Source organism: Pseudomonas extremaustralis, from assembly GCF_900102035.1.
Classification (GTDB): Bacteria; Pseudomonadota; Gammaproteobacteria; order Pseudomonadales; family Pseudomonadaceae; genus Aquipseudomonas; species Aquipseudomonas extremaustralis.
Genome location: NZ_LT629689.1, coordinates 5,779,419 through 5,892,273 on the forward strand (window position 1 = coordinate 5,779,419; position 112,855 = coordinate 5,892,273).

Below are 112,855 nucleotides of genomic sequence, written 5' to 3' on the forward strand. Positions count from 1 at the left end.
GCCAGGTGTGATTCAGTTCGCGGCCCTCGGGCTCGTCCACCAGACGAATGGTCAGTTCCGAGTCGGCGGTGCGCTGGCGCAGGGCCAGGGTGCACCATTGGCGGAACTGGGCTTCGCTGGGGGCCGGCGCTTCGGTGGCCAGTTGCAGATCAAGCTCAAGCATCGCGGCGAGTGTCCTTGGCGGATGCGTCGTTCTGATGGTCGAAGCGCTCGTAGGCTTCGACAATGCGCTGCACCAGTGGGTGACGGACCACGTCCTTGGGCATGAAATGCGTGAAGCTGATGCCCGGCACGTCCTTGAGCACTTCGATGACTTGGGCCAGGCCCGACTTGGTGCCTTTGGGCAGGTCGACCTGGGTGACGTCGCCGGTGATCACGGCGGTGGAGCCGAAGCCGATACGGGTCAGGAACATTTTCATCTGCTCGACGGTGGTGTTCTGGCTTTCGTCGAGGATGATGAAGCTGTTGTTCAGGGTGCGACCACGCATGTAGGCCAGCGGGGCGATCTCGATCACTTGGCGCTCGATCAACTTGGCCACGTATTCGAAGCCGAGCATCTCGTACAGCGCGTCGTAGAGCGGTCGCAGGTACGGGTCGATCTTCTGGGCCAGGTCGCCGGGCAGGAAGCCGAGCTTTTCGCCGGCCTCGACTGCCGGGCGTACCAGCAGGATGCGGCGCACTTGCTCGCGTTCCAGGGCGTCGACGGCACAGGCCACGGCCAGGTAGGTCTTGCCGGTACCGGCCGGGCCGATGCCGAAGTTGATGTCGTTGCCGAGAATTTCTTTGACGTAGCGCTGCTGATTCAAGCCGCGTGGGCGAATCATGCCTTTTTTGGTGCGCAGGGCCACGCTGGCTTCGGCTACCGGGTTGTTGGCCAGGTCTTCCACGGCCGATTCCTGCAGGTACAGGTGCACGGTTTCCGGCGACAGCTCACTACCCTTGGTTTCGCGGTAGAGGCGGCGCAGCAGGTTTTCTGCGGACGTGGTGTGCTGGGGATCACCAATGAGTTCGAACTGATTGCCGCGGTTGCGGATCTCGATGCTCAGGCGTTGTTCGATCAGGCGCAGGTGCTCGTCGAACTGTCCGCACAGGTTGGCGAAACGGCGAGCCTCAAAGGGCTCGAGGAGAAAACGATGGGGTTCTGCTATGGGTGCGTTCAAGGTTGCTTTTAGCCGCCCTTTGGCTGTTTAAGTGAAACAGAGGATAACGCCAGCCGCCTGTGTGCGAAAGCACTTATCCAACCCGAGTCCAGTGTGGGAGGGGGCTTGCTCCCGATAGCGGCGTGTCAGGCAGCTTATGTGCTGCTGATGCATTGCTATCGGGAGCAAGCCCCCTCTCACATTTGAATAGCTGTTACTGCAACAGCGAGCCGCGCAACGAGTGCGGTTGCGCCGCATCGATGTGCACATCGGCGAACTGGCCGATCAGGGTGGGATTGTCGCAGCGGAAGTTGACGATCCGGTTGTTCTCGGTACGGCCCTGCAGTTCGCCCGGGTCTTTTTTCGAGTAGTCGGTGACCAGGATGCGCTGGGTCGACCCGACCATTTGTCGGCTGATCTCGAAACCCTGCTGGTTCAGGCGATGTTGCAGGGCGTTCAGGCGCTCTTTTTTAAGCTCTTCCGGGGTTTCGTCCGGCAGGTCGGCGGCCGGCGTGCCGGGGCGCGGGCTGTAGACGAACGAGTAGGAGAAGTCGAACCCGACGTCCTCGATCAGCTTCATGGTCTGCTGGAAGTCTTTCTCGGTCTCGCCGGGGAAGCCGACGATAAAGTCCGAGCTGATGCAAATGCCCGGCACCGCCGCGCGCAGTTTGCGCAGTTTGGATTTGTACTCCAGGGCGGTGTGGTTGCGCTTCATCGCCGAGAGGATGCGGTCCGAACCGGATTGCACCGGCAAATGCAGGTGTTTGACCAGTTCCGGCACTTCGGCGTGGGCCTGGATCAGGCTGTCGGAGAACTCCAGCGGATGGGAGGTGGTGTAGCGAATGCGCTCGATGCCGTCCACGGCGGCCACCACGCGGATCAGCTCCGCCAGGTCCGCCAGGCGCCCGTCGTGGGTCAGGCCGCGATAGCCGTTGACGTTCTGGCCCAGCAGGGTCACTTCACGCACGCCGTTTTCGGCCAGGTGGATGATTTCCGACATCACGTCGTCAAACGGCCGACTGACTTCCTCGCCACGGGTGTAGGGCACCACGCAGAAGGTGCAGTACTTGCTGCAGCCTTCCATCACCGACACATAGGCGCTCGGCCCATCGATACGCGGTTCGGGCAAATGGTCGAATTTTTCGATTTCCGGGAACGAGACGTCTACCTGGGGCAGCTTGGTGATGCGCGCGGCGTCGATCATTTCGGGCAGGCGGTGCAGGGTCTGCGGGCCGAAGACCACGTCGACATAGGGCGCGCGATCGCGGATGGCTGCGCCTTCCTGGCTGGCCACGCAACCGCCGACGGCGATCACCATGTCCGGGTTGGCCAGTTTCAATTCGCGCCAGCGGCCCAGCTGTGAATACACACGGTCCTGGGCCCGCTCGCGGATCGAGCAGGTATTGAGCAGGATCACGTCGGCATCTTCGGCGCGGGCGGTGACTTCCAGGGCCTGGTGTTCACCCAGCAGGTCGACCATGCGCGAGCTGTCGTACTCGTTCATCTGGCAACCGTGGGTTTCGATATAAAGCTTCTTGGCCATGGGAATCGTCAACTGGTGGTAAAGAACCGCGCATTATAGGGGTCATGCCCATCGGTTCCTAGCACTGTGCATCGGGTGCCATGCTATAGTTCGCGCCCTCTTTTATATCCCCCATGTGTTCCTCGCCCACCATGACCAAACGTGAAGCTCCAATCTACAAGGTGATTTTCCTCAACCAGGGCCAGGTGTTCGAAATGTACGCCAAGCAGATCTATCAAAGCGATCTGTGGGGCTTCCTGGAAGTGGAAGAGTTCGTCTTTGGCGAGCGCACACAACTGGTCGTCGACCCGGGCGAGGAAAAACTCAAGGCCCAGTTCGAAGGCGTGGTGCGCAGTTTTGTGCCGATGCATTCGATCGTGCGTATCGATGAAGTCGAACGCTTGGGTACGCCGAAAATCAGCGAGGCGCGGGGCATGAGCAATGTCATGCCGTTTCCGATGCCGATGCCTGAGAAATAAGCGCCTCAGTTAATTTGTAGGATGCTTCTGAAATGTTCCTGTCGTGCATGGACAATCTGCTGGAAAAGTAGCAGTTTTCGTCCATGCAGAGAGGGCATCATGAATACATCAATAATAAAAACGCCTCGAAATCCCCCGTAGTTCAACACCGTTGAACCACGTCATCAGTTAACGCCGAGTTTCTTATCACTCAGTCATTAACGGACTTATCTGTTCGGGAGTAGCCCTGTGCGCGATCCTCGCTATGACATTCTGTTTGAGCCGGTCCAAATAGGCCCGGTCCGCACCCGTAATCGCTTTTATCAAGTTCCCCATTGCAATGGCATGGGCCATGTACACCCCTCGGCTATGGCGCGCATGCGCGGTATAAAAGCCGAGGGCGGGTGGGGCGTGGTCTGCACCGAGGAATGTGAAATCAGCCCGCTGAGCGAGTTCTCTCCCTATATAGAGGCGCGCTTGTGGGATGAGCGCGACATCCCGGCACTGGCGAGGATGTGCGAGGCGGTCCACCAGCATGGTTCATTGGCCGGCGTGGAATTGGCGTTCAATGGCTATTCCGCGCCCAATCGCTACAGCCGTGAAATTCCCTGGGCACCCTCCGACACGCCGGTGCGTGGTTATGACCCGGTGCAGGCCCGGGCCATGAGCCGTGCCGATATCCAGCAACTGCGCGCCCTGCATCGGGCCGCCGCGTTACGGGCGCGGGAGGCCGGGTTTGACATCATCTATGTCTATGCCGGGCATGACCTGGGCGTGCCGTTCCATTTCCTCACACCCCGCAACAACCGTCGGACTGACGAGTACGGCGGGGTGCTGGAAAACCGCGTGCGCCTGCTGCGCGAATTGATCGAGGACACCCGCGATGCGGTGGGTGACCGCTGTGCCGTGGCGGTCCGCCTGGCGGTGGATGAGCAGATGGCGGGCGGCCTGTGTCGCGAGGGCGAAGGTGCAGAGATCTTCTCGATGCTGGCGGACTTGCCGGACTTATGGGATGTGAATGTCGCCGATTGGTCCAACGACAGCGTGACGGCACGTTTTGCCACGGAAGGGTATCAAGAGGCCTTTCTGTCGGGACTCAAGGCCCTGACCCGTAAGCCCGTGGTGGGCGTTGGACGGTTCACCTCGCCAGACACCATGGTCTCCCTGGTCCGCCGGGGTGTCTTGGATCTGATCGGGGCGGCCCGCCCTTCGATTGCCGATCCTTTCTTGCCGAAAAAGATTGAAGAGGGCCGCGCGGATGAGATTCGCGAGTGCATTGGCTGCAATATCTGCGTCAGTGGCGACCACACCAGTACGCCGTTGCGCTGCACGCAGAATCCGACCATGGGCGAGGAGTGGCGACGCGGCTGGCACCCTGAATCGGTCAATTGTGCACATCGCCCTGGGCGGGCGCTGGTGGTCGGTGCCGGTCCTTCCGGGCTTGAGTGCGCGCGGATACTGGGCGCGCGGGGCATGGAGGTGGCGCTCGTCGATAGCCAGCGCACCCTGGGCGGACGCGTGGCCCTGGAGTCCAGGCTACCGGGGCTGGCGAGCTGGGCGCGGGTCATTGACTATCGACTGGATGCCTTGAGCCGGCTGGCGTCGGTGGAGATTTATCGGGAAAGCCCGCTGCACGCCCAGGACGTCGTGGATTTCGCTGCCGAGCATGTGTTTATCGCCACCGGTGCCCACTGGCGCCGGGACGGGCTGGGCCGTGCCCTGCGTCAACCGTTACTAGGCCTTGCGTGCCTGCCGGTGTTGACGCCGGACGATCTGCTGGCGGGTGCCCTGCCGCCTTCGCCGGTGCTGCTGTTCGACGACGATCACTATTACATGGGTAGCGTCCTGGCCGAACACTTGGTGGCAAAAGGGCTGGAGGTGATATTCGTCACCCCGGCGGCGGATGTGGCGACCTGGACCCACAACACCCTCGAACAGCATCGTATCCAGCGCCGATTGCTGGAGTTGAATGTCACGATCATCCCGTCCCATACGCTGGTCAGGGGTACACCTGAAGGCTTGGTCGCCGGGTGTGTCTACACCGAACGGACACGCTTCATTCCCGCCGCATCGTTGTTGTTGGTCACTTCCCGAGCGCCTGAGCAGGCCCTGTATGAAGGGTTGAATCACATGCCTGAACAGTTGCACGCGGCTGGTATCCGTTCGGTGGCGTTGATCGGCGATTGCTTGGCGCCCGGCACCATTGCCGCCGCCGTGTATTCGGGGCATCGAATCGCGCGCGAGTTTGATGTGCCTGCCGAGTCTTTATTGGTCCGCCGAGAAATTCCCTATATCGAGGTGTAGTCAGTCCCGCTGTTTCATCAATAACGAGGAAAACAATAATGAAAAAAATCATCCTGATGTTATTCGCCACTCTCTTTATAAGTGCGCCACTGTTTGCCAAAGACTATACGGTGATCCGTTTTGGTGCCGATCCCAACTACGCACCTTTTGCCTATAAAGATAAAACGGGAACTTTGACGGGTTTTGAAGTTGATATCGGCAATGCCATTTGCACCTATCTGAACGTTCGCTGCCAGTGGGTCGAGAGCGACTTCGACGGGCTGGTCCCCAGCCTGAACGCCGGCAAGATCGATGCGATCCTGGCGTCAATGACGGTCACTGAGGCACGGCAGAAGGTGATCGATTTTTCCTCCGAGGTGTTTTCCAGCCCCACTGCCATGGTGTTCCGTCCCGGTACTGAGCTTGCCAAGGGCACGGCGGTTGGTTATTTGCAGGGCAGTACCCAGGAAGCCTATGCCCGGCAGGTGCTCTCCAAGCAGGGCATGAAAATCGTGGCTTATGCCGACCAGGAGCAGGTGTATGCCGACCTGGTGGCGGGCCGTTTGCAAGCTTCGCTGCAGGATGCGCAGCAGGCTCAAAGCGGATTTTTACGCGCGCCCCACGGCTCGGGATTCGTCCTGGGGCCGTTGATTGAAAGCGAGCTGATGCCGTCCAAAAGTGCCATCGGCATCGCCAAGGACAACCAGGCGTTGAAAGCCCTGCTGGACAAGGGGCTGGCGGCACTGCACGCCGATGGCACCTACGCCCGGCTGCAAGAACAGTACTTTCCCGGTGTGAACATGTTCAGCGGTCAATAACCGCCCTTCAATAGTCTGCGAGGGCGCGAACATGCTACCCACCTTCACTCAATTCGCCTCGACCCTCGGCGGTTTTGCCCCGCTGTTGCTGAGCGGTATCTGGGTCACGCTGCAACTGGCGCTGCTGTCACTGTTGCTGGGGCTGATATTCGGCCTGCTCGGTGCGGGCGCCAAGCTGTCCAAGGTCAGGGGGTGGCGCCTGTGCGCACAGCTCTACACCACCCTGATCCGTGGAGTGCCGGACCTGCTGTTGATGTTGTTGATTTTTTATGGGGTGCAAACCGGCTTGAGTCGTCTGACACATGAACTGGGTTGGGCCTACATCGAAATCGACCCTTTCACCGCTGGTGTGCTCACCCTGGGGTTTATCTACGGCGCCTATTTCACCGAAACCTTTCGCGGCGCATTGCTGGCTGTGCCCCGCGGCCAGTTCCAGGCGGCCAAAGCCCTTGGCATGAGCTTCAGCCAGGGTTTCGTGCATGTGATATTCCCGCAAATGATGCGCTTTGCCCTGCCGGGGTTGGGCAATAACTGGATGGTCTTGCTCAAGGCTACGGCGCTGGTGTCGATCATCGGCTTGGCGGACTTGGTGAAAGTCGCCCAGGTGGCGGGTAAAAGCAGCCAGCAGTTGCTGGCCTTTTTGCTGCTGGCGGCGTTGATCTACCTGTTGCTCAGCAGCGCTTCGAACGCGGCATTGGGGTGGTTGACGCGTCGCTACGGCGCCAGTCAGCAGGAGTCGTCACGATGATCGAGCTGATCCAGGAGTACTGGCGACCGTTCATCTATTCCGATGGCCAACAATTGACCGGCCTGGCCATGACCTTATGGCTGACCAGTGCCTCGCTGTGTCTGGGCCTGTTGTTGGCATTGCCACTGTCCATCGCCAGGGTGTCGCCGCGGCGCTGGCTGCGGTGGCCGGTGCAGGGTTTCACCTACCTGTTTCGCGGCACGCCGCTGTATATCCAGTTGCTGATTTTCTACACCGGTATCTACAGCATTGCCGCCGTGCGTGAACAGCCGTGGCTCGACGGGTTTTTCCGCGAGGCGCTGAACTGCACACTGTTGGCGTTCGCCCTGAATACTGGGGCCTACACCACGGAAATCCTGGCGGGTGCCATTCGGACGATGCCTCGCGGTGAAATCGAGGCCGCGCGGTCCCTGGGGTTTGACGGCTGGAAGCTATACGTCCACCTGATCATGCCCTCGGCCCTGCGCCGTGCATTGCCTTACTACAGCAATGAAGTGATTTTCATGCTGCATTCCACCACGTTGGCGTTCACGGCCACGGTGCCGGACATCCTTAAAATTGCCCGGGATGCCAATGCCGCTACGTTCCTGACTTTCCAAGCCTTTGGCATCGCGGCGGTCCTTTACCTGTGCATAACGTTTGCCTTGGTTGGCCTGTTTCGTCTGGCTGAACGGCGTTGGCTGAGCTTTCTCGACGCAGGCCGATAGGAGGCCGATATGCAAACTCACGTACATCAATTACTGGCGCCCGTACCGGGTACCACGCGGCAGATCCATAGCTTTCATTACGGTCCGGCCCAGGCGGCGCGCAAGGTTTACCTCCAGGCTTCCCTGCACGCCGATGAACTGCCGGGGATGTTGGTGTTATGGCACCTGAAGCAGCAACTGGCGTATCTGGAGGCGCAAGGGTTGCTGCGCTGGTCGGTTGTGCTGGTGCCAGTGGCCAATCCGCTGGGGTTGGAGCAAGTGTTGATGGACGTGCCTCAGGGGCGCTTCGATAACGACAGTCGGGAGAACTTCAATCGTTTCTTCCTGGATGTCGGCCAGCAGGTCGGCGATCGTGTCCAAGGCGTGTTGGTCGATGATCCGGCTGAAAATCTGCACCTGATCCGCTCGACCCTGCGGCAAACACTGGCCAGCCAGGTACCGACGACGCAATTGCAATCCATGCGCTTGATCTTGCAAGCGCTGGCCTGTGACGCCGATATCGTGCTCGACCTGCATTGCGATTTCGAAGCCGTGCAGCACCTGTATCTGTCGCCGGATTTCTGGTCGGACGTGGAGCCCCTGGCGCGCTACCTGGGCGCCAGGGCCTGCTTTTTGGCCAAAGAGGCGGGAGGGCAATCGTTCGACGAGTGCTTTACGTTGTTCTGGGCGCAGATGCAGGCGCGTTTTGCCGGACGCTTTGCGTCGCCAGGCTTCGCCGTGACCGTGGAATTACGAGGCGTTGCCGACGTGGATCACGGGCTGGCGCGCCAGGATTGTCAGGCGTTGATTCACTACCTGATTCAGCGCGGCGCCATTGATGGCCAGGCGCCGCCATTGCCGCCCTTACTGAACCCGCCGACACCGTTGGCGGGAGTCGAGCCGGTGATCAGCCCGGTGGGGGGCTTGATTGTGTTTTGCGCGCAGGTGGGGGATTACCTGAAAGCCGGGCAAATCCTGGCCGAAGTGATTGACCCGATCACTGACCGGGTGACACCGGTTGCGTGTTCGCGAGAGGGGCTTTTGTATGTTCGATCGGTGCGACGCATGGCGACTGCGGGGATGACGATTGCCCATGTCGCGGGCCTGGAGGCCTATCGGCAGGGCTATCTGTTGTCGCCTTGATTCAGTCTCGAATCAGGGCAGGGGTGAAAAGGGCGAACGTCCATCCGCACTCTGCAGTTCCTGCAGGTAGTTGCGGAAAATCTGTCCAAGCACCTGGGTGGCCAACTCGAGTTCGTCGCGCTGCATGTGCTCGGCGACTTCGTCGGCGGTGTCCAGTGCGTCTTCGGCACCATTGACCGCGGCCATTTTCAGCACGATGTAGGCCTGGACGTTATTGGCCGGTACGCCTTCACCTTTGTAGAACATGGTACCCAGCTGGAACTGCGCCTGGGCATGGCCTTGCAACGAGGCTTTCTCGAAGTAGTTCAATGCTTTGTTGAGGTCGCGGGCGGGGTTATTGCTGTCGTGGTAGTACTCGCCCAACTCGTATTGCGCCTGCGCATCCCCGCCGTCGGCCAGTTTCTGGCACGCGCTCAGGGCTTCGGCCTGGCTGTCTGGCTGGGTATTGAGGGTGCAACGACCCATCGCTGGGATTAACAACGAGTTGCCGCCTGCTTGTGCATGTGCCAGCAGCGGCTGAAGGAGCAACAGGCAGCCCAGAACCAGGGTGCGGCCGGTGCGTTTCATGGGAATCGACTTACCTCTGACGGGGCACGCGGACCCTCGCGGGATCCAATAAGCGCGCATTATGAAATAAGCAGGCCCCTGCTTACAAAGTCTTTACTCGTTTTTCTGCTGGTTGGGCAAGTTATCTGCCGGATTGCAGGTGGTTTCTCGAAAAAAAACCGAAATTTCTGTAAGCAAAGACGCAAGTCAGACACCGCCAGGACGGTGTCTGATTTTTTCGGCCATTTATTTCAGGGCAGCGAACGCGCGTTCGGCGGCATCGAGGGTCAGTTTCAGTTCGGCGTCGCCATGGGCGATAGAAGTGAAGCCGGCTTCGAAGGCACTGGGGGCCAGGTACACGCCACCTTCGAGCATCAGATGGAAGAAGCGCTTGAACAGGTTGGCATCGCTGCCCATCACGTCATCGAAGGTGACGATGTCGTCTGCACCGCTGAAGTACAGGCCGAACATGCCGCCCGCCTGGGTGGTCACGAATGGGATACCGGCGGCGTCGGCGCGCTGTTGCAGGCCGTCGAGCAGGCGGGTGGTGTAGTCGGTCAGCTCGGCGTGGAAGCCAGGGCGGCTGATCAGGCGCAGGGTGGTCAGGCCGGCGGCCATGGCCAGGGGGTTACCCGACAGTGTGCCTGCCTGGTACACCGGGCCCAGTGGGGCGATGTATTGCATGATTTCACGCTTGCCACCAAAGCAGCCGACCGGCATGCCGCCGCCGATGATCTTGCCGAAGGTGCTCAGGTCCGGCGTGACGCCGTAATGCGCCTGGGCACCGCCAAGGGCCACACGGAAACCGGTCATCACTTCGTCGAAGATCAGCACCACGCCGTGCTTGTCGCACTGCTCGCGCAGGCCTTCGAGGAAACCTGGCGCCGGTGGCACGCAGTTCATGTTGCCGGCAACCGGCTCGACGATGATGCAGGCCACGTCCTGGCCGACTTCGCTGAGCATCTGCTCAACGGCGCCGATGTCGTTGAACGGCAGGGTCAGGGTGTGTTTGGCAAAGGCGGCGGGCACGCCGGCCGAACTCGGTACGCCCTGGGTCAGCGCGCCGGAGCCGGCCTTGACCAGCAGGCTGTCGGAGTGGCCGTGGTAGCAGCCTTCGAACTTGATGATGCTGTCGCGGCCGGTAAAACCACGGGCCAGGCGGATTGCGCTCATGGTCGCTTCGGTGCCGGAGCTGACCATGCGCACCATCTCCATCGACGGCACGATCGAGCAGACCAGATCGGCCATCTCGGTTTCCATGGCGGTCGGCGCGCCATAGGACAGGCCGTGTTCCAACTGCTTGCGCACGGCGTCCAGCACATCCGGATGGCTGTGGCCGAGGATCATCGGGCCCCAGGAGCCCACGTAGTCGACGTAGCGTTTGTCGTCTTCGTCGGTGACGTAGGCGCCTTCGGCATGCTTGAAGAACAACGGCGTGCCGCCGACGCTCTTGAACGCACGCACGGGGGAGTTCACACCGCCGGGGATGTGTTTCTGGGCATTGGCAAACAGGGTTTCGGAACGGGACATGATCGGGCTCTCTAAACGGAATGCTTAAGAAGGTCGTTGAAGGCGCGGGCGCGGCGCGTGACTTCCTGGGTGCTGTCGGCGCCGAACAGGCCGTGTACCACGGCGAGCAGGTCAGCCCCATGGGCTATCAGCGGTTCGGCGTTTTCCAGGGTAATGCCACCGATCACGCAGATCGGCAACTGCAACCGCGCACGGGCCTGGGCCAGCATCTCGACGGTGGCGGCGGATGCGCCGGGCTTGGTGTTGGAATTGAAGAAGCGGCCAAAGGCGACATAACTGGCGCCTTCCTTCGCGGCCTGCTCGGCCAGTTCGATCTGGCTGTGGCAGGTCGCGCCGATGATCGCCTTGGAACCCAGTAGCGCGCGGGCCGGGGTCAGCGGGCCATCGGTCTGCCCCAGGTGCACGCCGACGCCCAGGCGCGCGGCCAATTCGGCATCGTCGTTGATGATCAGCCGGGTCTTGTAGCGCGAGCACAACTCACGCAGCTTTTCGGCTTCGCGCAGGCGCCGTGCTTCGTCGGTGCTTTTGTCGCGGTACTGCAGCAGGGTCACGCCACCGTCCAACGCCGCTTCGACGTAGGCGAGGAACTTGCCGGCCAACAGTTGACTGTCGGTAATGGCGTAAAGGCCACGTAGTTTCATCGGGCAGGCCCCTTGATGTTGCGAACAGAAAGTTACGAGCAGAAATCCAGCGGCAGACGGCGCGGTACAAATTGGCCCTGGCCGAGTTGTTCGGCGTCACGCAGGGTACGCCAAGTGTAGTTGAGCGCCGATTGCACGGCGCTGACCAGGCCTTCACCCTGGGCGATCCGCCCGGCCAGGGCGCTGGCCAGTGTGCAACCCGAACCGTGATAGCTGCCGGGCAGGCGTTGGCAAGTAAAGGTCTGGCGCGTGCCGTCGCGGCTATAGAGACGATTGTGCACTTCGTGTTCGTCGCCATGGCCACCGGTGATCAACAGGTGCTTGATAAACGGCAGCAGCTTCTCGGCGCATTCGTCCGCCGTGCCTTCTGGCAGTTCGGCGAGGATGCGTGCTTCGGGCAGGTTCGGTGTGGCGATCAGCGACAACGGCAACAGCCGCTCGCGCATGGCGTAACCCACTTCGTCCTTACCCAGGCTGCCACCGCCGCCGGCGCGTAGCACCGGGTCGCACACCACCGGCAGGTGCGGGTGCGCCTGCAGCAGCTCGACCACGGTGTCGACCATCGTGGTGGAACCGAGCATGCCAAGCTTGACCGCCGCCACTTCGGAGTCGCTGAGCACGGCATTGGCCTGGGCCAGTACCCACTCGCGGTCGAGCACGCGGAAATCGCTGACATTGACGGTGTTCTGCACAGTCAGGGCCGTGACGGTCGGAGCCGCATGGCAGCCTTGGGCGAGCAGGGCTTCGATATCTGCCTGCAAGCCGGCGCCACCACTGGGATCATGGCCGGAGAGACAGAGGACAACAGGGCGAGAGCTGTAGATATTCATGGTGCGCGAGCTTACCACCAAACGCTTTTTGCGTGGCTGTCTGGCGATGGTTGAATTTTGCCCTGATCGTGACGCTTTTGGGGTGTGTGGATAAGTCGCGAAACTGCGCTGAAAGCCTCGATCTAGAGCCTCTCAAAAAATTATAAGGATGGTGTCAAATGGCCTCTGGCGGCTATGCTAAAGTGGATTCAAATAACTTACGGTACCGCCGGTGTACGTCTTCTCAAAGGGAATGGGGGCTTTTTGACATAACCGGACAGGCCACGCTGGGGCTCTATGCGCTATTTGTTGATTTTATTGTTGTGCGGGCTGCCCATGCTCGCCAGCGCCATCGAGTTCAACCAGGACACGCAACGCCTGCCGCTGGGCCGGGCCATGCAAGTGCTCGAAGACCCGACCACCGCACTCACCATCGCCGATGTCAGCGCGCCTTCCGCCGCCACACGGTTCAAACCCCACGATAAAGACACTCTCAACGCCGGTTACTCGCGCTCGGTATTCTGGCTCAAGGTCAATCTGCAGTACCTGCCCAACGACCTCCAGACCCAGCGCACCTGGTTGCTGGAACTGGCGTACCCACCCCTGGACCACCTTGACCTTTACCTGCCCGACAGCTCAGGCACCTATCGTCTGGCCGGGCGCACCGGCGATGCGCTGCCCTTTGCCAGCCGCGAGATTCGTCAGAACAACTATTTGTTCAAGGTCGACTTCAGCCCGGGTGAGGCGAAAACCGTGTACCTGCGCCTGCAAAGCGAAGGCTCGATCCAGGCCCCGCTGACGCTCTGGTCCAGCACCGCCTATCTGGAACAACAACCGCTGCGGCTGTACGTGCTCGGCCTGATCTACGGTGTGTTGCTGGGGATGCTGGTCTACAACCTGTTCATCTACCTCAGCGTGCGCGACACCAGCTACCTCTATTACATCTTCTATATCGCGTCGTTCGGCATGTACCAACTGTCGGTCAATGGCGCGGCGGTGGAGTATTTCTGGCCGGACAACCCCTGGTGGGCGAATGCCGCAACGCCGTTCCTGATCGGTTCGGCGGCGTTGTTCGGCAGCCTGTTCGCGCGCAGTTTCCTGCACACCGCCCAACACAGCCGCTGGATCAACCGCTTGCTGCTGGGGCTGGTGGCCGCTGGCGCGGTGGTGATGCTGCTGTCGCTGATGACCAGCTACGCCCTGGCGCTGCGCCTGGCCACCGCGCTGGCGCTGGTGTTTACCGTGACCGTGTTTGTCGCCGCCATCAAGGCTTGGTACTGCGGCCAGCGTGTGGCGCGCTATTTCATCATCGCCTGGTCGGCGTTCCTGCTCGGTGGGGTGGTCAATACCCTGATGGTGCTGGGCTATTTGCCCAACGTATTCCTGACCATGTACGCCAGCCAGATCGGTTCGGCGATCGAGGTGGCGCTGTTGTCGCTGGCCCTGGCCGATCGCATCAACGCTATGCGCGAGCAGCAGGCACAGATCCTGTTCGATGCCAGCCAGAAGCTTGAAGCGCTCAATGTGCAACTGGCTCGCAGCAACCGGCTCAAGGACGAATTCCTGGCCACCTTGACCCACGAGTTGCGCACGCCCATGAATGGGGTGATCGGTTCGCTCGAACTGATGCAGACCGTGCCCCTGGACGCGGACCTGGCGCAGTACCAGCAAACCGCCGCCGGTTCGGCGCGGGACATGATGCGCATGGTCAACGGTATTCTCACCCTCACCGAGTTGCAGGCCGGACGCCTGACCGCCCAGTCCGAAATGTTCAGTCTGCGCGGCATGCTCGATACCCTGCACCAGCAATTCAGCGCCAGCGCCCAGAGCAAGGGCCTGGCGTTTTCCATCGAGGTGGCGCACGAACTGCCGGACCGCGTAGCGGGCGACGCCGACAAATTGCTCCAGTGCCTGGATTGCCTGCTGGACAACGCCTTCAAGTTCACTCACGCAGGGGCGGTGCGTCTGCAAGTGGTGGGGGCGCCCCAGAGTGACGCAGGCTTGCGCCTGAGCTTTATTGTCACGGACACCGGTATTGGCTTTGCGTCCCTCGACGATGCCACCCTGTACCAGCGCTTTTTCCAGCTCGACGGCTCCAGCACCCGCGAATACGGCGGCCTGGGTATCGGCCTGGCGATCTGCCGGCAGTTGATCGAGCTGCAAGGGGGCTGTCTCACCCATCATTCCGAGCCACGCAAGGGTAGCCGCTTCCAGTTGGAAGTGGCGGTCATCCCGGTGCCGCCAGAACCCAGACAAGCGCCGGACCGACAGCGCGCGCCCCAGGACTGCGCGGTCCTGCTGGTGGATGACAACAGCGTGGGCCAACTGGTGGTGCGCGGCATGTTGCTCAGGCTTGGCTATCGGGTCAAAACCGTCGACAGCAGCCTGGCGGCGTTGGCGGCCTTGCGGGGGGAACACTTCGACGCCGTCTTGTTGGATATGCCTGAAGGTGGTTTCTCATTGTGTTGCCAGATTCGTGCGTTGCCTGGCTGCGGCGAATTGCCGGTGATTGCCTTGAGTACGTCGCTGAATGTGTCGCAGCGTGAGCATGGCCATGGCATCGGTGTCTCTGATCGACTGGCCAAACCTGTGCGTTTCGAGGCGTTGCAGGCCGTGTTGGCGCGCCGTTTGTTGGGTGCAGACGAGGGTGAAAGCGCCGGTCATTCGGCGGGTATGCCACTTTTTTAAGTGCCGGGACGATGCTTAACTGAAATGCCGGCCTTAATCGACATGCCCCGTTTGTAGGAGCGAGCTTGCTCGCGAAAAACCTGAGAGCGACGCGTTTATCCAGGATTTACGCGTTATCGTTGACGTTCTTCGCGAGCAAGCTCGCTCCTACAGAAGTGCTGCACTCGACATGGCCTTTTTTCCAGGAGGCCCGTCATGAACCTGCATCAGTTCGCCGAAACCCACGACGTCACCAACCAGCCCCCGTCCCTGGACGGCACCAATCTGTACCGCATCGACCTGCCCCTGCAGGAGTGGTCGCGTCGCTTCGGCGCCGGCTGGGCCGAAGCGCGTATCGATGCCTATGGCGCGCTGGCCGGCGGGCCGCTGATGGCGGCCGGGTTCCTGGCCAACCAGAACAAACCGGTGTTCAGCAGTCATGACCGTTATGGGCACCGCATCGACCTGGTGGAATTTCATCCGGCCTATCACGAACTGATGCGCACTGCTGTTGAACATGGCCTGCCGTCGTTGCCATGGGCACATCCGCAATCCGGCGCCCATGTGGCCCGCGCGGCCCTGACCTACCTGCACAGCCAGGCCGAGGCTGGCACCGGTTGCCCGTTGACCATGACCTTCGCCTGTGTCCCGGCCCTGCGCCTGCAAGCGGATCTGGCCAAAGCCTGGCTGCCGAAAATCCTCAGCACTCAATACGACCCGCGCAACGTCGGCATTGCCCACAAGCCCGGCGTCACCATCGGCATGGCCATGACCGAAAAGCAGGGCGGCACCGATGTCCGTGCCAACACCACCCGTGCTTATCCGGTGGGCGCCGGCGGTCCGGGGCAAGCCTATGAACTGGTGGGCCACAAGTGGTTCTGCTCTGCGCCGATGTGCGATGCGTTCCTGACCTTGGCCCAGACCGACAAGGGCCTGACCTGTTTCCTGCTGCCCCGGCACCGTCCAGACGACACACGCAACCAGTTCTACATCCAGCGCCTGAAAAACAAGCTCGGCAATTGCTCCAATGCGTCCAGCGAAGTGGAGTTTCGCGGCGCCCTGGCCTGGATGGTCGGCGAAGAAGGCCGTGGCGTGCCGACCATCATCGAGATGGTCGCCATGACCCGCTTCGATTGCATGGTCGGCTCCAGCGCCTTGATGCGCCAGGCGCTGACCCAGGCCAGCCATCATTGCGCCCATCGTTCGGTGGGCGGGCGCGTACTCAGTGAGCAACCATTGATGCAGAACGTACTCGCCGACCTCGCCCTGGAAAGCGAAGCCTCGCTGGCCTTGAGCATGCGCATGGGCCGCGCCCTGGACCACTTGGGCGATGAGCGGGAAGCCAAGTTCGCCCGGCTGGTGACGGCGGTGGGCAAGTATTGGATCTGCAAGCGCGCGCCGGCGATGATTAACGAAGCCGCCGAGTGCATGGGCGGCGCCGGGTATGTGGAGGACAGCATCCTGCCGCGCCTGTACCGTGAGGCACCGGTGAATTCGACGTGGGAAGGTTCAGGCAATGTGCAGTGCCTGGACGTGCTGCGCGCACTGTCCAAGGAGCCGGGCGTGCTGGAGGCGCTGTTTGTCGAGCTGGGCGACGGGCATGGCGACCGGCGGTTGGCGCGGCATATCGAGCAGTTGAAGTCGGCATTCATGGATACCCAGGACATCCAGTACCGTGCGCGGCAACTCACCGAAGACATCGCCGTGGCGCTACAGGCCAAGTTGTTGCTGGAGGCCGGTCATGCGGCGATCAGCGATGGCTTTATCGCCAGCCGTCTGGGCGAATCCTCCGGCCGCGTGTATGGCACCTTGCCGCGAGGCATAGATGTCGAAGCCATCGTCGCTCGCGCAACTCCTCCTTCATCTAGGTAAACGCGGTCCAATTGTGGGAGGGCATTCCAACTTCGGTGTTTCGGTGAGGGCGGGATACAGGCAAGATGAATGCCTGCACGTCAGAACACAGGATGCTTACCGTGACCGAAGCTTTTGTTGTCGTTCAAACCGCTGAAGAAGCCGTGGATCGGCTGGCGGCTCTGCATGAGCGTGCCACCGGCGCGCTCAACCGGGCCCTCAAGCAATACCTCAAAGATCGGGTCGAACCCGACGCCGAACAACGCGCGCTGTTTCGCTACCCGGAACTGCGCTTGACCTACCATTGCCACGGCGAAGTCCCACAGACGACTCGGGCATATGCCAAGGTTCAGTTACCGGGAACCTACAGTGTCACCGTCACTCATCCCGCGGCCTTCCGTAAGTATTTGCTGGAGCAACTGGTGCCGCTGATGCACGACTTCACCGTGACGGTAGAAGTCGGCGTCAGCCAGCAGAACATTCCCTACCCTTACGTGGTGGAGCAGGGCGACGAACTGGCCGGCTCCGGCGTGACCGCCGCGACCCTGGCTCGTGTGTTCCCCAGCACCGACCTGTCGGCGGCCACCGATGGCATCGCCGATGGCCTGTACGATTGGGAAAACACCGACCCGCTGCCCCTGGCGTTGTTCGACGCGGCCCGCGTGGACTTTTCCCTGCGCCGTCTGGTGCATTACACCGGCAGCGACTGGCGCCATGTGCAGCCATGGATCCTGCTGACCAACTACCACCGCTATGTCGACCAGTTCATCCTGCATGGCCTGGAGCAACTGCGCAGCGACCCGCGGTTTATCCGCATGGTGTTGCCGGGCAACGTGGTGATCGACAAGAGCATGGATCACGGCGAAGCGTCCGCCATTGCCTCCGGCGTGGTCTGGCACCGTTACCAGATGCCGGCCTACCACCTGCAGGCCAGTGATGGCCACGGCGTGACCCTGGTGAATATCGGCGTCGGCCCGTCCAACGCCAAGAACATCACCGACCACCTGGCCGTGCTGCGCCCACATTGCTGGCTGATGATCGGCCACTGCGGCGGCCTGCGCCAATCCCAGACCATCGGTGACTACGTCCTGGCCCACGCTTATATGCGCCGCGACGGGATTCTCGACCGCGTGGTGCCGCCGAACATCCCGATTCCGGCCCTGGCCGAAGTGCAGATGGCCTTGCAGCAAGCGGCGGCCAACGTTACCGGCGAAAAAGGCGAAGAGCTGAAAAAGCGCCTGCGTACCGGCACCGTGCTGACCTACGACGACCGCAACTGGGAGCTGCGCTGGGCCCAGGAACGGCCGCTGATCAACCTGTCCCGCGCCGTGGCCGTGGACATGGAAAGCGGCACCATCGCCGCCCAAGGCTATCGTTTGCGCGTGCCTTACGGCACGTTGTTGTGCGTGTCGGACAAGCCGCTGCACAGCGAGATCAAGCTGCCGGGTTCGGCCAACGCGTTCTATGAACGTGCGGTCAGCCAGCACCTGAAGATCGGCATTGAGGCGGTCGACCTGTTGCGCACTGAGCTCAACTCGTTGCACTCGCGCAAACTGCGCAGCTTCGACGAACCGCCGTTCCGCTAAGCGGTTGGGATGGTCATTTAGCGGTCAGGCCACTAGCATTGTCGGTCCTGACCGTTAGATGTTCCTTTGCCATGTCCCGTCCCACCCGTCCCGATTCGCGCCGCCCTAGCGTGAAACCTCCGTATTCCGCTGCGCGTCGCGTCGCCAAGGCGCCACCGGCCGAGCCGAAGTTGATCCTGTTCAACAAACCGTTCGATGTGCTGACCCAGTTCAGCGACGAAGGCGGGCGCGCGACCCTCAAGGATTTTATCGACATCCCCGGCATCTACCCGGCCGGCCGTCTGGACCGTGACAGTGAAGGCCTGTTATTGCTGACCAACGATGGGCAATTGCAGGCGCGGATCGCCGATCCCAAGCACAAGCTGGCCAAGACCTACTGGGTGCAGGTCGAAGGCGAGCCCACCGAAGCTCAACTGCAACGCCTGCGCGATGGCGTGGAGCTTAACGACGGGATGACCTTGCCCGCCGAGGCGCGGCAGTTGGACGAGCCTGAGCTGTGGCCGCGCAACCCGCCAGTGCGTTTTCGCAAAAGCGTGCCGACCCACTGGCTGGAGCTGGTGATTCGTGAGGGGCGTAACCGCCAGGTACGGCGCATGACGGCAGCGGTCGGGCTGCCGACGTTGCGTCTGGTGCGGGTTCGTATTGGGGAGTGGACCCTCGACGGCCTCGATCAAGGCCAGTGGAAAGCTGTGCCGGCGCGCTTATAAAGCGCCGGACTCGATCAGGCCGATCACCACGCTCTTAATGATGAACGCGGCCACGCCCAGGCCCAGCACGAAAAACAGGATGAACGAGCCAAAGCGTCCAGCCTTGGACTTCTTCGCCAGGTCCCACACGATAAAGCCCATGAAAATAATCAGGATGGTGACCAGTCCGGTCATCATCCATTCTTCAAGCAGGGCAGGGTCGATCGAATTCATTGCAAGTCTTCCGACAGAGGCGGGCGGGAAGTATACGGCAGCGCTACAGGCACAGCATTGACTTGGGTCTTCATCGATCTCAGGTTCGCAGGTGAGTCAATGGCAACTCGGTGCTGTTGAGCACCTGGTTGAGTACAAAGCTCGACCGCACGCTGGTCACGCCTTCGATGCGGGTCAGATGGCCCAGCAGCAGTTTCTGGTAGTGATCCATGTCCGGCACCACCACTTTCAACTGGTAGTCCGCATCCATCCCGGTCACCAGGCTGCATTCCAGTACCTGAGGCAAGGTGCGGATGGCCGCCTCGAAATTCTCGAAACGCTCGGGGGTGTGGCGGTCCATGCCGATCAGCACATAGGCCGTGAGGCTCAGGCCGAGCATCTTGCGATCGAGCAGGGCAACCTGGCGCGCGATGTAGCCGTCGTCTTCCAATTGCTTGACCCGGCGTGAGCAGGGCGAAGGCGACAGGCCGATACGCTCGGCCAACTCCTGGTTGGAGATCCTCGCGTCGCGCTGCAATTCCGCCAAAATACTCAGGTCGTATCGGTCAAGCTTGCTCATTGGGTTGGCCTTTGTCGTAACTATTGCGGCGAATTATCCCTTGAGGGTTAAAAATTGCGCAAGCACTGTTTATTGACGCAATCTTCGCAATCATCTGTCGGGCGAGAGCGGGTATCTTTATCAACAGAATCACCGCCTGGACAACAGTCCACAGCAGCTCGCCCAATCAGGCCCGCTGCGGCCGCCACCCCAGCAGGGTTGAGTCGGCCTCCAGGCTGCACACTGTCCACAAGACGGCGTGAGGTGAGCCAACGTCAAAAGCGTTGAGCCAGGACGAAGTTCTCAAGGGGTGGCCGACGGGTCACCCCTTTTCTTTTGCCGCAAGAAAATTGTTCTCGTGACTGATAACCTGTCCCAGAACCGGGCGAGGCTTTTCCAGTCTCATGTGTATGCCCTAAACCGCAGTGAGGAAAAGCATGAAGCGCATCTGGCGTATGGCAGGTGTTGGTGTGTTGGTGGTCAGTGTCGGCGCACAGGTAATAGCCGACGAACGCGATAACGCACCCCGTGAAGGCCAAGTGCCGCCGGGGGCGGGTAGTCAGCATGAACGGGGCGTTGAAGGTGGCCGGCGGCCGGAGAACAATCCACCGCGTCCTGAGAACAATCAGCCACGCCCGCAGAATCAGCCACGTCCACAGAATCAACCTATCGAGCGTGGCGGCCAGAACGGCAACGCTCAATGGCAAGCTCACCCTCAAGGCAATGAACAGCCACGCCCGGCACCCCAGCCACAACCCGCGAACACCCTGCCGATCCAGAGCCGCCCGGATACGGTGCGCCAGACCCAGGAACCGCGCCAGGGTTACTACCGCGACATCCCGCGCCGCAACGACGGCAACCCGCAGTGGGAAGCCGGTGGTCCTGGTTCGCGTCCCGGCGCCAACCCGCGCCCGGATGACCACCGTTGGCCAGGTCGTCCCGACGGCCATGGCAATGGCTGGGGCCCAGGCCCGCAGTATCGCCCCGGCTATGTTGTCGACCGCTTTCCCGACCGCAATTACCGTGTGCCGTATCGCGGCCAGGACTATTTCTTCTCAGGTGGCTACTGGTACCGTCCACAGGGGCCGCGTTATGTCGTCGTGGCGCCGCCGTATGGCATCCGTGTGCATTACTTGCCGGACTATGCACGCGAAGTATGGGTAGGCGGTTCGCTGTTGTTCCTTGCCGCCGGCGCCTACTACGCCTACGAAGAAAGCACCCAGCAATATGTGGTGGTGGAACCGCCGGCCGCCGTCCCCGCGCCACAACCTGCGCCCCAGGGCAACGGCTATGACGTGGTGGCCTATCCCGCCAATGGCCAGTCGCCGGCCCAGGTGCAGCAGGACGGTTACGACTGTTATCGCTGGGCGGTGCAGCAAAGCGGTTTCGACCCGCAGGCCGTCACCTATGCCCCCGATCCAGCGGTGGTCCAGGCCTACCGCCAGGCCCAGGGCAACTGCCTGAGCAGTCGCGGCTACCAGGTGCAGTACTAGGCCTGGGCGCCGTTGACCACATCCAACGGGTCGGCGTGCACCAGCACTTCGGCGCGCGGGTAGGCGGCGTGAATGGCATCGGCGGCCTGGTCGCTGATGCCATGGGCCACTGATAGCGTCAGTTCCCCCGGCAATTCCAGGTGCAACTGCACAAACCAGTGGTTGCCGGATATCCGCGTGCGCAAATCGTGGGCGCCCAGCACACCCGGCACGCCACGGGCCAACTCCAGCATGTGCTGGCTGACGTCCGGCGGCAGCTCTTCATCCATCAACACCGCAAAGCTTTCCCGGGCGATCTGGATGGCGCTCCACAGGATATAGACCGCGATGCCCAGGCCAAACCAGGCGTCCACCTGATGGAAGCCCAAGCCCGCCACCACCAGCGCAATCAGAATGCTGCCATTGAGCAGCAAGTCCGAGCGGTAGTGCAGCGAATCGGCGCGCACCGCACTCGAGCCCGTTTCCCGCACCACCCGGTGTTGCAGGATCAGCAGGGCCACGGTCAGCACCAGGGACAAAATGATCACCCCAATACTCAACCACGGAGCCCCGACCGGCTCGGGATGCTTGATGCGCTCGAAGGCCTGGAGCGCAATCAGTATGGCGCTGCCGGCGATGAACAGGGCTTGCGCCATGCCAGCCAGCGATTCCGCCTTGCCATGGCCATAACGGTGATCGTCATCGGCCGGGCGCAGGGCGTAGTGCACCGCGATCAGATTCAGCAGCGAGGTCACGCCATCGAGCAGCGAGTCGGTCAACCCGGCGAGCATGCTCACCGAGCCGCTCAGCCACCAGGCAATGGCCTTGGTAACAATCAACACAGATGCCACGCCGACTGACGCGCGGGTGGCCAGGCGCAATAGCCTGGCGTGTTCGGGACTGCTGGTCATAGGGGGTCCTTAAGCGGCGGGTTGCAGGCCCAGGGAAGCTAACTGTTGCACGCTGCCCTTGAACTGGATCAGGCGCGGATCGTCCAGCGGCAGGGTGCGGCCGGTTTCTTTCTGGATGATGGTTTGCAGCTTGGCGTTGTCGACCTTGCCGTCGGCGCCGATGGCTTCGTGGAGTTTTTCCGGGGCGACCTGAGCGGTCTTGCCCGGCTCGAAATAAATCGCACCGGTGGCGAAGTCGACACCAAAGGCGATCAGGCCCGGGATCACATAGAACAGCAGGCCCACGGCATCGAGCACCGCAATCGTCGGGTCGATCTTGCCGTCGATCTGGCCACGGCGGTCGGGGTAGAAGATCGAGCCGCAGGCGGTCAGTTGGCTCAGCAGGGTGACGGCGAGGACACCGCCGATGACACGGGAAGCGATACGCATGGAATATCTCCTGTCAGGCTCTAGTAGGAGCGAGCTTGCTCGCCAAAGACGTCAACGATAACGCGTGCCGCCTGGATGTGCGCGGCGCTCTCGGGTTTTTCGCGAGCAAGCCCGCACCTGCAAGAGACCATCGCCGGCATCCGACAGTTCGCCGTTATACTCGCCGCTCTGCTTTGGAGCCAGTATGAAATCGTTGCCGATCGATGATGTTTTACCCGCCCTGCGTGACGCCTTGGCGAATCGCCATGAAGCCGTGCTGGAAGCGCCGCCCGGTGCCGGTAAAACCACCCGCGTGCCCTTGGCCTTGTTGAATGAACCCTGGCTGGCCGGGCAGACCATCCTGATGCTCGAACCCCGTCGCCTCGCCGCCCGCGCCGCCGCCGAGCGGCTGGCCAGCGAGCTGGGCGAGAAAGTCGGTGACACCGTTGGCTACCGCATCCGCCTCGACAGCAAGGTCGGCCCCAACACCCGCATCGAAGTGGTCACCGAAGGCATCCTCACCCGCCGTCTGCAGGACGATCCAGCATTGGACGGCGTGGGTTTGCTGATCTTCGACGAATTTCACGAACGCAGCCTCGACGCCGACTTGGCGCTGGCCCTGAGCCTGAATGGCCGCGAGCTGTTTCGCGACGAGCAACCGCTGAAAATCCTGCTGATGTCCGCCACCCTTGAAGGCGAGCGCCTGGCCAGTCTGCTGGACGACGCGCCGATCCTGCGCAGCGAAGGGCGCATGTTCCCGGTGCAGATGCGCTGGGGGCGCCCGTACCAGGCCGGTGAATTTATCGAGCCGCGCGTGGTGCAGACCATTCTCGACGCCCTGCACGACGAAACCGGCAGCGTGCTGGTGTTCCTGCCGGGGCAGGCGGAGATTCGTCGAGTCCATCAGCAACTGATCGACGCCCTGGGCGATCGCCATGAGGTGCTGTTGTGCCCATTGCATGGCGAGTTGGACCTGAACGCCCAGCGTGCCGCGATCGACCCGGCACCCGCCGGCAAGCGCAAAGTGGTGCTGGCCACCAACATCGCCGAGACCAGCCTGACCATCGACGGCGTGCGTGTGGTGATCGACGCCGGGCTGGCGCGGGTGCCGCGGTTCGACCCCGGCAGCGGCATGACCCGCCTCGACACCCAGCGCATCTCCCGCGCCAGCGCCACCCAGCGCGCCGGTCGGGCCGGGCGCCTGGAGCCGGGGGTGTGTTATCGGTTGTGGTCCGAAGACCAGCATGAAGGCCTGGCCGCCTACGGCAGTGCGGAAATTCTCGCGGCCGATCTTGCCGGGCTGGCCTTGCAACTGGCGCGTTGGGGCGTCACGCCTGCGCAACTGGTGTGGCTCGATCTGCCGCCGACCGCCGCGTATGCCCAGGCGCAGGATTTGCTGCAACGCCTGGGCGCCTTGAATGACGACACCCTGACCGCCCATGGCCAGAAAATGGCCGAACTGCCGGCGCACCCACGTATCGCCCATCTGTTGTTGCGCGGGCAGGACCTGGGGCTGGCGGCCACGGCCTGTGATGTCGCCGCGTTGTTGGGGGAGCGCGATATCCTGCGCGGCGGCGGCGCGGACTTGCACAGTCGCCTGGCGCTGTTGTCCGGCGAAGAACGCACACGCGGCACTCAAGGAGGCGTGCAGCGGGCCCGGCAACTGGCGCGGCAATATCGCGGCTATTTACGCGGCAAGGCGACTCAACCGGTCGCCGATCCAGAACATCCGCGCTGGCTCGGCGCGTTGCTCGCCCTGGCCTACCCCGACCGCGTCGCCCAGCAACGCCGCCCCGGTGGCGCCGAATACCGCCTGGCCAACGGCCGCGCCGCGCTGTTCGCCGAGGCCGATAGCCTGATGAAACAACCCTGGCTGGTGATCGCCGACCTCGGCAGTCGCCAGGGCCAGCGTGAAGAACGCATCTACCTGGCGACGGACTTCGATCCGGCGCTATTCGATAGCGTCCTCGCCGAGCAAGTGCGCAATGTCGACCAACTGGATTGGGACGAGCGCGAAGGCGTACTGCGCGCCGAACGCCAGCGCAAAGTCGGCGAACTCGTCCTCAGCCGCGAACCGCTGACCGGCCTGGATGAGTCCGCGCGCACCCAGGCGCTGGTCAACCTGGTGCGCCGCAAAGGCCTGGAACTGCTGCCCTGGACCCCGGAACTGCGCCAATGGCAGGCCCGCGTGATGCTGCTGCGCCAACTGGACGCCGGCAAAACCAGCGAATGGCCCGACGTCAGCGACAGCGCCTTGCTCGCCGGCCTGGAACACTGGCTGATGCCCTACCTGGGCAAAGTCTCGCGCCTGAGCCATTTCGCCAACCTGGATCTCTCCAGCTACCTGCACAACCTGCTGCCCTGGCCGCTGCCCCAGCGCCTGGACGAACTGGCACCGCACCATGTGAAAGTCCCGTCGGGCTCGTCGGTGCGCCTGGACTACAGCGAGCAACCGCCGATTTTGGCCGTGCGCCTGCAAGAATTGTTCGGCCTGGCAGACACCCCACGCATCGCCGGCGGGCGCCAAGTGGTGAAGCTGCACCTGTTGTCGCCGGCGCGGCGGCCGGTGCAAGTGACCCAGGACCTGGCGAACTTCTGGCGCAGTACCTACGCCGAGGTGAAGAAGGACCTGAAAGGGCGCTATCCGAAGCTATTCCATAAGTTAGACCCTTGGGTTGAATCGCTTAACAACAAAAAGATTGACAGGTAGCGATTGTAAACTGACGCATAACATATAGGATTGACTGATTCATCAGGGGGGGCGAATGTCCTACACCAATCCGCGTCACGAAGGTCGTCTGATTCTCATCCCGAATTTGCAGGATGCCTTCGCTATCCTGCATGTCAGTGAAACGCCTCGCGGCTCTATTGAGTCAGCGCTTGAGGGGGCTGAATCCAATCTGCTTTATAAATGCGATGAAGTCGGTTCAGGGAATGACCGTGCCCTGTTCAATTTCCCATTTTTGTTTAGTGCTAATGGCAACCCTTGGCACGAAGCGAACGACTACTTGCTGAGTCTCATGCGTGATAGGGCTCCTGCAAGTCGACGCACTGATGATGTTAGGCGTCGTGCCAGTAAACTGTTGGATTACCTCCTATTCTGTGAGGATAACAATCTGGATTGGCTCGACTTTTCCGGTGCCCGTCCTTCGCTTCGCCCGACTTACAAGTACTTCTATCACCTGATTAAAGAAGGCCGTCGCAGTAATCAGGTCATCAATCAATATACCGCTGCGGTCTATCACTTTTATAAGTACGTTTCCGAGCATTGGCATTACCTCGATCTAAAGCGTGTTGATACGATCAAGCAAGTGCGGCTTATCGTGCAGAGCCCAAAAGGCGCGAAAATCATCGATGCTGAAAAGCGCAGCCAAACGCGGCGTACGCCGCCTAGTAGCTCCGTTCCTTTGGGATTCGTGCGTGAAGATGGCGAGGATCTTCGACCTCTCTCCAATCTTGAGTTAGGCGCGCTTTTGGAGGCCATTAATGAAAAGAAATGGTCAACGATTGAGCGGTTGATTCTTCTCACGTCTCTGATGACTGGAGCTCGTAAGCAAAGTGTTTTGACCATACGCTTGAAGCATTTGAAAGGATTTACAGAAGACAAACTAGTGCCGGAATGTGCCTATAAATTGCATGCCGGCCCGCGCACAGGCATTGATACGAAATTTGACAAAACTCAAGTTCTGTATGTTCCAAAGCAACTTGCTGAAGAATTGGTCACGCTTGCACGTAGTCCGATGATGAGGAGACGGCGGGAAAAATTTCGTGCTCAATTAGAAGTCAGTCATCCCGGTCTGTTGATAGAAGAGGACGATATGTATTTGTTTCTCTCCGATCAAGGCAATTGTTATTACATGGCTTCAAATGATCCGCGTTACGCAATTGTTAGGTCGCCACAGACAGGGCAGGTGACGGAAACAATAAAGCGAAAATTGCAGAGTACAGCTTCTAGCCAATTTCCAAAAGATTTTACATATCACTGGCTGCGAGCGACTTTTGCCTATCAACTCTACCAGCGCCTGCAACCGTTGGTTCAAGAAGGCGTTTTGAAATTAGGGGAGGATATTGATTTTATTCAAAAACGTATGCATCACGAGTCTAGGGAAACAACTGAAAACTATCTAAAGTTATTCAATATGACTCACGAAAAAGTCATCGCCCAAGAGGTGTGGGAGAAGAAATTGTTTAACGGTAACTACGAAGTCATGAAATTGACGGTCCAAGAATGAGTAGTCGGCAGCTGTTAGAGCATCGCGAAAATACAAAAATTATTACGCTAAATGAGTTGGTTCAGGAGTTTTCCGAACCTGAGCGTTTGCGATTGCAGCTGACCGTTAAGGTTAAAAAGAAGCCGTTAGATATTGGTAGTTTTGCATATCTCATTCGTGGTAAGAATAAAAGTGTTCATGATGATCGCGGGACGCCATTGGTGATTGAGTCGTTCGTTGAAAGTCGTCGTGAGCTGATTGTGAGAGTTTTGGAGTCTTTTGTCGGTCTGCGTGATAAGTCAGTCTTGGCAAATTTCTTCCATACCGAATATTTTATTGATTGGTTGAACGCTGAGGGTTACCGAGAAATATTTTCCAGTAGCGTGGATGCTCAAAAGGCATATCGAGATTATACAGCGCATCTAAATCAAAAAATATCCGATAAAAAGCTGAAGCCCCGGACCGCGTCAAGCTACCAAACTAGAGCATCCAGCCTGATCAAATTACTTTATCCAGATAATAGTGTCCATATTCTTGCTGGTGCAGTAAGGATTGTTCCAGATAGAGGTTCTGCAACAGCAGGCGCTGCTCATGTCGAGTTGTATAGAGATGTTTGCTTTGCCATTGCCCAGCAGTGCAGTGATTTTATCTTGAATAAAAAACCTTACCCGCTCGTGGTTGGAGTTAGAGATTATGAAGTTGTTATATTTCCGTCCAACCGAGGCGCGAGCAGCCCATTTAAGGATGCTGCTCCTTCATATAACTCAGCTGAGCGGCGAATTGCTACGGCCGAAGAATACTTCGCGGCCTTCGAGAGGCTTGGCCGAAAAAAGCCGAGAAATTATAATGTCGCGCGCGAACTAAGAAGCTCCCAGGCATCTTTGGATGCGGCTAATGAAGATGGGCGCAACTGGCATCGTCTTAATCTAGCGAGTCTTGCGGCGAAAGCCTATGCTATCCTTTTTTTTATGATTACAGGTGCCACTCCGGCTGAATTTGAGCAGTTTAGTTACGAAGACGCACTCAAAGTTGAAAAGTCCCCTCTCAAGAAAGAGTTGTCGGCTGTGAAATTTCGGGCTGGCGGAAAGTCAACGCTTTACAACATTGGGCGGGGCTCGGGTTTGTCGCTGCTGAAAGAGTATTTAAAGCTGCGTGCGTGGATTTTGGATGGTGCGAGACATGAGCGACTATTCTTTGCAATGCCTACGTCTGGTCAGCTTAGAACTTGCAAAAGCTTTGGTGATCTTAACGTGACAAGCTCCTTAGAAAAATTTTATGAGTTTATTAGCGGGGTCTTTCTTGATCCGACTGTACCAAGACTTTCAACTCGTAAAATACGCAAGCACAAAAGCACTGAAATGCACTCTGCACGTTTGTCGCCGTCCACGGTAGCGGCATCCCTCAATCACACCGAAGCGGTGAATCTTTCTACCTATGCAGAGGCAACACCTGAACAGCAGCAATCCGAGTTCAGCCTGTTTTGGGATGCAATACGCCACGCTGCTCATGTTGTGCGTGAGCGAAGCCGCAAGGCTGTAGCAAGTAGTGTCGCAATAGCGGCGGGTCACTGCGAGGATTTCAATAAGCCGACGTCTGCCACTGATGTGGGATTGATTATAGAGCCGAACTGCCGCACCCAATATGGTTGTTTGTACTGCGAAAACTATTTATGTCACGGCGATGAGGAGGATCTGCATAAAATTCTGAGTTTGCAATACGTGGTCAATGCCGTGCGTAAATCGGCCCCCGATGCAGCGCATACTGAGGCACTTTTCAAAGAGTTATCTATCCGGATCGAGTTTATAGTCGATGCTCTTAGTGAGCGCTCTAGCTCGGTGAAACAGACAGTCGAAAAGGTTAAAGCTAAGGTGTTTGAATACGGCGAGTTAACTAAGTTTTGGGAAGTCCGGTTGGGTCGCTATGAAAAAATGGGGATCGTATTTTGAGTGCTGCTGTTCAGTCGATAGGTAGTCTTTTTTCTAGCGGCCAGTTTCCAGTCACCAGCCAGCCAGATAGTGCGGCTCAGCTGTATGGGAAGCCCGCGTCGGATTTTGTTATCTGTCGCACTGAGTATGGCAATGCAACGGCAGTGTACGGCGAGTCTGTATGGGACTTTAACCCGTACAGGCTGAGTGCAAAAAAAATTGGCCGAATACGCTTCGATATGGTGTTCGGTGATTATGGTCATGATCAGCAAGCGCTGATCGAAGAAGCCAAATATCTTCTGTATTGTCTTATTTATTTCGCTGGCGGTGGGCGGATTGGTAAGCTGAGTGCATCTACGATTATTTCATATTGGGTTGTGCTGCGCATCGCTATGAAGTTCTGCTATGCGCAGAAAAAGAAGTCAATGGTTGGTGTGCTGTCCTTGCAGCAGCTTTTTACCGTGCCTGTTTATCTAGCGGCTTTTGTTAGTGAAAGTAATTTTGACAAGACGGTTCTTAGTGGGATATTGCACGGATTGATTAGTGTGGGCGAGGAACGCCTAGGGTATGTTGTGCTGAATCCAAGAGTTTTTGATTTGAGAAGACCTGATTCTAAACAGCATCCGGTAATTCCGACACGCCTTTATTTGAATTTAATAAATATTTGTGGCGACCTGCTCGATCATCTTTACTTGGGTGTTGGGAATATTGATTCATTTATATCGTGCTTTGCTGATGAGTATTTCGGTCTTACTCCGCACCGTCAAAAATCTTTGGGGGTTGGTGGTAAGTCGCGCTATCGCCCCGGTATTCAGCAAGCAATAGAGGAATATGGTCTGGCTGCGGTTTTTGTCGGTGAGTTTGCCTGTTCCGAAAAGAGAAAGCTGCAGCGAGTCCTTCTCAAGATGCAGTATGTGGTGAGAATGGTGATACACCTATATACCGGCATGCGTGATCAAGAGGTGATGCGTATGTCTTATAACTGCTTATCTGATCAAGTCGTGAGATGTTCAGTGGTTGATGATCAAGGTTTTATGCGCGATCAACCGCAATCAGTACACATATTATCGACTACCACGAAGTTTAGCGGTTACAAGAAAGAAAGCGCATGGTTCGCGGCAGGCGAAGTCGTCAAGGCGGTCGAGGTTGGCCAGGCGATTTGTCGTGGTTTAGCCCGGCTCTATAGGATTGAACTGGATGATCGTTGTCCGCTATTCATCAATCCGTCCGTCCTGTGTAAAACGAAGAATTGTGCAGAAGTTGGTGTAACAGACTTTACATTGAGAGCAACGATGGGCAGTGCTTTGAAATCCTTATCGATTCAATCAGAGGATTTACAAGAGTTGGCTCAGAGCGACCCTTCTCGTGACTTTTACAATGAGCCAGATTTTGCAGTAGGCCAGCCCTGGCCGCTGACTAGCCATCAATTCCGACGTTCGTTGGCCTTCTATGGAAGCAGTAGCGGCTTTCTCTCGCTACCGACTCTGCGAGCGCAGTTCAAGCATATGACCATTCAGATGGCGCGCTATTATGCGAATGGCTTTGATAACTTGCGCACCATTTTTGGCTACTATGACGAGAAGAAAATAGACTTCGTGCTACCATATAACCACTTTGCTTTCGAGTTCCAGATGGCCATGCCGATGTCGGTGGCCAATCAGTTGATTGCAGATCTGCTGTTCAAAGAAGAACCGCTGTTTGGTGGCACCGGTTCATACATGCAGAGGCAGAAAGAACGTGTTGAAGCTGGCGAGATAAAGATTGAAGATATTCGTGCCGATACAGAGCTTCGGGTGAAGAACGGTGCAATTAGCTATCGGCCAACGCTACTCGGTGGTTGCACCAAGGTGGGCCGCTGCGATTCCTTCATGCTCGGTGACTATACTGAATGTTTGTCCTGCGAGGGTGCGATTATCAAGCCCTCCAGGTTAAGTGCGGCCATTGAGGATGCGAAAAACGAGTTGTCAAACTACGCAGAAGACTCAGGCGAATATCAAATTGTGAAGGGCGATATTGAGCGCCTAATGGTTTTCAAGACTCGCCTGATCGACACTGTGGAGCTTTAGTCATGAAGTCTGGTGAAGGAATAAGCAAGGGGGTTGGTGCCTGTCAGGAAGCTTTGCAGCGCCTTCTCGATGGGAAGCCTTTTATGCCCGAGCATGTAGGGCTAGACCTATCCAAACTTACCGCGAGCATCGTCAGTCATGAGGCTGGATTTGACCGTGGTTATCTGAAAAAGTCTCGCAAAACACATTTGCCATTACTCGCAAAGATCGAGGCTTGTCGTGCTGAGGCTGACAAGGGCTGCGGCTCATCAAGTGGTAAAAGCATTAAACGTTTAGCAGATAAAGTTTTGTTTTTAGAAAAAGAGCTGGCGATGGTCAGTTCGCAGCGTGATCGAGCGCTTACACAGAACCTCCAGCTATGGGCGCGCGTGAGAGAACTGGAACTAGCTGAGCGTCAGAACAAGTCACGCCGGGTTCGGCTACATCATTGATAGATTTACGCCTCCTCGACAGCATCACAAGCGTCGGGGAATGTTCTAGCTAGTAGTCTGGATAATGAGGTTAGGGCCGACAGCATTAATGCAATTTCAAGCCTTCTTGAGCGCCAGCGTCGATCAGGTGGGCTAAAGCTCTGACGCCTGAGGCAGTAGGCCGCATGGATCGCATGCAAGCACGCTTGCGATGCGATACAGCTTCTCGACGGTGATGTTGACCTCGCCACGTTCGATCCGCCCTACGTAGCTGCGGTCGATATTGCACGCCAGCGCCAGTGCATCCTGGGAAATCCGGCAGGCCTTCCTCTGCACTCGGATGCGTTCCCCTAACGCTTTCGCCAACTTATCCATGACCGTCTCAATTCAACTTGAGGCGGCACTATCGTGCGTTTGCGGACGCACAGGCCACGGATTATAATCCGCATTTCTTTCGCGCTAACTCTTCTGGTGCCTCAATGAAATCGGCCTCGTTTATCTTCGACAGGCGTCTGTATGAGCTGCTTCAGGAGCCAGGGCGTACAACCTTTACGACCCGTGAACTGCGCGATGCCTATGCTGCTCGCCTGAATGGCACACATTTCCGTATCGCCGATGTGCGACGCTATGTGTATGAGCAGATCCGTCGACTAGTGCGCGCGGGCTGGGTTGCACTGGACGAGGACCGTCGTGTCCGAGGACAGGTCTACCACCTGCAGCCGATTCCGGCACACCTACAACTGGAACTGATCGACAACGGTTTTGAGAGCAGCCTTATGGCTGCCGGAGTGCCCGAACCAGACACGGCGGTACGCGACGTGGAGGCTTTGCCGGCCAATACGGATTTGCAGTTGGAGGCGCTCCACAAGGAAATCCGCTTGGACTTTCTCACTTCAATGGGCGAGGCAGAGCGATTCAAGCTGCTTCTGGACGAGATGCCGCATTTGCGCGACAAGGTTGAAGGCGATTACCTGGAGGCCAGGGATCGCAGTTCTCGCCTTCTGGGCCATTTACGCGCCATAGAAAAGACCCTCAAAACGCTCGCAGCGCCACGATGAGCAGATCGCTACGCAGCTGGCAGAACAGCTGCATCACCAAGGCGTTGGAGCACCTTACCGTCACGCAGCACTTCTTCTGCCAGGCAACGCCGGGAGCCGGGAAGACGCGCATGGCCGCGGAGCTGACCAGCCGACTGCTTCAGCAGGACAGAATTGACCTGGTGCTGTGCTTTGCGCCGTCCTGCCAGGTCGTGGAGGGTTTTCGTTCGACTTTTTCGGAAGTGCTAGGCAGACGTCTCGATGGCCAGATGGGTGCCGTGGGGGCGGCCTATACCTATCAGGCCATGGAATACCGTGATGAGGGATTCTGGCAGCTTCTTGATGACTACCGGGTGCTTGTGGTCTTCGATGAAATCCACCATTGCGCCGGCCACGATCCGCTCCTCAGCAATGCCTGGGGGCAGCAGATACTGCACCGGATACAGGATCGCGCTGTCTTCACGTTGGCCCTGTCTGGCACGCCCTGGCGTTCGGACGACAAGGCCATTGCCTTGGCTCGCTATTCGTCGCCCGAAGGGCATTTGATCTGCGATTACCGCTATGGCTTGAAAGACGCCATTGCCGACGGCGTGTGCCGATCCCCTCGCATTGTGTTGCTCGATAATCAGAAGGTGAAACTCACTGAAGAACTTGGCGCGGATAGCTCCGTCAGGCTGTTTCCCAGCATCGCCAAGCTTTTGGGGGAGTCACCTGTCACCTATGAGGAACTGCTGCGCCATGACGACGTGATCAATCCAATCCTCGACCTTGGCTACAGCAAGCTCAACGAGCTACGCCAGATCAAGCCTGATGCCGCCGGCTTGGTGGTGGCTACCGACATCGAACACGCTCAGCAAATAGCCCAGGCTCTGGAAACAATGGGTGAAGAGTGCCGTATCGTGACCAACAAAACCCCGGATGCGCAGCAAGTGATCAATGCATTCCGCAGCAACACCTGCCGCTGGATTGTCGCCGTAGGAATGATCAGCGAAGGCACCGACATTCCACGCCTGCAAGTGTGCTGCTATCTCAGCCGTATCCGCACCGAACTGCATTACCGGCAAGTGCTGGGACGGGTACTGCGACGCACAGGTGAATCGGATGACCAGGCTTGGCTATTCATGCTGGCAGAACCGAAGCTTCAGGGCTTTGCGGAGCGAATTGCAGATGACTTGCCGGATGACCTGGCCGTTTTGAGAGATGTGCAGATGCCTGGATTTAATCCAGACTCAAGGCCTGAACCGATGGGTGCTTCGGGCCATGTCAAGGGTATCGGCGATGCTGGGTTAGGTGGCGCAGAACCTGGTATTGGGTCGCAGGCTACGAACATCATTTCGCTGGGTGGCTTTGCAAATGAGCCCGCTTACCAGGTCAGCTTTTCCCAGCATTACCGGCAGCAGCTACTGGCTTGTTTCTGATGCTCAGCCAGTCGAGGCTGCTCGAATGATGCCGGTGTGCATGAATCCATAACCGGCCGGTGCCGCGTGGAACGTAATCGTGAGGTGCGTATGGAGGTTAGGTCGCAGGCATTGGTCGATGTCGTTGAGGATGTGATCTGCGACGTGTGCCGCTCTGGAACTCGTATCCCTGGCTATGGCCTTCAATACGGCAAGCTTGAAGCCCAATGGGGATATGGATCACAGCATGACGGAAAGCACTATCGGGTGCATCTCTGCGAGCCCTGCTTTTTCAGGGTGCTGAGTGGATTGCGTCGGGAGTGTATGGTCAATGGCATGTTCGATGATGAGCAGCCATTTTCCTCTGAGGATTTTGGCTTGGTCAGCAAGGGTAACTACTGGGAAAAGAGCTGATGACAGGACTGCGGCTGAGCGATCTTCTTGAACCCGTCATGCAGCTTGCTTACGAAGCAGGCCTACTTATTGAGTCAGAGCTTAATAGACCAGACGGCCCAAGGGGCAGTGGCTTTAAGGCAGACGTCGATGTTGAAATCGAGGTACTTCTGCGACAGCGACTGAAGCACATCCTTAATTGCGATTTTGTCGGAGAAGAAACGGGCTGCGAGCTATCAGGCCACCCATTTAGTTGGGTTGTTGACCCCAATGATGGAACAGGCGACTTCCTCAATCGTCGGCCGGGCTCTGCCATTTCTATCGGATTGCTGCATAACGCAACGCCAGTGCTGGGCGTGGTTTACGCCCCCGTCACGCCTAGTGGTCCTGACTGCATAGCATGGGCTGAGGGTGCACCGGCTTTACTGCGTAATGGTCGTCCCGTGAATAATGACCTGCAATCTGCGATCTTGGGTAAGCGTCCAGCCAAGTCACCTTCCGAACTCCAGCATTAAGGGCGATGGTGTCCGCGTATTTTTAAGCGGACGCGTTCGTCCTTAACGTTAGGATTTCCATGCGCCAACGAAGCTCTTACCCCGAACCGTTCAAGGTCCAGGTCGTTCAGGAATGCCTACAACCGGGTGCGACCGTCTCCAGCGTTGCCATCCGCCATGGCATCAACGCCAACGTCATTCGAAAATGGCTACCGCTTTACCGAGATCAGCTACCCGCGGCGTTGCCGGCGTTCGTTCCATTGAGGGCTACGCCCAAACGGCCGACTGCAGCATCGGTGATTATTGAGCTATCGCTTGGCGAGCAGTCAGTCACAGTGAAATGGCCAGTGTCCGATCCTGACGGCTGCGCCCGCTTTGTCCGGGGGCTTGCCCCGTGATCCGCATCGATAGCATCTGGCTTGCCACTGAGCCGATGGACATGCGCGCCGGCACCGAGACCGCATTGGCCCGTGTAGTGGAGGTATTCGGTGCGGCGAAGCCGCACTGTGCTTATCTGTTCGCCAACCGCCGCGCCAACCGCATGAAAGTGTTGGTGCATGACGGTGTAGGGATCTGGCTGGCCGCGCGGCGATTGAACCAGGGCAAGTTTCACTGGCCAGGCATCCACCGCGGCTCGGAAGTTGAACTCGACACCGAGCAGCTTCAGGCTTTGGTGCTCGGTTTACCTTGGCAGCGGGTTGGTGCAGCCGGTGCGATCACAGTGCTGTAGCGCCGGCCATTAGCCCATCGCTTTATCTGCGCTGATCGCCTGCTCTGGCACAATCAGCGGCATGACTTCCTCGCCCAATCTCGACCAACTGACACCTGGTGGTTTCGTCGGGGATGCGCTCCAGGTTCAGCCCGGCAAACTGGCGCAGGATCGTGGTTTCGTACAGCGCTTCCTCCATCGCTGGATCGCTGTAGCCGAACCAGTTCTGCAGCAGATGCACACGCAGCATCGCCATCAACGGGTAGGCCGGACGGCCACCTTCACCCTTCGGATAATGTGGCTCGATCAAAGCAATCAAGCCCTTCCACGGCACCACCCGATCCATCTCGATCAGGAACAACTCCTTGCGGGTTTGCTTGCGCTTGCCAGCGTACTCGGCGTCGGCGAAGGTCATCTGCTTCATCGGGAAACTCGGTGGGTGGGGTCGCGGTATTTTGCCAAATCAGAAAGTCTTTTTCAGAGTTTCCCTAGGCTGACAAGCCAAGCGCTGGATCGCAACCATCCATCACCTTATCCAGCTAGATCTGCCTCCTCCAATAAGTGCCGCACAAATCCCGGCGGGTGCAGATTTCCGGGAGGTTTGCGCCAGATCAGTTGGAGACGCTTTTCAAGCCCCGGGATGGGAAGAGCTACCAGCGCGCCACTGCGAACTTCGTCTTGTACTGCGGAAGCCATCACCAACGACACGCCGAGTCCCGCCCTCACTGCTTGTTTGACTGCCTCGGTGCTGCCTAGCTGCATACCGCTGCGAGGCACGCCCAGTTCGCCAAAGTATTCGGTCAGAAGCCGTCCGGTACCGCTACCCGGTTCACCTCCCAGCATCGGCAGGTCCACCAGACGATCACGTTCTATGCACCCTGCTTCAGCCAGCGCATGGTCGGGGCTGACGATAAGCACCAGCGGCTCGACCCGCCAGAGGCGGTGTTCGAAGTCGGGGTGAGGTAGCCACCATTCCATGATCGCGGCGTCGAGCTGGCCCGCCAGTAGCTGGTCGGCCACATCCGGGTTGGCGGCGATGCGCAGATCCACCTCGCCCCTCTCATTTGCGGTCGTCAGATAGTTGCGCACGAATGGCAGGAGAAGGTAGGTGCCGATGTTGGAGCTGGCCCCGACGCGCTCACGATTGCCATGCAGGGCTTCTAGCGCCCGGGCGTGCATGTCGAGCAAGGCGGTCGCATGCGGCATGAAGGCCAGCGCCCGTGTGGTAGGCTGGCAGCCGCTACGACTGCGCTGCACCAGCGTTACGCCGACCTGCTCTTCAAGCTTCTGCAAGTGCTGCGACACCGTCGGCTGGGCCAGCCCCAACGCCCTCGCCGCGCTCTGAAAACTGCCTGTTTGAACGATCGCTACCAGGCTCTTCAGCCAGACCGGATTCAACATGCGGCAGGCTCGGCCTTGGGCAGACGGTTCGCAGCGTTGATTGGGCGCGCACCTGCCAATGCCTGGATGATGTTCTGCGCTGCACAACGTTCAATCTCCAGGCGCACCGCGCGCACTGCCGACCCTATGTGCGGAGTGAACAGCGTATTCGGATGCGCGAGCAGCGCAGGATCGATCAGCCGCGGCCGGTCCGCGCGAGCCCAGTCTTCCATTTCGAATACATCCGCCGCATACCCGCCGAGCTGGCCTCGCTCAAGCGCCGCGAGCACGGCGGCTTCATCCACTACCGAACCACGACAGGGGTTTACAAGCAGAGCGCCCGGCCGTACGAGGGCAAGCAGCTCGGCGTTGACCAGATGCTGGGTATCGGCATTCAAGGGAAGCGCCAGCAGGATGAAGTCCGAGCTGGCGAAGAGTTCGCTGCACGCCACCCGGCGCAGGCCGAGCCGTTGCTCGGTTTGTGTATCCAGAGCCTTCGCCTCGTGGTACTGCAGGGTCGCGCCCCATCCCTGCAAGCGATCAGCCATGGCCAGTCCGATGGCGCCCATGCCAAGGATGCCGACCGTAGCGTTATCCAGCCCCGTGCCGTAGAACTGTGGTTGCCAGCCCTGGAACTTGCCAGAGCGGACGAACGCATCTGCTGCCCGCAGATGCCGCCCCAGCCCCACCGCCAGTCCGATCGCCAGCTCGGCAGTCGGGACCGTCAACAGATCAGGCACGAAGGTCAGCCAGACCCCGCGGGCAGTACAGGCGTCCACATCGAAATTGTCGAAGCCCTTGAGCGCGCAGCCGACTACACGCAGCTCAGGGCAGGCTTGAAGAAAGTCTGCATCGACCCGATCGGGCATGAACGCCATCATCGCCTGAGCATCGCGGCAGCGGCGCAGAATTTCCTCGCGCGGCAGCGTGCTGTCGGTCTGGTTGGTCATCAGCTCGCAATGTGGCGCCAGCAGTTGCAGGATCTCATCGTGTACTCGGTGAGTTATAACGAGTTTCGGCAGCATGGTTTGTCCTATTTGAAACGTTTGCGCAGCACGCCACTGAAGGCGTCTACTAGCGTGACCATGGCCAGGATGACCAGCAGGATTGCTGCAACCTCCTGGTACTGCATGATGCGCAGCGAGCCCATGAGTTCGAAGCCGATACCGCCGGCGCCAACCATGCCCATCACGGTGGAGGCGCGAAAGTTGTATTCCCAGCGGTAGATCGCCACGTCGGCGAACTGCGGCGTCACCTGTGGCAAAACCGCGTGCAGCAGCACTTGCATCGGCGTAGCCCCCGCCGCCCGAGCGGCTTCCACCGGCGCTTCGTCGACGTGCTCGATGGCCTCGGCGAAGAACTTGCCGACCATGCCGACCGAATGCAGACCCAGGGCAAGCACGCCCGGCAAGGCGCCGAACCCTACGGCTGCAACGAAGATGATGCCCATGATCAGCTCCGGCACCGACCGCAGGGCATTGAGCAGCACCCGGGCAACACCGAACACAAGGGGGTGCGGCGCCGTATTGCGCGCTGCAACGAAGGCCACCACCAGCGAGAACACCACTGCGATGGCCGTACCGGCGATGCTCATCGCCAAGGTGTCGATCAAGGGGCGAATCCAGCTTCGATAGCCCGAAAAGTCTGGCGGCATGGCCTCGCCTGCCAGGGTCGCGATGGAGGGCAGCCCGTTCAGCAGCGTGGTGGCATCGAGCAGCCCCACGTACCAGCAGGCCAACAGCACCACTCCGAATACAATCGCCACCTGCCCCAGCTGGCGCCACCAACCGAGGCCGAAGCCTCGAAGGATGTGCTCGCGTTGCTCTGCAGGCAGCGCCTGCACGTCGTAATGAGTAGACATATCGGTGCTCACATCGTGGCGAAGTCGAGGCCGAGCAGCGATCCCATGTTGCGGATCACATCGTAGTCGGCGTCGGTGATTGGCGCGAAGGCCTCGGCCTTGAAGTTGCGCAGCACTTCGGGATCGTCGATACCGACGAATACATCCCGCACCTTGGTTTTCAGCTCGGGGCTCAGGTTCGAGCGCATCGCCCAGGGGTACTGGGGGTATTCGCCGCTGTAACCAAGTACTTTCACCTTGCTCGGATCGATTAGGCCACGTTCGACTGCGTGATTGAAAATTACCTCCGACAGCCCACCCGCATCGGCGTTGCCGTTCGCCACGTTGACGGCAACGGCGTCATGCGTGCCCACAAAATGTTGTTCGTAGTCCTGCCCACCCGTCAAACCGGCCGTCTCAAGAAGCACGGCTTTGGGAATCAAATGGCTGGACGTCGATGCCCGGTCACCATAGGCCATCTTCTTGCCCTTAAGGTCGGCATACTCATTCACGCCTGACGCCACATTGGCGATAATCACCGAGCGATAGGTCGGCTTGCCGTCGATGACCATGGCAGCGAAGGGCTCGATGTCGCTTTTGCTTTTGGCCATGACGTAGGACAGCGGACCGAAATACGCCAGGTCGATACGGCCAAAGCGCATCGCCTCAATCATCGAGGAATAGTCGGTGGTTACGATCAGCTGCACCTTCTTGTCCAGATGCTCTTCCAGATAATCCTTCAGCGGCTGGTTACGCTTGATCAGCTCGGAGGCGTTTTCGTCCGGCAGCAGGGCAACCTTTAGCACATCCGGATCGGCATCGGCCGCTAGGGCGGACAAACTTGAAACAGCGGACAGCAAGCAAGTCAATAAGAGCGCGGATAAGCGTTTCATCGGGACATCTCCAGTGAAGGTTCGAGCATGACAGGTGGTTCAGCCGGAGCATTCGCTGGCTGAGTCGTAGAGCGGCCTGCATAGATGCGCTCAAGCTGCGCATCGGTGAGTTCCGAGGGCGCGGCATCGAAAACGATCTGAGAATCGGCCAGCCCGACGACGCGATCGGCGAAGCGGCGGGCATATTCGAGTTGATGCAGCGAAACGATGGCGGTGATGCCGTCTTCCTTGCAGATGTCGCGCAGCAATCCGAGAACACGGACCGAAGTGGCCGGGTCGAGACTGGCTACCGGCTCATCGGCCAGAATGATCGCCGGCTGTTGCGCTAGCGCACGCGCGATGCCTACCCGCTGCTGCTGGCCACCGGACAGTTTGTCCACCCGGCTTAGCGCCTTGTCTGCCAGACCGACCCGAGCGAGGCAACTGAGCGCAATCTCCTGATCGGCACGCGGCAGAGGAAACAGCGAGCGGAGCGTGTTGTGAAAGGCCAGCCGACCGGTAAGCACATTAGCCAGTGCGCTTTGACGTTCGATTAGCTGGTGGTGCTGAAAGATCATGGCGGTACGCCGACGATGCTGACGCAAGGCCGAGCCGCTGCCGAGTTCACCGAGTTCGCTGGTGACACTGCCGCCAGTGGGCGTGACGAGTCGATTGAGACTACGGAGCAAGGTCGACTTGCCTGCGCCCGAGAGACCAAGCAGCACGGTGAACTCACCACGCCGAAATGCAATCGAGGTATCGCGTAGGGCTGTCACGCCGCCTGGATAGACGACGCTCAACCGGTCGACCCGCAGCACGGCGTCCTGTATCGGATGGGGCGTCATTTGATCACCTTTCGCAATATTGCTGGCCGCACAATTGCGGTTCGCGATGCAAAGGGTAGAAATTCCTTGTTAACGCACTGTTTCTAAAGGATGACATTTCGATGAATACTTCGAATCTGCCGTAGCGGGGCGGCAAGCGAAGCCGTGGAAGAACGGGCGCAACGTAGCGTCTTTCTTCACGCGGGATACAGGAGGCTTTGATTGATACTGCTGCGGATTCGCTACAGTAACGTTGGGCCAGAACGTAATGCCATCCAAGCAAGAGAGCGCACACTAGGGAAACTCTGAAGAAGACTTCCAGATTTTGGCAAAATACCCGGATTCCACCCACCGAGTTTCCCGATGAAGCAGATGACCTTCGCCGACGCCGAGTACGCTGGCAAGCGCAAGCAAACCCGCAAGGAGTTGTTCCTGATCGAGATGGATCGGGTGGTGCCGTGGAAGGGCTTGATTGCTTTGATCGAGCCACATTATCCGAAGGGTGAAGGTGGCCGTCCGGCCTACCCGTTGATGGCGATGCTGCGTGTGCATCTGCTGCAGAACTGGTTCGGCTACAGCGATCCAGCGATGGAGGAAGCGCTGTACGAAACCACGATCCTGCGCCAGTTTGCCGGGCTGAACCTGGAGCGCATCCCCGACGAAACCACCATTCTCAACTTCCGCCGCTTGCTGGAGAAACACGAGCTGGCGGCCGGCATCCTCGCTGTCATCAATGGCTCTGGGCGACCGCGGCCTGTCGCTGCGCCAGGGCACCATCGTCGATGCAACGCTGATCAATGCGCCCAGTTCGACCAAGAACAAGGACGGCAAGCGCGACCCGGAAATGCACCAGACCAAGAAGGGAAACCAGTATTGTGTGTCACGAACACAGGTCAGATGACCTGTGCTGCTGTGCCGAAGATGGAAGTAGGCCTTCCGAAGTCGGCTTGCAGGAGCGGACTTCAAACCACCCGGTGCTGCTGCATCCAAAAGGTGTGGTGGTGAGCGACCGAGGAAAAGTCATCCCTGAGGATGGCAGGTGAGTATGGAGAAGATGAGCGAAAGCAAACCGTCCGATGACGCATCGTTATGCCCAAGGTGCTGCCGAAACTGAGGTGGAGTACTGGCTTCAGGACAAGTCGGGGCGTTACCTGCTTACGGACCCGATGGCAGCCGGTGTATAGGCGGCATGATCTTCATACAGGCTTTGGTACGGAACGTGAGAACCTTGTTCCAGATGCGAAGGAAAATGACAAATGGCCAACACCATGAGGAAGAATACCGATGCTGGAACGAGGGGCGGAGCTTCCCGTAGTAGCGATGAAGCCTCTGTAATGGAGGTGGAGCGAAGGGGCGGCGTTATCCGGCCGACGAGCGTTGCCAACCTCCGGGGATGAGTGGCGTGAGCTCGGCGAAACCTTATGACATAGCGAAACGCACGGTATGGGACGCCTACCAGCAGGTCAGGGCCAACCGCGGTGCTGCCGGCATCGACGATGAAACCATCGCCGATTTCGAGCGGGATCTGTCTAAGAATCTCTACAAGCTGTGGAATCGGATGTCGTCGGGGTCGTACTTCCCGCCTCCGGTCAAGCAAGTAGAAATTCCCAAGGCATCGGGAGGCACGCGCAAGCTGGGAGTGCCCACGGTTGGTGATCGTGTCGCGCAAACCGTGGTCAAGCTTCTCATCGAGCCGGAGCTGGACTCGATCTTCCACTCGGACTCCTATGGGTACCGGCCGGGACGATCAGCGAAGCAGGCGGTGGCGATCACGCGTGAGCGCTGCTGGCGATACGACTGGGTGGTGGAGTTTGATATCAAGGCAGCCTTCGATCAGATCAATCATGGGTTGCTGATGAAGGCGGTGCGCCTGCACATCAAGGAGGACTGGATACTTCTGTACATCGAGCGGTGGCTGGTTGCGCCGTTCGAAACGGATGACGGCATGCGCGTCCCACGCGAACGCGGCACCCCGCAAGGTGGAGTGCTCAGTCCCCTCCTGATGAATCTGTTCATGCACTATGCCTTCGACACCTGGATGCAACGTACCAGCCCCAACTGCCCGTTTGCCCGCTACGCCGATGATGCGGTGGTGCACTGCCGCAGTCGAAAGCAAGCGGAGTACGTGATGCGCTCCATTGCTTCACGGCTGGCTGCCTGTGGCTTGACGATGCACCCGGAGAAATCGAAAGTCGTGTACTGCAAGGACAGTAACCGTCGCGCAGGTTATCCGCATGTGAGCTTTACCTTCCTCGGCTTCACCTTTAGGCCGAGGAAGGCGCTCAGCAAACAAGACCAGCTCTTCACGAGCTTCCTTCCGGGAGCGAGTGCGGATGCCTTAAAGCGGATGCGGCAAGCGGTACGCAGGTGGCGACTCAATCGCCAAACCCACGTGACGCTGGTCGACGTGGCTCGGCTCTACAATCCAGTGATACAGGGGTGGTGGCAATACTATGGCTCGTTCTATCGGACAGCCATGCTTGGCATCTTCCAGCACATTGACCGCGCGCTTGAACGCTGGGCCCGACGAAAATACAAGGCCCTTCATAGGCGCAAGCGGCGCATTAGCCAATGGCTGGACAAGATGCGGACTGTGGTACCCCGGCTGTTTCATCACTGGCGAGTGACCGGGCAGCAAGGTTGGATAACGGGAGCCGTATGACGCGAGAGTGTCACGTACGGTTCTGCGAGCGGCTGCGGGGGCAGTTCCCGCGGCCGACTCACCATTTCGGCAGTGCGACCTGAAAGTCGCATGGGTTTCTGTTCCGCAGGTTAACGCCCGACGGAACCGACTGTTCCACCACTCGTTCCCTACCCAGACAGGCGTGGCCGGTAACAGCCGGGTCTGAAGCTCTGGGGACAATGTAACCGCCGATATTTCGGTAGGTCGAACCGCGAGGCCAGACTGAATCTGCCAGCATCAAGGCGGAGAGGCGCTAGGGATGAACAGGTACCCGCCAACTGCACGGGGGTGATGGTGCTCGCTTGGCGACTGGCTTCTTGCTGGAGGTTAGAGATTGCTTCGGCAATTGCCTTGGTCTGAGCCACATAGCTGCCGGATAGGTTGGCAATCACAATGCAGCAACGCGGTAACTCCAGAGCGGCGCTCATCAGGCAGCTGAGTGTGTAGGTGCTCACGGTAGCCAGCGTACCGCCGCCGATGACAGTAGTGCTCGCGTTTTCAAGGTAGGGCGGCAACTCATCGAGCATGATCAGGGTCGGTTTGTCCCCGATAATTTTCTTCCAGCCAGCCTGATCGACCGCGCGAGGGCCATTGACCCAGTAGGGCTTGATGGCTTCCTCTTCGCCTAGTTGGGTAGTCGCGAATGATGGGGTTGAATGTGCATGCCTGCTTGACTGTCTTGAGCATCTGCTCGACTCCCTGAGAAATACTTAATCGTTGCTCGACTGACTGGAGGGTGGGGTGGGCTGCGGAATGGAAAGCTCCTGACTCACCTGCTGCAGAAACCACTCACGCATGGTCAACCCACGCGCCTTGAGTGCGGCGTAGATCTGCTGCTTTTGGGCAGGATCAACCTCGATCACAACGCGATTGCTAGTTTTCATAGGCATGGGCACCTGGCTTAGGTTTGTAACGTGACGTGATGTTATGTTCGAAGGGGAGGGGCTGGAAGCCCTGGCGTACATTAATTTATTTTCTCTTTTAGGAGCATCTTGAGGTAGGCCCCCGTGGCCTGGCCGTTACTTCTGCCAAGTACTAAAAACGGGGTACCGGCCGGTCATCATGGCCTTCGACTGCTCAGGGTTAAGATCCTGTTGTTGCTCCTGCCAGTTGCCTGATCAGACGAAACGTCCCCGGTATGAGCGGCGGGCTGCTAGTCCAGATGCCGACTCGCCTGGGGACCAGCCCGAATTACACCGGGACTTATGGGCTGAGTGGGCAGCTATCGCAGGAACCACAGCAAGGCTTGCCGTGCATGGAGTCCCAATATTGCCGCTCAGCCTCTTCCCAGTCCCGCAATGCGAAAGCCAGTTCGGTAGCCTGCTTTGCATGGTCATGGCAGCGTCGAATTCGTTTAGGACGGCGGCGTCCATACAGGCCGCAGAAGCAGCGCCTTTTTTGGTTGATTACCCGCCGGGACTTTTCCCACACGCTAAACAAAGGCACTGTTCCGGAGATCACATCCAAGATAGGTCGCTCTTTGGACTTTCTGCGCTTGAGCCCTAGCTGATTTACCGCAAGATCGTTAGCGATTTTGCCACTGATTGCGCTCGCAGCCTTCTGCGCTCGCAGTTGATGTCGAGCTGCGTCGCCGTGTGCCCACGCGGAACCATTCGGCCATCTGCGCAGAGTGCGAGCGCGCTCTTGAAGCTTTAGGTATTTGTAGATTGTCTCAAGCCAGGCACGAGCGGACGGCTCGTCTGAGACAGGAAGCGGATTGGCGCCCGCGTAAAACAGACAGAACGTACCATCATAATTGATGTGCCGTTCCGGGCAAAAGCCTGGCAAGTGATGTGGTGTGCTTTCGCGTGCTTCTATCCATTCACCGTCTTGGCGTAAATGCAGCTTGTAGGGGAGCGTTCTCCCGTCCACCAGCCGAATCGGAAGATCAAGCGTTGCTGTCTGCGGAACGGATGTTACACAGGTACCCCCGAAATCTGGGGCGACCTGTGCAATCAGGTCGAGCGCTGTGCTCAACGGCTGCCGTCTACTTTCTGGCGGGAGTGGGGCTGCACCTGACGCTCATCTGCGCGAATGATGGCGGCGGAACCCGCATAGGCTTCCGAGCGAGCTTGCTTCGCAGATGCGTCCCCATCATCTGCCAGGGCTTCGGTAGCTTCGTTGTAGTCCAGGTGTGATGTCTTACGACTCTTCCCAAACAGGTTCTGCACAGCTTTCGATGCTGCGTCGTAAGCTACTTGCCCGATCGCGGTTTCCACCCCCGAACACGCGCATTGGCGTTTCTCAGACTCGATCACGCTACGCCCGATAGCGCACCTAACTCTATTACCCTTGGCGCCCAGGCGCGTGACGGCTATTGGGCCCAGATCGAAGCCAATCGCGAGGCCGAGGTCGCCGGTTTCAATACCTTCGGCGTTCAGCCGCTCAATTGCGAGATTGAAGCTGCTGCGCAGTGCACCTGCTAGCCGTGTGGCCTCGGATACTGACTTCTCTTCGTCAGTAGTATGCGCGGTGCCGTCACAGGATAGGGCTTGCACGCAGTCTCCGATGAAGCGCACCCGGCGCCCTTCGAAGTCGGAAGTCACGACCCGCTCCAGCTCGGAGCGGATGACATGCAAAGTCCGCACGACATCGTCGGTCTTCTCGTTGATGTGATCGGCCACGTAGGCTGTGAAGCCATCAATATCGGCGTAGAGGCTCACCATCTCCTGTCGCTTCGAGTTGGCCGGAGTCAGCGAGTAAATGTCCATATCACGCAGGGGTGGGGTTTGGCGGGAAAACTGGTAACCGCCAATGGGGTTCTTTTTCAGATCCTCACGCCACTCCTCGACGATCTCGTCGGACGTGACATCCAGCTTGGCCGCATCCTGACATGCCTTGATCTCTATCGCGGTTAGGGCAGATTTTTCCGGCTCATCGCTTTCCGCAAGGCCGATGGCCTTACGAGCATTGTTGGTCAGATAGATACCCCTGGCCTTGTTATTACTGGCCAGTTTCGCGGCATGGTTCGCTGGATCGCCCAGGAACAAGGGTTCGCGGTACCCGCTGCGGCCATTGTTTACAGCAAGAGCTAGGCCGGTATCGATGCCAATTCGAACCTTGGCTGCTGGGATTTGCTCATCGTCGTCGCCCGTCTCTGCAAGCACGTCAATGATCAATTGCGCAGTCGCAACGGCGCGTTGAACACGCTTGGTCTCAGCGCCGGACTCAGTGTTGTACGGCTTAGTGAAAAGGGAGTGCAGCCGCTGACTGTGGAAGTCGACGCGGCGCGCATCAACCTTGTTGAGAATTCGCTTGACTGCCCGGTAGTGCTGGTCAAGAAAGCGCAGCGTGCGCTTGTGACACTCTGTGCCCTCGACTGCAGTGATGTTCAGCATGTCCTCGAGATTCATGATGTCCGCATACATGTGGACCCCATCCACGCGGTACGCGGTACTGGTAGGAATCGATTCCAACGACATGTCGCGCACGTAATCCTTGATGGTGATTTCCTCAACATCAGCGATCTTCTGGTCTATGTGTTTTGCAGCGCGATCATGGTTCCAGCTCTTGCTCATCGATCACTCCTTCGGGTGATTGGGCGCGCTGCAATGCGGTAGGCAAGCGCATGCCAAATTTGCTTGTTGACAGATATCCGTTACTTCGGTCCTAGCTTGTTGAAAATGGTGCGTAGCTGATTGCAGGCTGGAGATAGGCTGGAGGGCAGCTGGTCTTCACTTTTCGTTAGGCGATATCCGATGGTTGTCAGCCCTTTCAGATCTGACGGCAGATGTACCTCGTCACCCCTAGGCTCAAGAAGGAAGGTTCGTGCCCTGCCAAGTCGTCCTACGAACAGGCCAAGCTCGAAAATGACGTTGTCGCGCGGCGTATTCTTGGTTTCCTCGCGCATTGTGACGGAGTCGTCCGGCTGTGCGATTGCGATGGCAAAATCGCACTCGTCCAGTTGCTCTTCGAGGCTTTCAAGGGCGTACTGCGATGCGCGGAAAACGCCTTGTGTCCAGGTCTTTACGAAGAACTTGTCGTGCTCAAGGTTATTCTCGATTGCCCGGGCAATAGGGAGTGCCTCGACCGAGCAAATGATGAATACGTGGGATGACTGATGGGCAGGAAGCACCATGTCGTTTCGCTGGTGTAGTCGATCGACCAGTTGCCGAGTGACCTGTCGCCAAACCGAGGGATACGCGTCCGCAATGGACTTGAAGTCTGCCGCGCTGACCTTCAAGACAATCGAGGGCTCGGTGGCCAGTACAGTAGCAGAGCGCTTCGCTGTTGGGACCAGAGCAGCCATTTCTCCGACGTGATCGCCGCCCCCTCGTGTTGCGACTTCACGATCATGGACCTTCACCTGGAAATGCCCTGTGATGATGAAATAAACCTCGGAGTCCTCCGCGTCCTCGGTAATGAGCACAGCATCCTTAGCGATCTCCTCCAGCGTTCCTACCTCTGCGAGGCGGCGTGCTAGGTCTTGATTTCCGAGTACCAGCTTCTGCTCAAGCAGTACTTCCTCAAGAACGGCGCGGCCTGACGGCCCTTCAAAGCGATCGATCAACTTCCCAGTAGTCATGATGGTGAGCATTCCCTTGCGAAGAGGTTGCGGGGGCGTTCACAGAGAAATGGGGACGTGCGTCACCCTTTCAAGGGGCGCTGAAGAAAAGATCTGGGCATGGCGGGCGCTCAGGGACGCAGGTTCAAACTCTGTTTGATTGCATTCGGGAGTAGTGGGCCGAATGTTCAGTGTCAAACATTTTGTGCTGTAAGACCTGACGTGCTCTGGTACACCTGTCAAACCTTCTCTTGATTGGCGTCAGTTTTTGTCAATCAATGGGGGTGAGTTTGACGGTCAATGGGGAGTCGCCGAAATAGCATCATAGGTAGGGATTACGGGCGATTTGGCGGTGTCAATCGAAGGAACGTAATTTGATACCTGACATTATTGGCCGGACGACCCACTGGTAGCCGAGGCGACGGCGCGGATCAAACCGCGTAAATAGGGGGGAGTTGAGAGGGATATTGTTTATCTGTGGCTATAGTCCCTTCCCACACTGACATCGATTAGGTACCTCGCGGTATTCGGATCACGCTCATCGCGACGGGCGTAGCATTTGACGATGAGTGACATGCCGTATTTGCGAGGTACTAGAAGCGTCGCAACGACGACTCTATCGAATAGTAAACTTTGTAGGGCGCTTCTTTCAGTCTTGGTGCCTGTCTTGATCCAGCTGTAATCTTGGTCGTCATCCTTTGGTATCCATCCGGCACTTTTTAACATTCTCTGAATATGGTCGAGCAATGGAATTAATTGGTCGAAAGGCAAGGTTTCAAGCATCGGAGAGGTGGTGATAGTCACGACTTTCCAATCACTAAAACTTACGAGGCCGAATTTTGTCGGAGGTAAGGTGAAACCGTGTTCAGGGTCGTCGAACTTCACAATGACCGAACCTCTAAGCCAAACGGAGTCTGGCTCCGGCGGATCACTTGGATAGATCACTGTTTTGGTTTTGATCGGAAATGTCGAGTCTCGTGCTACACGTTCATAGGGCTTTCCGATGTGAGCGGAAATGACAGTAGTGGTTTTGGGGTCGCGGGTGATATAGATTAAAAGACATGATGAAATAAAAACTAGTGCCCCAAGGCGTAGTCTTTGCATTGGTTAATTCCTTTGTTATGGGTAACTTGGAAAAGGCGAGGTTTGTTATGGGTTGTGCGTGATTAAAGTTTTAAGTTGGCTGTTAAGTTGTAGTGCTGCTCGTGTTACAGATCTCATGCGTTACCATTCGTTCGTCAAATCACCTAGGGGCGTTGAGGGGGGGGGCTGTTGCTGAAATCCTCTCCAATACTGACATCAATCAGATATTTCGCCGTGCTCGGATCGCGCTCGTTGCAGCGCACATAACATTTGACGATCAGCGACATGCCGTATTTGCGAGGTATCATAAGCGTCGCCGTTCTGGCGTTATTGAACAATGAGCCTTGTAAGGCGCTCCTGTCGGACTCACTCTCTATCTTGACCCAAGTGTAATTCTCGTTGTCGTCTTCTGGTATCCATCCGGCTTTTTTTAGTATCTGCTGAAGATGGTCGAGTAGTGGAATTAACTGATCGAAAGGCAAAGCCTCAAGCATCGGGGAGGTGGTGAGGGTTGTTACAACCCCTTTGTTATAGCCTATAACGCCGAACGTTGTTGGGGGTAAGGTGAAGCCGTGTTTAGGATCATCAAAATTCACAATGGTTGGGCTGGTAATCCAGGTTGAATCCTCTACTGGAGGCGTCGTTGCGCGCATTGCAGTATTGGATTTTACTGGGAATGTTGAATCATTAAGGATGTCTACGTAGTGTTTTCCCACATGCAGGGAAATAGTGCCGATTTTTCCGGGAGCACGGTTGAGATGAAACATAAAAACAGCCAAGGTTGCGGATAAGATGCTTAGATGTAATTTGCGCATTACTCTGTTTTCTCAGTCTTGGCGATTTTCATTATGTAAATTCTTAACTTTTCTTGGCGGGTTGGAGTTTTACGTTGGCTGTAAAGGAGTGTTGCTCCTTTTTTGCGTTTACCCCTGTTCGCCAAAACATCAAGGAGGCTTCCACGCTGGGAATCGAGAGGGCCATTGTTTATCTGCTGCTATAGTCTCTTCCCACACTGACATCGATTAGATATCTCGCCGTGTTCGGGTCACGCTCATCGCAACGGGCGTAACATTTTACGATGAGCGACATGCCGTATTTTTGAGGTACTAGAAGCGCCGCGCTGACGGCTTGTTTGAATAGGAGGCTTTGTAGCGCGTTTCTATCGGCTTCATTCTCTATCTTGAACCAAGAGTGTCTTTCGCCTTCAAATTCCGGCATCCATCCGGATTTTTTTAGCATCTGCTGAATATGGTCGAGCAGTGGAATTAGCTGGTCGAAAGGTAAGGTTTCAAGCATAGGGGACGTAGTGATGGTCACGACTTTCCAATCACTAAAACTTACGAGGCCGAATTTTGTCGGAGGTAAGGTGAAACCGTGTTCAGGGTCGTCGAACTTCACAATGACCGAACCTCTAAGCCAAACGGAGTCTGGCTCCGGCGGATCACTTGGATAGATCACTGTTTTGGTTTTGATCGGAAATGTTGAGTCTCGTGCTACACCTTCATAAGTCTTTCCAATGTGAGCAGAAATGACTGTAGTGGTTTTGGGGGCGCGGGTGATATAGATTAAAAAACATAATGAAATCAAAGCTAGTGCCCCAAGGCGTAGTCTTTGCATTGGTTAATTCCTTTGCTATGGATAACTTGGAAAAAGCGAGGTTTGTTATGGGTTGTGCATGATTAAAGTTTTAAGTTGTATTGCTGCTCGTGTTGTAGGTTTCATGCGTTGCCTTTTGTTCGTCAAATCACCCTGGAGCGTTGATGGGGCATTTACAAACTCTATACGTTGACCCTTGTTTGCCAAAATATCAAGGAGACTTCCACGCTGGGAATCGAGAGGGCCATTGTTTATCTGTTGCTATAGTCTCTTCCCACACTAACATCGATTAGATATCTCGCCGTATTCGGGTCGCGCTCATCGCAACGGGCGTAACATTTGACGACGAGCGACATGCCGTATTTACGAGGTATTAGAAGCGTCGCGACGACGACTTTATCGAAGAGTAAGTTTTGTAGGGCGTTTCTTTCAGTCTTGGTGCCTGTCTTGATCCAACTGTAGTCTTGATCGTTATCTTTTGGTATCCATCCGGTACTTTTTAGCATCTCCTGAATATGGTCGAGCAATGGAATTAATTGGTCGAAAGGTAAGGTCTCAAGCATCGGGGAAGTGGTGATGGTTGTAACTTTCCATTTGTTGAAACCTACGAGGCCGAATTTTGTCGGAGGTAAGGTGAAACCGTGTTCAGGGTCGTCGAACTTCACAATGACTGAACCGTCAAGCCATACTGAGTCCGGCTCCGGCGGGTCACTTGGATAGATCACTGCTTTGGCTTTGATCGGGAATGTTGAGTCTCGTGCCACACCTTCATAAGTCTTTCCAATGTGAGCGGAAATGACTGTAGTAGTTTTGAGGGGGCGGGTGATATAAATTAAAAAAAATAATGTAATCAAAGTTAGTGTACTGAGGCGCGATATTCGCATTAGTTAATTCCTTCGCCACGGGCAATTTCGGTAATAGAAGCTTTTAATTGAGAGTAGGTGCTAGGTTTTTTTAATAAGGTATCGAATTGATTTGCTGCTCTCACTACAAATTCCATCCGCTGATCCTTGTCCGCCAAGTTTGCGATGGGATTACGGCTAAAAGAAATTTCTCGATCATCTGACGCTTTGCATTGGCTAGCCAAGGTTAATTGTATTTTTTCTGGTATTCCAGAGAATAGGCCCGTGACGAATGACACGACATCACCCGCCTGGGTTCCTCGCATTAATAGTGCAAAACGTTCTACATCATACAATGCAGGTTGAAGGATGTTTATTTGCTCGTGCCGTGCCATCGTCCGTACGCTTTCACCAATATCACCATGATCAATGTAGGTAAACGTTTCAAGGATTTCTTGCTGAAATCCGCCAAATTCAACTCTATCTGCAATCGGCCAAATTACCTCATCTTTTAACATGTTGCGTGTGCGCAAACACTCCTCCATTTCTTTAACCCCCCGCACCATAAAAAAACGATGCAACGGATAAACATCCAGAAATAGCGCGGTGTTACCCAATGCCAACATCTCATATACATAGTCCAATTGCGCCTGCACCAGAGAGCGCTGGTTATCCCCTAAAGTGATATCCGTAGTGGGTAGCGGATTTTCGGACCTGGCTTTTTCAACGTCCTCCCAAACCTTGGGGTCGATTCGACTGAATTTAAATCCAAACCCCTCATAGAGTGTTTCAGATGGTGTTTCTCGTAATTTTCGATGCGCCTCTTTTTCCATTGCGATGCCTTCTTGCAATTTCGTGGCATGCAACAACCCACACCCCACCTGCTTCGACGCAAACGCCGCCAAGCCCGCCCATTGAAACCGATTATCCGCCAGCCACAATTGCGCATATGCCGCGTTGATCCTGCGGTTGCGGGCGAGTGGGTCGGCGATGAGTACGCCGCCGGGGGCGATCCACTCTTCGGCTTCTTTTTGAAACCTTTTCCAGAGGCAGCGACAGGTCAGTATCGGCACTACGATGGTGGTCTTCGGGTTTCTGCCATCGTGGCTGGTGACGCGCTTGCAGGCGGACAGTTCGCAGGTGCTGTCCCAGAGTTTCTTGAGGTCCAGTTCGTGTGGGGTGATGCATTGGTCGGTCATGGGAGGCTTCCTTGAGGCTCAGCTCGTCCAGCGCACGATGGCGAGGTCCGGCTGGGGGTTATCAAAATGAACGCTTTAATAGGTTGCTCGTTAAAATGCACCCTCACTGTTGAAGTGCTTATCCCGCTGTTTTAAGTGCGTTCTCGCCCAATGCTGATGTCGATCAGGTACTTTGCGATCTTCGTATCGCGCTCACTACAGTGCTCGAAGCATTTAATGCTCAGAAATAAGCTGTATTTTCCGGGGATGTATAAACTGATACTGCTGGCTTGGTCGAAAAGTGTTTTCTGAAGTTGTTCTTGTTGTGTGGCGGATTCAAGTTTGAACCATCCGTTTTTGTCTTTTTTCTGAAGTTTCCAGTCACGGTTTTTAAGTGTTTTCTGTACTTCCGTCAGGCGCAGGATAGCCTCTGTAAAATGTGAGCTTTCTGACATTGGCGATGTTGTAATTGTTGAAACCCTAAGGTCCTTATAAGTTACTGCCCCAAATATCGTTTCAGGTAGGGTGAATCCGTAGTCAGGGTCGTCAAACTCAATAATTGTAGGGGTGCGGACCCATGTTGAGGCCGGGTAGGGTGGGTCTTTTTCATCGCTTGGGTCACCAGGATAGATCGCGGTGTTGCGGCTTACCGAAAATGTCGAATCATTAATAACCTCGGTGTAAGGTTTTCCAATATGCACCGATAGAGTCTTGCTACTCCAAGGTAAATTCAAGAAACTAAGACTAACTGTGATAAAAACTGCCAGTGTCAGAAAAAACAGCCGCTGTCTATTTGGTCGGCTCACGGGCGGACTCCGGTTCCATCGGCAATATTTGCAATGGATTTTTCCAGCTGGCTTCTGCTCGCGGGATATTTAAGAAGGTTGTTGAATTGTGCGGCAGCTCGCAGTACGAACTCCATTCGTTGATTTTTATTAGCAAGATTGGACAGTGGATTACTACTGAAGGAAACACTTCGTTCGTCCGAAACTCTGCATTGACTGGCTAAGGTGAGTTGTATGCCTTCAGGAACGCCAGACAACAAACCGGTAACGACTGATAATTTGTCCGATGCATGTGTGCCCCATATAAGTGACGCGAAATGTGCGTCATCGTACATTGCTGGTTGCAGGATATTGATTTGTTCGTGAGTCGCCATGTGGTTAACGCTTTCTGCGATATTTCCTGATTCAATGGCTTCAAATGTATCAAGGACTTCTTGGTGGGGAGTTCCGAAGTTTACCCGGTCTTTTATCGGCCATATCACATGGTTGGCTATTTTTTCCCGGATTCCTATGCACTGTTCCATTTCCTTATATCCTCGCACCATAAAAAACCGGTGCAACGGATAAACATCCAGAAACAGCGCGGTGTTACCCAATGCCAACATCTCATATACATAGTCCAATTGCGCCTGCACCAGAGAGCGCTGGTTATCCCCTAAAGTGATATCCGTAGTGGGTAGCGGATTTTCGGACCTGGCTTTTTCAACGTCCTCCCAAACCTTGGGGTCGATTCGACTGAATTTAAATCCAAACCCCTCATAGAGTGTTTCAGATGGTGTTTCTCGTAATTTTCGATGCGCCTCTTTTTCCATTGCGATGCCTTCTTGCAATTTCGTGGCATGCAACAACCCACACCCCACCTGCTTCGACGCGAACGCCGCCAAGCCCGCCCATTGAAACCGGTTATCCGCCAGCCACAATTGCGCATACGCCGCGTTGATCCTGCGGTTGCGGGCGAGTGGGTCGGCGATGAGTACGCCGCCGGGGGCGATCCACTCTTCGGCTTCTTTTTGAAACCTTTTCCAGAGGCAGCGACAGGTCAGTATCGGCACTACGATGGTGGTCTTCGGGTTTCTGCCATCGTGGCTGGTGACGCGCTTGCAGGCGGACAGTTCGCAGGTGCTGTCCCAGAGTTTCTTGAGGTCCAGTTCGTGTGGGGTGATGCATTGGTCGGTCATGGGAGGCTTCCTTGAGACTCAGCTCGTCCAGCGCACGACGGCGAGGTCGGGGTCGGGGGTTGGGAGGCTTTGGGTCGTGCCTTGGGGGTCGGTCTGGCCTTTTACACGCCGGCCTTCGGCGGTTTCGAGTTCGTAGGCTTGCAGGGCAATGGGTTCGTCATCGACTGCGCTGATGGCGGTGAAGTCCACCAGCGCCTCGCCAACAATCGGCAAGGGCGGAATAAACGGCGCAGGGGTGTGGGTGTTGCCGATGATGACGCTGCCTGAACCGCCGATCACGACGCCGCCGTGGTCGGTGGTGCCGTCCAGGGTCATGGCGTTGCGGCCGTTGATAAACACCGTGGGGACGAATTCGCCGCTGAGGGCTTGGCCGCAGGTGCAGGTATCGCCGACTCGGGCGGCGGGGAGGCCGTCGAAAAAGACGTCGGGCGAGCCGCTGGCGATGGGGTTGGTGCCGTGTCCGGGGACGGGGCAGGTGGTGGGGTCTGAAACGCGCGCGGCGGGTTTTCCTGACATGGGCATTGCCTCGTCATTGTTAGCGTTGACGAGGAACCTAAGTCAGCAAAATGGGCAGGAGCAACCGTTAAAAGCCGATCACGCGGAAAATACGAAGTTACTGTCGGATGCCGTCGGAATGGCGGTGGGATGCGCCTGATAAGTGTGTCGGAACAGGCTGATAATGCTGAAAACCCTACTGCGCAGGGGGTAGCAGGAAGCGCGCAATCACTGGCAAATGGTTGGAGATGCGCAGTGTGTCGTCCTGGCGCACTTTGGCTTCGATGCGTTTGATCCGGGAACTGTAGAACAGGTAATCCAGGGTGCGATCCGGGCCGTTGATGCTCGGGTCGTTGGGGAAGTGGGTCAGCCATTTCTCGCGATCAATGCCGCTGGATTCGCTGTTGCTGGGGATCATCGGGTACTTGTCCCACAACAGGTGCAGTTCGCTGTCCGGCGAATAGCGCCCGCGTTTGCTGGCGTCCAGGCGCAGGAATTGGCCCAGGGGCAGGAGGTTGAAGTCGCCGCCGATCAGCCAGGGCGTGCCACGGCCTTCGAATTTATCCAGCAGCTTGACCGTGGCGGTGACCTGCTCCTGCACGGCGCTGCGGCCTGGGGCGTCGCCGTCGAGACGGGTGTTGAGCACCGCCAGTTGGCCGCCGTCGCTCAGGGGCAGGTAGGTCAGCAGCAGGGCGGGCTTGGGTTGGAACTGGCGACTGATGAAGTTGGCGTCCGGTGCCGGCAATTGCAGGCGTTCGGCGTGCTCGATCTGGTAGCGGCTCAGGGTGGCCAGCTTGCGGCCGACGCTGCCGAAGATATGGCGGTCGGGGACGAAGTCGGCTTTCCAGTCGAAGGCCTGGGCGCTGCACGGGTAGAGGTCGACCAGGCGCTCTTGCAACAGCGCGAACTGGTCCTGGTAGTGGGACGGCTTGGCGTTTTCGTCGAGTTCCTGCAGCAGCAGGATGTCGGGTTGTTCGTCGCGGATCACCCGCGCCACTTCGTCGAGGCTGGCGGCCATGTCTTCCACGGTGGGGCGCTCGTCCGGGCCGCTGCCGTCGGCGGTGTCGTACCAGAACACGTAGTTCTTGCCGGCCAGGTATCGCACATTCCAGGTCATGACCTTGAGCGCCTGCCCAGGCAGCAGGGTCGGCGCACGGGGCGCGACGCAACTCACTGCCAGGGTTTCCTTGGCGGCGGGGCGCCAGGTCAGGCTGTAGATCAGGGCTGTCAGCAGGCCTGCGACGATCAGCAGGCCCAGCAGGGTGATGCGCAATAAACGGGTCATCGGCTCGGCTTATAGCGTGTCAGGAGTGGGGTGGAGCATATCACCGCACATCGGCATCGCCAGCGATCAGCATGAATAAACGGAACAGCACCACGCAGGTGAACAGTTGCAGGAAACTGTGGGCGCTGTCGATCAGCACGCCGATCAGCGGCGCAGGCTCGGGATACGCCGCCACGCTGGCACCCTTGAGCAGCCATAACGGGGTCATCACACACAGCAGGCACACCAGGATTCGCCAGAAATGCCCACGGGTCAGGCGGAAACTTTCCTTCATCGCCTCCAGCGCCGACATACCGCGCAGTACCAGCAGGTATTCGGCAAACGCCAGCACCACCATCAGCCACAGGCCCGGCAGGAAATACAGCGACAGGCCAAGCAGTATCAACAGCGTGCTCATGGCCGTCAGCAGCGCAAAACGCGGCCACAGGGCCAGGGCCATGGCCCACACGTCCTTGGTGCGCGGCGACTCGCCACGGGTGCGGGCGTCGAGAAACAGGATCAGCGCGCCGGTATACAGCGGGTACACCAGCAACCCCACCACCACGCTGTAGCCGGGAAACGCGTCCGGACCAAGCGTGTGGTCGAGTACCTGTTGCAGCAGGGCTTCAAGGATCACCAGCGGCAGGCACAGCTGGACGATGGCGCCCAGGTTGCGCTGGGTAAAACGGAAAGAGTCGCGCAGTACGTCTAACGGATTCATCAGGTTCATCGCTGGCCAGGAAGCAAGGGCGACACTTTAACCGATCAGGGTCAGAGGGACGCAAACGTAAACCTTGAGTAAAGACCATTGAAACAACTGGTAACACCCCCATAACTAGGTGCGTACCTAGCCTGAGCCCAGGCGGGACCACGATTTCTACCGGCAATCTAACGAGGTCGCCATGAACAGCGAAGAGCAAACCCTGATCGACGGACTGTTTTCACGGTTGCAACAAGCCGAAACGGACTCAGCCCCCCGCGATGCGCAAGCAGAAGCGCGGATCAAGGAGCATATGACTCGCCAACCAGCGGTCGGGTATTACATGACCCAGTCGATCCTGGTGCAGGAACACGCGCTCAAGAGCCTGGATGCGCAGAACAAACAGCAGGCCCAACAGATCCAGCAATTGCAGGATGAGCTGCAGCGGGCCAAGTCCCAGGCGGCACAACCGGCGCCTGCCAGTGGTGGTTTCCTGTCGAGTATTTTTGGCGGCGGCCCCCGAGACCCCCAACCCACCCAGAGCGCGCCGGCCTCTTCCGGCGGCGGCTGGCGTGAACCGGGCAGGCCTTCGTTCGGCCAGCCTGCGCCGCAGCAGAACTATGGCGCCCCGCAACAGAACTATCAGCAGCCACAAGCGCCCGCCGCGCCGATTGGCAGTGGTTTCCTCGGTGGCGCGCTGAAAACCGCCGCGGGCGTCGCCGGTGGTGTGATGCTGGCCGAGGGCATCAGCAGCCTGTTCAACCACAACTCGCAACAGCCGCAAGTGGTGGAAGAAATCATTCGCGAAGTGCCGGCGCCGGCCAGTGACAACAGTAACTGGGGCAACGACGACCAGAAGTTCGCCGGCAATGACAGTTGGGGCAGCAACAATGCCGACAACTTCGCGGACAGCGATTATTCCGATAATTCCTCGTCTTTCGACGACGACGATTCCTTCGTCTGATCACAGCCAGATCGGGGCGGCTGGTCGCTCCGATCTGATTTTTTCCGGAAACTTTCTCGCGGCTGGCATACTGGCACCCTTTCCGGGCCGTGGTGCCTGGCTGTCATGAGGAAGTGCGGTGAAGAAAATTGCAGTGTTCGCCGATGTTCAAAACCTCTACTACACCGTTCGCCAAGCCTATGGCTGTCACTTCAATTACGCGGCCCTGTGGGCTGATATCAGCGCGCGCGGGCAGATCGTCGAAGCCTACGCCTATGCCATCGATCGCGGCGACAGCAAACAGCAGCAGTTCCAGCAGATCCTGCGCAACCTGGGGTTCACGGTAAAACTCAAGCCCTATATCCAGCGCAGCGACGGCTCGGCCAAAGGCGACTGGGACGTGGGCATCACCCTCGACATCATGGACGCCGCCGATCACGTCGACGAAATCGTGCTGGCCTCCGGCGACGGTGACTTCGACATGTTGCTCGACCGCATCATCAGCAAGCATGGCGTCGAAGCCGTGGCCTACGGCGTACCGGGGCTGACGGCCAACTCATTGATACGTGCCGCCAGCCGCTATGTGCCGATCGAAGGCGCGCTGCTGCTCAAATAGATGTTTAGACGGAGTTGGAACAGGTTTGGAACGTATAGCGGTCATCGACTTTGAAACCACCGGCATCACCCCGAGCAGCCACTGCCGGGCCACGGAAATCGCGGTGGTCATCCTCGAACGTGGCCAGATCGTGGACCGCTACCAGAGCCTGATGAATGCCGGTGTGCGCGTGCCGGGCTTTATCGAACAACTCACCGGCATCAGCAACGCCATGCTGCGCAGCGCGCCGCCGGCCGAACGGGTGATGAACGAGGTCAACGAATTCGTCGGCACTACGCCGCTGCTGGCGCATAACGCCGCGTTCGACCAGAAGTTCTGGGACTTCGAACTGGGCCTGATCCGCCGCACCCGCCTGCAGAAATTCGCCTGCTCCCTGCTGCTGGCCCGCCGCCTGATGCCTTCGGCACCCAACCACAAGCTCGGCACGTTGAACGCCTTCGCTCAACTGCCTCATACCGGCAAGGCTCACCGGGCGATGGCGGATGCGGAGATGGCGGCCAACCTGACGGCGTACCTGGCTGAGCAACTGCGTCGCACCCATGGCTTGCGCGAGCTGTCCCATGACCTGCTGTGTACGTTGCAGAAAGTGCCGGCGGCGAAGATCAATGAGCATCTGAAGAAACATCGCGGGTTCTGAGGTGGGAGGGGGCTTGCTCCCGATGGTGGTGTGTCAGATACAGGTCGTCTAGCTGACCCAATGCTATCGGGAGCAAGCCCCCTCCCACAATTCGACTTGCCCCGATGGCGGTAGATCAGCCGCCACTCTTCCCATTTCCTTCCAGTTGCCCCAACGGTACCCGCCGTTCTATCGCGCTCGAGAGAATGATCGAGGTCTTGCTGAAGCCGAACTTCGCAATCCGGTTGATCAAATCCTCCAGCTCGGGCATCGAGCCCACCGCCGCCTGCATGATCACGCACGGGTCGCCCGTGACCCGGTGGCATTCGGTGAGTTCGGGGATGTCGGCCAGCGCTTCGTAAACCTTCTGGCTGCCATGGTGGGTCAGCCTCAGTTCGATCACGCACTGGATCGGCAAGCCCACTTTGGACAGGTCGACCTTGGCCTGGTAGCCGGTGATCACGCCGCTGGCTTCGAGCTTGGCTACGCGTTCGGCAACAGCGGGCGCGGAGAGGTTGACCGTGCGCGCCAGTTGCGCGTAGGACGCGCGGCCGTCTTCGAGCAGGGCGCTGAGAAGCATGCGGTCGTATTTGTCCATGAAAAGGTTCCAGCGTCAGGTGGCTTTCGAAAGCATGGGTTATAGCCCTCACAACCATGTTTTGAAAAGTATACGGGCGGTTTAAACAGGTTTTGTAACTTATGTTTATGCACCTGCCTTTTTAGAATAAGCCTCTCTCTTTTCTGCCGCAGAGCTGCCCAATGCCTGGCCCACGTCGTTTTTCCTTACCGCTGATAGCTGCCTTTTTTGCGTTGTATGTGATCTGGGGTTCTACCTACCTGGTGATTCGTATCGGTGTGGTGTACTGGCCGCCGTTGATGCTGGGCGGGATCCGCTTTTTGCTCGCCGGGGCTGCGATGTATGGCTTTTTGCGCTGGCGTGGAGCCCCTGCGCCGACGTGGCAGCAGTGGAAGGCCGCCGCGAAGATCGGCATTTTGCTGCTGACGTTCGGCAATGGCGCGGTGAGTGTGGCTGAGCACACTGGCGTGTCTTCCGGCGTGGCTGCGCTGGCGGTGGCGACCGTGCCGTTGTTCACCTTGCTCTGTGGTTATTTCTGGGGGGCGCGCAACACCCGCCTGGAATGGGCCGGGGTGATCCTGGGAATGATCGGCATCGCCATGCTCAACATGGGCAGCACCTTGCAGTCGAGCCCGATGGGTGCGGCGTTGCTGTTGTTCGCGGCGGCTTCGTGGGCATTCGGTTCGGTGTGGAGTCGGCGCCTGCCGTTGCCGCCGGGCGCCATGGCCAGCGCCGCAGAAATGCTGGTGGCCGGTGTGACCCTGTTGATCGCCAGCGCGCTCACCGGTGAACACCTGCAGGCCATGCCGCCGCTGGAGGGCTGGCTGGCGCTGGCGTATCTGGCGGTATTTGGCTCGATCATCGCCTTCAACGCCTATATGTACTTGCTCAAGCACGTGCGTCCGGCGGCAGCGACCAGCTATGCCTATGTCAACCCGGCGGTGGCGGTGTTGCTGGGGATTGTGTTCATCGGCGAGACCATCGGCCTGGAAGAGTCCCTGGCCATGCTGGTGATCATCAGTGCCGTGCTGTTGATCAGCCTGCCCCAGTGGCGAAAGCCCAAGCTGGAAATAAGGTAAACTGCCGCGCATTACGCCCTTGCGCTGAATTTTTCCTACGGTAAACACATGACTTTCGCCACCCTTGGCCTGATCGAACCCTTGCTGCGCGCCCTTGAGACGCTTGGCTACCAGACCCCGACGCCGGTACAGGCGCAAGCCATTCCGGCGGTGCTGGCCGGTCGCGACCTGATGGCTGCGGCCCAGACCGGCACCGGCAAGACCGCCGCTTTCGCCGTGCCGCTCCTGCAACTGCTGACCATGGAAGGGCCGAAAGTCGCCGCCAACTCGGCGCGCGCGCTGATCCTGTGCCCGACCCGCGAATTGGCCGAGCAGGTGCACGCCAGCGTCGCCGAGTACGCCCAACACCTGCCGCTGACCACTTACGCCGTGTACGGCGGCGTGAGCATCAACCCGCAGATGATGAGGCTGCGCAAAGGCGTTGACATACTGGTCGCCACCCCCGGCCGCCTGATCGACCTGTTCCGCCAGAACGCGCTGAAGCTCAATCAGCTGCAAACCCTGGTTCTGGATGAAGCCGACCGCATGCTCGACCTGGGCTTCTCCGAAGAACTGGCGAACATCTACCGCATGCTGCCGAAAAAGCGCCAGACGTTGCTGTTCTCCGCGACCTTCTCCGATGAAATCCGCACGCTCGCCGGGCAGATGCTCAACGACCCGCTGAGCATCGAAGTCAGCCCACGCAACGTTGCCGCCAACACCGTCAAGCAATGGGTGGTGCCGGTGGACAAGAAGCGCAAGGCCGAGCTGTTCGTGCACCTGATGCGCAAGGGCCGCTGGAAGCAGGTGCTGGTGTTCGCCAAGACCCGTAACGGCGTGGACGCGCTGGTGGATAAGTTGCAGGGCCTGGGCATCAATGCCGACGGCATCCACGGCGACAAGCCCCAGGCGACCCGTCAACGTGTGCTGGACCGCTTCAAGTCGAGTGATGTGCAGATCCTGATCGCCACCGACGTGGCGGCCCGTGGCCTGGATATCGAAGACCTGCCGCTGGTGGTCAACTTCGACCTGCCGATCGTGGCCGAGGACTACATCCACCGTATCGGCCGCACCGGTCGCGCGGGCAATACCGGCGAGGCGATTTCCCTGGTGTGCGCCGATGAAGTGAACATGCTGTCGGCCATCGAGATGCTCACGCGTCAGACCTTGATCCGCAAGATGGAGGCGGATTTCGAACCGGAGCACCGCGTGCCGGACACCGATGCCAGCGGGCAAGTGGTGAAAAAGCCGAAAAAGCCGAAGAAACCTAAAACCTCCGGCGGTGGCGGCAAGCGCAATCTGGGCAAGTGGGTGGACAGTGGTGAAGTAGCGCCGGCTGAGCCGTCGATCAAGCCGGTGCGCAAGGTGCCGGTGTTCAATACCGGGCCGCGTAAGAAGAAGTGATGTTGCGGCGTGGCTGATGTCCTATCGGCAGCAAGTCCCCCACATTTTGAATGTATTCACAAATCAAAACTGTGGGAGGGGGCTTGCTCCCGATAGCGGACTTGAGTTCACCGCAAATCTCAAGTGTTCAACCATTCCAGCATGCCGCGCCCGGCGGCTCTGCCACTGGCAAAACACCCCGTCAGCAAATACCCGCCGGTCGGCGCTTCCCAGTCCAGCATCTCTCCCGCGCAGAACACCCCTGGCAATTGTTTGAGCATCAGGCGCTCATCCAGCGCTTCAAACGGCACGCCGCCGGCGGTGCTGATGGCCTCGTCCATTGGCCGGGTGTTCACCAGGGTCAACGGCAACGCCTTGATCGCCAGCGCCAACTGCGCTGGATCATTGAAGTGTTCCGCCGGTGCCAGCTCGCGCAACAGCGCCGCCTTCACCCCATCCAAGCCCAACTGGCTGTGCAAATGCTTGCTCATCGAGCGCGAGCCGCGCGGCTTGGCCAAGGCGGCCCGGACCTTGTCCAGCGGCTTGCCCGGCAGCAGGTCGATATGCACGGTGGCCGCGCCGTGGCGGTTGATCGCTTCACGAATCGGCGCCGACAGGGCGTAGATCAGGCTGCCCTCGATGCCGGTCGCGGTGATCACGCATTCCCCCAGGCGGGGCTTGTCGTCTGCCAGGCCGATGGCGACGTTTTTCAGCGGTGCGCCGGCGAATTTGCTGACCATCAGTTCGCTCCAGGCCGACACCTCGAAGCCGCAGTTGCTCGGCTGCAACGGAGCGCAAGACACGCCTTTGCCTGCCAGCCTCTCGACCCAGGCGCCATCGGAGCCCAGGCGCGACCAACTGCCGCCGCCGAGGGCCAGCAGCACGGCATCGCTGTGGATAGTTTTTTCGCCGTCCGGGCTGTGGATAAGTAAGCCGCCGTCCGTGCTCCAGCCCAGCCAGCGATGACGGGTGTGGATAACCACGCCCTGGTCGCGCAGGCGCTTGAGCCAGGCACGCAACAGCGGCGCAGCTTTCATGTCGGTAGGAAATACTCGGCCGGAGGTGCCGACAAAGGTCTGGATGCCCAGGCCGTGAATCCATTCGCACAATGCCTCGGCGCCAAACCCACGCAACAAGGGCGCCATCTGCGGTGCGCGTTCGGCATAACGGGCCAGGAACGCCGGGTAGGCTTCGGAGTGGGTGATGTTCATGCCACCCACGCCCGCCAGCAGGAACTTGCGTCCCACCGAGGGCATGCCGTCGTAGAGGTCCACCCGTGCGCCCGCCAGGCTCAAGACTTCGGCGGCCATCAGCCCGGCGGGGCCACCGCCGATGATGGTGACGTGTGAGGGAGCGGTCTGAGGCATGGGCAGGGCTACGGTGAGGTGAATAGGCCGAGCATTCTACCCGACGACAGCGCAGCTGCCTGATCAAAAAATGTACACCTTCCTACAAGCCATGAGGCGACTCGCTTTCAGACGCTTACGCTCAACTTATCCACAGGCCGTTCCACAGGCATTGTGGGTAACGCCCACACTTCAATGACAACCTGATGACGTCCACACCCGCTGGGCGCTGTGATGCAGGATGCCGTGGCGGCGGGCCAGGGCAGGGCGGTCCTTGCTGTAGCCGCCGCCGATCACGCCCATCACCGGAATGTCGCGGCCCAGGCAGTGGCGCATCACACTTTCATCCCGGGCGGCGACGCCTGCGTCTGTCAGCTTGAGGTAACCGAGGGCGTCATCCTTGTGCACATCGACGCCGGCGTCGTACAGCACCAGGTCGGGCTGGTACAGCGGCAGCAGGTAATTGAGCGCGTCGTCCACCACCTTGAGGTAATCGGCATCGGCCATGCCCATGGGCAGCGGGATGTCCCAGTCGCTCTGGGCCTTGCGCGCCGGGAAGTTCTTTTCGCAGTGCAGCGACACGGTGATCGCATCCGGCGTGTCGTGGAGGATGCGTGCGGTGCCGTCGCCCTGGTGCACGTCGCAGTCGAAGATCAGCACGCGGTTGACCCGGCCGCTGGCCAGCAGGTAATGGCTGATCACCGCCAGGTCATTGAAGATGCAAAAGCCTGCCGGGTAGTCGTAATGGGCGTGATGGGTGCCGCCGGCCAGGTGGCAGGCCAGGCCGTGTTCCAGCGCCTGTTCGGCCGCCAGCAGCGAGCCGCCGACCGCGCGCACCGTGCGCCGGGCCAGGGCTTCGCTCCAGGGCAGGCCGAGGCGGCGTTGGTCTTCGCGGGACAATTCGCCGCTCATGTAGCGCTCGATATACCCAGGTTCATGGGCCAGGGCCAGAATCTCCGGGGGGCACAAGGCCGGGCGCAGCAAGTGGCTGTCCTGGGTCAGCCCGCTGGACACCAGGTGGTCGCGCAACAGGCGGAACTTGTCCATAGGGAACCGGTGGTCTGCCGGGAACTCAGGGCTGTAGTCATCGTGGTAGATCAATGGCAAAGGCATGGGATTTTCTGACAGGAGTCTGCGAAGGATCTTAACAGCGCTGTACACTCACGCACACGGCAAGAGAGGGGCCCCATGGAGCCGATACTGGAATTGGAAAGTGCACGCCTGGTGCTGCGCCAATGGCGCGACAGCGACCTGTCGGCGTTTGCGCAGATGTGCGCCGACCCGCAGGTGATGCGCTATTTCCCGGCGCTGCTGGACCGCCTGGAAAGCGCGGCGTTGATCGGTCGGATACGCGGCCATTTTGCCGAATACGGCTTTGGCCTGTGGGCCTTGCAACGCAAGGACACCGGTGAACTCATCGGCCTGACCGGGCTGCAGAATGTCAGCTTCGAAGCCGGCTTCACCCCGGCCGTGGAAATCTGCTGGCGCCTGGCCCGTGAGCATTGGGGCCTGGGTTACGCCAGCGAGGCGGCATGGACAGCACTGCGTTGCGGTTTCGACCGTCTGCAACTGGACGAAATCGTCGCCTTTGCCACTGAAGCCAATCTGCCATCACAAAAAGTCATGCAGGCCATCGGTATGCATTACGATCCGCAGGCAGATTTTGAACACCCCAAGGTCGCAGTCGATGACCCGCTGCGAGCCCATGTTTTGTACCGCATCACCCGCGCCCAATGGTTGGACACGCTGCACGGATAAGCAGGCGGTCATGCTCAATAGACCCCTTGTAGGAGCGAGCTTGCTCGCGAAGTACGCCAAAGCGCCGCGCAAGCGTTACGACCGCGCCTACAGGTAGATACCGTTTTGCTCTGAGGAGAGTTTGAATGAGCCAAGTATTGGAAGATCTGGTGGACCTGCTGACCCTGGAGCCGATCGAGGAAAACCTCTTTCGCGGCCGCAGCCAGGACCTGGGTTTTCGTCAATTGTTCGGCGGCCAGGTGCTTGGCCAATCGTTGTCGGCCGCCAGCCAGACTGTAGAAGACATGCGGCACGTGCATTCCCTGCACGGTTATTTCCTGCGCCCCGGCGATGCGGCCTTGCCGGTGGTGTATTCGGTGGACCGCGTGCGCGATGGCGGCAGTTTCAGCACGCGCCGGGTCACGGCGATTCAGAAAGGCCACCCGATCTTCACTTGCAGCGCCTCGTTCCAGTACGACGAAGCCGGCTTTGAGCACCAGACCAGCATGCCCGTGGTGGTCGGCCCGGAGAACCTGCCGTCCGAACTGGAGTTGACCAAACAGCGTGCGCATCTGATCCCTGAGCACATGCGTGAAAAGCTGCTGTGCCCCAAACCGATCGAGGTGCGCCCGGTCACCGAAAAAGACCCGTTCAACCCGCAGCCGTCCGACCCGGTCAAGTACGTGTGGTTCCGCGCCGACGGCGCTCTTGCCGACACCCCCGCGCTGCATAAATACCTGCTGGCCTACGCCTCGGATTTCGGCCTGCTGACCACCTCGCTGCTGCCCCATGGCAAGACCGTGTGGCAGACCGACATGCAGGTCGCCAGCCTCGACCATGCACTGTGGTTCCACGCCGACCTGCGCGCCGATGACTGGCTGCTCTACGCCATGGACAGCCCGTGGGCCGGCAACTCCCGTGGGTTCTCCCGCGGCAGCGTGTACAACCGCGCCGGGCAATTGGTGGCGTCGGTGACCCAGGAAGGCTTGATTCGTCATCGCAAGGATTGGGCATGAACCTGGCGGACATTAAACATTGGGTGTTCGACATGGACGGCACCCTCACGGTGGCGGTGCATGACTTTGCTGCCATCCGCGTAGCCCTGGAGATTCCCCCCGAGGACGACATCCTCACGCACCTTGCCGCATTGCCGCGCGACGTGGCGGCTGCCAAGCACGCCTGGCTGCTGGAGCATGAGCGCGAACTGGCGTTGGGCTCGGTCGCCGCCGAGGGGGCGGTGGAGCTGGTACGCGAGCTGGCCGCGCGGGGTTATCGGCTGGGCATCCTGACCCGCAATGCGCGGGAGTTGGCCCATGTGACGCTGGAGGCGATCGGCCTGGTGGATTGCTTTGCCGTCGACGATGTACTGGGCCGTGATGACGCGCCGCCCAAGCCCGATCCCGGTGGTCTGCTGAAACTGGCCGCCGCCTGGGACGTACCGCCGAGCCGGATGGTGATGGTGGGCGATTACCGCTTCGACCTGGATTGCGGTCGGGCGGCAGGGGCGAAGACGGTGTTGGTGAATGTGCCGCAGAACCCGTGGCCGGAGTTGGCCGATTGGCATGCCGAGGATTGCACGGCGCTGCGCCGGATGATCTAGCCCAGGCACTTCCCACCTTTTCATTGGGTTTCGTCGGTTATTTCGCGAACAACACCTTCTGGCCCTCGGGCGACGTAAACATCCCATCGCCGTTATGCCCCACCCCCGGCACTTCCACCAGCGTCTGGCGCAACTGCGGATGACGCTGCTGGAGGTCGTCGAAATAGTAGTGTCCGCGAATCAGCCGATACGCACCCTGTGCTTCGGCGGCGCAGCTCTTGTCCAGGGCCGGGTGGTTCGGGTCGGTGTCCTGCTGGCCCAACAGGTAGGTGATATCCCGTGACACGTAGGCCTGTTCCAACCGCTCGGCGCTCTGGCCTTTGGCGTAGGCCGGCAGGTGCTGCAGGCCGTACTTCCAGTCGTTGAAGCCAGGGCAACTCGCGGCGTCGAACGTCACCGGGCGCGCGGGGCTGAAGTAGGCGTAGGACGATGGATTGGCCACCACGTAACGCAGTCGGATGCCTTCGGTTTGCAGGGTCGGGTGGTCGTGGCCGATGAGCGCGAAACGCTGCACCACCTGGCCACCGCCGGAATGCCCGGCTACCACGATTTCCTTCAATGCCGGGAAGCGCTGGCGGTTGCCCAAGTGCTCGATGATCTGGTCGAGGGCAGCGTAGGAACTGATCTGGCCAGGGCCGGTGGAAGGCGCGCCGGCCATCCAGTCGTTGCCGTTCCAGCGCAGTAGCCGGTCATCCAGGTGGTTTCGCTTCACGTCGGATGCATTCAGAAATTGCGGCGCAATGACCAGCGTCGTGCTGCCAAGCCCGGCACGCTCGGCGGCCTCGACACCGCTTTGCAGGTAGGTCTGCGCATTACGCAGGCGACCGTGCACGATGATCAGCGCGCGGGTGACCTGGGGCAGTGGCTGGCGCCAATCCTGGCTCAAGCCGAGGCTGAGGTCGCCGGACTCCAGGTGAAATCGATCGGGACTGACCTCCTTGACGCCATGTTCGGCAGCCCAAGTGGGTGAGGTGATTAACAACAGGCCCAGCAGCCATCCCGATCGTTTATTCATCTAAAGACTCTTGGCCCCGAAGGTGTCGCATTGAGTGATCTGGCCCTGGGCGAAGCCGGTCTTGAACCAGCGCACCCGCTGCGCCGAGGTGCCATGGGTAAACGAGTCGGGCACCACGCGGCCTTGACCTTGTTGCTGCAGACGGTCATCGCCAATGGCGTTGGCCGCATTCAGGGCTTCTTCGATATCACCGGGCTCCAGCCAATTGAGGCGCTTTTGCGCGCGGTTGGCCCACACGCCGGCGAAGCAGTCGGCTTGCAGTTCCTGGCGCACCAACAGGCCGCCGTCGCCCTGCATCTGCCGGCCTTGTTGGCGCGCGGCCTGGATCTTGGCCGAGATCCCGAGCAGCGTCTGCACGTGGTGCCCGACTTCGTGGGCGATCACATACGCCTGGGCAAAATCGCCGGCGGCCTGGAAGCGTTGGGACATTTCGCGGAAGAAATCCAGGTCCAGGTATACCTGCCGGTCGGCCGGGCAATAGAACGGGCCGCTGGCGGAGGTGGCACCGCCGCAGGCGGAATTGATCCGGCCACGGAACAGGATCAGTTTCGGGTTCTGGTAGGCCAGGCCGTTTTCCTTGAACACCTGGCCCCAGGTGTCTTCGGTATCGCCCAGCACCGCGCGGACAAAATCGGCTTGCTCATCGTTGGCCGGCGGCGCCTGGCGCGACTGGGTGCTGACCTGGGGCGCCTGGTCCATCTGGCCGGTGAGTTGGCCGAGGAGTTGCAGCGGGTCCTGGCCGGTCAGCCAGCCAATGCCGACGATCAGGACCACGGCCGTCAGGCTCAGGCCCTTGCCGCCGCCAAAACGCATACCGCCGCCACCGCCGTCATTGTCATCGCGGGCATCCACCACGTTGTCGCTGCGTCGGCCTTTTTTCCATAGCATGGGGCAATCCTCTGTGTGCTAACCGTGGTTGAGTATGGTCGCGGTTAACGGCAATAGCCTTCGCCGGTGGCGACGATCAGGCAGTCTTTTTTATCCGCCAGCCACTTCAGGCCGGTGGCGGCGCCATCGCCAGCGCGCAGCGATTGCGGGCCGTCGGGGCGGGTGAAGGCGATGCCGTCTTCCGCGGCTTCCCCTTTGAAGGTGCCCGCGTCTTCGGCGTCGAGACCGTATTGCATGGTCAGAAGATAGTGGCCACGGCCGATGCTGTCGTCCTTGGCGATGGTCAGGTGGAGGCCTTCGACGCCGATCCATTGGCCAATCCACTTATCGGTGGGCGGCGTTTCCGGCACCAGGGTCGCCTGCACGGAAGGCGGCGCGGGTTTGGCGGGGGATTTCGCGTCCTGATCGCACGCGGTGAGCAGGGCAAGGGTGGACAGAACAAACAGGGCTTTTTTCATAACGGCAGGGCCTTGGTTAAAAAGTGTGCAACGCTGGGGCTGGCGTGCAGCGTTGGACTCGAATCCCGTGATTTAGTGCGCTGTTCGCACGGTGTTTGGTTATGCTCTCGGGGCAGATGCATGCCCGGCTGCTAGATTACCGGGTTGAGTGCCAGCGCGTTCAGCTCGCCACGCAAGAGAATTCAATGACTGTCAGCACCCCCCTCTCCGGCATCAACCACCCCTTCAAAGGCATTCTGCTGATTGTGGTGGCGACCTTCCTGTTCTCCAGCCACGACGCCTTGTCCAAATACCTGGCCGGGTTCTACCCGATCGTGATGGTGGTGTGGGCGCGCTACGTGGTGCACACCTTGCTGATGGCCGGGATCTTCCTGCCGCAATCGGGCTTGCGTGTGCTGCGCAGCAAGCGGCCGGGGATGCAGGTGGTGCGGGCCTTGTGCCTGTTGGGCACCAGCCTGTTTTTTACCGCGGCGTTGCATTACATCCCGTTGGCGGAGGCCACGGCGGTGAACTTCCTCGCGCCGATCCTGGTGACGGCGCTGTCGGTACCGCTGCTCGGCGAGCATGTGACACGCGGCCAGTGGCTGGCGGTGGTCTGCGGCTTTGTCGGGGTGCTGGTGATCATCCACCCGGGCGGCGAACTGTTTACCCCCGCTGTGCTGCTGCCGCTGTGTTCGGCACTGTTCTTCTGCTTCTACCAACTGCTCACGCGCATCCTCAGCCAGTACGACACTCCGACCACCAGCAACTTCTTCGCTGGCCTGTGCAACACCTTGGTGATGAGCGCACTGGTGCCGTTCTTTTGGCAAGTCCCCACACTGTGGCACGGCGTGCTGATGCTGGCGCTGGGCACCTGTGGGATGACCGCGCACTTGATGTTGACCCAGGCATTCCGCTTTGCGGCGCCGGCCTTGCTGGCGCCGTTCGGCTATTGCCAGATCGTGTTTGCGGGGTTGTTGGGTTGGCTGGTGTTTGCCCATACCCCCGACTTGACCACGGTGGTCGGCATCGGGGTGATCTGCATGAGCGGGTTGGCCGCTGCCTGGCAGCAGCGGCGTCGGTAGATCAGACGTCTACGGTAGGAATCTTGCGCGGGGCCATGAAGTACAGCCAGGTCAGCGCAATGAAGTACATCGCCGGAATCAGGGTGAACAACACGGTGTAGTTGTTGTTCGTCACCGTCAGGATATGGCCGACGATCTGGGTCATGAACATGCCGCCGATGGCCGCGCACATGCCGCCGAAGCCGAACACCGTACTCATCATGTGCTTGGGCGTGTAGTCCATCACCAGGCTCCAGATGTTGGCGGTCCAGGCCTGGTGCGCACCGATGGCCAGGGAGATGGCAAACACTGCGACCCACAGCTGGCTGGAACCGGCCGCCATGATCACGCCGATAATGCAGCAGGCGAACATCAGCATCGACAGGAGCCGCGCCTTGATCGGATTCATCCCGCGGCCGATCAGGAACGACGACAGAATCCCCCCACCCACACTGCCGAAGTCGGCTGTCAGGTAGATGATGATCAGCGGGATACCCATCTGGGTCACGTTGATGCCCAGGTTGTATTGCTGGTTCAGAAACGGCGGCAGCCAGTACAGGTAGAACCAGAACACCGGCGCAGTCATCGAGTAGGCCAGGGCAAAAGCCCAGGTGCCGCGCATGCGCAGGATACGGCTGAAGGGCACGCGGGGTTGTTCCGGTTCGACTTCCTTTTGCACGTAATCCAATTCGGATTGCTTAACGGTCGGATGCTCTTCCGGGTTGTAGTACTTCAGGCCCCAGCAGATCAGCCAGATACCGCCGAGCGCCGACATGCACAGGAACGCCGCCTGCCAGCCCCACGCGTGCAGGATCAACGGCAGCAGCATTGGCGTCATCATTGCGCCGACGTTGGTGCCGGCGTTGAAGATACCAGTGGCCACCGCGCGCTCACCGGCGGGGAACCACAGGCGGGTGGTCTTGACGCAGGCCGGGTAGTTGGCGGCTTCGGTCAGCCCGAGGATGAAGCGGCAGACCATAAAGCCGACCGCCGAGGTGGCCAGGCCGTGGGCGCCGGTCGCCAGGCTCCACAGCAGCACCGCGCAGAAGAACACGCGTTTGACGCCGACACGGTCGATCAGGCGGCCTTGCAGTACAAAGCCGCTCGCGTAACCGACCTGGAACCAGAAGTTGATGTTGGCGTAGTCCATCGCCGTCCAGCTCATTTCTTTGGCGAGGATCGGTTGCATCACGCCCAGGGCGGCGCGGTCGATGTAGTTGAGGGTGGTGGCGAAGAACACCAGGGCCAACATGCCCCAGCGTGTCTTGCCCACGGCCAGTGCGCCGCGGATCTTGTCGCCGATGCCGGCGTGCGGGGTGGCCGCACGAGCGGCCAGAACGGAGTTTTGCGTAGGCATGAGGGAGTACCCGGTTTTTGAAATTTTTATGGTGTGTGCTGGGTCTTTTCTGGGGTGTAGCTACGGGACCGATGGTGCGCAGTGGCTAAAAAATCGTCAATTCGCAACATGGCATTGTGTTCGATAATCGCCCTGAAAACTAACCGGTTCGTACATTTCAATTGCTGTGTACAGTTTAGCGGCCAATAATTTGCGGTAAATAAGACCAGCCAAAAATGCCGGGAGTCGCCCCATGCAACGCTCTATTGCCACCGTTTCCTTGAGCGGAACCCTGCCGGAAAAACTTGAAGCCATCGCGGCTGCTGGGTTCGATGGTGTCGAAATCTTTGAAAACGATCTGCTGTATTACGATGGAAGCCCCCGGGAAATCAGGCAAATGTGTGCCGACCTGGGCATTGCCATCACCCTGTTCCAGCCGTTTCGTGACTTCGAAGGCTGCCGCCGCGACCGCCTGGCGCGCAACCTGGAGCGGGCCGAGCGCAAATTCGACCTGATGCACGAGTTGGGCACCGACCTGGTGCTGGTGTGCAGCAATGCCTCGGCCGATTGCGTCGGCGATGAGCGTATTTTGCTCGATGACTTGAGCCTGTTGGCCGAACACGCCGGGCGCCGAGGTATGCGTATCGGTTACGAGGCGTTGGCCTGGGGCAAGCACGTCAACACCTGGCAGCAGGTGTGGAACCTGGTGCGCCAGGTCGATCACCCCAGCCTTGGGGTGTTGCTCGACAGTTTCCACACGCTGTCGCTCAAGGGTGACCCGAGTGCCATCGCCCAGATCCCCGGCGACAAGATTTTCTTCGTGCAAATGGCCGACGCACCGATCCTGGCCATGGATGTGCTGGAGTGGAGCCGGCATTTCCGCTGCTTCCCAGGGCAGGGCGAATTCGACCTGGCGGGGTTCCTCGCGCCGATCATCCAGAGCGGCTACACCGGGCCGCTGTCCCTGGAGATTTTCAACGACGGCTTCCGCGCCGCGCCGACCCGGGCGAATGCGGCGGATGGATTGCGCTCGCTGCTGTATCTGGAGGAGAAAACCCGCCAGCGCCTGGCTGAAGTGGCGCCCGCCGTGCCGGTGGACATCCTCTTTGAAACCCCGCCCGCCAGCGAGTATGACGGCATCGAGTTCCTCGAATTCGCGGTGGATGAAAACCTCGCTGCCAAGCTGAGCCATTGGCTGGAGCGCCTGGGGTTCGTCAAGGCCGGCCAGCACCGCTCCAAGAGCGTGAGCCTGTTGCGCCAGGGTGATATCAACCTGATCCTCAACTGCGAACCCTATTCCTTTGCCCATAACTTTTTCGAAGCCCATGGGCCGTCGCTGTGCGCCACGGCGATTCGGGTCAAGGACAGCGCCAAGGCCCTGGAACGGGCGGTGGCCTACAAAGGTCAGCCCTATCGCGGTCTGGTCGGGCCGAACGAGCTGGAACTGGCAGCGGTGCGCGCGCCGGACGGCAGTCTGATTTACCTGGTGGACCAGAACGAAGGTGGAATCTACGCCACCGATTTCAACCTGCAACCGACACCCGCCGCGAGCGGTGGCCTGCTGCGTATCGATCACATGGCCATGGCCTTGCCGGCCGACAGCCTCGACAGTTGGGTGCTGTTCTACAAGAGCCTGCTGGATTTCGAGGCCGATGATGAAGTGGTCCTGCCCGACCCCTACGGCCTGGTGAAAAGCCGCGCACTGCGCAGCCGCTGCAGCTCGATTCGCCTGCCGCTGAATATCTCCGAGAACCGCAACACCGCGATTTCCCACGCGTTATCGAGCTATCGCGGTTCGGGCGTGCACCACATTGCCTTCGACTGCGCGGACATTTTCGCTGAGGTGCGCCGGGCCAAGGACGCGGGCGTGCCGCTGCTGGATATCCCGCTCAACTACTACGACGACCTGGCGGCGCGTTTTGATTTCGACGACGAGTTCCTCAGCGAGTTGGCGTACTACAACGTGTTGTACGACCGCGACGCCCAGGGCGGTGAGTTGTTTCATGTGTACACCGAGCCGTTCGAAGGGCGGTTTTTCTTCGAAATCATCCAGCGCAAGAACGGTTACGCCGGCTACGGCGCGGCCAACGTCGCGGTGCGTCTGGCGGCGATGGCCAAATCGCGCAGCGGTGCTGTACGCCAGGCCCGTTTATGACGGCAGGTCAGGTGCTTCCTTCGGGAAGCGCCGCGGCCCATAATCGCCGTCTGCATAACAATGGCCGTGAGCGCACCATGACCTCGAGTCCCGAACTCCCCGCGGTATCCGACGCACCGCGCAAGAGTCGTAAGAACAATCCAGAAAAGACCCGCGAAAACATTCTTCAGGAAGCCATCGTCGAATTTGTTCAGCAGGGCCTGTCCGGCGCTCGCGTGGATGCGATCGCCGAGCGCATCCACACCTCCAAGCGCATGATCTATTACTACTTCGGCAGCAAAGAGCAGTTGTACGTCGAAGTGCTGGAGAAACTCTACGGCGACATTCGCAACACCGAATCGCGCATGAATCTCACCGCCCTGGAACCGCGCGAAGCGATCCGCCGGCTGGTGGAATTCACCTTCGATCACCATGACCAGAACGTGGATTTCGTGCGCATCGTCAGCATCGAAAATATCCACAATGCCGAGTACGTGAAGCGTTCCGATGCGATCAAGGCGATGAACAACAACATCCTCGAAGCGTTGGGCGCTACCTTGCGCCGTGGCGCCGAGATGGGGTTGTTCCGCGAGGGGCTGGTGCCGTTGGATGTGCACCTGCTGATCAACTCATTCTGCTTTTACCGGGTGTCCAACCGTCATACGTTCGGTGAGATCTTTCAGATCGAACTGTCGGATGAGGCGGTTAAACAGCGGCATCGCGAGATGATCTGCGAGTCGGTACTGCGTTACCTGCAGGCCTGAAAAAAACGTTGATGCCTGTGGTGAGCGGGGCAAGCCCGCTCGCCACAATTCGCAGTTCACAGCACAGCCACAAGCAACGAGCGCGGTTCACTCAGTGAGTGTTCATGCTCTGAAAGTGCGCCAGCATGCGTTGCGCATCCGGGACTTCACCGCTGAACAACTCAAACGCCTTCACTGCCTGAAACACGGCCATGTTGCCGCCATCCAGCGTGCGGCACCCCAAGGCGCGGGCGGTGCGCAGCAGTTCGGTTTCCAATGGGAAATACACGACCTCGGCGACCCACAGCTGCGCGCGTAACAGGGCAGCCGGTACCGGCATGCCGGGCAGTTTGGCCATGCCCATCGGGGTGGTGTTGACCAGGCCATCGGCCTCGGCCATGGCGTTCTCAAGATCATGGCCTACCTGGGCGCGACCGCTGCCGAAACGCTGGGCGAGGTTATCCGCCAAGTCGCTGGCGCGGGTGGCGTCCACGTCAAAAATACTCAACTGTTCCACACCCTCGGCCAGCAGTGCATGCGCCACTGCCGCGCCCGCGCCGCCGGCGCCCATCTGCACCACGCGCTGGCGCGGCACGTCATTGAGGTTACGTCGAAAGCCTTCGGCGAAGCCCAGGCAATCGGTGTTGTGGCCGATGCGCTTGCCGTCCTTGAACACCACGGTATTTACCGCGCCAATGCCCCGGGCTTCGTCAGACAGTTCATCCAACAGCGGCAGGATCGCCTGCTTGCACGGGTAGGTAATGTTCAGCCCGGTGAAGTTCATGTACTCGGCTGCGCGCAGCAGGTCGGGCAGGGCGTTGATGTCCAGGTGCAGGGGCTCAAGGTCGATCAGGCGATACAGGTAGCGCAGCCCGTTGGCATCGCCTTCCTGCTCATGCAGGGCCGGGGTGCGGGAGGCCTGGATGCCGGTGCCGATCAGCCCGGCGAGAATGCGTGGTTTCATTGGGAAGTCCCTTTCAACAGCTGGCTGAAATGTTCCAGGGCCAAGTGGTAGCCATGGCTGCCGAATCCCGCCAGCACCGCCTTGGCGATGGGCGATACGAACGAGTGATGCCGGAACGCTTCGCGGGCGTGCACGTTGGATAAATGCACCTCGATCACCGGCACTTCACTGGCCACCAGCGCATCGCGAATCGCCACGGATGTGTGCGTCCAGGCCGCCGGGTTGATCACGATTCCGGCGCAACGGCCGCGCGCGCCGTGGATCCAGTCCAGCAGCTCGCCTTCGTGGTTGGTCTGGCGAAATTCGATCTTCAGTCCCAGTTGTTCAGCGCTGCGACCGCACAGGGCAGCGACGTCGGCCAGGGTTTCGTGGCCGTAGGTGGCGGGCTCGCGGGTGCCGAGCAGGTTGAGGTTGGGGCCGTTGAGCACCATCACGATGGACGGCATAAGGGGCATCTCCACAGTTATTGTTCGTTGTGGAGATAAAATGTACCGGATGGTTAATTTGGTCAATTGATGACGGCGGATGTGTTCGATTATCGAACCGTAAATCGGGGGAGGGGGCTACGCTCCTCCCCACATCGAGGACTCAACGCCGGGTCAACAACACCCCGGATTCCATGTGATGCGTCCACGGGAACTGGTCGAACATCGCGCATTGGGTGATCTGGTGCGTGTCATGCAGTTGGGCAATGTTTGCCGCCAGCGTCTCCGGGTTGCAGGAGATGTACAGGATGTTGTCGAAACGCCGGGTCAGTTCGCAGGTGTCCGGGTCCATGCCGGCGCGCGGGGGGTCGACGAACACGCTGCCGAACTCGTAGCTCTTCAGGTCGATGCCGTGCAGGCGGCGGAACGGGCGTACTTCGTTGAGCGCTTCGGTGAGTTCTTCGGCGGACAGGCGCACCAGGGTGACGTTATCCACCGCGTTTTCATCGAGGTTGCTCAGGGCTGCGTTGACCGAGGTCTTGCTGATCTCGGTGGCCAGCACTTTACGCACGCGCGTCGCCAGCGGCAGGGTGAAGTTGCCGTTGCCGCAGTACAGCTCCAGCAAGTCGTCCGGGCGATCGCCCAACGCTTCGTAGGCCCAGTTGAGCATCTTCTGGTTCACCGTGCCGTTGGGCTGGGTGAAGGCGCCTTCGGGTTGGCGGTAGCTGAAGGTGCGCCCGCCGACGTCGAGTTTTTCCACCACGTAATCGTGGCCGATCACGTCGCGCTTGCCCTTGGAGCGGCCGATGATGCTCACGTTCAAGTCGGCCGCCAACTGGTTGGCGGCGGTGTGCCAGTGTTCGTCCAGCGGGCGGTGATAGCACAGGGTGATCATCGCGTCGCCGGCCAGGGTGGTGAGGAACTCCACCTGGAACAGCTTGTGGCTCAGGGCGGCGCTGGCTTGCCAGGCGGCCTTGAGCTGGGGCATCAACTGGTTGATGCGGGCGCTGGCGATCGGGAAGTCTTCGATCAGGATCGGCGTGCGCTTGTCGTCCTGGGAGAACATCGCGTAGTGGCGTTCGCCGCCTTCGCGCCACAGGCGGAACTCCGCGCGCAGGCGGAAGTTCTGCAGTGGCGATTCGAAGACCTGCGGCTCGGGGGCGTCGAACGGTGCCAGCAGGTCACGCAGGCGCGTGACCTTGTCTTGCAGTTGAGCGGTGTAGCGTGCGGCGTCAAAAGTCATGCGTTGAACCAGCCCAGCTTGATCACGAACAGAATCGACAGAATCACCAGCGCCGGGTTCAGCTCACGGTAGCGGCCCGAAAGCAGCTTGATGGCGGTCCAGGCGATGAAACCGAAGGCGATGCCGTTGGCGATGGAGTAAGTGAAGGGCATCGCCAGGGCGGTGATCACCACCGGCGCTGCAACAGTAATGTCGTCCCAGTCGATTTCGGCCAGGCCGGACGTCATCAGCACGGCGACGAACAGCAGCGCCGGCGCGGTGGCAAAGGCAGGCACGCTGGAGGCCAGCGGCGAGAAGAACAGCGCCAGCAGGAACAGGATCGCCACCACCACGGCGGTCAAACCGGTACGGCCACCGGCACTCACGCCGGCGGCGGATTCGATGTAGCTGGTGGTGGTCGAGGTGCCCAGCAGGGAGCCGGCCATGGCGGCGGTGCTGTCGGCAATCAGGGCGCGGCCCATTTTCGGCATATGGCCGTTCTTGTCCATCAGGCCGGCGCGCTTGGCCACGCCGATCAGGGTGCCGGAGTTATCGAACAGGTCGACGAACAGGAAGGCGAAGATCACGCTGACCAGGCCGATGTCCAGCGCGCCTTTGATATCCAGTTGCAGGAAGGTCGGGGCCAGGGACGGCGGCATGGACGTCACGCCGCCGAACGGGGTGAAGCCCATCGCGATGGAAACGATGGTCACCGCCAGAATGCCGATCAGCACCGCACCGCGCACTGCCAGGGCTTCCAGCGCAACGATCAGCGCGAAACCGAGAGTGGCGAGGATCGGCGCCGGTTGTTTCAAGTCGCCCAGGCCCACCATGGTGGCCGGGTTGCTCACCACGATACCGGCGTTGTGCAGGGCGATCAGCGCGAGGAACAGGCCGATACCGGCCGCGATTGCCGAGCGCAGGGGCAGGGGGATGCTGTTGATGATCCATTCACGGATACGGAAGATCGACAGGATGAAGAACAACACCGCCGAGATGAACACCGCGCCCAGCGCGACTTGCCAGGTATGGCCCATGTGCAGGACCACGGTGTAGGTAAAGAAGGCATTGAGGCCCATGCCCGGCGCCAGCGCGATCGGGTAGTTGGCGATCAGGCCCATCACGGTCGAGCCGATTGCGGCGGCCAGGCAGGTGGCGACGAACACCGCGCCTTTGTCCATGCCGGTCTCGCCGAGGATGCTCGGGTTCACGAACAGGATGTAGGCCATGGCCAGGAATGTCGTGATGCCCGCGAGGATCTCGGTGCGCACGTTGGTGTTGTGTGCTTTGAGTTGAAACAGCTTTTCCAGCATGCCTGCTCCCTGTGACGCTATGTTGCGTCGTGATTTGTTGACCTCTAAGTCAAAGCACAAATTGCGCCAAGCGCCTTTGGTTTCAGAGAGGATCGGAAAAAGCGGCGCATCATACCAGCAGCCGAGGCCGTGTGGCGCACGGGCTGCGTATTCTCGGTCATGGCCTTGAGGCATACTGCGCCGATGTTTATTTCAGGGTCATCGACAGCATGAAAAAAGCCACCGCGTGGAGTCTAGCTCTGATCCCTTGTGTCGGCCTGTGGCTCGGCGCAGCACCGGTGTGGGGCGCGACTGCACCGCCCTTGAGCGAGGTGCGCGTGTTCAAGGTCGAATCGGCGCGCTGCAGCGAGACCATCCCGGAGGGCGCACAAAGCACGCAGATGTGCACGCACCGTGGGCCCACCCGGGTGTCGGTGATGGAAGTCGGCCTGGGCAACAGTCCCATGGGCCGCTTCAACGGCGCCGAACTCGATGGCCAGCGCACCCCGGTGTGCCAGGTCGGTCACGTCAGCGAGGCCTGCCAGGGCGCGGGCACGCTGATGGGCTACATCTATGTGTTCGACCTGAATGTCGAAGCCCAGGGCTGGTTCGAATACAGCAACTCGTCGATCAACCCGCCGCGAAATACCCTGAAGACCCTGCTCAATATCCGCTGACCCCCCTCCCACCTAGCTCATGCGCTGGTTTTCAAGACGGGTTCTTCTACCGACGCATGCATGCGGTCGCGGTGGGCCAGGGTCGGGAAGAGTTTGATCCAGGCCCCGGTCACCACCAAGGTCCCGATCCCGCCCATGACCACGGCGGGCACGGTGCCGAACCAGTGGGCGGTGATGCCGGACTCGAACTCGCCCAATTGATTGGACGCACCGATAAACAATCCATTGACCGCACTGACCCGCCCGCGCATTTCATCCGGGGTTTCCAGCTGCACGAAGGACGCGCGGATCACCATGCTGATCATGTCCGCCGCGCCCAGCACCACCAGCACCGCCAGGGAGAACCAGAACGAGGTGGACAGGCCGAACGCGATGGTCGCCACGCCGAACACACCCACGGCGGTGAACATTACGCGGCCCACGTGGCGGTCCACCGAAAACCGCGCCAGCCACAGCGACATCAACAACGCGCCCACCGCGGGGGCCGAACGCAACAGGCCCAGGCCCCAGGCGCCGGTCAGCAGGATGTCCTTGGCGAACACCGGCAGCAATGCGGTGGCGCCGCCCAGCAGCACGGCGAACAGATCCAGGGAAATCGCCCCGAGGATATCCGGGCGGCTGCGGATAAAGCGGATGCCGGCCAGCAGCGAATCCAGGGTGGCCTTGCCTTTGTTCAGTGGGGTCTGGCGCGCGGGCAGGTTGAGGGTCAGCAGGCAGGCGATGAGGTACAGCACCACGGTGGGGCCGTAGACCCACACGCTGCCAAACGCATAGAGCAAGCCGCCGAGCGCCGGGGCGACGATGGTCGCCAACTGCTGCGCCGACTGCGACGAGGCCACCGCCCGCGGGAACAGCGCGCTGGGCACGATGCTCGGGAGCAGGGCCTGGGTGGTGGGCATTTCAAAGGCGCGGGCGGCGCCGAACAGGAAGGCGAGGATGAAGATCATCTCGCGGGTCACGCTGCCGGTCAGGCCGCCGATGGCCAGGGACAAGGCAATCAAGGCCTGCACGGTCTGGCAGATAGCGGCGACCTTGCGCCGTTCATAGCGGTCGGCCACATGCCCGGTGTGCAGCATGAACAAGACGCGCGGCACGAACTGCACCAGGCCGACGAGACCCAGGTCCAGCACATTGCCGGTCAGTTGATAGAGGTTCCAGCCAATGGCCACGGAGAGCATCTGGTAGCCGCTGGCGGTAAAGATGCGCGCCAACCAGAACGCGATGAAAGGGCGGTGATGACGCAACAACAACGTGGGTTCACTGGGCATCGGGAATTCGGATCAAGGCCGGACGGAACGGCGAGATTAGCATCAGGCTGTAACAAATAGTTGCGCGAACGGCAGTGAGGCAAGCTGTCACGCGGCAAAAGACCACACAGTTCGTTCCTGAAAATGGGACTACTCTTTGACCAATGCTTGATCCAGGTCAAAACCCTTGCGGGGATTGTTCTGGTGGCCCTCGGGCTTGATTCCCTGCGTGGCTGGTTAAAAAAAGAAACGAATTGAAATTCGCCAGACTCCATATCCGTGGGGGCAGTGGGTGCAGGCTTTCGCCCGCAACCGGTATTACCTGACAGAGGAAGACTTATGTTCGGTTTGGAGGCGCTAGATCTCGCCCGAATTCAATTCGCGTTCACCATCTCGTTCCACATCCTGTTTCCGGCGATCACCATCGGCCTGGCCAGTTACCTGGCGGTGCTGGAAGGCTTGTGGCTCAAGACCCATAACGACACCTACCGCGACCTCTACCATTTCTGGTCGAAGATCTTTGCCGTCAACTTCGGCATGGGCGTGGTGTCCGGCCTGGTCATGGCCTATCAGTTCGGCACCAACTGGAGCCGCTTCTCGGACTTCGCCGGCGCCGTCACCGGGCCCTTGCTGACATACGAAGTGCTCACGGCCTTCTTTCTCGAAGCCGGTTTCCTCGGGGTGATGCTGTTCGGCTGGAACAAGGTGGGGCGCAAGCTGCACTTCTTCTCCACGGTGATGGTGGCCGTCGGTACGCTGATCTCCACGTTCTGGATCCTGTCCTCCAACAGTTGGATGCAAACGCCCCAGGGCTTTGAAATCATCGATGGCCGCGTGATTCCCACCAATTGGCTGGCCGTGATTTTCAACCCGTCCTTCCCCTACCGCCTGGCCCACATGGCCACGGCTGCGTTCGTGGCCACGGCCTTCTTCGTCGGTTCCTCGGCGGCCTGGCACTTGCTGCGTGGCAAGGACAACCCGGCGATCCGCAAGATGCTCTCGATGGCGATGTGGATGGCGTTGATCGTCGCGCCTATCCAGGCGGTGATCGGTGACTTCCACGGCCTCAATACCCTGGAACACCAACCGGCGAAAATCGCCGCGATCGAAGGCCACTGGGAAAACATCGGCAACGAACCGACGCCGCTGATCCTGTTCGGCTGGCCGGACATGAAAGCCGAAAAAACCAAGTACGCCGTGGAGATTCCCTACCTGGGCAGCCTGATCCTGACCCACTCCCTGGACAAGCAGGTGCCGGCGCTCAAGGAGTTCCCGCCCGAGGACCGTCCCAACTCGACCATTGTGTTCTGGTCGTTCCGGGTCATGGTCGGCCTGGGCTTTTTGATGATCTTCACCGGCTTGCTCAGCCTGTGGCTGCGCCGTGGCGACAAGATGTACAGCGCCCGGCCGTTCCTGTACCTGGCGTTGTGGATGGGCCCGTCCGGCCTGATCGCGATTCTCGCCGGCTGGTTCACCACCGAAATCGGGCGCCAGCCGTGGGTGGTCTACGGGTTGATGCGCACGGCGGACGCGTCCTCCGGGCATAGCCTGGTGCAGATGACCATCACCCTGGTGTTGTTCGTGGTGGTGTACTTCGCGCTGTTCGGTGCGGGCCTGGGCTACATGATGCGCCTGGTGCGCAAAGGCCCGGTGATCAACGAAGGCAGCGAATCGACCCACGGTGGTCCTGGCCAGAAACGCACACCGGCCCGTCCGTTGTCCGCCGCCGATGACGGCAGCGATGACGACCACATTCAGCACAAGGGGCATTGAGATGGGTATTGATCTTCCGCTGATCTGGGCCGTGATCATCATCTTCGGCATCATGATGTACGTGGTCATGGACGGCTTCGACCTGGGTATCGGCATCCTCTTTCCGTTCATCCCCGGAAAAGTCGACCGTGACGTGATGATGAACACCGTGGCTCCGGTCTGGGACGGTAACGAAACCTGGTTGGTCCTCGGCGGCGCGGCGTTGTTCGGCGCGTTCCCGCTGGCCTATTCGGTGGTGTTGTCGGCGTTGTACCTGCCGCTGATGCTGATGCTGATCGGGCTGATCTTCCGCGGCGTAGCCTTCGAGTTCCGCTTCAAGGCCAAGGACCACAAACGTCACCTGTGGGACAAGGCATTCATCGGCGGCTCGCTGGCGGCGACGTTCTTCCAGGGCGTGGCGCTGGGGGCGTTCATCGACGGCATCCCGGTGGTGGATCGCCAGTTCGCCGGCGGCTCGCTGGACTGGCTGACGCCGTTCACGTTGTTCTGCGGCGTGGCGTTGGTCGTGGCCTACGCCTTGCTCGGCTGCACCTGGCTGATCATGAAGACCGAAGGCGCGTTGCAGGAACAGATGCACAACCTGGCGCGGCCATTGGCCTTTGTGGTGCTGGCGGTGATCGGCATCGTGAGCCTGTGGACGCCGCTGGCGCACCCGGAAATCGCCTCGCGCTGGTTCACCCTGCCAAACCTGTTCTGGTTCCTGCCGGTGCCGATCCTGGTGCTGGTGACCATGTACGGGCTGATCCGCGCCGTGGCCCGCAATGCCCACTACACGCCGTTCCTGCTCACCCTGGTGCTGATCTTCCTCGGCTACAGCGGCCTGGGGATCAGCCTGTGGCCCAACATCATCCCGCCCTCGGTGTCGATCTGGGATGCGGCCGCGCCGCCGCAAAGCCAGGGCTTCATGCTGGTGGGCACGCTGTTCATCATCCCGTTCATCCTGGGCTACACCTTCTGGAGCTACTACGTGTTCCGCGGCAAGGTCACCCACGAAGACGGTTATCACTAGGAGGCGCGTTGCATGTCCGGCAAACCGACGTTGCACGAAATCGAACAGGCCGAGAAACAGCCGTTGTGGCGGCGCCTGGGGTGGCTGGCGATGATCTGGACCGGCAGCGTGCTGGCCCTGTTCGTTGTCGCCAGCCTGATGCGCATGTTCATGAATGCGGCCGGCCTGACCACCCACTGACCATCCCATCCGGGCTTTGCGGCCCGGTTTTCAACCCTGCCTTTCGCGAGATCGGCAGGGTTTTTTTATTTGCGCGCTTTGAGGATGACGAACTTCGGCGTGGCTGCCACTTGTTCGACGCCACGGAACAGCCGCGCCAATTTGCTGTGATAACCCAGGTGACGGTTGCCGACTATATAGAGGGCGCCGCCGACCACCAGGGCTTCCCGTGCCTGCTGGAACATGCGCCAGGCGAGGAAGTCGCCGACCACCTGCTGCTGGTGGAACGGCGGATTGCACAGCACCACATCCAGGGATTGCGGCGCCTGGCCGGCCAAGCCATCGTCGGCACGTACGCTCACGTCCCGTGCGCCGAGGGCGGCTTGCCAATTCTCCAGCGCCGATTGCACGGCCATGAAGGACTCGTCCACCAGGGTGTACTGGGCATCGGGGTTGTGCAGCGCGCTGGCAATCGCCAGGACGCCGTTGCCGCACCCCAGGTCTGCCACGCGGGCACTGCCCAGGTTTGTCGGCAGGTGGGGCAGGAACGCGCGCGTGCCGATGTCCAGGCTTTCGCGGCAGAACACGTTGGCGTGGTTCAACAGTTCGATGGCGGGAGCATCAAGGGTGTAACGGGTGGGGTAAGGCGAGACGGCGGCAGGGCGCTCGCCAACGGTGGCGATCAACAGCCGGGCCTTTTTCAGCGCGAGCGACGCATGCATCGGCCCGATATAACGCTCCAACAACTCGCCCGCCGCCCGAGGCAGGTGCTTGACCATCGCCCCGGCAATCACTTCGGCGCCCGGCGCCAGTTGGCCCTGCAGACGGATCAGCTGTTCCTCGAGCAGCGCCAGGGTCTTGGGCACACGGATCAGCACCCGGTCGAACGGCCCGCCTGGCAACCGGCTGGCGGGAATGAACGGCACCGCATCAAAGGCTTTGCCGTTGCGCACCAGGTTTTTCTCCAGGCCCTGGGCGGCCAGGAACGAGTCGCCGCTGGACGTCACCTGCACCCGGCCGGCCAGGCTGGCCGCCAGCGCGCCGAAGCTGTCGTTGAGCACCAGCACACGGGTCGCGGCATCCGGCTGCTGCTCGGCCAGATAGCTGAGCAGGTACTCGTCGGCGGCGTCGAAGGCTTGCAGCGGATCGTTATGTTGCTCTGGCTGGCGGATCAGATCGAGCTGGGCGAAGGGGCTGTCGAGCAGGGGCATGGCGGGGGAGGCTCTGGGTCATCGATGGGCGGTCGGCAGTGATTTGCACAACCGTCTGAGTGAACGACGAAGCGGCGCCCGAAGGGCTGCTTCAACACTCAGAATTGGCCGCAAATGTTACTTTTTTTCCAGAGGGATTACATGCGGTGTTTAAACGATGGCTAAAACAAACCGGCCTTGGAGGCACACAACACGGCAGCGATCTTGTTGTTGACCCCCAGCTTTTTGAAGCAACTGCAGATATGAAAGCCCACCGTACGTTCGGACAGGCACAGGATGGTGGCGATGTCCGCTGCAGTCTTGCCCATGGCAGACCACTTGAGGATTTCCGTTTCTCGCGGGCTCAATGTATTGGCAGGGCTGAGGCTGGGTACCTTGACGTACGTCTGCGCCACGACCGCATGCAGCGCATGGCACATCCACAGGACCTGGCCGGCCTTTTCGTACAATTCCTCGGGGCTGACCGTGCCTTTGCCGCGGCCCAGGGTCAGCATGCTGAACACACCCTGGAAATCGTGGACCGCCTGGGTCCAGCCCAAGTGCACGCCGTAGGAGCGGGCCAGCTCCCACAAGTTAGGCGCGGCGCGAAAGGCTTTTTCTTCCCAGAGGATCGGCAACACGCAACGTTTGCAGTGGGCGACGACAGGGTCTATGTCGAAGAAGTGCGCGCGTTGATACAAGGTGTTCCATTCGTTGGGGTAATTGTTGACGTTGATGGGTTTCGTTCTATTGCTGGTGAGTTGTGAACTCATCGTAAAGGAACAGAATTGGAAGCCGAGTTCCTGAGTGTGGTTGACGACCATCTCGAAAACGCTGGTGACCTCGTTCTCGCCTTTCAGTTTGGGGAGTCGTGTATTGCGCCAGTTGACCATAGGACACTCTCCATGGGTTTCTCCGTGCCATGGGATACCTCCTCAACTCCCAGAGCAGCACGCAAATGAGTGTAGGACACGGACTACATGTAAAGAGAAGATTTTCGTTCTTGCTCGGCGTGGTTTAAGAATTTTTGTTCACCTGAGTGCGTTGGCTATGCCAGGGCTTAGTTGGTTTTCCGCGATTTTTTAGAGGGTTGAGCCATTTGTAACATTCGACTTACAGTTCAAACGCATTGCCGATAACAAGGCTAATAGCGAATTGATCAGTGTCGCCATTAAAGTGCTACTACTGCGGGCGGATGGATGCCACTACAAACCAGCGGTGTTTCCGCGCGCGACTTTGGGGGACACTAGAGCCCCTGTAGAACGGAGCCCCCCATGACGGCCAGTGCTGAGAAATTTACCCGCCAGACCTTGCTCGATGTGCAATCGCTGACCCCCAGCCTGTTCACGCTGCGAACCACCCGTGACCCGGGTTTCCGTTTTACCGCGGGGCAGTTCGTGCGGCTGGGCGTGACCAAGGCGGATGGCAGCACGGTGTGGCGCGCTTATTCAGTGGTGTCTTCACCGTTTGACGAGCACTTGGATTTCTTCTCCATCGTCGTCCCGGGCGGGGAGTTCACCAGTGAACTGAGCCGCCTGCGGGTCGGCGATACCTTGATGGTGGAGCGCCAGGCCACGGGGTTCCTGACGTTGAACCGTTTCGTCGATGGCCGTGACTTGTGGATGTTGGGCACCGGCACCGGGGTGGCGCCGTTCCTGTCGATCCTGCAGGACTTCGAAGTCTGGGAGAAATTCGAGCGCATCATCCTGGTGTACAGCGCCCGTGAAGCGAAGGAGCTGGCCTACCAGTCACTGATCCACGAACTGGGCGAGCGTGAATACCTCGCTGAGTACGCACACAAGTTCACTTACATCCCGATCGTCACTCGCGAGCAACACCCCGGTGCATTGAACGGGCGCATTACCACGTTGATCGAAAATGGCGAATTGGAACGGGCGGCCGGCGTCGCGTTGAGCCCCGAGCACTCCCGTGTACTGATTTGCGGCAACCCGCAAATGGTCGATGACACCCGCCAGTTGCTCAAGCAGCGCGATATGCAATTGAGCTTGAGTCGCCGGCCGGGCCAGGTGGCCGTGGAAAATTACTGGTAATAAAAAAGGCGCCTCGGAACAGGCGCCTTTTTACCAAGCCCAGGCCGATTACAGCGGCTTGTCGTTCTGTGCCTTGAGCAGATCCCGGATTTCACCCAGCAAGACTTCTTCCTTGGTCGGCGTCGGCGGCAAACTCGGGGCCACGGCTTCTTCGCGCTTGAGGCGGTTGATCGCCTTCACGCCCATGAAGATCGCAAACGCGACGATCAGGAAGTCGATCACGCTCTGGATGAACTTGCCGTAGGCCAGCACCACTGCGGGTACGTCGCCCTGCGCCGCTTTGAGCGTTATCGCCAGATCACCGAAGTCCACGCCGCCGATCAACAGACCCAGGGGCGGCATCACCACGTCGCCGACAAACGAAGAAACAATTTTGCCGAAGGCGGCGCCGATGATAATACCGACGGCCATATCGACCACATTACCTTTGACCGCGAAGGCCTTGAACTCACTGATCACGCCCATAGGTTATTCCTTGTTACAGTTGAGAAGGGTGGAACTCAGTGTAAGTCAGTCGTATCGGGCTTGCCTGAAACAACTGTTAACACTCTTGGTTTTTATCGACACATTAAATCGCAAATAGTTTGCAAAGTGCCAGCATTCGCGCGCAAATTACTCATGATTTCAGTGGGTTACAACACTATTTTATTTATCAGGCTGGTACGGCTTTTCTATTTATCTTCTGCCTCTCGGATCACTAGCCTCTGGCAAGCACAACTGAATGTGCACTGAAAAACCCAGAGGAAACTTCGATGAAAAAACCAAACAGCCGCGGGCCCGTGTCGGCACGCTACGCGCTGGTACTGGTGACTGCCAGCCTGTTGTCCCTTTCCGTGCAGGCCGCCAACCTGACGCGGGACAACGGTGCCGCCGTCGGTGACAACCAGAATTCGCAAACCGCCGGTGCCAACGGCCCGGTGCTGCTGCAGGACGTTCAACTGATCCAGAAGCTGCAGCGGTTTGACCGCGAACGCATCCCGGAGCGCGTGGTGCATGCCCGTGGCACTGGTGCCCATGGCACCTTCACGGTGACTGACAGCCTCAGCGACCTGACCAAAGCCAAGGTCTTCGCCGCAGGCGAGGCCACCCCGGTGTTCGTGCGTTTCTCTTCCGTGGTCCACGGCAACCACTCTCCGGAGACGCTGCGTGACCCGCGCGGCTTCGCCACCAAGTTCTACACCGCTGACGGCAACTGGGACTTGGTCGGCAACAATTTCCCGACGTTCTTTATCCGCGATGCGATCAAGTTCCCGGACATGGTCCACGCCTTCAAGCCGGACCCACGCACGAACCTGGATGACGACTCCCGTCGCTTCGACTTTTTCTCCCATATCCCCGAGTCCACGCGCACGCTCACCGAGTTGTATTCCAACGCCGGCACCCCGGCCAGCTATCGGGAAATGGACGGCAATGGCGTACATGCCTACAAGTTGATCAACGCCAAGGGCGAAGTGCACTACGTCAAGTTCCACTGGAAGAGCCTGCAAGGCCTCAAAAATCTTGATCCCAAGCAAGTCGCCGAGGTACAGGGCCGTGACTACAGTCACATGACTCAAGACTTGGTCACCCATATCAACAAGGGCGACTTCCCCAAGTGGGACCTGTATGTGCAGGTACTCAAGCCTGAAGACTTGGCCAAGTTCGATTTCGACCCGCTGGATGCCACCAAGATCTGGCCGAACGTAGCCGAGCGCAAAGTCGGGCAGATGGTGCTGAACCGCAACCCGGCCAATGTCTTCCAGGAGACCGAGCAAGTGGCCATGGCCCCGGCCAACCTGGTGCCAGGCATCGAGCCGTCCGAGGACCGCCTGCTGCAAGGCCGCGTATTCTCCTACGCCGACACGCAGATGTACCGCCTGGGCGCCAATGCCCTGCAACTGCCGATCAACGCCCCACGGGTCACCGTCAACAACGGCAACCAGGATGGCGCGATGAACGGTGGCAAGACCAGCAGCGGCGTGAACTACCAGCCAAGCCGCCTGGAGCCTCGCGAAGAGCCGCAAACGGCGCGCTACAGCCAGTCGGCGTTGGTGGGCAGCACCCAGCAGGCGAAGATTCAGCGTGAGCAGAACTTCAAGCAGGCCGGCGACTTGTACCGCTCCTACAGCCAGAAAGAGCGTCAGGACTTGATCGACAACTTCGGCGGCTCCTTGGCGACCACCGATGACACGAGCAAGCACATCATCCTGTCGTTCCTCTACAAGGCCGACCCGGAGTACGGCACCGGCGTGGCGAAGGTCGCCAAGGGTGACCTGGCGCGCGTGAAGGCGCTGGCGCAAAAACTCACCGACTAACCCACACCCCCGTGTAGGAGCGAGCTTGCTCGCGAAGAGCTCACAGGCGACGCGTACATCCAGGATGCACGCGTCATCGTTGATGTTATTCGCGAGCAAGCTCGCCCCTACAAGGGGCTTTGTAGAGGATTTGAATCATGCGTACCTTCATCGGGGCGCTGCTGGCCTGCTGGGCGCTGAGCGGGGTTGCCGGGCAGCCTTTGCCCAATGATGCGGCCGCGCTCAAGGCGCAATTGCAAGGCTACTACTTCGATGCCGCCCGCCGCGGCGACCTGCCCATGCTCGATACCTTCATCGACGCCGGCTTCCCCCTCAATACCCAGGACGACAAGGGCTACACCGCACTGATCCTCGCCGCCTACCACGGCGAAAGCGCCTACGTGGAGCGTCTACTCGCCGCTGGCGCCGATGCCTGTGTGCAGGACAAGCGCGGCAACACCGCGCTGATGGGCGCGATCTTCAAGGGCGAGCTGAAGATTGCCCAGCGCCTGTTGACCACCGACTGCAACCCCGACCAGCGCAACGGTGCCGGGCAGACCGCCGCCATGTACGCCGGGTTGTTCAAACGCATCGAGTTGCTCGACGAATTGAAGGCCAAGGGCGCCGACCTGAACGCCGAAGATCCGCTCGGCAACAGTGCTTCACGATTGGCCAGCGGTGAAATCCGGACCCCGGCGCCGCGCTGAGCTATCATCGCGGTTTTTCGGTTGGAGGTTCTCGAATGGCAAAGGCCAAGCGCATGTACGGCTGCACGGAGTGCGGCGCGACCTTTCCCAAGTGGGCCGGCCAGTGCACCGAATGCGGCGCATGGAACACCCTCACGGAGACCATGATCGAAAGCGGTGGTGCCGCGGCGCCCAGCGGTCGTTCCGGCTGGACCGGGCAACAGGCACAAATCAAGACCCTGGCTGAAGTCAGCGTCGAAGAGGTGCCACGGTTCTCCACGGCGTCCGGTGAACTCGACCGTGTGCTCGGCGGTGGCCTGGTGGATGGCTCGGTGGTGCTGATCGGCGGTGACCCCGGCATCGGCAAGTCGACCATCCTGCTGCAAACCCTGTGCAGCATCGCCAGCCGCATGCCGGCGTTGTACGTCACCGGCGAAGAATCCCAGCAACAGGTGGCCATGCGTGCCCGTCGCCTCGGTTTGCCCCAGGACCGGTTGCGGGTCATGACCGAAACCTGCATCGAAAGCATCATCGCCACGGCCCGGATCGAAAAGCCCAAGGTCATGGTGATCGACTCGATCCAGACGATTTTCACCGAGCAACTGCAATCGGCGCCGGGCGGCGTGTCCCAGGTGCGCGAGAGTGCGGCGCTGCTGGTGCGCTATGCCAAGCAAAGCGGCACGGCGATTTTCCTGGTCGGCCACGTGACCAAGGAGGGCGCATTGGCCGGGCCGCGGGTGTTGGAGCACATGGTCGACACTGTGTTGTATTTCGAGGGTGAATCCGACGGTCGCTTGCGTTTGCTGCGGGCGGTGAAGAACCGCTTCGGCGCGGTGAACGAGCTGGGTGTGTTCGCCATGACGGATCGGGGGCTGAAAGAAGTCTCCAACCCCTCGGCGATTTTTCTCACCCGTGCCCAGGAAGAAGTCCCAGGCAGTGTGGTCATGGCGACGTGGGAAGGCACCCGACCGATGCTGGTGGAGGTCCAGGCGTTGGTGGATGACAGCCATCTGGCCAACCCGCGCCGCGTCACCTTGGGCCTGGATCAGAACCGCCTGGCGATGCTGTTGGCGGTGTTGCACCGTCACGGCGGCATACCGACCCACGACCAGGACGTGTTCCTCAACGTGGTGGGCGGGGTCAAGGTGCTGGAGACCGCGTCCGACCTGGCATTGATGGCGGCCGTGATGTCCAGCCTGCGCAACCGGCCATTGCCCCACGACCTGCTGGTGTTCGGCGAAGTCGGTCTGTCGGGCGAAGTGCGACCGGTGCCGAGCGGCCAGGAGCGCCTGAAGGAAGCGGCCAAGCATGGCTTCAAGCGCGCCATCGTGCCCAAGGGCAACGCGCCGAAGGAGGCACCGCCGGGGTTGCAGGTGATTGGGGTGACGCGTCTGGAGCAGGCGCTGGACGCGTTATTCGAGTAGGGCGGCCAACTCCCGATCCAAATCGTGCTGATCGCCGAGGTTCAACTCGATCACCCGCCGCAAGTGGCTGATCGAGTCCAGGTCGATGTGCTGGCATACAAAGCCCAGCAGGCCGTGTGCGTCGTGGGCCAGGCGCACTTGCATCTTTATCGGGGTCTTTGGATCCAGACGTATATCGACATCGAACGGCAGCGCCTTATTTCCCTTCCAGTCCCCAGGCCGTTGCGCCAGCAAGCCTTTTAGCGATAAATCCACCAACTGTACCGGCCATTCCTTGCCGTTTTGCCGAAGTTCTGTCTTGGCATCAAAGGCTATCCGGCGGAAACGACGGCGATCAGACGCTTGCTCGGTCATGGTGAAACCCTCTGTGGATAAAGGGATTGTAGCCCTGCGCTATTATTGAGCCATTATTTCTGCTTTTTTTGCCGTGCAGGGCTCTAGACCAACGTAGGGGGCTGGCCTTTAAAGCCAGTAGCGCTAAACTCGAGGTGGTTGTCCTTTCTGTCCACCCTGGCTGGAATATAAAAATGAAGAATAATAATAGCCTGCTACGCCACTTACCCTGGCTGGTGCTGGCAATCGTAGGTGCGTGCGCCCTGGGCGTAGTGGCATTGCGCCGCGGCGAGGCAATCAATGCCTTGTGGATTGTGGTCGCAGCCGTGGCCATTTATCTGGTCGCGTATCGTTACTACAGTCTGTTCATCGCCAACAACGTGATGCAACTCGATCCACGACGGGCCACCCCCGCAGTGGTCAATAACGACGGTCTGGACTTCGTGCCGACCAACAAACACATCCTTTTCGGTCACCACTTTGCGGCGATTGCCGGTGCAGGCCCCTTGGTCGGCCCGGTGCTGGCGGCGCAAATGGGTTATCTGCCCGGCACCCTGTGGCTGATCGCAGGCGTAGTACTGGCCGGTGCGGTTCAGGACTTCATGGTGCTGTTCCTGTCCACTCGTCGCAACGGTCGTTCCCTGGGGGACATGGTTCGCGAAGAGATGGGCCGCATTCCAGGGACCATCGCGCTGTTCGGCTGCTTCCTGATCATGATCATCATCCTCGCGGTGCTGGCGCTGATCGTGGTCAAGGCCCTGGCCGAGAGCCCATGGGGCATCTTCACGGTGATGGCGACCATCCCGATCGCGATGTTCATGGGCATCTACATGCGCTACATCCGTCCGGGTCGCATCGGTGAGATTTCGATCATCGGCGTGCTGTTGCTGCTCGGTTCGATCTGGCTGGGCGGGCAGATTGCCGCCGACCCGGTCTGGGCCAAGGTCTTCAGTTTCACCGGCATCCAGATCACCTGGATGCTGATCGGCTACGGTTTCGTCGCTGCGGTACTGCCGGTGTGGCTGATCCTGGCACCGCGTGACTACCTGTCCACCTTCCTCAAGATCGGCACCATTGTCGCCTTGGCCATCGGCATCCTGGTGACCATGCCCGACCTGAAAATGCCGGCGCTGACCCAGTTCATCGATGGCACCGGCCCGGTGTGGAAGGGCGGCCTGTTCCCATTCCTGTTCATCACTATTGCCTGCGGTGCGGTCTCGGGCTTCCACGCGCTGATCGCTTCGGGCACCACGCCGAAGTTGCTGGCCAGTGAAGGCCATGCCCGGTACATCGGGTATGGCGGCATGTTGATGGAGTCGTTCGTGGCCATCATGGCGATGGTTGCCGCGTCGGTGATCGAGCCTGGCGTGTACTTCGCCATGAACAGCCCGGCGGCGATTGTCGGCAGCGATGTCGTTACCGTTGCGCAAACCGTCAGCAGCTGGGGCTTTGCGATTACGCCTGAAGCGCTGTCGGCCGTGGCCCATGACATCGGCGAAACCACCGTCCTGGCCCGTGCCGGCGGTGCGCCGACGCTCGCCGTGGGGATCGCGCAGATCCTGCACAGTGTGCTGCCGGGTGAAAACACCATGGCGTTCTGGTACCACTTTGCGATCCTGTTCGAAGCGCTGTTCATTCTGACGGCGGTCGACGCCGGTACCCGTGCCGGTCGCTTCATGCTGCAGGACCTGCTGGGTTCCTTCGTGCCGGCGCTCAAGCGCACCGAGTCGTGGACCGCCAACCTGATCGCGACGGCGGGTTGCGTGGCGATGTGGGGGTATCTGCTGTACCAGGGCGTGATCGACCCATTGGGTGGCATCAACACCTTGTGGCCGCTGTTCGGTATCTCCAACCAGATGCTGGCAGGTATCGCGCTGATGCTGGCGACCGTTGTGCTGATCAAAATGAAACGCCAGCGCTACATCTGGGTGACCATGCTGCCGGCAGTATGGCTGCTGATCTGCACCACCACGGCGGGCTTCATCAAGCTGTTCGACGCCAACCCGGCGATCGGCTTCCTGTCGCTGGCCAAGAAGTACAGCGATGCGCTGGCAGGCGGCCAGATCCTGGCTCCGGCCAAGAGCATCGACCAGATGCAGCATGTGATCTGGAACGCGTACACCAACGCCACACTGACCGCGCTGTTCCTGTTCGTGGTATTCAGCATCCTGTTCTATGCGCTCAAGGTCGGCGTCGCCGCCTGGGGCAACAAAGAACGTACGGATAAAGAAGCCCCGTTCCAGGCAGTACCGGACGCTTGATCGAGGATTGCAGCCATGTTCAATGACATCAGTCGCCTCGGTAAATACCTCGGTCAGGCCGCGCGCCTGATGGTCGGCATGCCCGACTACGACACCTACGTCGAGCATATGCAAACCAAGCACCCGGACAAGCCGATGATGGACTACAAGGCGTTCTTCCGGGAACGCCAGGAAGCCCGTTACGGCGGCAAGGGTGGGCCCAAGTGCTGTTAAGTTGGTAAAACCGCTTCACCTGTAGGAGCGAGCTTGCTCGCGAAAAACGCAAGGACACCACGTGCATCCAGATAGCACGGGTTATCGTTGACGTTCTTCGCGAGCAAGCTCGCTCCTACAGTTGTTTTTGCCTCCCCATCTTTCAGGAGAACTGTCTTGTCCTCTCCCATCCCCGTCACCGTCCTCAGTGGCTTCCTCGGCGCCGGCAAGACCACCTTGCTGCGCCACCTGCTCAAAGCCGAGCACGGCTTGAAAATCGCCGTGATCGAAAACGAATTCAGCGACGCCGGTATCGACACCCAACTGCTGGGCGCCGAGCCCGTGCAAGTCATGACCCTGTCCAACGGCTGCGTGTGCTGCACCATCCACACCGACCTGACCAAAGCCCTGTATCTGCTGCTCGAGCGCCTGGACAGCGGCGAGATCGCCTTCGACCGCCTGGTGATCGAATGCACCGGCCTGGCCGACCCGGCCCCCGTGGCCCAGACCTTTTTCATCGATGAAGAACTGCGCGAGCGTTACATCCTCGACGGCATCATCACCCTGGTGGACGCCGCCCACGCCGAACACCACCTGACCCAGACCATCGCCCAGGCGCAGATCGGGTTTGCCGATCGCCTGCTGGTGAGCAAGCGCGACCTGGTGGACGACGCCAGCTTCGAGGCCCTCAGCCAGCGCCTGACCCGCATCAACCGTCGCGCGCCGATTCGTGTGGTCGACCACGGCGCCATCGACCTGGCCGAACTGCTCGATGTGCGCGGCTTCAACCTCAATGCCAGCATGAGCCTGCGCCCGGTCAGCGCCACGCCGTCCGTCGACCGTATTTCCAGCCTGGTGCTGCGTACCGAGCAGCCGCTGGATATCGATCGCCTCAGCGAGTTCATGAACGAGTTGTTGGAAGACCACGGCAAGCAATTGCTGCGCTACAAGGGCGTGCTGAACATTGCAGGGGAAGACCGGCGCATGGTGTTTCAGGGCGTGCTGAAACTCTACGGCTTCGATTGGGATACCGAATGGGCCGAGGGGGAAGTGCGGGAGAGTGTGATTGTGTTTATTGCCGATGAGTTGCCGGAAGACAAGATTCGCGAGGGTTTTGCGAAGGTCTATCAAGCCTAACTTGGAAATACGATCAAAAATGTGGGAGGGGGCTTGCCCCCTCCCACATTTGATCGCATTTCAGTTGGCATAAAAAAAGCCCGGCTCAAGAGCCGGGCTTTTTATTCAAGCAACTGCAATCAAGCGCCGTACACGGGCAGCTTTTTGCAGATGGCCTTGACCTTCTCACGGACCGCATCGATCACGGCTTCGTTGTTCAGGTCTGCCAGGATGTCGCAGATCCAGCCGGCCAGTTCCTTGCACTCTGCTTCCTTGAAGCCACGGGTGGTCACTGCCGGGGTGCCGAAGCGCAGGCCGGAGGTGACGAACGGCGAACGTGGGTCGTTCGGTACGGAGTTCTTGTTCACGGTGATGAAGGCTTTGCCCAGAGCGGCGTCAGCATCTTTACCGGAGATGTCCTGCTTGATCAGCGACAGCAGGAACAGGTGGTTTTCAGTCCCGCCGGACACCACGTCAAAACCACGAGCGATAAACACATCAGCCATGGCCTTGGCGTTTTTCACCACTTGTTGCTGGTAAGTCTTGAACTCAGGTTGCAGCGCTTCCTTGAAGCAGACCGCCTTGGCAGCGATGACGTGCTCCAGCGGGCCGCCCTGGGCGCCTGGGAATACGGCAGAGTTCAGCTTCTTCTCGATCTCGGCGTTGGCGCGCGCCAGGATCAGGCCGCCACGTGGACCGCGCAGGGTCTTGTGAGTGGTGGTGGTCACGACGTCAGCGAACGGCACCGGGTTCGGGTAGACGCCAGCGGCGACCAGACCGGCCACGTGGGCCATGTCGACGAACAGGTAGGCACCGACTTTGTCGGCGATGGCGCGGAAGCGTGGGAAGTCGAGGATCTGCGAGTAGGCAGAGAAACCGGCCACGATCATTTTTGGCTTGTGCTCGACCGCCAGGCGCTCGACTTCGTCGTAGTCGATCAGGCCGTTGGCATCGATACCGTACTGAACGGCGTTGTACAGCTTGCCGGAGGAGGAAACGCTGGCGCCGTGGGTCAGGTGACCGCCGTGGGCCAGGCTCATGCCCAGGATGGTGTCGCCGCCTTGCAGCAGGGCCAGGTACACGGCGCTGTTGGCTTGGGAGCCGGCGTGTGGCTGGACGTTGGCGTAATCGGCGCCGAACAGTTGCTTGGCGCGGTCGATGGCCAGTTGCTCAACCACGTCGACGTATTCGCAACCGCCGTAGTAGCGCTTGCCTGGGTAGCCTTCGGCGTACTTGTTGGTCAGAACCGAACCTTGAGCCTCCATTACCGCAGGGCTGGTGTAGTTTTCCGAAGCGATCAGCTCAATGTGCTCTTCCTGGCGCACGGCTTCTTGCTCCATGGCGGCGAAGAGATCGGCGTCGTACTTGGCAATGGTCAAATCACGGCTGAACATGGCGGTCCTCAAGGATCGGGGGCAGAAAAGGAGGGCATTCTAACCCAATGGGTTTTAGATGGCATATGAAAGGACGTCATGTCGCGGACAAGTGGGGCTCATCTGGGGATAAGCGGCTTCATCGCAGCTAATCAGTCGAACATGAACAGCGCGTCATTGCTGAACTGCGCCGCGAACCGATGCGGTGGCATCGGCCGCCCGAACAGATACCCCTGCACTTCGTCGCAGCCATGCTCACGCAGGAACTCCAGTTGCTCATGGGTTTCCACGCCCTCGGCGATCACCGCCAGGTTGAGGCTGTGGGCCATGGCGATAATGGCGCGGGCGATCTGTGCGTCCTGCTCGCCCGACGGCAGGCCGTCGACGAAGGTGCGGTCGATCTTCAAGACGTCGATGGGGAATTGCTTGAGGTAGTTGAGCGACGAATAACCGGTGCCGAAGTCGTCCACGGCAATGCTCAGGCCCAGGTTTTTCAGGCTGTCGAGGATGTGCATGGCTTCGTTGACTTCGCGCATCAGGATACTTTCGGTCAGCTCCAACTCCAGGCACGCCGGCGGCAGGCCGGTGTCCTTGAGGATGGTGGCGATGCGCTCACCCAGTTGACCATCGGAGAATTGCCGCGCCGAGATGTTCACCGAGACTTTCGGTACGCGCACCTTGTTCTGGTGCCAGCTCTTGAGTTGGCGGCACGCTTCGCTGATCACCCAGTCGCCGACGTCGACCACCAGGCCCAACTCTTCCAGCACCGGAATGAAGTCGCCCGGCGGCACCAGCCCGCGACGCGGATGGCGCCAGCGCAGCAGGGCTTCGGCGCCGGTCAGGCGTTTGCCGTCGCCGCTGAATTGCGGCTGGTAATAAAGCACGAATTCGTTCTGGTCCAGAGCGTGGCGCAGGTCGCTTTCCAGCTCCAGGCGTTCCAGGGCGCTGGCGTTCATGTCGGCCTGGTAGAACTGGAAGTTGTTCTTGCCGCGCTCCTTGGCGTGATACATCGCAGTGTCGGCGTTTTTCATCAGCTGGCTCAGCTCGTTGCCGTCCTGGGGGCTGAGGGCGATGCCGATACTGGCGGTGACGAAGAACTCGCGGCCTTCCAGTACGAACGGCTTGACCAGGCTGGCGAGGATTTGCTCGGCCACATGAATCGCACGGTTCAGCGCCATTTCGCGGCTGATCCGCGGTTGCAGGAGCAAGGTGAACTCGTCACCGCCCATGCGCGCCACGGTGTCGTCCTCGGCCACGCAGCCCAGCAGGCGCGTGGCCATTTCCTTGAGCATGCGGTCGCCGGCGGCGTGGCCCAGGGAGTCGTTGATCGGTTTGAAGCGGTCGAGGTCGAGGAACATCAGCACCACCCACGACTTCTGCCGTTCGGCCGACTGCAACGCGGTGTGCAGGCGATCCTGGAACAGCGTGCGGTTGGGCAGGTGGGTCAGGGCATCGTAATAGGCCAGGCGGTGGATGCGCTGTTCGCTGGCCTTGCGCTCGCTGATGTCACTGAAGAAACACACGTAGCTGGCCAGGTCGCCTTCGTCGTCGAACACCGCGGTAATGCCGACCCAGGCCGGGTAGTGCTCGCCATTGCGACGCTTGAGCCACACTTCGCCTTCCCAGGTGCTGTGCTGGTGCAGTTGCTTGAGCACGTAGTGCAGATGGGCTTCCTGTTGCTCGTCGACGGTCAGCATGTTCGGCAACTGGTCGAGCACATCGCTGACCGCATAACCGCTGACCCGGCTGAATGCCTCGTTGGCTTGCACGATATAGCCCGCCGGGTCGGTGATCAGGATCGCCGAGGTGGAGTGCTCGAATACCGTGGCGGCCATGCGCAGGTCTTTTTCGGCGCGGCGCTGCTGGCTGATGTCGCGGCCCACGCCGAGGATGCCCTCGAAGGCGCCGTGTTCGTCCCACACCAGCACCAGGCGCGCCTCGATCGGCACTTTGCGCCCGTCGGCGCGCAGGCAGTCGAACAGGAACAGCTGGGTTTGCACGTCGTCGCGCAATTTATTCAGCGCCTCGGGATCGCCCAGCGCGCGGCTGACCTGTTCCACTAGGTTATGGATACCGGTCAGTTGCTGCGGGTTGGCGATGATCGACTGCCAGCCGTTCTTGAATATCCAGTCCACGTCATAGCCCAGCACGGCGCTGACCGACGGGCTGATGTAGTTGAGCGCCAATTGACTGTCGGTGGCGCAGATCACGTCGCTGATGCTTTCGGCCAGCATGCGGTAGCGCTGTTCGCTGTCGCGCAGGGATTCGCTGGCTTCGATCTGATCGGTGATGTCCTTGGCCACGCCGATGATGCGCGTGACTTGTGCGGTCTTGTCCCGGGCTAGGGCCTGCTCGCGAATATCGAAGCGCCGCCAATGGTTGTCGCGGTGGCGGAAGCGCAGCTGGCATTGCAACTGGGCGCTATAGCCGGCCAGGCGTTGCTGCTGGCGCAAGTCGTGGTAACGCTCGGCGTCTTCGGGGTGCAGCAGGATTTCCCAGAAGTACTCGCCCATTTGCTGCAGTTCGGCCTTGTTATAGCCCAGGGTGTGGCCCAAGTGGTGGTTGCTGAAAATCATGCGCTGGCTGATCACGTCCTGCACATACAGGTGGTCGGGCACGGTGCGCACCACGTCCGACCAGAAGCTCTCGCGCTCCACCAGCGAGAGTTCGATCAACTTGCGGCTGGTGATATCGCTGATGCTCAGGATCACGGCCTTGAAATCGTCCTGCTGTTCCGGCAGGCGCATCACCAGCCACAGGTATTGCTCATTGCCAATCGCGTCCTTGAGTTGGATTTCCAGCTCCAGCTGGCGCTGTTGGGTCAGTATGGCCTCAAGAACCTGGTAACCGATGGCGGTGGTGTTACGCGGGCAGTCGTCGATCAGCCGTTCCCATGCCTCTTCACAGGAACTGACGTTCAACAGGCTTACCGCCACCTGATTGACCTCGGTGATGCGCAGTTCCTTGAGCAACTGCCGGCCTTCGATGGGGTTGTCCCGCAACCAGTCTTGCAGTTGCTCGGGGGTCTGCAAGCGCTCCCTGTCGAAGCAGGCACTCAGGCCCGACAGGTCCAGCACGCACAGGGCCACGCCGGTGCCTTCGAAAATATCCTGGTAGCGCCGCCGGCCCTCATGCACCTGGCGCTGGCGGCGGCGCATGTTCAGCAGCACGACGAGCGGGATCAGCGAAAATGCCAGGCCCAACAGGCATTTGCCGATAAACGCCGGCAGCAGCTCCTCCAGCACGGCCGTGCGGTCGAACAGCCCGCGCAATTGCCAGTCGCTTCTGCTCAGGGGGGTGATCAGTACGCTTTTATTCAGTTCGTCCGGGGTCAGGGCGCTGGGCCATTGGGCCGGCATGCCGCTGTCCCGGCTGATGACGCGGTGGTTGAGGCGGTTCTCGATGGCCCACGTGGGGCGCTGGCCCTGGCTGTCCTGACGGGTGAGGTTGGTCAGGTAGTCGGGCGAAAGGCGCAGGACCCAGTACATCCTGGAGCCACCGCTGGGCTGGTGCAGCAATAGATAGATGAGGGTGCCATCGTCGGTGTTGCTCAAGTAGTAGGACTGGCCATGACTGCGTTGCACCAACGCTTCGAGCCAGGCGCTGTCCTGGCTGTCGCTCGCGCTGTCACTGATCAGTGCGCCACTGGGGGCGAGCAGGGCAATGCTGCGCAGTTCCGGCAGGGTGCGCATCAGGGTTTGTTGCTGTTCGCTGTCGTGCGGCGGCTCGACCATCGGCAGCAGGTTGAGGGCGATTTTTGCGCTCAGGGCCATGTTCAGGCTGATCTGCTCAGCCAGGTCGGCGCTGTAGTCGATGGTGTATTGCTGCTGGTTTTTCCGGGTCTGCTGCAACTGGTCCAGCAACTGCCAGAACAATAACGCGAGCAGCAGCAGGACAAGCGTCGCCAATGCGCCTTTGAGGGTGCCGTGCAGTGGCGCTCCCGGCGCTATATGAGCAGCGCGCAGGGGAGTTGGCGGCGTGACTTTGGACAAGCTGTGATCCTGCGGTTTGGCTGGACTGGCGCGCGACGTGCACTATAGCCGGACGCCCGGAGGGCAGCTAGCATGCCTTGACTTGTGGCAAAGTGCCAGTCCTGCCTGGCGGAACTAAGGCATGACGCTGGTGTGCGTCAGGGAGTCCGCCAGCCGGGAAAGGATCGCCACCGCAAAGCCGCAGATAACCACAGATGCCGTGCGGTTGATAGTGTGGGCCGTCAGCCAGGCATAGCCGCCACGCTTGATGCGTGCGCCAAACAGCACCCAGGCGCAGCCGACCGGGATCACCACTGCCGTGAATTGCCCGACAAATTGCAGGTACAAGGTCGGGTCGGTAAACGTCTGGGCCGGGACGATGAACGAGACCACCAGCAGGCCCTTGGGGTTGATCAGCGTCAGCAAAAAGAAATGCCGCCTGGACACGCGTGCTTCCGGCGCGGCTTTCAAGGTGTCGTCGGGACGGCGCCAGAGCATGTACGAGGTCTTGATCAAATAGCATACCGAGGCGAACTGCACGAGCCTCAGGCACCAGGGCGCGCTGTCGCCGAGATGGCTGAGCAGGTAGCCCCAGAAGGATATTTGCACCAGGTACGCCAGGCACTCCAGCAGGCTCAGGGGCCAGGCGCGCTTGAAGCCGGTGAGCAGCCCCGAGCGTAATAGCAGGGTGTTGGTTGGCCCCGGCATTAATAGCAGCAACCCAAGTGCAGACATGACATTGAGCATGAAGGTAGTCTCCAGGAGCCTTTGAGAGCATTGAACGGTTAATCCACCAGATAGATTTCGACGCGCTCTTTGTGCGCGCCGATGTTATTGCGCTTGAGGCGGATCCGACCGATTTCGCCGGTTTTGCGCAAGTGCGTACCGCCGCAGGGTACCTGGGAAAACCCTTCGATACGCCAGCACCGCCGCAACTGCTCGGTGTCGGTGAAGCGACTTTCAATCGGCAAGTCGGCTGCCACCAGCGTCTCGACGTCTTGCAGGATGCTGGCGAAGTATTGGCTGATATTACCGTCCAGGGCAAAGTCGATCCGCGCTTTGCCCTGGGCGATGTGGGCGCCGATTTTCTCAAGGCCGGGGAATTTCTTGTAGAACAGTTCCAGCACGACTTCAGCGGCGAAGTGCAAGCGCATCAGCGCGTAGCGCCGGGGCCAGTCGATCTGCACATTGACCCGATCGCCCACGGCAAAGTCCGGGTCGGCGGCCAGGCGGTAGATAATCCGGTCCCCGTCGACGATGGCCTGGCTGACCTCAATGTGGTTGATGGTGCCGCTGTCCGACTCTTGGCCGCCGGATTCGGCGAAGAAAATCGTCGGGCTGATCATGACATCACGGCCCTCGACGCTCAGCACATTGGCGTCCAGGTTCGACAGGTAAGGGGTGTTCCAGAATGCACGTTCCATACGGCTTAGCGGCCTTGTTCACTGAGGTGGGTTAAAAGGGTCAAGTAAAAGCGCGGAAAGTCGCTTTTGAAGAAAAAGTGCCCGCCAGGCAGGCATTGGCTATGGAACGCCACGCTGCTGTAGGGGTGCCACTCGTCGAGACGGTGGGTGTCGATCAACGGATCGTCCAGGCCGTTGAGGGTCAGCAGCGGCATCGGCAAGGGCTGGAGAAAGCGGTAGGTGAGCTGTGCGTTAAGCGCCAAATCGGCCTTGAGCTTGTTCAAGGTGGCGCGGGCGAAACTGCAATCGGCGTCTGGCGGCAAGGGTAATAGGCTTTGCGCACACACGTGCTGCCACAACTGCTCGTCGTCCATTGCCCCCAACAGGGGGGAATAACCGGTGTGGGGCGGCATGCGACCCGACAGCACCAATTGGGTGGGCAGCGTGTGGCCGCGTGTGGCCAGGGTGTGGGCGACATCGAGTGCCAGGCCCGCGCCGAAGCTGTGGCCATAGAAGGCAAAGGGCAGCGTCAGCGCTTGCAGCGCGTCGACGATGGCCTCGATCAGCTCGTGGACGTTGGCCACGGGGGGCTCCTTTATCCGCTCTTCGCGGCCCGGCAGTTTGACCGCCCATGGTGCGATGCCGATGCTGTGCAGCGCGCTCAACCCCTGGAACGACGACACTCCGCCACCGCCATAGGGGAAACACAGCAGAATGCTCCGGGCCTCCTTGGATGAGGGCCCGGGCAAGGGCGCAAGCCAGCGCGATGGCGCTGCCAGGATGTCAGCCATGGCCTCTCCTTAGCCGGTGATCTCGAACAAGCCCACGGCCGGGTGGTACATGTGCGAAGTGGTCAGCGAGCAATGTTCGGCCGTCGCTGGATAGGGAATCGTCATCGCCGTGGTCACCGTCACCCCGCCAATCTGCGCCAGGGAGGCTTGGGTAGCCGAGAGGTCGCTGACCCTGAAAGCGGCGTGATACAGGCACGCGTCCACGTCCTGCAATAACCGGCTGACCACGCTGTCGGGGCGAAAGGGCTCGACCACTTCGACGATTTCGCCGGCCGGCGAGCGTAACTTGGTGATGAATACGCCGAACTTATCGATCGGTTGCCGATGGAACAGCACTTCAAACCCCAAGGCCGTGAAAAAGGCCGACGTTTTCTCCGTGGAGCGGGTGGCGTAGGCGATATGGTCGATCCCCAGGTAAGAAGGCTGTTCCATGGGCGTTCCTCAATAGCTGGCCAAGGGTTTCAGGTCCAGGCCACTGAGGCTCCTGGAGGCCACTCGGTTCTGCGGGTCGGTACGTGTACCGGCCACCTGCACCACGCCGAACTTGTCCAGGCGGTACTCGCCACCAAATTCCTTCACGTAGTCGGTGTCGGGATAGACCTTCACCCGACCTGGGACATAACGGGCCACATAACCGAGGCGGGTTTTGTCCGACGTCGAGTTGGGCAACGAGGAGTGCATCAGCATCGAGCGGAAAATCACGAATTGCCCGGCTTTCATCACAATCGGTACCGCGGCCGCTTCATCTGGCTGCCAGCCCTTGTCTTTTTGCAAGGTGCTGTAGTCGTAGCCATTGAAGCCACGCGCGTATTGGCCCTTGACCACGTCCTTGTTGGCGACCGGGTCGAATGTCATGCCGATGGACTCGTCGTAGTTCATTTTCCGGTGGGTGCCGGGGATGAACAGCATGCAGCCGTTCTCCGGGGTGGCGTCGGTGAATCCGGTCCACACGTTAATGGCACCCCCGAACGGCTCATCCTCAGGCCAGACCAACTGCGGCTCCCCGGATGCATGCCCGAAGGTATCGGCCTGGTGCCAGTCGGTGCCTTCATTGCCAGGGTATTTGGGGATGAATTCACTTCTCCAGCAGATGACGTCCGGGCCGAGGATGCTCCTGAGACGGTGCACGATCTCTGTGCGAAACACGTGGCGGGTCAGCAGTTCGACGTCCAGGTGCCGATCGTAATTGGTGATCGCCACATCGTGGGGTGCGTCATAGGGCGCGTGGGTGCGGTTGAACAGCTGCGCGCGAACCGTCTTGTGCAACTGCATCATTTCTTCAGGCTCATAGAGCGTGAAGGGGCCGATAAAACCGTCCCGGTCGAATTGCTGGAGTTCCTGTTCCGTCAACGAAAAGTCAGTGATGTCCATGTCCGCTCCTAAGCGTGGTGACTGAGGTTTTCATGCGTTACGTAGTACTGCACCCACTCCTGCAAGGTGTTCAACCGGGCGACTTCATCGAATGGGGTTTTCCTGCCAAGGGTCTGATTGATTTGGGTATGGGCCATCACGACGCTCAGGGACGAGGCGCCGTAGGCGTAAATGGAGTTTTCCAGTTGCAAGTCCTGCGTGCCCAGGATGCCGGACCACGCTTCCAGGACCGCCGATCCGGCTGCTGGCGCGCGCGCGCCCGTGGCGGGTGTTTTGCCGGCCAGTGATTGCAACGCGCGTTTATCGACCTTGCCGTTGGCGGTGAGCGGCAACTCGAATAACCGAATGATGCGGGCGGGCAACATATAGTGAGGAAGCCGGCCGGCCAACAGGCTCAGCAGCTTGCCTTCGTCCGTGTCCGGCCAGCCGTGCTGGAACACGATAAAGGCGTGCAAGCAGTTTTCCAGGGCGTTCATGGTCCGTGACAGCACCACGGCTTGTGCAATACCGGGCAATTGGGTCAGCGCCCGTTCGACCTCGGCGAGCTCCACGCGGTAGCCCTGGATTTTGACCTGTTCGTCGACACGGCCCTGATAGAAGAAAACGCCGTGTTCGTCCTCGATCACGTAGTCGCCGGTGCGGTAATAGAAGCCCTCTGGCCCGTGCAGGAAACGCAGGCGAGTCAGTTCATCGTCCAGGTAGCCCTGGGCCAGATTGCGGCCGCCCAGCAGCAGTTCGCCCGGAGTGCCGCGCGGCACCGGCCGAAGGTCAGCATCGACGACTTGGGCATGAACGTGCTTGAGCAGCCGGCCGATGGGAATCGCATCGTCGTCGATATCCTTGAGCGTGCTGAGGCAATGCCAGGTTGAAAACACGGTGTTCTCGGTCGGGCCATAGCCGTTCACCAGGGTAATGCCCGGGTTGGCGGCCAGCAGTGCCCTGGCATGGATCGGCTTGAGCACTTCGCCGCCGACATAGAGCACGCGCACCCCATCGAGCATCTGCAGACGGTGTTGCGCCACCAGATGAAACAGCGAGGTGGTCAGCAACAGCACCTCGCATCGGGCTGTTTGCACGCAGGCGGCCAGGGTCTCGATATTGAAAGCGCCGGCATGCAGGGTGACGCAGGCACCGGTGAGCAGCGGTACCCAGACTTCGAACACCGCAGCGTCAAAGCTGATCGAGGAATGATGCACATAGCGCCGGGCCCGGCCCTGGACTTGCTCCTGGACGTTCTCCACCAGGTTCAACAGGCCGTCCTCATGGATGCGGACACCTTTGGGCACCCCAGTGGTGCCGGAAGTGAACATTATTGTGATGACCCCGGTATCGACCGAGCGCGTCCTGGCCGGCCGACGAAAGGCCGGGCCTTGGGCAAGGAGGGCGCCTTGATCGTCCAGGCGAAAGTGGGTCAGGCGTGGATCGATATTTGTGTCGTCGGGCTGGCCGATCAACAACAGGTGGCTGCAACCGAGCTGATCGAGTTGCGCGACGATGCGTTTGGCCGGCGCGCTCGGGTCGAGGCTCACGTACGCCACGCCCAGCTTGCAGCAGGCCAGCAGCGCGACCAGGTAGGGCAGGCAACGACTGGCCATGAGCGGCAGGTAAGGCGCATCGGCCAGGCCATGGCGGCTCAGTTGCTCACACAGCCCGAGTACCTGCTGATGCAGCTGTCGATAGGTAAGACCGTTGCCCTGGTCGACGACCGCCACGGCGTTGGGGGTTTGCAGGCAGATCGATTGAAATCGGCGAAACACCTTGGTCGTTGGCCAGTTGTGCGCATTCATCGGGCAGCCCTCGGTGCATGACGGTTCAGGAACGCGGTCATTGCCTGATACAACGGTTCATGACCGTCGACAAAGTCATGGTGCTGCCCCACCGGGTCTTCGACCAACTCGGCGTGGGCCAGCCATGTCGCGACGTATTTGGAGGACGCCGTGTCGGTGTAGCCATCGTTGCCGCCACACCAGACCAGGGTCGGCGTCTCGACGGCCTGGGCCGCGTGGGTGATTTCGAGGGTCTTGAGGTGGTTGAGGAAGATCAGGTATTGGCGGAATGCCTCCACTTCACGCAGGGGCCGGACCTGTTGGTAGCGATAGTCGCTGGGCGCGTAGCGACTGTTGGCATGCAACAGGCTGACGGCCTCGTACACTTGGGCCCAGTTGCCCAAGGGGATCGACTGCATCATGCGTTCGACATCGCGCTCGTACTGGCTCTTGGCAATCGCGTCGCCCGGCAAGAAATACGCGCCGTTGAGCAACAGCAGTGCGCGGCAAGCGCCCTGGGCTCCCGCCAGCAACGCTACAGGCGCTGAAGAGCAATAGCCCACCAGCGCGTCCACCTGCATGCCTTCGGGCAACGCCGCGCATAGCTGCCGGTAGAAATCGGCGATGCCTTCGCTGGGCGTCGGCGCGGTGGCCGTTGCATAGGACAACACGGCGTCGCTTTCCAGGATGATCAGGTTGAAGCGGCTGATGAGAAACAGCGCGGCGTTTTTCATGTAAAAACACTGGGTACCCACTGGCGACAGCAGCAGCAAGGTCGGTCGCGTCGGGTCAACAGGCAGGCTCTGTACACACGCCACACTGCCGGCGCGCGACAGGTTCAGGGTCAAGTTGAAGAGGCTGTGCATAGTGCTCCCCGTCAGGCGTGTTGAGCGGCTGTTGCCGATGGCAACTGATCCAGGATCGTTTGTTTGCACGGGTTCAGGAAAAACTGCTCCATGTTGATATTGGCGCCAAACGTCGTGTTCACCTGACTGATCAACTGAACGGCGGTCAGGGAGTTGGCGCCCAAGTCGAAGATGTCTTCGTGATTGGCGACCGGGCGTTGGAATACGTCTTCGAAGAGTTTGTCGAGTTTTTCATCACGCATGATTGATCTGCCTTTTCTGTCAAAAAAGGGGCCGGTCGCCCGGCCCGTCAGTCGGCGTCAGGCGGCGACGCGATCAACTTCGGCCTGGAGCAGCGTGGCGTCGAGCAGGTCCCATAACGCCGCCAGGTTGTCGAGGAAGTCATCGGCGCCTTGAACGATCGCGGCGCTGTTCTGCGGGTTGAGGACTGAGCCGACGGCCTCGATGGCATTCTGTTCGTGCTGGCATTCGGCCCCGGTCTCGCCATAGTGCTCCACCAGATAGTGCATGGCCGGCTCATCGAAGCTGGCGCGATATAAGCCGCTGTCGACCAGGCAGGTTTTTTCCCCAGGGATCAGTTGTCGATTGGAGATGATCTCCAGCGCCAGCGCGGTGCCAAGGCTTTTGTACACATCCTGGGCGGCCGTCGACTTGCGTGTCTCAAACGTACGGATCGCCTTTTTGGTCTGAGGCATCAGGCCGGTGGCGAAGTCATAGCCGGGCAGTTGGCCGAGCAGTTCGTCGGAGCAGCGCTTGAGCATGGACTCAATGTGGATCTGGTCGGTCAGGTCATCGAAGATCGCCTTGCCGGGTACGGAGCGGTTGATGATATGGCCGGCCATCATGGCCAGTTCCGGGCCGTGGTTTTCCTCGCTGTCGACAATCTCCTGCAGCAAGTGGCTTTCGGTCGAAAGGCCGATCTCCTTGAGCCCTTGGGGCAGGTTCCAGCCGGGGCGAGTGGCATCGCAGAAGCTGCGAATATGGTGGAACAAGGCACCGATGGCCTCGGTTCCTGGGTTGACGCGGGCCCAGTTGTGAAAAATCGGATGGCTATAGCAACGGTGGGCTTTGACACGCTCTACAAGGGTTTCTACGCGCATGGTTGATCTCCCGATGAGTGGCGACTACATAGGATTCCTTACTGTTCAAGGTTGGGTGTTGCTCTAATGACCGACAATCAGGCGGCTGCCGGAAAGGCCGGGTTTACTTAAGGTCACGTCCATGAACCCGGCCTGTTCGAGCAGGGCTTTCCAGCCCTCCTCTGAGGGGAATTTGCGGTCCATGAAGTGGGTATGCAAAAACGTGAAGGCCAGCGAATAGGCGTTGTTCTCCCAGGGCGCATCGTCGGGGATGGCATCCGCTATCACCAGTTTGACGCGGGGCGAGGCGGCCTTGATGGCGGCCAGCAGGCTCGGCAGCACCTGGCTTTGCGTGGGGTTGAGGTCGTGGAAGACGAAACCGGCATGGATGACGTCGACATCCTTGAGCAAGGTGGGGTCGTCGATCAGGCTTTCAACCGGCGCGTGGATCACTTGGAGCCGATGGCTCAAGCCTTTGTCTTGAATGATTTCGCGGGCCTTCTGGCAGGCGCTGGCGCTCAGGTCGATGCCGATCGCAGTGGCTTGTGGCAACTGCTCCAGCAATCGGATCAGCAGGCCGCAGGTGCCTGAACCGAAGTCGATGATTTTCTTGGGCTGGGCTTGCAGGATTTCCCGTTCGGCATGGGGATAGAAGTCGGTCGCGCCCATCCACTTGGACGTGCGGGCCACGTGTTCGCCGTTGCGCACGTAGGTGTCGATGGCTGCATGCATGTTGTTGGCGAACTGCACCGGATGTTCGATCAGCGGTGCGCAAGACTGCAAGGCCCAGAGCAGGTAGCCGCAGTTGTTGACGGCCTCCGGCAGGGCGGCGGTGCCGGTGTAGCTGTCGGCGTGGGGGCCGGGGGCGGCCAATCCCAATTTGCACAGGGCCGCCAGGTAAGCATCGACAAAATGCCGCTGGGCACCGCTGAGGTTCACTACTCGTTCAGCGTCGAAGGGGTCGCCCTGCATCAACAGGTCGACCACCCCCAGGCGCGCGCCCATCTCCAGGAAAATCGATTTGCCCGCCAGGTTTTGCGCAGAGTCCATCGCTGATGCCGACATGACTTCGGTCATGATCTACCTCCTTGTAGAGTGAGCGTGCGCTCAGTTTTTTCGGTCGAAAAAGTTTTCCAGTGCAATGGCCGCCTTCGTCAAATGTTTGCGTACCAGTTCCTCGGCGCGGTCCAGGTCGTGGTGGGCGGCCGCTTCAACCATGGCCAGGTGTTCATCCTGCGACATGTGCTCGCGCCCCATGGCCGAGAGGTGAAAGCGCAGGTACCGGTCTTCGACGGACAGTTGCTTCTCCACCATTTGCAACAACTTGGCATGCGGCGTTTTTCCGTACAGGCACATGTGAAAACGCTTGTTCAATTCACCCAGCTGATCCATCTCCACTTCATCACTCATTTGCTGGATCAGATCCCGGGCCTGCTGGATATCCTCACTCGTCAAATGCGGAATCGAATACCGGATGGCAGCCGGTTCCAGTGCCAGGCGGATGGCGTAGTTATCCAGGCCATCGGCCTTGGATATCTGCGTCACGATCGCGCCCTTGTAGGGAACGAAATCCACCAGTGCCTGTGCCTCGAGTTTCTTCAGGGCTTCGCGAACCGGCATGCGACTGACATTGAAGGTTTGCGCCAGTTCTTCCTGGCGCAGAACCTCTCCGGGGGGGAGACGTCCCTCCAGAATCGCCTGCTTTAACACCTGTTCTATCTGCTCACTTGCAGTCCTGTGTTGAATATCTCCGAGGTCACTTAGCCGTTTGCTTTTCAAATCTACTTCTCTTTACTATCGGACAACATATCCAATATCCAATGGATATTGGTTTTAGCACCGGTTTTCAGAGAATGCAAGTGAGAGCGGGAGTAACGGTATGGGGGCCTTGGACAAGGCGAGAGCAGGGGCACAACGTTGGCCCGAAGAGGGCTGGAGCCTGATCAGCACCGGTGCCAGTGCCGCGCTGATCGGGTTTATCAGTACGTTCTTTATCGTGTTGCAGGGCTTGTACAACGTCGGCGCTTCTCCCCACCAGGCGGTGACGGCCCTGGCGGTGCTGTGCCTGTTCCAGGGCATCATGGGCCTCGTGTTTTCCCTGGCCACTCGAAAGCCCTATACCTTTGCCTGGTCGACGCCGGGGGCGGCGATTTTGCTCAGCTATAACCAACCGCTGAGCGGGTTTGAGGAAGCGGTCGGGGCGTTCTGCATGGCGGGTGGGCTGATGCTGGGGATGGCGCTGGTGCCGCGCCTGTCCCGCTACCTCGAGAAAATTCCCGTCAGCCTGTCATCCGCGATGCTGGCCGGGGTGTTGTTGTCCCTGGCCAAGTCCTTTGTGCCGGCCTTTGAACAGTACCCGCTGATCGTCGGGATGGTCGCGCTTGTCTGGCTGCTGCTGTTTATCGTCAAGCCACTGTTTTCGCTGCCGGTATCGTTGTGCGTGATGCTTGCCTATTTTTTGATCAAACAGCCACTGGGGCATGCTGTCGAAGTTTCCGACTATCGGTTCGAGTGGGTGGTCCCGGTGTTTACCCTCTCATCGTTCATCAACCTGTCGATACCGCTGTTTGTGGTCACGCTGTTCTCACAGAACATCCCCGGCTATCTGATCATGCGTAACAACGGCTATGCCACGCACTTCCCGGGCACGCTGTTCGTCACGGGGCTGGCGACCTCGTGCGCCTCGCTCTTGGGCTGTCACGGGCTCAACCTCGCGGCGCTGACGGCGGCCATGTGTGCAGGACCGCTGGCGTCGTCTGATAAGTCGCTGCGGTATATCGCCAGCTGTGCCGCTGGCGTCAGCTATTTGCTGATGGCGCTGTTCGCTGCCGGCCTGGTGAGCCTGCTGGCGGTGATTCCGTCGCCCGTCATCCTGGCCCTGGCGGCGTTGGCGATGTTCAGCACGCTGGCCGATGCGCTCAGGGACGCGCTCAAGCAGGACCTGTATTACCCGGCGGTCGCGACGCTGATGGTCACGGTGTATTTCCCCAACTTCTTCCACGTATCGTCATCTTTCTGGGGGCTGGTGCTGGGTACCTTGTTCTATCTGGCCTACAGCAAGAAAAAGCTGGATTGAAAGCACCTGTCAACCTGCCCGCCGTCGCCCACTTAGGTTAACCTTGAGGATTCGCAATACTATGTACAGCGCCATGACGCTACGTAGGCCTGTTCTCACTTTTTCATGAGGTCCAGATTTTGGCTCAATATGTCTTCACCATGCATCGGCTGGGAAAAGTTGTCCCTCCGAAGCGGGAAATCCTGAAAAATATTTCGCTGTCTTTCTTCCCAGGCGCCAAGATCGGCGTACTCGGCCTCAACGGTTCGGGTAAATCCACTCTGTTGAAAATCATGGCCGGCGTTGACACCGAGTTCGAAGGTGAAGCACGCCCGATGCCTGAACTGAACATCGGCTACCTGCCACAGGAGCCGATCCTGGACCCGGCCAAGACCGTGCGTGAAGTGGTCGAAGAGGCCGTCAGCGTGATCAAGGACGCCCAGGCCCGCCTTGACGAGGTCTACGCCGCATACGCTGAGCCGGATGCCGACTTTGACAAGCTCGCCGCCGAACAGGCCAAGCTCGAAGCCATCCTGCAGGCCGGCGACGGTCACAACCTGGATCGCCAGCTGGAAGTCGCGGCCGATGCGCTGCGCCTGCCGGCGTGGGACGCCAAGGTCGAACACCTGTCCGGTGGCGAGAAGCGCCGTGTGGCCCTGTGCCGCCTGCTGCTGTCGGCCCCCGACATGCTGCTGCTCGACGAACCGACCAACCACCTGGACGCCGATTCCGTCGCCTGGCTCGAGCATTTCCTGCACGACTTCCCCGGCACCGTGGTTGCGATCACGCACGACCGCTACTTCCTCGACAACGTCGCCGGCTGGATTCTGGAACTCGACCGTGGCGCCGGTATCCCTTACGAGGGCAACTACTCCGGTTGGCTCGAAGCCAAGTCCGACCGTCTGGCCGCTGAATCCAAGCAACAATCGGCCCACGAAAAAGCCATGAAGGAAGAGCTGGAGTGGGTGCGCAAAGGCGCCAAGGCCCGCCAGTCCAAATCCAAGGCGCGTCTGCAACGCTTCGAAGAAATGCAATCGCAGGAATTCCAGAAGCGCAGCGAAACCAACGAGATCTACATCCCGGCCGGTCCGCGCCTGGGTGACAAGGTCATCGAATTCAAGAACGTGTCCAAAGGCTATGGCGACCGCGTACTGATCGACAATCTGTCGTTCTCCATGCCAAAAGGCGCGATCGTCGGCGTTATCGGCGGTAACGGCGCGGGTAAATCCACTCTGTTCCGCATGCTGATGGGCAAGGAAACCCCGGATTCCGGCACCATCGAGATCGGCGAAACCGTGCAGTTGGCCTGCGTGGACCAGAGCCGCGAAGACCTCGACGGCAGCAAGACGGTGTTCCAGCAGATTTCCGACGGTTCCGATCAGATTCGCATCGGCAACTATGAAATCCCGTCGCGTACCTACGTGGGACGTTTCAACTTCAAGGGCGGCGACCAGCAGAAGTTCGTCAAAGACCTCTCCGGTGGTGAGCGCGGTCGCTTGCACCTGGCCTTGACCCTGAAAGAGGGCGGTAACGTCCTGCTGCTCGACGAACCGTCCAACGACCTCGACGTTGAAACCCTGCGTTCCCTGGAAGAAGCACTGCTGGACTTCCCGGGCGCCGCCATTGTGATCTCTCACGATCGGTGGTTCCTTGACCGCGTCGCGACCCACATCCTGGCCTACGAGGACGACTCGCAAGCGGTGTTCTTCGAAGGCAACTACACCGAGTACGAAGCCGATCGCAAGAAACGCTTGGGCGAAGCCGCTGCCCAGCCGCACCGTGTACGGCACAAGAAACTGGCCTGATTCGGGCGGGTTTGAACAAAGCGGAGTCCTTCGGGGCTCCGTTTTTTTTTGCCCACAAATCGATCAATTGTGGGAGGGGGCTTGCTCCCGATAGGGATTTCAAAATTGGTGCGTGACGCTATGTTGAAATCCCTTTTCGGGTGCGATAAATGCCTGTTTTTTGGGTTTATTTATATCCAATGCACCATTTAAATTCACAAAGGCGACATTTTGCCCTGTCGCGGTGCGACATGAATTGATAAAGTCCGGCTAAATTTCCGTTAAAAACAATCAATTTTCCGAGACTTCTCATGATCGAATCCGTCGAATCCTTCCTTGCCCGTCTCAAGAAACGCGACCCGGACCAGCCAGAATTCCATCAGGCCGTGGAAGAAGTCCTACGAAGCTTGTGGCCGTTTCTTGAAGCCAATCCTCATTACCTGACGTCGGGCATCCTTGAGCGTATCTGCGAACCTGAGCGCGCGATTATCTTTCGGGTGTCGTGGGTGGATGATCATGGCAAGGTCCAGGTCAATCGCGGTTTCCGCATCCAGATGAACAGCGCTATCGGTCCCTACAAAGGCGGCCTGCGCTTCCACCCGTCGGTGAACCTGGGCGTGTTGAAATTCCTCGCCTTCGAGCAGACCTTCAAGAACTCCCTGACGTCGCTGCCCATGGGCGGCGGCAAGGGTGGCTCGGACTTTGATCCCAAGGGCAAGAGCGATGCCGAAGTGATGCGCTTCTGCCAGGCGTTCATGAGCGAGTTGTATCGCCATATCGGCGCGGATGTGGACGTGCCGGCCGGCGATATCGGCGTGGGTGCCCGCGAGATCGGTTTCCTGTTCGGCCAATACAAGCGCCTGAGCAACCAGTTCACCTCCGTGCTCACCGGCAAGGGCATGACCTACGGCGGTAGCCTGATCCGCCCGGAAGCCACCGGTTTCGGTTGCGTGTATTTCGCTGAAGAAATGCTCAAGCGTGACGACCAGCGGGTCGAAGGCAAGCGCGTGGCCATCTCGGGTTCCGGCAACGTGGCGCAATACGCGGCGCGCAAAGTGATGGACCTG

General features: G+C 59.6%; 108 protein-coding genes and 2 pseudogenes (2 of these 110 only partly in view). 49 read left to right on the plus strand and 61 right to left on the minus strand.

Annotation, left to right across the window (positions count from 1 at the left end):
* From ybeY to miaB, 3 genes are all read right to left on the minus strand, one after another.
* Positions 1-163: the beginning of an rRNA maturation RNase YbeY gene (ybeY, locus tag BLR63_RS26650; protein ID WP_010562471.1), read on the minus strand. Its footprint begins 311 nt before the window's first position; only the first 163 of its 474 coding nucleotides appear in the window; its start codon is at positions 161-163; its stop codon lies off the left edge, out of view.
* Positions 156-1,160, minus strand: a complete 1,005-nt coding sequence (locus BLR63_RS26655) for a PhoH family protein (RefSeq protein ID WP_010562472.1) — start codon at positions 1,158-1,160, stop codon at positions 156-158. The genes ybeY and BLR63_RS26655 overlap by 8 nt, the downstream gene beginning before the upstream one ends.
* Before the next feature lie 193 nt (positions 1,161-1,353).
* Positions 1,354-2,682: a tRNA (N6-isopentenyl adenosine(37)-C2)-methylthiotransferase MiaB gene (gene miaB / locus BLR63_RS26660; protein ID WP_010562473.1), complete on the minus strand. Its 1,329-nt coding sequence runs from the start codon at positions 2,680-2,682 to the stop codon at positions 1,354-1,356.
* A gap of 131 nt (positions 2,683-2,813) precedes the next feature.
* Between miaB and BLR63_RS26665 the strand changes: the two genes are divergently transcribed.
* From BLR63_RS26665 to BLR63_RS26690, 6 genes are all read left to right on the plus strand, one after another.
* Positions 2,814-3,140, plus strand: a complete 327-nt coding sequence (locus tag BLR63_RS26665) for a DUF1820 family protein (protein WP_003215457.1) — start codon at positions 2,814-2,816, stop codon at positions 3,138-3,140.
* Positions 3,141-3,368: 228 nt separating this feature from the next.
* On the plus strand, positions 3,369-5,423 hold the full coding sequence (locus BLR63_RS26670) for an oxidoreductase (RefSeq protein ID WP_042946302.1): 2,055 nt from the start codon (positions 3,369-3,371) through the stop codon (positions 5,421-5,423).
* A 38-nt stretch (positions 5,424-5,461) separates the two neighbouring features.
* Positions 5,462-6,220: a transporter substrate-binding domain-containing protein gene (locus BLR63_RS26675; RefSeq protein ID WP_010562476.1), complete on the plus strand. Its 759-nt coding sequence runs from the start codon at positions 5,462-5,464 to the stop codon at positions 6,218-6,220.
* Positions 6,221-6,251: 31 nt separating this feature from the next.
* Positions 6,252-6,968 carry an ABC transporter permease gene (locus tag BLR63_RS26680; protein ID WP_010562477.1) on the plus strand — a complete coding sequence of 239 codons (717 nt, stop codon included), beginning with the start codon at positions 6,252-6,254 and terminating at the stop codon, positions 6,966-6,968.
* Complete coding sequence (locus BLR63_RS26685; protein ID WP_010562478.1) at positions 6,965-7,675, plus strand: ABC transporter permease; 711 nt, start codon at positions 6,965-6,967, stop codon at positions 7,673-7,675. The genes BLR63_RS26680 and BLR63_RS26685 overlap by 4 nt, the downstream gene beginning before the upstream one ends.
* Before the next feature lie 9 nt (positions 7,676-7,684).
* Complete coding sequence (locus BLR63_RS26690; protein ID WP_010562479.1) at positions 7,685-8,797, plus strand: succinylglutamate desuccinylase/aspartoacylase family protein; 1,113 nt, start codon at positions 7,685-7,687, stop codon at positions 8,795-8,797.
* Positions 8,798-8,809: 12 nt separating this feature from the next.
* Here BLR63_RS26690 and BLR63_RS26695 read toward each other — a convergent pair whose 3' ends face one another.
* From BLR63_RS26695 to BLR63_RS26710, 4 genes are all read right to left on the minus strand, one after another.
* A complete protein-coding gene (locus tag BLR63_RS26695) occupies positions 8,810-9,364 on the minus strand; it encodes a tetratricopeptide repeat protein (protein WP_010562480.1) in 555 nt (184 codons plus the stop codon).
* A gap of 225 nt (positions 9,365-9,589) precedes the next feature.
* Positions 9,590-10,873, minus strand: a complete 1,284-nt coding sequence (gene hemL, locus BLR63_RS26700; RefSeq protein WP_010562481.1) for a glutamate-1-semialdehyde 2,1-aminomutase — start codon at positions 10,871-10,873, stop codon at positions 9,590-9,592.
* Between the two features lie 11 nt (positions 10,874-10,884).
* Positions 10,885-11,514, minus strand: coding sequence for a thiamine phosphate synthase (thiE, locus tag BLR63_RS26705; protein ID WP_010562482.1), 630 nt, complete (start codon positions 11,512-11,514; stop codon positions 10,885-10,887).
* Between the two features lie 32 nt (positions 11,515-11,546).
* On the minus strand, positions 11,547-12,344 hold the full coding sequence (locus BLR63_RS26710; protein WP_010562483.1) for a hydroxymethylpyrimidine/phosphomethylpyrimidine kinase: 798 nt from the start codon (positions 12,342-12,344) through the stop codon (positions 11,547-11,549).
* A gap of 276 nt (positions 12,345-12,620) precedes the next feature.
* Between BLR63_RS26710 and BLR63_RS26715 the strand changes: the two genes are divergently transcribed.
* The 4 genes from BLR63_RS26715 to BLR63_RS26730 all read left to right on the plus strand — a co-directional run bounded on the left by BLR63_RS26715 (position 12,621) and on the right by BLR63_RS26730 (position 19,134).
* Complete coding sequence (locus BLR63_RS26715) at positions 12,621-15,011, plus strand: hybrid sensor histidine kinase/response regulator (RefSeq protein WP_010562484.1); 2,391 nt, start codon at positions 12,621-12,623, stop codon at positions 15,009-15,011.
* A gap of 195 nt (positions 15,012-15,206) precedes the next feature.
* Entirely contained in the window at positions 15,207-16,862 is a 1,656-nt protein-coding gene (locus BLR63_RS26720) for an acyl-CoA dehydrogenase family protein (protein WP_010562485.1), read from the plus strand.
* 65 nt (positions 16,863-16,927) lie between these two features.
* Entirely contained in the window at positions 16,928-18,427 is a 1,500-nt protein-coding gene (gene amn, locus BLR63_RS26725; protein ID WP_193384736.1) for an AMP nucleosidase, read from the plus strand.
* Between the two features lie 71 nt (positions 18,428-18,498).
* Positions 18,499-19,134, plus strand: a complete 636-nt coding sequence (locus BLR63_RS26730; protein WP_010562487.1) for a pseudouridine synthase — start codon at positions 18,499-18,501, stop codon at positions 19,132-19,134.
* Here BLR63_RS26730 and BLR63_RS26735 read toward each other — a convergent pair.
* Both BLR63_RS26735 and BLR63_RS26740 read right to left on the minus strand, forming a co-directional pair.
* Positions 19,129-19,338 (minus strand): DUF2788 domain-containing protein, encoded by a 210-nt coding sequence (locus tag BLR63_RS26735; protein ID WP_042946345.1) that lies wholly within the window; start codon positions 19,336-19,338, stop codon positions 19,129-19,131. The two genes, BLR63_RS26730 and BLR63_RS26735, sit on opposite strands and share 6 nt — an antisense overlap.
* Positions 19,339-19,426: 88 nt before the next feature.
* Positions 19,427-19,906, minus strand: a complete 480-nt coding sequence (locus BLR63_RS26740) for an Lrp/AsnC family transcriptional regulator (RefSeq protein WP_003194418.1) — start codon at positions 19,904-19,906, stop codon at positions 19,427-19,429.
* A gap of 416 nt (positions 19,907-20,322) precedes the next feature.
* On the opposite strand from BLR63_RS26740, the gene BLR63_RS26745 reads away from it, so the two are divergent.
* Positions 20,323-21,378: a DUF6515 family protein gene (locus BLR63_RS26745; protein WP_010562489.1), complete on the plus strand. Its 1,056-nt coding sequence runs from the start codon at positions 20,323-20,325 to the stop codon at positions 21,376-21,378.
* On the opposite strand, the gene BLR63_RS26750 is transcribed toward BLR63_RS26745, so the two are convergent.
* Entirely contained in the window at positions 21,375-22,268 is an 894-nt protein-coding gene (locus BLR63_RS26750; RefSeq protein WP_010562490.1) for a cation diffusion facilitator family transporter, read from the minus strand. The two genes, BLR63_RS26745 and BLR63_RS26750, sit on opposite strands and share 4 nt — an antisense overlap.
* 9 nt (positions 22,269-22,277) lie before the next feature.
* Complete coding sequence (locus tag BLR63_RS26755; RefSeq protein ID WP_010562491.1) at positions 22,278-22,697, minus strand: hypothetical protein; 420 nt, start codon at positions 22,695-22,697, stop codon at positions 22,278-22,280.
* Positions 22,698-22,881: 184 nt separating this feature from the next.
* Here BLR63_RS26755 and hrpB point away from each other — a divergent pair, with 184 nt between their 5' ends.
* The 5 genes from hrpB to BLR63_RS26780 are packed head-to-tail and all read left to right on the plus strand — an operon-like array spanning position 22,882 to position 31,309.
* On the plus strand, positions 22,882-25,386 hold the full coding sequence (hrpB, locus tag BLR63_RS26760) for an ATP-dependent helicase HrpB (RefSeq protein WP_010562492.1): 2,505 nt from the start codon (positions 22,882-22,884) through the stop codon (positions 25,384-25,386).
* A gap of 55 nt (positions 25,387-25,441) precedes the next feature.
* Positions 25,442-26,908: a site-specific integrase gene (locus tag BLR63_RS26765; protein ID WP_010562493.1), complete on the plus strand. Its 1,467-nt coding sequence runs from the start codon at positions 25,442-25,444 to the stop codon at positions 26,906-26,908.
* Positions 26,905-28,833, plus strand: a complete 1,929-nt coding sequence (locus tag BLR63_RS26770; protein ID WP_003132543.1) for a hypothetical protein — start codon at positions 26,905-26,907, stop codon at positions 28,831-28,833. Before BLR63_RS26765 ends, BLR63_RS26770 begins: the two co-directional genes overlap by 4 nt.
* Positions 28,830-30,878, plus strand: a complete 2,049-nt coding sequence (locus BLR63_RS26775; protein WP_003132545.1) for a hypothetical protein — start codon at positions 28,830-28,832, stop codon at positions 30,876-30,878. The genes BLR63_RS26770 and BLR63_RS26775 overlap by 4 nt, the downstream gene beginning before the upstream one ends.
* 2 nt (positions 30,879-30,880) lie before the next feature.
* Positions 30,881-31,309 (plus strand): hypothetical protein, encoded by a 429-nt coding sequence (locus tag BLR63_RS26780; RefSeq protein WP_010562495.1) that lies wholly within the window; start codon positions 30,881-30,883, stop codon positions 31,307-31,309.
* Between the two features lie 132 nt (positions 31,310-31,441).
* Here the strand turns inward: BLR63_RS26780 and BLR63_RS26785 are convergent, their stop codons facing one another.
* Positions 31,442-31,663, minus strand: a complete 222-nt coding sequence (locus BLR63_RS26785) for a helix-turn-helix domain-containing protein (protein WP_010562496.1) — start codon at positions 31,661-31,663, stop codon at positions 31,442-31,444.
* A gap of 104 nt (positions 31,664-31,767) precedes the next feature.
* On the opposite strand from BLR63_RS26785, the gene BLR63_RS26790 reads away from it, so the two are divergent.
* The 6 genes from BLR63_RS26790 (at position 31,768) to tnpB (ending at position 35,339) form a co-directional block, all read left to right on the plus strand.
* Positions 31,768-32,346 (plus strand): hypothetical protein, encoded by a 579-nt coding sequence (locus BLR63_RS26790; RefSeq protein WP_003127304.1) that lies wholly within the window; start codon positions 31,768-31,770, stop codon positions 32,344-32,346.
* On the plus strand, positions 32,343-33,743 hold the full coding sequence (locus BLR63_RS26795; RefSeq protein ID WP_003127305.1) for a DEAD/DEAH box helicase: 1,401 nt from the start codon (positions 32,343-32,345) through the stop codon (positions 33,741-33,743). Before BLR63_RS26790 ends, BLR63_RS26795 begins: the two co-directional genes overlap by 4 nt.
* 90 nt (positions 33,744-33,833) lie before the next feature.
* Positions 33,834-34,136, plus strand: a complete 303-nt coding sequence (locus BLR63_RS26800) for a hypothetical protein (RefSeq protein ID WP_003298444.1) — start codon at positions 33,834-33,836, stop codon at positions 34,134-34,136.
* Positions 34,136-34,630, plus strand: coding sequence for an inositol monophosphatase family protein (locus BLR63_RS26805; protein WP_017340928.1), 495 nt, complete (start codon positions 34,136-34,138; stop codon positions 34,628-34,630). Before BLR63_RS26800 ends, BLR63_RS26805 begins: the two co-directional genes overlap by 1 nt.
* Before the next feature lie 59 nt (positions 34,631-34,689).
* Positions 34,690-35,007 (plus strand): IS66-like element accessory protein TnpA, encoded by a 318-nt coding sequence (tnpA, locus tag BLR63_RS32490; protein WP_010562498.1) that lies wholly within the window; start codon positions 34,690-34,692, stop codon positions 35,005-35,007.
* A complete protein-coding gene (tnpB, locus tag BLR63_RS32035) occupies positions 35,004-35,339 on the plus strand; it encodes an IS66 family insertion sequence element accessory protein TnpB (RefSeq protein ID WP_010562499.1) in 336 nt (111 codons plus the stop codon). The genes tnpA and tnpB overlap by 4 nt, the downstream gene beginning before the upstream one ends.
* A gap of 97 nt (positions 35,340-35,436) precedes the next feature.
* On the opposite strand, the pseudogene BLR63_RS26820 reads toward tnpB, so the two are convergent.
* From BLR63_RS26820 to phnC, 6 genes and pseudogenes are all read right to left on the minus strand, one after another.
* Positions 35,437-35,742 (minus strand): annotated as a pseudogene (locus BLR63_RS26820) (IS5/IS1182 family transposase); the annotation flags it as partial.
* Between the two features lie 107 nt (positions 35,743-35,849).
* The gene (locus BLR63_RS26825; RefSeq protein WP_003127731.1) at positions 35,850-36,719 is read right to left on the minus strand and encodes a LysR family transcriptional regulator; all 870 of its coding nucleotides are present in this window, start codon (positions 36,717-36,719) and stop codon (positions 35,850-35,852) included.
* Positions 36,713-37,723: a phosphonate dehydrogenase PtxD gene (ptxD, locus tag BLR63_RS26830; protein WP_003127732.1), complete on the minus strand. Its 1,011-nt coding sequence runs from the start codon at positions 37,721-37,723 to the stop codon at positions 36,713-36,715. Before ptxD ends, BLR63_RS26825 begins: the two co-directional genes overlap by 7 nt.
* A gap of 8 nt (positions 37,724-37,731) precedes the next feature.
* Complete coding sequence (phnE, locus tag BLR63_RS26835; RefSeq protein WP_010466252.1) at positions 37,732-38,559, minus strand: phosphonate ABC transporter, permease protein PhnE; 828 nt, start codon at positions 38,557-38,559, stop codon at positions 37,732-37,734.
* 8 nt (positions 38,560-38,567) lie between these two features.
* Complete coding sequence (gene phnD / locus BLR63_RS26840) at positions 38,568-39,431, minus strand: phosphate/phosphite/phosphonate ABC transporter substrate-binding protein (protein WP_010562501.1); 864 nt, start codon at positions 39,429-39,431, stop codon at positions 38,568-38,570.
* A complete protein-coding gene (gene phnC, locus BLR63_RS26845; RefSeq protein WP_003118432.1) occupies positions 39,428-40,255 on the minus strand; it encodes a phosphonate ABC transporter ATP-binding protein in 828 nt (275 codons plus the stop codon). Before phnC ends, phnD begins: the two co-directional genes overlap by 4 nt.
* A gap of 342 nt (positions 40,256-40,597) precedes the next feature.
* On the opposite strand from phnC, the pseudogene BLR63_RS26850 reads away from it, so the two are divergent.
* Positions 40,598-41,108, plus strand: a pseudogene (locus BLR63_RS26850) (IS5-like element ISPst7 family transposase); the annotation flags it as partial.
* A gap of 519 nt (positions 41,109-41,627) precedes the next feature.
* A complete protein-coding gene (gene ltrA / locus BLR63_RS26855; RefSeq protein ID WP_010562502.1) occupies positions 41,628-42,896 on the plus strand; it encodes a group II intron reverse transcriptase/maturase in 1,269 nt (422 codons plus the stop codon).
* A gap of 731 nt (positions 42,897-43,627) precedes the next feature.
* Here the strand turns inward: ltrA and BLR63_RS31590 are convergent.
* From BLR63_RS31590 to BLR63_RS26920, 14 genes are all read right to left on the minus strand, one after another.
* On the minus strand, positions 43,628-43,801 hold the full coding sequence (locus BLR63_RS31590) for a hypothetical protein (protein ID WP_016712140.1): 174 nt from the start codon (positions 43,799-43,801) through the stop codon (positions 43,628-43,630).
* Between the two features lie 319 nt (positions 43,802-44,120).
* Complete coding sequence (locus BLR63_RS32495; RefSeq protein ID WP_367613747.1) at positions 44,121-44,789, minus strand: E2 domain-associated cysteine-rich protein; 669 nt, start codon at positions 44,787-44,789, stop codon at positions 44,121-44,123.
* A gap of 101 nt (positions 44,790-44,890) precedes the next feature.
* Positions 44,891-46,435: a Pycsar phage resistance system uridylate cyclase PycC gene (gene pycC / locus BLR63_RS26865; protein WP_003127475.1), complete on the minus strand. Its 1,545-nt coding sequence runs from the start codon at positions 46,433-46,435 to the stop codon at positions 44,891-44,893.
* A gap of 80 nt (positions 46,436-46,515) precedes the next feature.
* A complete protein-coding gene (pycTIR, locus tag BLR63_RS26870) occupies positions 46,516-47,442 on the minus strand; it encodes a Pycsar phage resistance system effector protein PycTIR (RefSeq protein WP_010562503.1) in 927 nt (308 codons plus the stop codon).
* Between the two features lie 450 nt (positions 47,443-47,892).
* Positions 47,893-48,525, minus strand: coding sequence for a hypothetical protein (locus BLR63_RS26875; protein WP_010562504.1), 633 nt, complete (start codon positions 48,523-48,525; stop codon positions 47,893-47,895).
* A 143-nt stretch (positions 48,526-48,668) separates the two neighbouring features.
* Positions 48,669-49,319, minus strand: a complete 651-nt coding sequence (locus BLR63_RS26880) for a hypothetical protein (RefSeq protein ID WP_042946303.1) — start codon at positions 49,317-49,319, stop codon at positions 48,669-48,671.
* A 169-nt stretch (positions 49,320-49,488) separates the two neighbouring features.
* The gene (locus BLR63_RS26885; protein WP_010562506.1) at positions 49,489-50,121 is read right to left on the minus strand and encodes a hypothetical protein; all 633 of its coding nucleotides are present in this window, start codon (positions 50,119-50,121) and stop codon (positions 49,489-49,491) included.
* 230 nt (positions 50,122-50,351) lie between these two features.
* The gene (locus BLR63_RS26890; RefSeq protein ID WP_083365976.1) at positions 50,352-50,984 is read right to left on the minus strand and encodes a hypothetical protein; all 633 of its coding nucleotides are present in this window, start codon (positions 50,982-50,984) and stop codon (positions 50,352-50,354) included.
* Positions 50,984-52,141 (minus strand): DUF2515 family protein, encoded by a 1,158-nt coding sequence (locus BLR63_RS26895; protein ID WP_010562508.1) that lies wholly within the window; start codon positions 52,139-52,141, stop codon positions 50,984-50,986. Before BLR63_RS26895 ends, BLR63_RS26890 begins: the two co-directional genes overlap by 1 nt.
* A 131-nt stretch (positions 52,142-52,272) precedes the next feature.
* Positions 52,273-52,926 (minus strand): hypothetical protein, encoded by a 654-nt coding sequence (locus BLR63_RS26900; RefSeq protein WP_231998121.1) that lies wholly within the window; start codon positions 52,924-52,926, stop codon positions 52,273-52,275.
* The gene (locus BLR63_RS26905) at positions 52,923-54,083 is read right to left on the minus strand and encodes a DUF2515 family protein (protein WP_010562510.1); all 1,161 of its coding nucleotides are present in this window, start codon (positions 54,081-54,083) and stop codon (positions 52,923-52,925) included. Before BLR63_RS26905 ends, BLR63_RS26900 begins: the two co-directional genes overlap by 4 nt.
* Positions 54,084-54,101: 18 nt before the next feature.
* Complete coding sequence (locus BLR63_RS26910; protein ID WP_010562511.1) at positions 54,102-54,599, minus strand: PAAR domain-containing protein; 498 nt, start codon at positions 54,597-54,599, stop codon at positions 54,102-54,104.
* A gap of 175 nt (positions 54,600-54,774) precedes the next feature.
* The gene (locus BLR63_RS26915; protein WP_010562512.1) at positions 54,775-55,863 is read right to left on the minus strand and encodes an endonuclease/exonuclease/phosphatase family protein; all 1,089 of its coding nucleotides are present in this window, start codon (positions 55,861-55,863) and stop codon (positions 54,775-54,777) included.
* Between the two features lie 40 nt (positions 55,864-55,903).
* Positions 55,904-56,563, minus strand: coding sequence for a YciC family protein (locus BLR63_RS26920; RefSeq protein WP_010562513.1), 660 nt, complete (start codon positions 56,561-56,563; stop codon positions 55,904-55,906).
* A gap of 181 nt (positions 56,564-56,744) precedes the next feature.
* Between BLR63_RS26920 and BLR63_RS26925 the strand changes: the two genes are divergently transcribed.
* The 3 genes from BLR63_RS26925 to BLR63_RS26935 all read left to right on the plus strand — a co-directional run bounded on the left by BLR63_RS26925 (position 56,745) and on the right by BLR63_RS26935 (position 58,738).
* The gene (locus tag BLR63_RS26925; protein ID WP_010562514.1) at positions 56,745-57,506 is read left to right on the plus strand and encodes a DUF2076 domain-containing protein; all 762 of its coding nucleotides are present in this window, start codon (positions 56,745-56,747) and stop codon (positions 57,504-57,506) included.
* A 118-nt stretch (positions 57,507-57,624) separates the two neighbouring features.
* Positions 57,625-58,101 (plus strand): LabA-like NYN domain-containing protein, encoded by a 477-nt coding sequence (locus BLR63_RS26930; RefSeq protein ID WP_010562515.1) that lies wholly within the window; start codon positions 57,625-57,627, stop codon positions 58,099-58,101.
* Positions 58,102-58,126: 25 nt separating this feature from the next.
* Entirely contained in the window at positions 58,127-58,738 is a 612-nt protein-coding gene (locus BLR63_RS26935; RefSeq protein ID WP_010562516.1) for a 3'-5' exonuclease, read from the plus strand.
* A 115-nt stretch (positions 58,739-58,853) separates the two neighbouring features.
* Here the strand turns inward: BLR63_RS26935 and BLR63_RS26940 are convergent, their stop codons facing one another.
* Positions 58,854-59,315, minus strand: coding sequence for an Lrp/AsnC family transcriptional regulator (locus BLR63_RS26940; RefSeq protein ID WP_010562517.1), 462 nt, complete (start codon positions 59,313-59,315; stop codon positions 58,854-58,856).
* A gap of 161 nt (positions 59,316-59,476) precedes the next feature.
* Between BLR63_RS26940 and yedA the strand changes: the two genes are divergently transcribed.
* Both yedA and BLR63_RS26950 read left to right on the plus strand, forming a co-directional pair.
* A complete protein-coding gene (gene yedA, locus BLR63_RS26945; protein WP_010562518.1) occupies positions 59,477-60,373 on the plus strand; it encodes a drug/metabolite exporter YedA in 897 nt (298 codons plus the stop codon).
* A 48-nt stretch (positions 60,374-60,421) separates the two neighbouring features.
* Entirely contained in the window at positions 60,422-61,756 is a 1,335-nt protein-coding gene (locus BLR63_RS26950; protein WP_010562519.1) for a DEAD/DEAH box helicase, read from the plus strand.
* 119 nt (positions 61,757-61,875) lie between these two features.
* On the opposite strand, the gene BLR63_RS26955 is transcribed toward BLR63_RS26950, so the two are convergent.
* Both BLR63_RS26955 and BLR63_RS26960 read right to left on the minus strand, forming a co-directional pair.
* Positions 61,876-63,102 (minus strand): TIGR03862 family flavoprotein, encoded by a 1,227-nt coding sequence (locus BLR63_RS26955; protein WP_010562520.1) that lies wholly within the window; start codon positions 63,100-63,102, stop codon positions 61,876-61,878.
* Positions 63,103-63,273: 171 nt separating this feature from the next.
* Positions 63,274-64,194, minus strand: coding sequence for a histone deacetylase family protein (locus tag BLR63_RS26960; RefSeq protein ID WP_010562521.1), 921 nt, complete (start codon positions 64,192-64,194; stop codon positions 63,274-63,276).
* A 75-nt stretch (positions 64,195-64,269) separates the two neighbouring features.
* Between BLR63_RS26960 and BLR63_RS26965 the strand changes: the two genes are divergently transcribed.
* From BLR63_RS26965 to BLR63_RS26975, 3 genes are all read left to right on the plus strand, one after another.
* Positions 64,270-64,839 carry a GNAT family N-acetyltransferase gene (locus BLR63_RS26965; RefSeq protein WP_010562522.1) on the plus strand — a complete coding sequence of 190 codons (570 nt, stop codon included), beginning with the start codon at positions 64,270-64,272 and terminating at the stop codon, positions 64,837-64,839.
* 125 nt (positions 64,840-64,964) lie between these two features.
* The gene (gene tesB / locus BLR63_RS26970; RefSeq protein ID WP_010562523.1) at positions 64,965-65,834 is read left to right on the plus strand and encodes an acyl-CoA thioesterase II; all 870 of its coding nucleotides are present in this window, start codon (positions 64,965-64,967) and stop codon (positions 65,832-65,834) included.
* Positions 65,831-66,418, plus strand: coding sequence for an HAD family hydrolase (locus tag BLR63_RS26975; protein WP_010562524.1), 588 nt, complete (start codon positions 65,831-65,833; stop codon positions 66,416-66,418). The genes tesB and BLR63_RS26975 overlap by 4 nt, the downstream gene beginning before the upstream one ends.
* 37 nt (positions 66,419-66,455) lie before the next feature.
* Here BLR63_RS26975 and BLR63_RS26980 read toward each other — a convergent pair whose 3' ends face one another.
* Genes BLR63_RS26980 through BLR63_RS26990 form a run of 3 tightly spaced genes read right to left on the minus strand, consistent with a single transcriptional unit; the run spans position 66,456 to position 68,779 of the window.
* Positions 66,456-67,433, minus strand: a complete 978-nt coding sequence (locus BLR63_RS26980; protein WP_010562525.1) for an alpha/beta hydrolase — start codon at positions 67,431-67,433, stop codon at positions 66,456-66,458.
* Positions 67,434-68,321 (minus strand): KPN_02809 family neutral zinc metallopeptidase, encoded by an 888-nt coding sequence (gene ypfJ, locus BLR63_RS26985; protein ID WP_010562526.1) that lies wholly within the window; start codon positions 68,319-68,321, stop codon positions 67,434-67,436.
* A 44-nt stretch (positions 68,322-68,365) separates the two neighbouring features.
* On the minus strand, positions 68,366-68,779 hold the full coding sequence (locus BLR63_RS26990) for a hypothetical protein (protein WP_010562527.1): 414 nt from the start codon (positions 68,777-68,779) through the stop codon (positions 68,366-68,368).
* 185 nt (positions 68,780-68,964) lie between these two features.
* On the opposite strand from BLR63_RS26990, the gene BLR63_RS26995 reads away from it, so the two are divergent.
* Complete coding sequence (locus BLR63_RS26995) at positions 68,965-69,843, plus strand: DMT family transporter (protein WP_010562528.1); 879 nt, start codon at positions 68,965-68,967, stop codon at positions 69,841-69,843.
* Between the two features lies 1 nt (position 69,844).
* Here the strand turns inward: BLR63_RS26995 and BLR63_RS27000 are convergent, their stop codons facing one another.
* Positions 69,845-71,179 carry an MFS transporter gene (locus tag BLR63_RS27000; protein WP_010562529.1) on the minus strand — a complete coding sequence of 445 codons (1,335 nt, stop codon included), beginning with the start codon at positions 71,177-71,179 and terminating at the stop codon, positions 69,845-69,847.
* A 232-nt stretch (positions 71,180-71,411) separates the two neighbouring features.
* Between BLR63_RS27000 and quiC the strand changes: the two genes are divergently transcribed.
* Together quiC and BLR63_RS27010 are read left to right on the plus strand one after the other, a co-directional pair.
* Complete coding sequence (gene quiC, locus BLR63_RS27005; RefSeq protein ID WP_010562530.1) at positions 71,412-73,313, plus strand: 3-dehydroshikimate dehydratase QuiC; 1,902 nt, start codon at positions 71,412-71,414, stop codon at positions 73,311-73,313.
* A gap of 77 nt (positions 73,314-73,390) precedes the next feature.
* Positions 73,391-74,056 (plus strand): TetR/AcrR family transcriptional regulator, encoded by a 666-nt coding sequence (locus tag BLR63_RS27010; RefSeq protein ID WP_010562531.1) that lies wholly within the window; start codon positions 73,391-73,393, stop codon positions 74,054-74,056.
* Positions 74,057-74,147: 91 nt separating this feature from the next.
* Here BLR63_RS27010 and BLR63_RS27015 read toward each other — a convergent pair whose 3' ends face one another.
* The 4 genes from BLR63_RS27015 to BLR63_RS27030 all read right to left on the minus strand — a co-directional run bounded on the left by BLR63_RS27015 (position 74,148) and on the right by BLR63_RS27030 (position 77,959).
* On the minus strand, positions 74,148-74,999 hold the full coding sequence (locus BLR63_RS27015; protein ID WP_010562532.1) for a shikimate dehydrogenase: 852 nt from the start codon (positions 74,997-74,999) through the stop codon (positions 74,148-74,150).
* Entirely contained in the window at positions 74,996-75,445 is a 450-nt protein-coding gene (gene aroQ / locus BLR63_RS27020) for a type II 3-dehydroquinate dehydratase (protein ID WP_010562533.1), read from the minus strand. Before aroQ ends, BLR63_RS27015 begins: the two co-directional genes overlap by 4 nt.
* Positions 75,446-75,587: 142 nt before the next feature.
* The gene (trmA, locus tag BLR63_RS27025) at positions 75,588-76,667 is read right to left on the minus strand and encodes a tRNA (uridine(54)-C5)-methyltransferase TrmA (RefSeq protein ID WP_010562534.1); all 1,080 of its coding nucleotides are present in this window, start codon (positions 76,665-76,667) and stop codon (positions 75,588-75,590) included.
* The gene (locus BLR63_RS27030; protein WP_010562535.1) at positions 76,664-77,959 is read right to left on the minus strand and encodes an NCS2 family permease; all 1,296 of its coding nucleotides are present in this window, start codon (positions 77,957-77,959) and stop codon (positions 76,664-76,666) included. The genes trmA and BLR63_RS27030 overlap by 4 nt, the downstream gene beginning before the upstream one ends.
* A gap of 209 nt (positions 77,960-78,168) precedes the next feature.
* Between BLR63_RS27030 and BLR63_RS27035 the strand changes: the two genes are divergently transcribed.
* Positions 78,169-78,615, plus strand: coding sequence for a DUF4879 domain-containing protein (locus BLR63_RS27035; protein ID WP_042946351.1), 447 nt, complete (start codon positions 78,169-78,171; stop codon positions 78,613-78,615).
* A 17-nt stretch (positions 78,616-78,632) separates the two neighbouring features.
* On the opposite strand, the gene BLR63_RS27040 is transcribed toward BLR63_RS27035, so the two are convergent.
* Positions 78,633-79,883 carry an MFS transporter gene (locus BLR63_RS27040; protein WP_010562537.1) on the minus strand — a complete coding sequence of 417 codons (1,251 nt, stop codon included), beginning with the start codon at positions 79,881-79,883 and terminating at the stop codon, positions 78,633-78,635.
* 318 nt (positions 79,884-80,201) lie between these two features.
* Here BLR63_RS27040 and BLR63_RS27045 point away from each other — a divergent pair, with 318 nt between their 5' ends.
* Genes BLR63_RS27045 through BLR63_RS27055 form a run of 3 tightly spaced genes read left to right on the plus strand, consistent with a single transcriptional unit; the run spans position 80,202 to position 82,824 of the window.
* A complete protein-coding gene (locus BLR63_RS27045; protein ID WP_010562538.1) occupies positions 80,202-81,635 on the plus strand; it encodes a cytochrome ubiquinol oxidase subunit I in 1,434 nt (477 codons plus the stop codon).
* A 1-nt stretch (position 81,636) separates the two neighbouring features.
* A complete protein-coding gene (gene cydB, locus BLR63_RS27050; RefSeq protein WP_010562539.1) occupies positions 81,637-82,644 on the plus strand; it encodes a cytochrome d ubiquinol oxidase subunit II in 1,008 nt (335 codons plus the stop codon).
* Between the two features lie 12 nt (positions 82,645-82,656).
* Positions 82,657-82,824: a DUF2474 domain-containing protein gene (locus tag BLR63_RS27055; protein WP_010562540.1), complete on the plus strand. Its 168-nt coding sequence runs from the start codon at positions 82,657-82,659 to the stop codon at positions 82,822-82,824.
* Between the two features lie 65 nt (positions 82,825-82,889).
* Here BLR63_RS27055 and BLR63_RS27060 read toward each other — a convergent pair whose 3' ends face one another.
* The gene (locus BLR63_RS27060) at positions 82,890-84,014 is read right to left on the minus strand and encodes a methyltransferase (RefSeq protein WP_010562541.1); all 1,125 of its coding nucleotides are present in this window, start codon (positions 84,012-84,014) and stop codon (positions 82,890-82,892) included.
* Between the two features lie 161 nt (positions 84,015-84,175).
* Complete coding sequence (locus BLR63_RS27065) at positions 84,176-84,886, minus strand: helix-turn-helix transcriptional regulator (protein ID WP_010562542.1); 711 nt, start codon at positions 84,884-84,886, stop codon at positions 84,176-84,178.
* A 381-nt stretch (positions 84,887-85,267) separates the two neighbouring features.
* On the opposite strand from BLR63_RS27065, the gene BLR63_RS27070 reads away from it, so the two are divergent.
* Positions 85,268-86,044: a ferredoxin--NADP reductase gene (locus BLR63_RS27070; protein WP_010562543.1), complete on the plus strand. Its 777-nt coding sequence runs from the start codon at positions 85,268-85,270 to the stop codon at positions 86,042-86,044.
* A gap of 48 nt (positions 86,045-86,092) precedes the next feature.
* Here BLR63_RS27070 and mscL read toward each other — a convergent pair whose 3' ends face one another.
* Positions 86,093-86,509: a large-conductance mechanosensitive channel protein MscL gene (gene mscL, locus BLR63_RS27075; protein WP_010562544.1), complete on the minus strand. Its 417-nt coding sequence runs from the start codon at positions 86,507-86,509 to the stop codon at positions 86,093-86,095.
* Between the two features lie 287 nt (positions 86,510-86,796).
* On the opposite strand from mscL, the gene katB reads away from it, so the two are divergent.
* From katB to radA, 3 genes are all read left to right on the plus strand, one after another.
* Positions 86,797-88,338, plus strand: coding sequence for a catalase KatB (gene katB / locus BLR63_RS27080; protein WP_010562545.1), 1,542 nt, complete (start codon positions 86,797-86,799; stop codon positions 88,336-88,338).
* A gap of 137 nt (positions 88,339-88,475) precedes the next feature.
* Complete coding sequence (locus BLR63_RS27085; protein WP_010562546.1) at positions 88,476-89,024, plus strand: ankyrin repeat domain-containing protein; 549 nt, start codon at positions 88,476-88,478, stop codon at positions 89,022-89,024.
* A gap of 35 nt (positions 89,025-89,059) precedes the next feature.
* Positions 89,060-90,427 (plus strand): DNA repair protein RadA, encoded by a 1,368-nt coding sequence (gene radA / locus BLR63_RS27090; RefSeq protein WP_010562547.1) that lies wholly within the window; start codon positions 89,060-89,062, stop codon positions 90,425-90,427.
* Here radA and BLR63_RS27095 read toward each other — a convergent pair.
* Positions 90,416-90,781 (minus strand): PilZ domain-containing protein, encoded by a 366-nt coding sequence (locus tag BLR63_RS27095; RefSeq protein ID WP_010562548.1) that lies wholly within the window; start codon positions 90,779-90,781, stop codon positions 90,416-90,418. The genes radA and BLR63_RS27095 overlap by 12 nt on opposite strands.
* 173 nt (positions 90,782-90,954) lie before the next feature.
* On the opposite strand from BLR63_RS27095, the gene BLR63_RS27100 reads away from it, so the two are divergent.
* The 3 genes from BLR63_RS27100 to yjiA all read left to right on the plus strand — a co-directional run bounded on the left by BLR63_RS27100 (position 90,955) and on the right by yjiA (position 94,350).
* On the plus strand, positions 90,955-93,021 hold the full coding sequence (locus tag BLR63_RS27100) for a carbon starvation CstA family protein (RefSeq protein ID WP_010562549.1): 2,067 nt from the start codon (positions 90,955-90,957) through the stop codon (positions 93,019-93,021).
* Between the two features lie 15 nt (positions 93,022-93,036).
* On the plus strand, positions 93,037-93,234 hold the full coding sequence (locus BLR63_RS27105; RefSeq protein ID WP_003176208.1) for a YbdD/YjiX family protein: 198 nt from the start codon (positions 93,037-93,039) through the stop codon (positions 93,232-93,234).
* Between the two features lie 156 nt (positions 93,235-93,390).
* Positions 93,391-94,350, plus strand: a complete 960-nt coding sequence (gene yjiA, locus BLR63_RS27110; RefSeq protein ID WP_010562550.1) for a GTPase — start codon at positions 93,391-93,393, stop codon at positions 94,348-94,350.
* A 119-nt stretch (positions 94,351-94,469) separates the two neighbouring features.
* Here yjiA and glyA read toward each other — a convergent pair whose 3' ends face one another.
* The 13 genes from glyA to BLR63_RS27175 all read right to left on the minus strand — a co-directional run bounded on the left by glyA (position 94,470) and on the right by BLR63_RS27175 (position 108,728).
* Entirely contained in the window at positions 94,470-95,723 is a 1,254-nt protein-coding gene (gene glyA, locus BLR63_RS27115; protein WP_010562551.1) for a serine hydroxymethyltransferase, read from the minus strand.
* Between the two features lie 131 nt (positions 95,724-95,854).
* The gene (locus BLR63_RS27120) at positions 95,855-99,694 is read right to left on the minus strand and encodes a sensor domain-containing protein (RefSeq protein ID WP_042946305.1); all 3,840 of its coding nucleotides are present in this window, start codon (positions 99,692-99,694) and stop codon (positions 95,855-95,857) included.
* Positions 99,695-99,808: 114 nt separating this feature from the next.
* Positions 99,809-100,420 carry a LysE family translocator gene (locus tag BLR63_RS27125; RefSeq protein ID WP_010562553.1) on the minus strand — a complete coding sequence of 204 codons (612 nt, stop codon included), beginning with the start codon at positions 100,418-100,420 and terminating at the stop codon, positions 99,809-99,811.
* 38 nt (positions 100,421-100,458) lie between these two features.
* On the minus strand, positions 100,459-101,097 hold the full coding sequence (locus tag BLR63_RS27130) for an alanyl-tRNA editing protein (protein ID WP_010562554.1): 639 nt from the start codon (positions 101,095-101,097) through the stop codon (positions 100,459-100,461).
* 5 nt (positions 101,098-101,102) lie between these two features.
* Entirely contained in the window at positions 101,103-101,867 is a 765-nt protein-coding gene (locus BLR63_RS27135) for a thioesterase II family protein (protein ID WP_010562555.1), read from the minus strand.
* Between the two features lie 9 nt (positions 101,868-101,876).
* Positions 101,877-102,299, minus strand: coding sequence for a VOC family protein (locus tag BLR63_RS27140; protein WP_010562556.1), 423 nt, complete (start codon positions 102,297-102,299; stop codon positions 101,877-101,879).
* Positions 102,300-102,308: 9 nt separating this feature from the next.
* Positions 102,309-103,238 (minus strand): chlorinating enzyme, encoded by a 930-nt coding sequence (locus tag BLR63_RS27145; RefSeq protein ID WP_010562557.1) that lies wholly within the window; start codon positions 103,236-103,238, stop codon positions 102,309-102,311.
* Positions 103,239-103,246: 8 nt separating this feature from the next.
* Complete coding sequence (locus BLR63_RS27150; RefSeq protein WP_010562558.1) at positions 103,247-105,025, minus strand: non-ribosomal peptide synthetase; 1,779 nt, start codon at positions 105,023-105,025, stop codon at positions 103,247-103,249.
* Complete coding sequence (locus tag BLR63_RS27155; protein ID WP_010562559.1) at positions 105,022-105,870, minus strand: alpha/beta hydrolase; 849 nt, start codon at positions 105,868-105,870, stop codon at positions 105,022-105,024. The genes BLR63_RS27150 and BLR63_RS27155 overlap by 4 nt, the downstream gene beginning before the upstream one ends.
* A gap of 11 nt (positions 105,871-105,881) precedes the next feature.
* Complete coding sequence (locus tag BLR63_RS27160) at positions 105,882-106,112, minus strand: acyl carrier protein (protein WP_010562560.1); 231 nt, start codon at positions 106,110-106,112, stop codon at positions 105,882-105,884.
* Between the two features lie 57 nt (positions 106,113-106,169).
* Positions 106,170-106,970: a hypothetical protein gene (locus tag BLR63_RS27165; RefSeq protein ID WP_010562561.1), complete on the minus strand. Its 801-nt coding sequence runs from the start codon at positions 106,968-106,970 to the stop codon at positions 106,170-106,172.
* Between the two features lie 63 nt (positions 106,971-107,033).
* The gene (locus BLR63_RS27170; protein WP_010562562.1) at positions 107,034-108,026 is read right to left on the minus strand and encodes a class I SAM-dependent methyltransferase; all 993 of its coding nucleotides are present in this window, start codon (positions 108,024-108,026) and stop codon (positions 107,034-107,036) included.
* Between the two features lie 30 nt (positions 108,027-108,056).
* Positions 108,057-108,728 (minus strand): GntR family transcriptional regulator, encoded by a 672-nt coding sequence (locus BLR63_RS27175; RefSeq protein WP_042946307.1) that lies wholly within the window; start codon positions 108,726-108,728, stop codon positions 108,057-108,059.
* 100 nt (positions 108,729-108,828) lie between these two features.
* On the opposite strand from BLR63_RS27175, the gene BLR63_RS27180 reads away from it, so the two are divergent.
* The 3 genes from BLR63_RS27180 to gdhA form a co-directional block, all read left to right on the plus strand.
* Positions 108,829-110,025, plus strand: a complete 1,197-nt coding sequence (locus tag BLR63_RS27180) for a benzoate/H(+) symporter BenE family transporter (protein WP_010562564.1) — start codon at positions 108,829-108,831, stop codon at positions 110,023-110,025.
* 119 nt (positions 110,026-110,144) lie between these two features.
* On the plus strand, positions 110,145-111,809 hold the full coding sequence (gene ettA, locus BLR63_RS27185) for an energy-dependent translational throttle protein EttA (protein ID WP_010562565.1): 1,665 nt from the start codon (positions 110,145-110,147) through the stop codon (positions 111,807-111,809).
* 290 nt (positions 111,810-112,099) lie between these two features.
* Positions 112,100-112,855, plus strand: partial view of an NADP-specific glutamate dehydrogenase gene (gene gdhA, locus BLR63_RS27190; RefSeq protein ID WP_010562566.1) — the 5' portion only. 582 nt of this gene lie beyond the right edge of the window; 756 of the gene's 1,338 nt are visible here — the first part of the coding sequence; the start codon lies at positions 112,100-112,102; its stop codon lies beyond the right edge, outside the window.

What these genes read in the sequence shown, in the direction of transcription:
- miaB (WP_010562473.1), bottom strand. Translation starts at nt 2,682, where the DNA reads ATGGCCAAGAAGCTTTATATCGAAACCCACGGTTGCCAGATGAACGAG.
- BLR63_RS26665 (WP_003215457.1), top strand. Translation starts at nt 2,814, where the DNA reads ATGACCAAACGTGAAGCTCCAATCTACAAGGTGATTTTCCTCAACCAG.
- BLR63_RS26675 (WP_010562476.1), top strand. Translation starts at nt 5,462, where the DNA reads ATGAAAAAAATCATCCTGATGTTATTCGCCACTCTCTTTATAAGTGCG.
- BLR63_RS26680 (WP_010562477.1), top strand. Translation starts at nt 6,252, where the DNA reads ATGCTACCCACCTTCACTCAATTCGCCTCGACCCTCGGCGGTTTTGCC.
- BLR63_RS26685 (WP_010562478.1), top strand. Translation starts at nt 6,965, where the DNA reads ATGATCGAGCTGATCCAGGAGTACTGGCGACCGTTCATCTATTCCGAT.
- BLR63_RS26690 (WP_010562479.1), top strand. Translation starts at nt 7,685, where the DNA reads ATGCAAACTCACGTACATCAATTACTGGCGCCCGTACCGGGTACCACG.
- BLR63_RS26695 (WP_010562480.1), bottom strand. Translation starts at nt 9,364, where the DNA reads ATGAAACGCACCGGCCGCACCCTGGTTCTGGGCTGCCTGTTGCTCCTT.
- hemL (WP_010562481.1), bottom strand. Translation starts at nt 10,873, where the DNA reads ATGTCCCGTTCCGAAACCCTGTTTGCCAATGCCCAGAAACACATCCCC.
- thiE (WP_010562482.1), bottom strand. Translation starts at nt 11,514, where the DNA reads ATGAAACTACGTGGCCTTTACGCCATTACCGACAGTCAACTGTTGGCC.
- BLR63_RS26710 (WP_010562483.1), bottom strand. Translation starts at nt 12,344, where the DNA reads ATGAATATCTACAGCTCTCGCCCTGTTGTCCTCTGTCTCTCCGGCCAT.
- BLR63_RS26715 (WP_010562484.1), top strand. Translation starts at nt 12,621, where the DNA reads ATGCGCTATTTGTTGATTTTATTGTTGTGCGGGCTGCCCATGCTCGCC.
- BLR63_RS26720 (WP_010562485.1), top strand. Translation starts at nt 15,207, where the DNA reads ATGAACCTGCATCAGTTCGCCGAAACCCACGACGTCACCAACCAGCCC.
- amn (WP_193384736.1), top strand. Translation starts at nt 16,928, where the DNA reads ATGAATGCCTGCACGTCAGAACACAGGATGCTTACCGTGACCGAAGCT.
- BLR63_RS26730 (WP_010562487.1), top strand. Translation starts at nt 18,499, where the DNA reads ATGTCCCGTCCCACCCGTCCCGATTCGCGCCGCCCTAGCGTGAAACCT.
- BLR63_RS26740 (WP_003194418.1), bottom strand. Translation starts at nt 19,906, where the DNA reads ATGAGCAAGCTTGACCGATACGACCTGAGTATTTTGGCGGAATTGCAG.
- BLR63_RS26745 (WP_010562489.1), top strand. Translation starts at nt 20,323, where the DNA reads ATGAAGCGCATCTGGCGTATGGCAGGTGTTGGTGTGTTGGTGGTCAGT.
- BLR63_RS26750 (WP_010562490.1), bottom strand. Translation starts at nt 22,268, where the DNA reads ATGACCAGCAGTCCCGAACACGCCAGGCTATTGCGCCTGGCCACCCGC.
- BLR63_RS26755 (WP_010562491.1), bottom strand. Translation starts at nt 22,697, where the DNA reads ATGCGTATCGCTTCCCGTGTCATCGGCGGTGTCCTCGCCGTCACCCTG.
- hrpB (WP_010562492.1), top strand. Translation starts at nt 22,882, where the DNA reads ATGAAATCGTTGCCGATCGATGATGTTTTACCCGCCCTGCGTGACGCC.
- BLR63_RS26765 (WP_010562493.1), top strand. Translation starts at nt 25,442, where the DNA reads ATGTCCTACACCAATCCGCGTCACGAAGGTCGTCTGATTCTCATCCCG.
- BLR63_RS26770 (WP_003132543.1), top strand. Translation starts at nt 26,905, where the DNA reads ATGAGTAGTCGGCAGCTGTTAGAGCATCGCGAAAATACAAAAATTATT.
- BLR63_RS26780 (WP_010562495.1), top strand. Translation starts at nt 30,881, where the DNA reads ATGAAGTCTGGTGAAGGAATAAGCAAGGGGGTTGGTGCCTGTCAGGAA.
- BLR63_RS26785 (WP_010562496.1), bottom strand. Translation starts at nt 31,663, where the DNA reads ATGGATAAGTTGGCGAAAGCGTTAGGGGAACGCATCCGAGTGCAGAGG.
- BLR63_RS26790 (WP_003127304.1), top strand. Translation starts at nt 31,768, where the DNA reads ATGAAATCGGCCTCGTTTATCTTCGACAGGCGTCTGTATGAGCTGCTT.
- BLR63_RS26795 (WP_003127305.1), top strand. Translation starts at nt 32,343, where the DNA reads ATGAGCAGATCGCTACGCAGCTGGCAGAACAGCTGCATCACCAAGGCG.
- BLR63_RS26800 (WP_003298444.1), top strand. Translation starts at nt 33,834, where the DNA reads ATGGAGGTTAGGTCGCAGGCATTGGTCGATGTCGTTGAGGATGTGATC.
- BLR63_RS26805 (WP_017340928.1), top strand. Translation starts at nt 34,136, where the DNA reads ATGACAGGACTGCGGCTGAGCGATCTTCTTGAACCCGTCATGCAGCTT.
- tnpA (WP_010562498.1), top strand. Translation starts at nt 34,690, where the DNA reads ATGCGCCAACGAAGCTCTTACCCCGAACCGTTCAAGGTCCAGGTCGTT.
- BLR63_RS26825 (WP_003127731.1), bottom strand. Translation starts at nt 36,719, where the DNA reads ATGTTGAATCCGGTCTGGCTGAAGAGCCTGGTAGCGATCGTTCAAACA.
- ptxD (WP_003127732.1), bottom strand. Translation starts at nt 37,723, where the DNA reads ATGCTGCCGAAACTCGTTATAACTCACCGAGTACACGATGAGATCCTG.
- phnE (WP_010466252.1), bottom strand. Translation starts at nt 38,559, where the DNA reads ATGTCTACTCATTACGACGTGCAGGCGCTGCCTGCAGAGCAACGCGAG.
- phnD (WP_010562501.1), bottom strand. Translation starts at nt 39,431, where the DNA reads ATGAAACGCTTATCCGCGCTCTTATTGACTTGCTTGCTGTCCGCTGTT.
- phnC (WP_003118432.1), bottom strand. Translation starts at nt 40,255, where the DNA reads ATGACGCCCCATCCGATACAGGACGCCGTGCTGCGGGTCGACCGGTTG.
- ltrA (WP_010562502.1), top strand. Translation starts at nt 41,628, where the DNA reads ATGAGTGGCGTGAGCTCGGCGAAACCTTATGACATAGCGAAACGCACG.
- BLR63_RS31590 (WP_016712140.1), bottom strand. Translation starts at nt 43,801, where the DNA reads ATGAAAACTAGCAATCGCGTTGTGATCGAGGTTGATCCTGCCCAAAAG.
- pycC (WP_003127475.1), bottom strand. Translation starts at nt 46,435, where the DNA reads ATGAGCAAGAGCTGGAACCATGATCGCGCTGCAAAACACATAGACCAG.
- pycTIR (WP_010562503.1), bottom strand. Translation starts at nt 47,442, where the DNA reads ATGACTACTGGGAAGTTGATCGATCGCTTTGAAGGGCCGTCAGGCCGC.
- BLR63_RS26875 (WP_010562504.1), bottom strand. Translation starts at nt 48,525, where the DNA reads ATGCAAAGACTACGCCTTGGGGCACTAGTTTTTATTTCATCATGTCTT.
- BLR63_RS26880 (WP_042946303.1), bottom strand. Translation starts at nt 49,319, where the DNA reads ATGCGCAAATTACATCTAAGCATCTTATCCGCAACCTTGGCTGTTTTT.
- BLR63_RS26885 (WP_010562506.1), bottom strand. Translation starts at nt 50,121, where the DNA reads ATGCAAAGACTACGCCTTGGGGCACTAGCTTTGATTTCATTATGTTTT.
- BLR63_RS26890 (WP_083365976.1), bottom strand. Translation starts at nt 50,984, where the DNA reads ATGCGAATATCGCGCCTCAGTACACTAACTTTGATTACATTATTTTTT.
- BLR63_RS26895 (WP_010562508.1), bottom strand. Translation starts at nt 52,141, where the DNA reads ATGACCGACCAATGCATCACCCCACACGAACTGGACCTCAAGAAACTC.
- BLR63_RS26905 (WP_010562510.1), bottom strand. Translation starts at nt 54,083, where the DNA reads ATGACCGACCAATGCATCACCCCACACGAACTGGACCTCAAGAAACTC.
- BLR63_RS26910 (WP_010562511.1), bottom strand. Translation starts at nt 54,599, where the DNA reads ATGTCAGGAAAACCCGCCGCGCGCGTTTCAGACCCCACCACCTGCCCC.
- BLR63_RS26915 (WP_010562512.1), bottom strand. Translation starts at nt 55,863, where the DNA reads ATGACCCGTTTATTGCGCATCACCCTGCTGGGCCTGCTGATCGTCGCA.
- BLR63_RS26920 (WP_010562513.1), bottom strand. Translation starts at nt 56,563, where the DNA reads ATGAATCCGTTAGACGTACTGCGCGACTCTTTCCGTTTTACCCAGCGC.
- BLR63_RS26925 (WP_010562514.1), top strand. Translation starts at nt 56,745, where the DNA reads ATGAACAGCGAAGAGCAAACCCTGATCGACGGACTGTTTTCACGGTTG.
- BLR63_RS26940 (WP_010562517.1), bottom strand. Translation starts at nt 59,315, where the DNA reads ATGGACAAATACGACCGCATGCTTCTCAGCGCCCTGCTCGAAGACGGC.
- yedA (WP_010562518.1), top strand. Translation starts at nt 59,477, where the DNA reads ATGCCTGGCCCACGTCGTTTTTCCTTACCGCTGATAGCTGCCTTTTTT.
- BLR63_RS26950 (WP_010562519.1), top strand. Translation starts at nt 60,422, where the DNA reads ATGACTTTCGCCACCCTTGGCCTGATCGAACCCTTGCTGCGCGCCCTT.
- BLR63_RS26955 (WP_010562520.1), bottom strand. Translation starts at nt 63,102, where the DNA reads ATGCCTCAGACCGCTCCCTCACACGTCACCATCATCGGCGGTGGCCCC.
- BLR63_RS26960 (WP_010562521.1), bottom strand. Translation starts at nt 64,194, where the DNA reads ATGCCTTTGCCATTGATCTACCACGATGACTACAGCCCTGAGTTCCCG.
- BLR63_RS26965 (WP_010562522.1), top strand. Translation starts at nt 64,270, where the DNA reads ATGGAGCCGATACTGGAATTGGAAAGTGCACGCCTGGTGCTGCGCCAA.
- tesB (WP_010562523.1), top strand. Translation starts at nt 64,965, where the DNA reads ATGAGCCAAGTATTGGAAGATCTGGTGGACCTGCTGACCCTGGAGCCG.
- BLR63_RS26975 (WP_010562524.1), top strand. Translation starts at nt 65,831, where the DNA reads ATGAACCTGGCGGACATTAAACATTGGGTGTTCGACATGGACGGCACC.
- BLR63_RS26980 (WP_010562525.1), bottom strand. Translation starts at nt 67,433, where the DNA reads ATGAATAAACGATCGGGATGGCTGCTGGGCCTGTTGTTAATCACCTCA.
- ypfJ (WP_010562526.1), bottom strand. Translation starts at nt 68,321, where the DNA reads ATGCTATGGAAAAAAGGCCGACGCAGCGACAACGTGGTGGATGCCCGC.
- BLR63_RS26990 (WP_010562527.1), bottom strand. Translation starts at nt 68,779, where the DNA reads ATGAAAAAAGCCCTGTTTGTTCTGTCCACCCTTGCCCTGCTCACCGCG.
- BLR63_RS26995 (WP_010562528.1), top strand. Translation starts at nt 68,965, where the DNA reads ATGACTGTCAGCACCCCCCTCTCCGGCATCAACCACCCCTTCAAAGGC.
- BLR63_RS27000 (WP_010562529.1), bottom strand. Translation starts at nt 71,179, where the DNA reads ATGCCTACGCAAAACTCCGTTCTGGCCGCTCGTGCGGCCACCCCGCAC.
- quiC (WP_010562530.1), top strand. Translation starts at nt 71,412, where the DNA reads ATGCAACGCTCTATTGCCACCGTTTCCTTGAGCGGAACCCTGCCGGAA.
- BLR63_RS27010 (WP_010562531.1), top strand. Translation starts at nt 73,391, where the DNA reads ATGACCTCGAGTCCCGAACTCCCCGCGGTATCCGACGCACCGCGCAAG.
- BLR63_RS27015 (WP_010562532.1), bottom strand. Translation starts at nt 74,999, where the DNA reads ATGAAACCACGCATTCTCGCCGGGCTGATCGGCACCGGCATCCAGGCC.
- aroQ (WP_010562533.1), bottom strand. Translation starts at nt 75,445, where the DNA reads ATGCCGTCCATCGTGATGGTGCTCAACGGCCCCAACCTCAACCTGCTC.
- trmA (WP_010562534.1), bottom strand. Translation starts at nt 76,667, where the DNA reads ATGACTTTTGACGCCGCACGCTACACCGCTCAACTGCAAGACAAGGTC.
- BLR63_RS27030 (WP_010562535.1), bottom strand. Translation starts at nt 77,959, where the DNA reads ATGCTGGAAAAGCTGTTTCAACTCAAAGCACACAACACCAACGTGCGC.
- BLR63_RS27035 (WP_042946351.1), top strand. Translation starts at nt 78,169, where the DNA reads ATGAAAAAAGCCACCGCGTGGAGTCTAGCTCTGATCCCTTGTGTCGGC.
- BLR63_RS27040 (WP_010562537.1), bottom strand. Translation starts at nt 79,883, where the DNA reads ATGCCCAGTGAACCCACGTTGTTGTTGCGTCATCACCGCCCTTTCATC.
- BLR63_RS27045 (WP_010562538.1), top strand. Translation starts at nt 80,202, where the DNA reads ATGTTCGGTTTGGAGGCGCTAGATCTCGCCCGAATTCAATTCGCGTTC.
- cydB (WP_010562539.1), top strand. Translation starts at nt 81,637, where the DNA reads ATGGGTATTGATCTTCCGCTGATCTGGGCCGTGATCATCATCTTCGGC.
- BLR63_RS27055 (WP_010562540.1), top strand. Translation starts at nt 82,657, where the DNA reads ATGTCCGGCAAACCGACGTTGCACGAAATCGAACAGGCCGAGAAACAG.
- BLR63_RS27060 (WP_010562541.1), bottom strand. Translation starts at nt 84,014, where the DNA reads ATGCCCCTGCTCGACAGCCCCTTCGCCCAGCTCGATCTGATCCGCCAG.
- BLR63_RS27065 (WP_010562542.1), bottom strand. Translation starts at nt 84,886, where the DNA reads ATGGTCAACTGGCGCAATACACGACTCCCCAAACTGAAAGGCGAGAAC.
- BLR63_RS27070 (WP_010562543.1), top strand. Translation starts at nt 85,268, where the DNA reads ATGACGGCCAGTGCTGAGAAATTTACCCGCCAGACCTTGCTCGATGTG.
- mscL (WP_010562544.1), bottom strand. Translation starts at nt 86,509, where the DNA reads ATGGGCGTGATCAGTGAGTTCAAGGCCTTCGCGGTCAAAGGTAATGTG.
- katB (WP_010562545.1), top strand. Translation starts at nt 86,797, where the DNA reads ATGAAAAAACCAAACAGCCGCGGGCCCGTGTCGGCACGCTACGCGCTG.
- BLR63_RS27085 (WP_010562546.1), top strand. Translation starts at nt 88,476, where the DNA reads ATGCGTACCTTCATCGGGGCGCTGCTGGCCTGCTGGGCGCTGAGCGGG.
- radA (WP_010562547.1), top strand. Translation starts at nt 89,060, where the DNA reads ATGGCAAAGGCCAAGCGCATGTACGGCTGCACGGAGTGCGGCGCGACC.
- BLR63_RS27095 (WP_010562548.1), bottom strand. Translation starts at nt 90,781, where the DNA reads ATGACCGAGCAAGCGTCTGATCGCCGTCGTTTCCGCCGGATAGCCTTT.
- BLR63_RS27100 (WP_010562549.1), top strand. Translation starts at nt 90,955, where the DNA reads ATGAAGAATAATAATAGCCTGCTACGCCACTTACCCTGGCTGGTGCTG.
- BLR63_RS27105 (WP_003176208.1), top strand. Translation starts at nt 93,037, where the DNA reads ATGTTCAATGACATCAGTCGCCTCGGTAAATACCTCGGTCAGGCCGCG.
- glyA (WP_010562551.1), bottom strand. Translation starts at nt 95,723, where the DNA reads ATGTTCAGCCGTGATTTGACCATTGCCAAGTACGACGCCGATCTCTTC.
- BLR63_RS27125 (WP_010562553.1), bottom strand. Translation starts at nt 100,420, where the DNA reads ATGCTCAATGTCATGTCTGCACTTGGGTTGCTGCTATTAATGCCGGGG.
- BLR63_RS27130 (WP_010562554.1), bottom strand. Translation starts at nt 101,097, where the DNA reads ATGGAACGTGCATTCTGGAACACCCCTTACCTGTCGAACCTGGACGCC.
- BLR63_RS27135 (WP_010562555.1), bottom strand. Translation starts at nt 101,867, where the DNA reads ATGGCTGACATCCTGGCAGCGCCATCGCGCTGGCTTGCGCCCTTGCCC.
- BLR63_RS27140 (WP_010562556.1), bottom strand. Translation starts at nt 102,299, where the DNA reads ATGGAACAGCCTTCTTACCTGGGGATCGACCATATCGCCTACGCCACC.
- BLR63_RS27145 (WP_010562557.1), bottom strand. Translation starts at nt 103,238, where the DNA reads ATGGACATCACTGACTTTTCGTTGACGGAACAGGAACTCCAGCAATTC.
- BLR63_RS27150 (WP_010562558.1), bottom strand. Translation starts at nt 105,025, where the DNA reads ATGAATGCGCACAACTGGCCAACGACCAAGGTGTTTCGCCGATTTCAA.
- BLR63_RS27155 (WP_010562559.1), bottom strand. Translation starts at nt 105,870, where the DNA reads ATGCACAGCCTCTTCAACTTGACCCTGAACCTGTCGCGCGCCGGCAGT.
- BLR63_RS27160 (WP_010562560.1), bottom strand. Translation starts at nt 106,112, where the DNA reads ATGCGTGATGAAAAACTCGACAAACTCTTCGAAGACGTATTCCAACGC.
- BLR63_RS27165 (WP_010562561.1), bottom strand. Translation starts at nt 106,970, where the DNA reads ATGCGCGTAGAAACCCTTGTAGAGCGTGTCAAAGCCCACCGTTGCTAT.
- BLR63_RS27170 (WP_010562562.1), bottom strand. Translation starts at nt 108,026, where the DNA reads ATGACCGAAGTCATGTCGGCATCAGCGATGGACTCTGCGCAAAACCTG.
- BLR63_RS27180 (WP_010562564.1), top strand. Translation starts at nt 108,829, where the DNA reads ATGGGGGCCTTGGACAAGGCGAGAGCAGGGGCACAACGTTGGCCCGAA.